The sequence below is a fragment of the Weizmannia sp. FSL W8-1119 genome (assembly GCF_038008605.1).
Lineage (GTDB): Bacteria > Bacillota > Bacilli > Bacillales > Bacillaceae_C > Weizmannia > Weizmannia coagulans.
In genome coordinates this window covers 1,089,616-1,204,958 of the sequence record NZ_JBBOZL010000001.1, presented here as the reverse complement: position 1 = coordinate 1,204,958, position 115,343 = coordinate 1,089,616, and the positions used below count along the sequence as shown (strand labels likewise).

The window sequence follows — 115,343 nt, the reverse complement described above, 5'->3', positions numbered from 1 at the left end:
ATTCCGCAGTTTATAAATGGCCTTCGAATGGATCTGGGAAATGCGGGAAGTGGAAAGCCCCATCACTTCGCCGATTTCTGTCAGCGTGCATTCTTCCTGATAAAAGAGGCCCAGCACAAGCTGCTCTTTTTCCGACAGGGCACGGATGGCCTCTGCCAGTTCCTTTACGGTTTCCTTCTTTTCCAGTTCGGATTCTGGCTGGCCATTATTCCGTTCCCCGGACACGAGCCGGGATGCCGCTTCCGGTTCATCATTGTCGGTGCCCGTTTCTTCTATTGACAGGACATTGGCAAAAAACTGTTCATTCATCGTTGTGCAGACTTCCGTTTCTTCCATGCCAAGCTCCAAAGCGACTTCTTTCGGAGAAACGGCGCGCAAGTATTTCTGCTCCAGCTTTTCAATGGCACTTTCAATTTTTTTCGCTTTTTCTCTCGTGCCCCTTGACAGCCAGTCTTCTTTCCGCAGGCCGTCCAAAATCGCGCCGCGGATCCGAAAAGAAGCATATGTATCAAATCTCAGTTCGCGGGACGGATCAAATTTGTTTAATGAATCCAAAAGCCCGAACATGCCGAGGCTTTTTAAATCCTCTTTCGATACGTTGCGGGGAAGCCCGGCGGCAATTCTTTGGACATGGAAAGAAACAAGCGGCATATATCTTTTCACAAGGGCATTCCCGGCTTCCGGATCACGGGATTTAAGCCACAAATCCCAGTCTTTCTGCTCTTCACCCTGTATTGGCTCCTCCGCCATATCGCATCCCTCCTTGTTGCCATTGCCTTTTCCCGAAAACAAAGGGGCGGCCCCTATTATATTTCGACAGATCCCTGGTTGACCGTTCTCACGGTCAGCACGGCATTTTCCGGGTTAAATTCAATCGTGCGGCCGCTTTTCCCCCCGGTATCTTCGGCCACCAATTGAATGCGGTACTTTTTCAGTTCGTGTTTTACAGCCTCGACATTGCGCGGCCCAATCCGCATTGCTTCATTCATGGAAGAAAAAGAAAACATTTCGGCTCCGCCGGCGATTTTTGCCAACAGCCTGCTCTGGTGGCAGCCTACGCTTTTCAGGATGCCGATCAGCTCAAAAATGGCGGTATCCGCAAATTTTGCTTTATTCATATGCTCCCCGTTCTTCGCAATGAAGGATGAAGGCAGCATCACATGGGCAAGCCCGGCTGTTTTGGCCGGCAAATCGTACAGGACGACGCCAACGCATGATCCAAGCCCGGTGGTCCTGATCAGGCCGGGAGAAGTGACAATCTTCATTTCCGCAATGCCCACTTTGACGATGTTCATTTCGCTATCCATTTAATTCAACCCTTAGCGCACGGAACAGGATTTCATAAGAATCCGGATCCGGAAAGAGGAAAAAATGCCCCTTCATATCGGAATTTTCCGCCTGCTCATCGCTCAGCACCGTATCAATCACGATGGCATAATCGCTGACCTGGGACAGTTCAATCAAACCGTAGCTGATAATGGATCCGAACATATCAATGCTGAGCGCCGGGACGGAAGGCAGCATATCCAGCTTCGTAAAATTGGAAAGCGCCGTTAAATAAGACCCCGACAAAATATTGCCCAGCTCCAGCATCGCCGACAGCCCGAGCTCCGGATAAGGCGGTTTTTCAAAAGAAAACGACGGATCTCCGATCATTTCTTTAATGAATCGTTCGCCCTGGGCAACCGGCACGATGAAAAAAATATTGCCGGGTGCATCGCCTTGAATCCGTAAAAACACGCTCACCACAACGAGCTCAGCACCGCCGATCAGATCCATGATTTCTTCAAAAGAAGCAATATGGACATCCGGAACCGTCATTTTGATTTTTTTATGCAGCAATTTGGAAAGTGCCGTTGCGGCATGCCCCGCTCCGATATTCCCGATTTCTTTTAAGACATCAAGGTGAAGATTTGTGATTTTATTTTTAATATCCATTTAAAATACCCCTATTGTAATGGCGTTAAAGTTTTTTCTAAATCAAGCAGCAGCAAAAGCCTCTGGTTTATATTCGCCACACCGGAAATAAAGTCCTCTTTGCCCGCGTTTACCACTTCCGGCTCGGGTTCCACTTTTTTTTCGTCGATATCCAGGACATCCGTCGCCTCGTCCACAAGCAGGCCCGTTTCAATCTCTCCAAACCGGACGATGATCAGCTTGCGTTCCTCCGTATCAGCGCCCGTGTCATCCTCCATGCCAAACCGTTTTTTCAGATCAATGACCGGGATAATGACACCGCGCAAATTCATCACGCCAAGTATAAAAGGAGCGGTAAGCGGCACTCTTGTAATATGCTGCAGCTTTTCAATGGCCAAAACCTGCGTAACCGGCAGGGCATACTCTTTATCATTTAACTGAAATACGATCACTTTCTCCAACGATCTCAACCTCTTTCCTGGGCAATGAAGTGGGCGGCAAGCACCCTGTTTTCTATTTAATCAGCGCATTGCTGTCGATGATAAGGGCAACCTGGCCGTTTCCAAGAATGGTGGCCCCGGAAATGGCAAATACATTCGTTAAATAATTCCCTAAAGATTTTAATACGATTTCCTGCTGGCCGATAAAGGCGTCCACCACAAACGCAGCCAGTTTTTCCCCTTTCCGCACAATCAGTACGGAGACATATTCATCATTTTGCTTTGCGTCCGGAACTTCAAATATTTCATTTAAAAAGACAAGCGGCACCACTTTGCCCCGGAAATCGATCACTTTTTGGTGATGCGCTTTTAATATTTCGCCCTTCTTAATAATGGCCGTCTCTACAATAGAGGATAACGGGACAGCATATTTTTCCGTCCCGATTTCCACGAGCATGACGGAAATGATCGACAGGGTAAGCGGCAGCTGAATCGTAAAGACGGATCCGCGCCCTTCTGCGGAATGGACAGAAATCGAGCCGCCCAATGATTGAATAGTTGATTTCACCACATCCAGCCCGACACCACGGCCGGAAATATCAGATACATGGTCAGCGGTTGAAAAACCGGATTCAAAAATCAGGTTATAAATCTGGCTGTCTGTTAAACTGCCGGCTTCCTCCTTTTTGACAATGCCTTTTTCAATGGCTTTTTCCAGCACTTTTTCACGGTTAATGCCGGCGCCGTCGTCTTCGATTTCAATAAACACATGGTTGCCGCTGTGGTAAGCTTTTAACGTAATGGTCCCTGTTTCCGGCTTTCCTGCCCGCTTTCTTTCTTCCGGTTGTTCAATGCCGTGGTCGCACGAATTCCGGATCAGATGGACAAGCGGGTCGCCGATTTCATCAATGACGGTGCGGTCCAGTTCTGTTTCGGCACCGATAATGTCGAGATCCATTTTTTTGTGCAATTCTCTTGCCAGCTGGCGGACAAGCCGCGGAAAACGGTTAAACACCGTTTCGACCGGCACCATCCGCATGTTCAAAATGATCGTTTGCAAGTCGCCGGAAATTCTGGACATCCTTTCAACGGTTTCATTGAGCTCCGGATGGTTCACTTCTTTTGCAATTTGTTCGAGGCGCCCGCGGTCAATGACCAGCTCTTCAAATAGATTCAGCAGATTATCCAGCCGCTCGATGTTCACACGGATCGTCTTCGTTGTATGTTTCTGTTTTTGCGGATGCTTTTTCGCCGGTTTTTGCGGCTGCTTTTCCGCTATGTCCGGTGCAGCCTGTTTTTTCTCTTCTGCTGCCGGTTTCTCGGGTTCTGTCGTTTCCAGGTGTTGTCCGCTCTCCGGTTTTGAGAGGGTCACGGTGCTTGCTTTGACATCTTCAATCTCTGATACTTTACAGATTTTTTGGCGGATCTCTTCCCTGTCCTCTTTTGAGATCAGCGTCACCTTAAATTCATTGTCGAACTGCTCTTCTTCCAGCTGGTCGGCCGGCGGATCGGAATGGATAATCTCGCCGCATTTTTCAAGGATATCAAATACCATGAATACCCGCGCCGCTTTTAAAAGGCAATCGCTGCGCAATGTTACCGTGAACTGGTAACAGCTGTACCCTTGTTCTTCTGATTGAACAATCACGGCCTGTTCATACTGGTCAAATTCGTCTTCCTCTGTTTCCGCCTTTTCCGCTGTGGCGGCCGAAGCTTCTTTCTCCGCCTTCTTCTCTCCGGCCGAACCCTGTTCTGCCGCTTCCAGGCGGGCGATTGTCCCGCTCACATCCATTTTGCCGTCCCCGCCGTTTGCAACCGATTCCATCATCGCTTCCAGATGGTCCACCGCAGTAAAAATCACATCGATAATGTCCGGTGTTACAGACAGCTTCCCGTTCCGAATGGCATCAAGCACATTTTCCATCTTATGAGTCAGGTTGGCGAGGTCTTCATACCCCATTGTTGCCGACATCCCTTTCAATGTGTGGGCGGAACGGAAAATTTCATTGACAATTTGCAAGTCATCCGGGCTTTTTTCAAGCAGCAGCACATTTTCGTTTAACGACTGGATATGTTCCCTGCTTTCTTCAATAAACACTTCCAAGTACTGGCTCATTTCCATCTATACCACACCCTAATCACTAATAAATTTCATGATTGCCTCCGCAATTTTTTCCAGCGGCAAAACTTCATCCACCACTTTCGCGGCAATGGCACTTCTCGGCATGCCGTAAACGATGCAGCTTTCTTCCGCTTCGACAATCGCTCTTACATGCCCGCGATTCTTTAACGCGATCAAACCTTTTGTTCCGTCTGAACCCATCCCGGTCATGATGACGGCAAGTGTTTCATAGTTTTTCAGCATGCTCACCGATTCAAATGTTTTATCCACAGCTGGCCTGTGCCCGTTAACCGGCGCGGATTGCTCAAGCCGGATAAAGAGATGTGCGCCGCGCGCCTCCACGCCCATATGGAAGTCCCCGGGCGCCATATAAACCGCCCCCGGCTTGAGCATTTCGCCATCCTCGGCTTCTTTCACCCTGATGTTTGAAATGGCATTCAGCCGGCTGGCAAGCGACTTTGTAAATCCGCTTGGCATATGCTGGACAACCAGAACAGGCGCTTCCAAATTCCCGGGCAGGGAAGAAAGGACGGTTTGCAGGGCGCGCGGTCCTCCGGTCGATGTTCCGATGCAAACCAATTTTTTCCGTGCTATCCGTCCGCTTTGAACAGGATCGGACAAAGGTTGCGTGTTTTTTTCCGGTTCGCTTCCTTTACGTTTTTCCCATTTCACAAATCTGCCCCCTGTTTTTCAAAACTGTCATTCATTGCCCTGTTATTGCCATGCATGTTTAATGTTTCAGCAAAAGCCCCTTCAGTTTCCGCATAAATACCGGGGCGCGCGGGCCGAGCCCGTCCGGATTGCCAGATACATAACGGTTAAGCAATTCATCGATTCTTCTTGCAGCCGCTGAATGCGGAAATGCACTGTAAAACGGCAGCTGCCTTGATACGGCTTTTTTTACATGCGGATCTTCCGGCACAACGCCGAGAATGTTTACTTCTTTTCCTAAAAATTTCCTGACTGTAAATTGAAGCCTGTTTAACGTCAACATCCCGTCTTTTTCTTTTTCCGCCCGGTTGCAAATTAAATATAGGGAGGTGCTGAATTGCTGCATGTAAATATATTTCATCATCGAATAAGCATCGGTAATCGCAGTCGGCTCAGGAGTTGTGACAATAAAAATATCATCAGCCGAAAGCAATACTTTAAGGCTTGAAGGCGCGGCGCCGGCACCCATATCGAAAATGATGTAATCAAAATCATACTGGAGCAGTTCGAGCTCTGTGACAAGCCTGCTTACAGCAGCTTCTTCCATCTCGACAATTTGAGCAAACCCGTTGCCGGCTGAAATATAGGAAATGCCGGCCGGCCCGCCGCATATAATTTGGGCAAGCGGGATATTCCGGTTGATAAAGTCCGAGATCGTATACGACGCATCAAGCCCGAGCAGAACATGGATATTGCCCATGCCGACATCCAGGTCAAATAAAAGGACTTTTTTCCCCTTTCCCGCAAGTGCCATTGCCAAATTAACCGAAATATTGGACTTCCCGACCCCGCCCTTTCCGCTTGCGACGGCGAGCGTTTTTGCCGGGACCCCGTGTTGCATTTTTAACTTTGCGCGCAGCTGTTCTGCCTGGTCTCTCATTTGCCGTTCTCCCCAAATACGTATTCGGCAAAAATACCGGGGGTTGCCTCGAGCATATCATCCGGGACATCCTGGCCGTTTGTCACATACGCACAGCCTTTTCCATACTGCTCCATTAAATTGACCGCAGCGCCGTAAGTGGATGTCTCATCCAGCTTGGTGAAGATAAACCGGTCAATCCTGATGCTTTGAAAACTGTCAACAACTTCTTTCATATCTTTCTCTTTCATCGTTAAAGACAGCGTCAGAAAGGTGTCCATTTCCGCTTGAAAATCGATAAGCCCAGAAAGTTCACGGACATATTGCCGCTCCCTGTAATTCCGGCCGGCGGTATCGATAAAAATGCGGTCAAAATCGGAAAATTTATCGATCGCTTTTTTGAAATCGGACAATTTATAGATTACTTCAAGCGGAACATTCAGCAGGTTTGCATACGTTTTTAATTGTTCAATCGCTGCAATCCGGTACGTATCCGTTGTAATGAAAGCAATTTTTTCTTTTCTTTCGAGCACGGCCCGGGCAGCCATTTTGGCGAGTGTCGTCGTTTTTCCGACACCGGTTGGCCCGATCAGGTTCACGTACTTTCTCCGGCTTCCCCCGTAAGTAAAACGGGACAGCTTTTTTTGAAGCAGTGCCTTCGCTTGTTTTAAAATTTCTTCTTCCGCCAGATTGCCGTTTGCTTTCTCCCATTCTTCATACAGGGCATCCCCGATCTCAAGCAGCAACGATTCATCCAGCCCTTGCTGCGAACCTGAGTTTAATCGTTTTTGAACCGGCAGCGGATACTTTTGGTAAGCGGGATTGGCAAATTTCGACACTTCACGGACCACTTTTTTCAGCTCTGCGATTTCTTTTTGCAGGCTTTCTTTTTCGGAACGGGCGGAAGCATCCGGCGCGCGCGCGGGTTTTTCACCCCGTTCGGTTTTCAGGCTATAGGCGGGGGCCGTTTGTACCGTGCCATTTTTTCCGGCATCCGGATCAACAGCTGCAATCACTTCGATGTTGCGCTTTTTCATAAATCCGAGAAAGCCTTTGCGCTGGACCACTTTTGAATTTAAAATGACGGCCTGGTCCCCGAGCTCAAGGCGGATCTGTTTCATTGCTTCAGACATATTGGGCGCCATAAACTTTTTGATTTTCATTCTATGTTCACCAGCCCTGTGCTTTGTACCTCAACGTTTGCTTCCAGTTCATTATAGGAAAGAACCGGCACCTGGGGAAAGAACCGTTCAATCATTTGCCGCAAATACATGCGGATGGCAGGCGAACAAAGGATGACCGCGGAACTGCCGGTCAGCGATACCCTCTCAACCTGCTGTGAAACGGATTCCACAATTTTTTGCGACACGGACGGATCCAGAGAAAGATAGTTGCCGTGCTCCGTGCGCTGGATGCCGTCCGCAATCAATTTTTCCACTTTTCCCGAAACGGTGATGACTTTTAATTGCCCGTCTTGCGCATATTGCGCTGTAATTTGCCGCGCAAGGCTTTGGCGGGCGTATTCCGTCAGCAAATCAGTATCTGTTGTTAATTTACCATAGTCGGCTAACGTTTCAAAGATAATCGGCAGTTTTCGGATGGAAACATTTTCTTTCAAAAGATTCGCCAGCACTTTCTGGATATCGCCGACGGACAACGGGTTCGGTGTCACCTCTTCCACAAGCACCGGGTACGACTCTTTCAAATGGTCAATCAATGCTTTTGTTTCCTGCCTTCCGAGCAGCATATACGCGTTTTGACGGATCATTTCCGTAATATGGGTCGAGACAACCGTCGGAGGATCCACGACCGTATAGCCCATCATTTCCGCCTGTTCTTTTTGTTCTTCCGTGACCCATTTTGCCGGCATTCCAAAAGCCGGCTCGACCGTCTCAATGCCTTCAACGGAGCCGTCATCTTCGCCGGGTGCCATCGCCAAATAGTGGTCGAGAAGAAGCTCGCCTTTGGCAAGTTCATTCCCGTTTATTTTCAACCGGTACTCATTCGGCTCAAGCTGGATATTATCGCGGATCCGGACAACCGGAATGACAACGCCGAGTTCGATGGCGAGCTGCCTGCGGATCATGACAATCCTGTCAAGCAAATCGCCTCCCTGGTTGGCATCAACAAGCGGGATCAGGCCGTAGCCGAATTCGAATTCGATCGGGTCAATATCGAGCAGGCTCATGACGCTTTCCGGGCTTTTCAATTCTTCAGGCTGGAGTTCTTCCGCTTTCTCCGCGCTTTCCTGTTCCGTTTTTTTCGGGACTTGCTGAAGCCGGAAACCACCGATGAAAAGAGCCGCTGCCACCGTCATAGTTAAAAAATCATTAATCGGCGTAAACAGGCCAAGCAAAAAAATCGTGCCTCCCGCGATATACAGCATTTTTGGATAAGACAACATCTGCGCCATTACGTCCTGGCCAAGATTGCCGTCTGATGCCGCCCTCGTGACCACGATCCCGGTTGCTGTGGAAATGAGCAGCGCCGGCACCTGGCTGACAATGCCGTCCCCGACGGTCATCAGCGAAAACTGGCTCGCGGCATCACTGATGGAGAGGCCGAGCTGGGTCATGCCGATAATGATCCCGAAAATAAGATTAATGAGAACGATAATGATGCTGGCAATCGCATCGCCTTTGACAAATTTGCTGGCACCGTCCATCGCGCCGTAAAAATCCGCTTCCCGGCTGACTTTTTCCCGGCGGGCGCGCGCTTCCTGGTCGGATATCATGCCGGCATTCAAGTCCGCATCAATGCTCATTTGCTTGCCCGGCATCGCATCGAGCGTGAACCGGGCTGCCACTTCAGCCACCCGTTCAGCGCCTTTTGTAATCACAATAAATTGGATAATAATCAAAATCGTAAAGACGACAAGCCCAACGACGATGTTGCCGCCGACAACGAACGATCCGAACGTCTCAATGACCCCGCCGGCATTGCCGGTGGAAAGGATCGAGCGGGTGGTTGAGATATTCAGTCCGAGCCGGAATAAGGTTAAAATGAGCAGCAACGACGGAAAGACGGAAAACTGGAGCGGCTCTTTCATATTCATTGAGATTAAAAGCACCATTAATGCAAGAGAAATATTACATATAATTAAAAAGCTCAATGCCCATGTCGGAAACGGGATAATCAGCATGGTGACGATTAAAATGACACCTGCGATCACGGGAATATCTCTCAAATCTCTTGCACTCATACGGTTTCTCTCCTAACTTGCATGAAAAAGCTTAAATTTTATGCTTGATTTTGTATACGTACGCCAAAATTTCCGCTACTGCTTTGAAAAACTGTTCCGGAATGCGTCCGCCAACTTCCACCTGCTCATAAAGTGCCCTCGCCAGCGGCCGGTTTTCCAGCATCACAATGTCATGCTCTTTTGCGACCGACTTAATTTTTTGAGCAAGGAAATCCGCCCCTTTTGCCACAACAATGGGCGCATCACTCTTTGCTTCATCATACCGGAGGCAGACGGCAAAATGCGTCGGGTTGGTAATGACGACATCGGCATTCGGCACTTCCTGCATCATTCTCTGCATGGCCATTTCCCGTTGTTTTTGCCTGATTTTTGATTTAATCAGCGGGTCGCCCTCCATGTTTTTAAATTCTTCCTTGATTTCCTGTTTGGACATCCGGATATTTTTTTCAAAGTCAAAACGCTGGTACAAATAATCAAGAACGGCGAGCACAAACAGCGCAACGGAGGCGCTGATGCCGGTTATGACAGCGAGATGCCCGACTGCACCCAGCGTATCGCCCGCGCTTTTAAACGGCAGGCCTGAAATATCCTGGATGTTGGTCCAAATAACGTAAAAAGCGACGGCACCGACCACTGCCATTTTTAAAACGGATTTTAACAATTCCACAAGCGCCCGGATCGAAAAAATCCGTTTTAATCCGGCGACGGGATTGATTTTGTTTATATTCGGTTTCAGCCCTTCGCCGGTAAAAAGGAGGCCGGTTTGGGCCACATTGCCGATCACGCCGGCCAAAAGGGCAACGGCCATGACTGGCAAAAGCATCGAAGCCAGCTGTTTCATGACGCCGGTCATCAATTTGCCAACGCTTTGCTCCGTGACATCCTGCAGCATGTATTTTGAAAAGGCCTGGCGGAAGAGCGCCATCATCGGGCTTCCGATCGAGGAGGCCCCGAAATACAAGAACAGAAACACCGCCAGAAGCATGACGGCCGTTACGATATCCTGGCTTTTGGCCGTCTGCCCCTTTTTGCGGGCATCACGCCGTTTTTTCGGCGTTGCCTTTTCTGTTTTCTCCCCTGCGAAAAACTGCAAATCGAGTGAGAGGTGCTTCAAACGGATCCCCCCAACAGTGCCATACAATTCCGCATCGCAACAAACATCCATTCAAACAGATGTTCAACTGCAATATAAAGCGTGCCCATTGCCACCGCCAGCGCGATCAAACTAACGGCAATTTTGACCGGAAAGCCGACTACAAAAATATTAAGCTGTGGCACGGTCCGGGCGATGATGCCGAGCGCAATGTCCGTTAAAAACAGGACGGCGACAACGGGTGCCGACATTTGAAAAGCGACGAGAAACACACGGGCCAAAAGTGTTGCCAAATATTTTGCAAGATTGAAAGACCCGAGATGGATCCACGCCTGATCGAGCGGGATAAACGAATAGCTGTAATAAATCCCGTCCAAAAGCAGGTGGTGCCCGTTCAGGGAAAGCAATAAAAGCAGCGCAAAACTGTACAAATATTCCCCGGTAAGCGGCGTTTGCGCCCCTGATTGCGGATCAATCACATTGGCCATGGAAAACCCTGCCTGAAAGTCGATAAACGTGCCGGCCAATTGCACGGCCGACAAAATGAAATAGGCTGTAAAGCCAAGCAGCAGGCCGACAAGTGCTTCCTTGATCATCAGCAAAAAATAGGCACCGTCCATGGTGAACGGTTTGGCATGGATTGTGTACGTCACAAGGACGGACAAAAAGAAACCAAGGCCGATCCGGAACCGGGCCGGTACGCTCCTGTGGGAAAACAACGGCATCATGATAAAAAAAGTTGTGACCCTGATGAAAACGAGTAAAAATATGCTGAATGACGGAATCAGTTCATCCATGTGTTAACCTATATATTGTGTTAAATTGGATAAAATTTCTTTTGTGTATGTAAGCATGTGGCTCAGCATCCACGGGCCAAGCAGTACGAGGCCGAGCAGCACCGCAACAATTTTCGGGACAAATGCCAGCGTCTGTTCCTGGATTTGCGTTGCAGCCTGGAAGATGCTAACAATCATGCCGACGACAAGCGCAATCAACAAAAGCGGGCCGCAGACCATAAAGGTCACCATGATGCCTTTTTCGGCCAGTGAAATGACCATTTCCTCACTCAATCCATTCACCTTCTTTAAAAACTTTCAAGCAGCGACTTCACAACAAGATACCATCCGTCCACGAGCACAAACAATAAGATTTTAAAAGGCAGCGAGATCATCACAGGCGGCAGCATCATCATCCCCATGGACATCAGGACGCTTGCCACGACCATATCGATGACAAGAAAAGGAATGAAAATCATAAAGCCCATTTGAAAAGCCGTCTTTAATTCGCTGATCGTAAATGCCGGAACAAGCGTTGTCATTGGAATATCCTGCACTGACTTTGGCTGCTTTTTATGGGCATAATCTAAAAACAGCTGCAAGTCTTTCTGCCGGGTCTGTTTCGCCATAAATTCCTTAAACGGCTTCTGGGCTTTGTCATAAGCCTCTTCCAGCGTCACTTTATCATGGAACAACGGCGTGAGCGCCTGTTTGTTTACCTGTTGAAACGTCGGGGCCATGATAAAAAACGTCAGAAACAGCGCAAGCCCTACGATCACCTGATTCGGCGGGGCTGTCTGCGTGCCGAGCGAAGTCCGGACAAAAGACAGGACAATGACAATCCGCGTAAAAGAAGTCAGCAGGATTAAAATACTCGGGGCCAATGAAAGAACGGTCATAAGCAAAAGGATTTTGACCGAAAGGGAAACCGTATCGCCGGATGTGCTGCTTAATGTATTCAACAACTCATTCATCGTTCTGTTTCTCCTTCTCCCTTTGTTCCAGTTCTTTCATCGCCTGCGCCCGCTCCTCCCTGATCGCGCTGATTTGCGATTTCAGCAAATGCCCGAACGGGGTTGCTTCTGTTTTTGCCCCGGTTTCCCTGTTTTTCACAGCTTTTATGAGCCTTGTCGCAATATCGCGCGGTTCCAGTTGCTGCTCGAGCTTTTTATTGTACTGGTCAACGAACTGCCTGACCTCTTCCTCGTCATCAATTTCTTTGACAAGCTGCACATCGTCCCCGACACCTAAAATAAGAATCCTGTCCCCCGCTTTTACAATTTGCAGCGACTTGTTCCCGCCCAAAGGCGTGCCGCCGAAATTCTGTATCATTTTACTGCTTTGATAGGCACGGCTTCTTTTGTTGACAAATTTTAAAACAAAGTATAGTAAACAAATCACGAAAATAAGTGCGAGGATCATCCGCGCAATATCCCCGAAGGTTACCGCCGGATTTGCCGTTTCCGATTGTTTAGCCCCACTTTCGGATTTTCCGTCCGATTGTTTTTGGCACTGTTTCGGATGGTCGATGCATTCTTTCACATTCCCGTTAAAAGAAGCCGCAAGGGCATTGCCGGGTGCCGGAAACCCGTACAACAGGTAAAGCAGAATTCCAAGCAGCACCAGCCCCTTCGTCACTTGGCTTTGCAAATCACTGTCACCTTCCTGGCATCGTCAGCCGAGCGTTTTTTGGATGGCCTCGATCACACGGTCAGCCTGGAACGGTTTGACGATAAAATCTTTTGCGCCGGCCTGGATGGCATCAATAACCATCGCCTGCTGGCCCATTGCCGAGCACATGATGACTTTTGCATCCGGGTCGATTTTTTTAATCTCCTTCAGTGCGCTGATCCCGTCCACTTCCGGCATTGTAATATCCATTGTCACAAGATCCGGCCGGTGTTCCTTATATTTTTCGATTGCTTGTGCGCCGTCTGCCGCTTCAGCGACAACGTCATATCCGTTTTTTGTCAGAATGTCTTTAATCATCATGCGCATAAACGCAGCGTCATCTACAATCAAAATTTTCTTTGCCATTTGGATCTTCCCCCATTATCTCAGTTTTTTCAGCCGGTCTTTCTGGCTCACAATATCTGTCACACGCACACCGAAGTTCTCATCAATCACAACCACTTCCCCGATGGCGATTAACTGATGGTTGATGAGAATATCCACGGGTTCTCCGGCAAGCTTGTCCAGTTCTACAATGGAGCCTGCGCCCATTTCAAGAATTTCCCTTACTGTTTTCGATGTCCTGCCCAATTCAACGGTCACTTCAAGCGGAATGTCAAGGAGCATGTCCAGATTTTTCGTTTCCACGCGCGGCGCTGTTTCTTCAAAACTCGTAAAAACAGCCGGCTGCACATTTTGGTGCGTCTCTTGTTTTGCAGCATTTTGAGCAGGCTCAGCCGGTTTTTCCGCAGCATGGCCTCGTACATTTTGATCCGGCTGCTTTTCCCCCTCTTTTTTCCCGGCTTCCGCGGGTTGTTCCGGATGGATGAGATCACTAACCAGTTTTTTTGCAAACGAAAGCGGCAACAGCTGCATGATCTGCGAATCGATTAATGACCCGATCATAATCCGGAACGAGACTTTTACAAGCAAATCCTGGTCCGGGAGCTTATCCGTGCCTTCTCCTTCCAAAATATTTAAAAGTGAAACGGCCGGCGGAGAAATATCGATTCTTTTATTAAAAATCGTAGACATCGAGGTGGCGGCAGACCCCATCATCTGATTCATCGCTTCCTGTACCGCGCTCAAATGGATCTCATCCAGTTCGCTGCTCGGATTTTCGCCGGTTCCACCCAGCATCAAGTCGGCAATAATGGCGGCATCAGATTGTTTGATGACGAGCACATTCACGCCGGAAAAGCCCTCTGTGTATTTCACCTGAATGGCCACGTAGGGATGTGGAAATTCATCCGCCAGTTTGTCGTGCCGGACAATGCTGACCTCAGGCGTTGTAATTTCAACTTTTTGTGAAAGCAGGGTGGACAATGCCGTCGCAGAGCTCCCGAACGAAATATTTCCAATTTCCCCAAGCGCATCCCTTTCCATGGAATCGAGATAATCTTCCACATGGAGGGCATCTTTGGCGCTTGCGTCTTCCAGATTTGCAGTGCCGTTAAGAAGGGCATCAATTTCTTCTTGCGACAGCATATCATCGCTCATACTTTTCTTCTTCCCCTTCCTCTATGATATCCAGGATTTGGACAGCCATTTTAGTGCCTTGCTTGCCTGGCTGCCCGATGAATTTCGGAATTTTATCCACCTTGACAACCAACGGCTCTTCAATGGTTTGGTTCAGCCGTATACAGTCGCCAATTTCTAAATTCAGAAAGTCTTCAATTTTTATCGTTGCCGTCCCCAGTTCGGCGGTGAGCGGCACTTTTGCCTCCTTGATGCCTTCTTCGAGCAGGCGGATATTGTCCGGATCCGGTTCCTTTCCGGCGTGCTGCATCCAATAATGCCCGGACAATTTCGGCATCATCGGGTCAAGCACCACTTGCGGCAGGCATAAATTGATCATGCCGCTTGTATCGCCGATGGTCGTGTTGAGAGAAATAACGACTACGGTTTCATTCGGAGAAATCATCTGCAGAAACTGCGGATTGACTTCCAGTTCAGTCAGAAAGGGATTGATCTCGATGATCTCACTCCACGCTTCCTTTAACTGGTCGATGGTCTGGTCAAAAATTCTCGTCATGATTTTCTTTTCAATCTCAGTGAGTTTGTCAATTTTATTGATGCTTTCCCCGTACCCTCCCAGCACTCGATCCATCATCGTGTAGGCAATGTTCGGGTTAATTTCCATAATAATATTCCCGTCAAGCGGGGGAACTTCATAAACCGTCAGAAGGGTCATTTTCGGTATCGAACGGATAAATTCCTCATACGGAATCTGGTCAGCCGATGCAACCGAAATCTGCACGTAAGTCCGGAGCTGGGCAGATAAAAAGGTTGTGAGAATCCTTGAGAAGTTTTCATGAATTCTTGTCAGGCTTCTGATCTGGTCTTTTGAAAACCGGAGCGCCCGCTTGAAATCATATACTTTGACTTTCCGGGTTTCCTCTTTTTTTATTTCCTCCGCATTCATTTCCCCCGTTGACAGGGCGGATAGCAGCGCATCAATTTCAGACTGCGATAAAATATCTTCCGGCAACTTTATCCACCCCCTTTGTATACATACAGGCACAGGGGCCGGACTGCCTGCTGCGGCACTGCCTTTTTGCTGCAATCTGCCCTTGATCCGGCAGGCGGCATACTTTTATTGGATAACAAAGGAAGTAATATATACATTTACAACTTCGCCGTCCTGCATCATTTTATTTAATCGGTTTTTTATGTCTGTTTTAAACTTTTGCTTCCCCTGCTCAGATTGCAAATCCCGCATGTTCATATTTGACAGCTCGTCAATCATGATGTCTTTGATTTGGAAATCTCTTTTTGTCAGTTCTTCTTTTGCTTTCTTATCGTTTCCTTCAATTTTGATGGCAATCTGGACAATGTGGTTGTCTTTCAGATTGGTTGTCATCGTGTCAATGTCAACGGAAGAGTCGACAACTTCATCTATATTTGGCCCTGTTGCGTTTGTTGCTTCGTTCGACTTATAAATGACGCCAATGGTGATGATGCCGGCCAGTAAAATGACGGAAATCATCACAAGCATGATCCGCACCATTTTATTCATTCCGGCCCCTCCTCCCCGGCATTTCTTCCAAGCAAAGAAACAGCCCGGAAAAAGGCGGTCACTTTTTGCTCGATTTCTTTGCTCGACTCCCTGACAATATAGGCGTGGCCGTTTGTCAGGATGATTCTTGTATCCGGCATGCTTTCCACCGTTTCAATATGAATGGCGTTAATCCAGAATGCCCTGCCGTTTAATTTTGTCACTTCAATCACATTGTGCGGGCCGGGCGAAAAGCCCTGGCCCCCTTCCCCCTATCGTTTCAGATTGACAAGTTCCTGCAGAATTTCATCGGATGTCGTGATAATTCTTGTATTCGCCTGAAACCCGCGTTCTGCTACGATCATATTCGTCAACTCTTCCGACAGGTCGACATTGGACATTTCAAGATAGCCGGATTTGATTGTGCCATTGCTGCCGGAACCTGGAGTAATATTCGTATTTGGATTACCTGAGTTTATACTTTGCCTAAATAAGTTTCCGCCTACCCTTGTCAAACCGGCCGGGTTCGGAAAAGTTGCAATGCTAATGGTCCCAATTGTAGCACCGTTTTGATCTGTGATTGTTCCGTCAGATGCGATCGAAAAATTTGAAACTGTTGACGAATTGATTTGTATTGGATTCCCATTTGTCCCTAACACGCTGTAACCATCGGAATTAACAATATTACCATTGCTATCCAAATAGAAATTTCCGGCACGTGTGTAATAAATCTGCCCATCGTTGCCTCTGACTCTAAAATACCCGTCCCCGCTGATTGCCAAGTCGAGCGTACGGCCGGTCGATTCAAAGCTTGTTTCCGTATCGATTGTATCTATGGAACCGATTTGGGAACCAAGCCCTACCTGCTGGGCGCTTGTTCGGGCCGTTGCACCTTGCAGCGTCTGGCTGATCGCATCTTTAAACGTGACGCGGCTTTTTTTGTAGCCGTACGTGTTTACATTAGCGATGTTATTGCCGATCGTATCCAATTTCGTTTGGAAATTTTTCATTCCGCTAACGCCTGAGTATAATGAACGTAACATAAGATAACCCCTCTCATTTTTTGATTTAGCTGCTTCCGTCATTCGGCAGCTGCGGCTTCCATTACGGTCCAGCCTATGATTCTAAAATAATCGCCCCGTTAATATTGCTGAATATTTGGGAACCTGCTTCATTTCGGCCCATTGCAGTAATGACGGTCGAATTTTTCGCGCTGACAATCAATGCTGCATCATTTACAAGAACAAGCGTTTCATTCAATCCTTTTTGTTTTGCTTCCGCTACTTTACTGCCGATTTGCTTCCATGTTGAAGCATCCAATTTAATTCCGCGCTCTTGCAGCCTTTCGCTTGCATGTTTACTAATTTTCAAAGAAACAGGATTGGATGGTTCCATCAGCGCCTGCTGCAAATACCCTGAAAAGCCGCTTGCCTGATTCTGATTCTGCGCGGTTCGGCTTGTTCGACTAAAAGAACGAAAAGGCTCGGATTGCTGCAGTGGAATGGATGGATGCCATTTATCCATTCAATCACTTCCTAGTTTGCAATTTTCGTAAGCTGCCCGCTTGCGGCTTTTTTCCCGTTGTCAAGTGTAAAAACCAGGCTGCCGTTTTGGATGGCAACGGTACTGACCGAAGCTGTTTCTTCTTCTCCTGCATCATTTGTATAGGTCACTTTTTTCCCAATTAAATAGCTTGCCTGAATCAGTGCTGCTTCATTTGAAGTGCTGCTGTCTATCCCTGTCATATCGGAAAAACTGATTTTCGTCCCGTCATCCAGGGTGAAGGTGGCCGCATTGTCATCACCGAATGAAATGCCGGTAATCGTCCCGGTTCCCGACTTAACGGATGCCGTCCCGTCATCAGCTGTTTCGGTTTTTTTCCAGGAAACCGTTCTCCCGATATATTGTGTATACGCAATTTGCTGCGATTGCTGCGAAAGTTTGATCAGGTTGTCGATATCGTCTTTCAAATTCGTCATTTGCTCCAATGAGGAGAACTGCGCCATTTGCGATACAAATTGCGTGTCGTCCATCGGGTTGGTCGGGTCCTGGTTTTGAAGCTGGGCAATCAATATTTTCAAAAAAGCATTTTTATCCAGCGTCTTGCTTCCCGTACGCGTGCCGGAAGCTGTATTTTGATTGCTCAACAGCAGGCTCGGGTCAATAGAAGTCATGTCATTCACCTACGCTTCCGCATCAATCATATTGTTTTCCAACATGGCTGAAAAATGTCCCGCTTCCAGGTTTTCCCGCCGCTTTTGCTGCTGTTGCCGTTGTTCGCGGCCCCCGCTGTCCCCGGGCTGGCCGTGGGCTGTTTGCGCCGCTGTATCGCGGTATTCAACATCCATTTTTGTTAATTGGACCTGCTGGCCTGCCAAAGCATGTTTAAGCTGCTGCAGCTGGGAATCAAGCAAATCTTTTGCCGCACCGGTGTCTGTCAGGATTTTTGCTGCCAGTTTTCCATCCTGCTCAAGCAATTCAACGCGCAAAGAACCGAGGTTTTCAGGTTCAAGGCGGATCAACAGCCTGCTTGCGCCTTTATGGCTGGAATAGGCTGCCTTTTGGATGATATTGGCAAATTCCTGGACGAACTGCCGGTACGAAACCGGGTTGTGTTTTTCGCCGGTGTAAAGGACGAACTGTTCCACTTTGCCAGAGAGTGAAAATGCCGGGGCCGTATTGCCGTTCCCGTTTATTTCTTCTGCTGGTTGAAGATGGGTGCTGTTATGCGCAACGGGGCTTCGTTTACCGGTTTCCCATCCGTTTGCCATCCCATCTCCGGTACTATCGTTTCCGGATTGCCCTGTTTGCTGGATTTCCCGGGAAAAATTCGGCACGACATGCCGGCTGCTGTCTCCCGGTTTTCCGTTTTCCTGCTGGAGATCCGTATGCTGGCCCGGCACAGCAGCCTGCACCTCATCAACCGGTGTTTTTAGTAGCGTCTTGGGCCCACTGTCACTGCCAGGCTGCCCGGTATTTGCCTGCAGATGGGCGGCGCTCGTTTGCACAACAGGCCCATTATTTTGTAATGGCCCGCCTGTCCCGTTTTCATTTGGCGTATTGCCCTGGGTAACTGCTTTGCCATTTTGGGCATCCGCTCCTGAAGCACCCGCCTGCACCGGTTTTGCGGCCGGATACCCGGTGTTTTCATTCACGGCCACGGCTTCCTCTGCCATGCTGAACGGCGACCCTTCCTGCCGGCGGGACAAGCGGCCATCCTTTGATAAGGCTTCCGCCAGTCCATTTTTATCCGTTTGCAGCGGCGCTGTTCCGGCGGTGCCCGTACCTGGAGCAGCCGGGTCGCTTTCTTCATTTGCCGGCGATGCCGCTTCCGTCATCTCCGGAACCGCCCTGTTTGCAGAAAACAGCCCGGTTTGAAGCAGCGCCCGGTTGCTTTCCTGCCCATTTTGCGCTGGCTTGGTACTATCCGGTCCGGAAGCCATTTCCTGCGCAGCGGCATTTGGGGATAAAGGAAGAGCAGGCGCCTTTTTTAGCAGGGACGAATCCGCTTTTTCGTCGGTTAAATGCAAATAAGCCGTTTTTAATATTTCTTCTTTTACGGCAACGCCCGGCTGTTGCGGCCCGCTTGAAACCGTCTGCCCCCCGTTTGCATCATCTGCTGAAACCGCCTTTAGAAAGCGGCCGATTTTTTCGGACAACCGGGATAATTGTTCCGTTGTCTGCATCATTTTGATTCCTACCGCTGTATTCCTGGGATACGTTTTTAGAACAGCACCTGCCTGTCCAAGCAATGTTTTCGCATCTTCAAGGCCGAGCTTTATTAAAGACGGGACCGGCAAGGAGGCGAGCATTTGCGCCATATTCATGATAGCCGCCGCGGCATCGCCCGTTTCGATGGCCGTTTTTGTTTCTTGTATCTTTTTTTGCTGTTTTCGTCTTCAGCGCCGGCAAACCGCACAATCCGGTTGAAAAGGGCGGAAACGGCCTGCATATCAGCCCTTTCTTCCTGGCTTCCATCTTCTGCAGCCTGTTCCGTTGCCCCAGCCTTTTCCGTTAAAACCGCGACAATCCTTTGTTGAAGCTTTTGGCAAACATGCACTGCCTCCTCGTTCTCCGGCATCCGGCCGCTGTCCTGGCCGGCAAGGCTCAATTGCTGAAAAAACCCGGATGGCTGCGTCTGCAGTTGCGCGCCAGACGTTTGCGTACCCGGCGGAGAAAATGGTACAGCTGGAAGAGCCGAATTTACATTCATGTTTTCACCTCCTTTCAAGTTTGCCGGACGGCTTATGATCCTGTACGCCCGAGCATTTGGGTGTATTTTGCTGCTTTATCGGCACTCATTTTTTCAAGGACGTTCGCCAGTGTTTCCGAACTGAGCTGGGAAAGGATTCCCGTTGCTTCCTGATCGCTCATTTTTTGAATAATGGCAGCCGCATTTTCCGGATTCATATTTTCATAGGTGCTTGCGATTTCTTTTAATTTTTTCTGATTGGCTGCCTGTTGTTGCTGGGCTTTCTTCAATTGCTGCTTCAGATCAGAGACGGTTTGTTTCATTTTCAAATTGTTCTGTTGGCTTTTGTCCAGTTCGGATTGCAGCTTGCTGATTTCTTTGTCTTTTTCTGACGCCTGTTTTTGTAAAGAACGGATCTGGCTTTTATACTGTGTTTCACTGAACGTGCCGCTTTGCTTCTCCCCTTTTTCGTTCCCGCCTGTGCCAAACATCCCGGTCACCTGATGGGCGAGGCCCGATGCTTTACTGATCACATTGACACCCGAGATAGTAGCGATAATGATCGCCATCGCGGTGGCAAACAGTAGCGGAATCAGGATCACGTAAAAAAACCACTGCAGTTTACCGCCTTTTTTTTCTTCTGCTGCTGTCTCGATTTCTTCCATTTGTTTGCGCATAACATCACCCGGTTTTCAGGCTTTAGTGATAAAAAGTCTGGGTTGAAATTTCATCTGCCTGCTTTTCTTCCTGTATTTTCAGTTTCATCAGAAAACGGCCATAATCTTTGTCTTTCAGTTTTTCGTATTTTTTGACTTCTATATTTTTCTCCTGCAGTTTCTGCTGATGCCAGTTCATCCGGTTTCGTGCATTCATGACGAGGCTCTGATAATAATGGATTGATTTTTCAATATCATCAATAAACCGCCGGTAATGCCGGATTTCCTGGACGGAAAGGCCCGCTTTCATTTTTTCAGCCTGGTGGGCTTCCAGGTCTTCTTTCTTTTTCAAAAGCGCGTACAGCTCCCGGGCCACATTTTCAAATGCCTGTACCGCATTTTTGTATGCACTGAGCGCCTCGTCTTTTTCCTTTTCTCTGACATCAAGGATTTTCTCGAATTTATAATGATAATTCATGCCCACTCACCCGTTTCCGCAAGCCCGATTAAAGCCCTGATGCTGCTTTCCATGCTGCAGGTTTCGTCGGTGCTTTGCTTGATAAAAGAAACAATTTTCGGATAGCGTTCGATCGCTTCATCAATTTCTTTTGATGCACCCGGTTTATAAGCGCCGATATTGATCAGGTCTTCCGAATTCAAATAAGTGCTTAACTGTTCGCGGATCTTTTCCGCGGCTTTTTTGTGCGCGGGGCTTGCAAGCTGGCTCATCAGCCGGCTGACGCTTTTTAAAATATTGATTGCCGGGTACTGCCCTTTATTTGCCAAATCCCTGTCCAGGACAAAATGCCCGTCTAAAATGCCGCGCACTGTATCGGCAATCGGTTCATTCATATCATCCCCGTCGACAAGCACGGTGTAAATGCCGGTAATCGTGCCGGATTCATTTGTACCGGTCCTTTCCAAAAGCTTCGGCAAAATCGCGAAAACGGAAGGGGTATATCCTTTTGTAGCCGGCGGTTCCCCCGTTGCCAGCCCGACTTCTCGCTGGGCCATCGCGACCCGGGTAACCGAGTCCATCATAAACATGACATTAAGGCCCCGGTCTCTGAAATATTCCGCAATCGCTGTTGCCGTATAGGCGCCTTTAATCCGCATCAATGCCGGCTGGTCGCTTGTTGCCACGACAACAATGGACTTTTTTAAACCTTCCGGGCCGAGGTCGTGCTCAATAAATTCCCTTACTTCCCTGCCCCGCTCCCCGATCAGGGCGATCACATTCAGGTCGGCATTTGTGTTGCGTGCAATCATGCCGAGCAGGGTGCTTTTGCCGACGCCGCTTCCGGCAAAAATGCCGATCCGCTGGCCTTTTCCAACCGTCAGCAAACTGTCGATCGCGCGGACGCCGAGCTCAATCGGTTCCCTGATCGGTGGGCGCTTGAGCGGGTTGGGCGGCGTCCGGTCGATCGGAATCGGTTTTAGGCCGGCGGGAAGCGGGGAATGGTCGAGCGGCATGCCCAGAGGGTCAATGACTTTTCCCAACAGCCGCGGGCCTGCTTTTACCTGCATGGGTTTCCCCGTTGCCTCCACAAGGCTGCCGGGAGAGATTTCCTGGATGTTCGTATAAGGCATTAAAATGACATTCCCGTCACGGAATCCGACAACTTCGGCAATGATTTTTTTCGCATTTTTTTTGTTGTCCACATGAATATAACAGATATCGCCGATGGAACTTTCCGGTCCGAGTGATTCGATCATTAACCCGATCACTCTTTTTACTTTTCCGTAATGTTTAAACGTCCCGATTGCGGGTATATAATTTAAGAGACTGGCTGCCTTCATTCCGCATCCTCCCCGATCAGTTCCAAAAGCTTTGCCTTAAGTTCCGACAGCTGGATGTCAATGCTTGCGTCAATCCTACCGCTGCCGCTTTCGATATAGACCTGGTACGGTTTAAGCGAATCATCCGGGTAGACATAGCATTTTGTATCGTTCGGGAAGAGGGCATCAAGTTCTTCCTTGTTATCCATCACAAAGGCGTATTGCCCCGGATGGATATGGAGATCGACTTCTTTATACCCGGCCGCTTCTTTTAACACGTTTTTTACGATGGAAAGCATTTTTTCGGGGGATGTTTCAAGCGTGTCATGCAAAATTTTTCCTGCTGCTTTCATCGCGAGTTCCAAAATATCTTTTTCCGATGCTGCCAAATGTTTTTTAAACGCCTCTTTGGAACGGTTGACGATGTCAATTGACTCGTTTAAATGGTTGCGGATGCTTTCAAACCCTTCCTTGCGGCCATCGGCATAACCGGCTTCAAACCCTTGGCGCTGTGCTTCTTCGGTGAGCTTTGCTTTTTCCTGCTCCCACTGTTTTTTTTCTTCGACAACTTGCCGGCGTACTGCTTCTGCTTCTTTTTGGCTGTCCAAAAGCAGGCGCTCTGCCTCGGTTTGGTATTTTGCGAAAATATCCTCTTTCACAGCGGTTGCATCTCCCGTTTTTTCGGGCAAAGCAGGGAGCCGGCGCACGCTGATCACGCGCATTTTGGAAACAACACCTGCATTGTGCTTTGTTTTAATAATATTAGACAATGATGTCGTCGCCTCCGTTCCTCGCGATGATGATTTCACCGCTGTCTTCCAGCCTGCGGATAATGGACACAATTCTCGACTGGGCTTCTTCGACTTCACGCAGCCGTACCGGGCCCATATACTCCATTTCTTCTTTCATGGAATCGGCCATCCGTTGCGACATATTGCGGAAAATAATTTCTTTCACTTCGTCGCTTGAGACTTTCAGCGCAAGAAGCAGATCTTCATTTTCACATTCGCGGATGACGCGCTGAATGGAACGGTTGTCCAAGGTGACGATATCTTCGAATACAAACATCCGTTTCTTGATCTCTTCGGCAAGTTCGGGATCTTTCTGTTCCAGCGAGTCAAGGATCGTTTTCTCCGTCGTACGGTCGACCCCGTTCAGCACTTCGACAACGGATTCCACCCCGCCTGTCTTCGTATAATCCTGCGTCACCGTCGCGGACAGCTTCCTTTCCAAAATCGCTTCCACTTCGTTGATAATTTCAGGGGATGTGCCTTCCATTAAGGCAATTCTTCTGGCAATGTCCCCCTGCATTTCAGGCGGAAGCTCGGAAAGGATCTGCCCGGCTTTTTCCGGATCCAGGTAGGACAAAATCAAGGCGATCGTCTGCGGGTGTTCATCCTGGATAAAATTCAGAATCTGGGCCGCATCTGCTTTTCTGGCAAAATCAAAAGGGCGCACCTGCAGCGATGAAGTCAGCCGGTTGATGATGGATGTCGCCTGTTCCGGGCCAAGCGCTTTTTCGAGAACCATTTTGGCGTAACCGATCCCGCCCTGGGTAATATAGTCCTGTGCCAAAGCAATATGGTGAAATTCGGTCAGCACTCTTTCCTTCGTTTCATTGTCGACTTTTCTGACGCCTGAGATTTCCAGCGTCAGTTTTTCGATTTCTTCTTCCGTTAAGTGTTTGTAGACGGATGCCGATACGTCCGGGCCGAGAGAAATTAGGAGAACGGCTGCTTTTTCTTTGCCGGATAATGTTTTTTCTTTACTTGCCATCTTGTCTCCCTCCTATTCTTCGGAAAGCCATGACCGCAATAGTTTCGCAAACTCATCCGGTTTTTCCTTTGCCATTTTTTCAAGCTGTTTCCGCCTTGCTGAAGCGTCGGTTTCCTGTTCCTCATTTACGTCCGGAATGCGGGGCGGTGCCGGTTTTTCCGGCGTTTCTTCCGCCATCTCTTCTTCAGCCTCCGAAGCGGCCCGCCGTCTGTTCCGGATCATGAGGAAGATGAGCACGGCAATCACGAGAAGCAAACCTCCGCCAATCGCGTATACCCACCACGGAATCGAAGCTTTTTTCGCCTTCTCCGGCGCATTGGCTGCAAATGGCTGGACGGAAACTGCGATTTTATCGGCAACCGTTTGATTGGTCAGCCTTGTGCCGCTTGACTTGTCAATCGACGTTCTGACAATCGTAGAAAGCATCGATTTAATATCTTTTAACCGGGAAGCGGGCAAGGAAGACCGTTTTGTTCTGACCGGCGGCTCGACCATGACTTCTATGCCGAGATCGCGGATTTTGTACGGGCTCTCTGTAATTTTCCGTTTAATCCGGTTTACTTCGTAGTTGATCGTGTCACTTGTTTTGGAATACGTCCCGTTCCCGTTCGACCCGGATACATACGAAGAGCCGACAGAATCCGTGCTGCCAGATGGCGTTCCGGCTGCTGCGCCTGTACCCTGGTATGTTTCCTGGATTTTTTTGGCGCTGATTTCAATGCCTTTCATATTCGTCTTATCAACCGGTTCAACGAGATCTTCCTCGCGTTTTTCCTGCGTAAAATCGATATCCGCTGTAACGGTGACAACCGCTTTTCCTGCACCCATCAGTGTGGAAAGCATCGTTTGCACCTGCTGCTGGATGTCCCGTTCGATTTGTTTTTTGATCGCCTGCTGCTGTGTATAAGCATTTCCGGAAGAACTTGAAGAATTTATGTCATAGTACTCAAAATTCTGGTTCATAATGACGATATTATCAGTAGGAAGATTCGGAACGCTTTTCGAAACAAGGTTGTAAACGGCTTTTATCTGGTTTTGGTCCAACTCATAACCGGGTTTTAACGTCAGGACAACCGATGCGGAAGCTTTTGCCTGGCTGTCGGCTACGAAGACACTTTGGTTCGGCAGATTGATCATCACCTTTGCTTTTTCGACGCCGTCCATCTGTTCAATCAGATTCTCCAGTTCCGTCTGCATCGCATCGAGCTTTACGACGTTAAATTCATTGTCTGTCATCCCGAATTTTGCATTCTGGCTGAAAAAGGAATAGTCGATGCTGCCGGTCTTTGGCAGCCCTTTTGCAGCCAATGTGACTTTCAAATCGTCCACCCGGTCTTCAGGCACTTCGATCGTTTTGCCGCCGTCCGTGATTTTGGACGGAACGCCTTCCTGGTCTAGTTCATCCTTGATGGATCCTGTTTCGGAGACATCCAGCCCGCTGTAGAGCGGCGCGTATTTTGTTTTCGTCATAAAATAAGTGATTCCGGCAGCAAGTACCAGCATAAGGGCAACGGCGGATATGCCGATTGTTTTCTGCTTCTTGCTCCTGCTTTTCCAAAACCCCTTCAGGTTTTGAAAAGATTGTTTTAACTTTTCATTCATCATTATCCCCCGGGATAAAAAATTCACGGTGTTTCATAAATAGAATAATTGGACAGCAAACAACGAACGTTCCGGCATCCTTTCCGCCTGATGGCAGGTGGAAAGGATGCGGGCGCTATGGCCGGGAAACGGCTTTATATGTACCGGATCAGAACGTTATACTTGCATCTGCATCATTTCTTTATAGCCTTCGACTGCTTTGTTTCTGACTTCCAGTGCCGCCTGCATCGAAAGGTTTGCTTTTTGCACGGCGACCATCACCTGGTACAGGTCCACATTTTCGCCGTTCGATAGTTTTGTGATCATGTTGTCGGAATTGTTCTGCTGTTTGTTCAGTTCATTGACAGACTGCTTCAGCAAGTTCGAAAATGAAACGGAGCCGTTCGCGGACGAAGCGGTGCCCGCCGGTTTTGGCGACAGCCCGCTAAAACTTGCGGACGGCGCCTGGCTGATTTGTTGGATAGCCACATCATTCGCCTCCTTTCACGCGCGGAATTTTCCCTGTTACTGCCCGAGTTCGAGCGTCTTCATCAGCATCGCTTTGGAAGCATTCAACGCTGTGACATTGGCTTCATACGAACGGGTGGCGCTGATCATACCAGTCATTTCCGTTAAGAGATCCACATTTGGTTTTGTCACATATCCGTTCGCATCTGCATCCGGATCATCCGGTTTGTATTCTTTTTTAAAATCGCTGTTATCTTCGACAATGCCGGCCACCTGGACGCCGGAACCGGCACCCTGCATTCCGAGTTTCGAACGAAATATGGAGGCAAAAGAACCGCCTCCTGTAGCAAGCACCACTTCTTTCCGGCGGTATGGCTGCCATTTCCCGTTTACATATGTATCTCTTGTTGTATCAGCGTTCGCAATATTGGAAGAGATGACATCCATCCGTAAACGCTGTGCCGATAAGGCTTCAGAAGAAATGTTCATTCCGGTGAACATGGACATCTTACTGGCCTCCTCTCACGACATTTAATAAGGATGAAAGCTTTCCTTTTTCCAGCTCAATCAGTGCCTCGTAATAAATCTGGTTGCTGGCAAGGTTCGCCATTTCGGTATCGATGTCAACACTGTTGCCGTTGCTGTTGTAAGTGGTGCCGGATTCCGTCACAATTTCCGGGTTTGAATCCTCGGCGGAAAAACGGAAGTGCCGGGGGTCTGTCCGGTTTGCTGATAGGGCATTGACCGAATCCTCCAGCACATTTTTGAAACTGACATCCTGCGCCTTATAATTTGGTGTGTCCGCATTGGCAATATTGTTTGAAATCACTTTCTGCCGGAGCGAAGCATACTGCAATGCATGCTCAAGCGACCGTAACGCAGTGGAAGAGAGACTCATCAATGGACACCTCATTACATAAACTTGACATTTTTTTCTTTTATACGACAAATTGTTTGCTATTTTTTATTTTAATTGTTTCATAACGGGCTGTAAATGAACATATTTTTAAATCACAAAAAATTTTTTGAAAGTGGGACTTTCGGATTAATCCATTCTTCCCGCCTTGTGAAAAAAGCGCAAAAAAATTTTTCAAGTGCCTTGATGCGCCCGGGGTTGCAAAAATTTACAATTACTGGGAAACACTATTGGCAGGCCGGATTTCCTTAAACTTTATAAATATCCAGATATTAGTATTTGTTCGTTTTTCTGGTAAATTAAACAGCAATAAAAAAAGGATACGAATCGTATCCTTTTTTGACGCAAATTCCGGAAAGCTTATCCGTCAGTTAGAACGGACTTTTTCAAGTTCAACGAGGAATTTGTTATTCAATACTTTGATATAGGTCCCTTTCATGCCAAGGGAACGGGATTCAATGACGCCTGCGCTCTCCAGTTTACGTAGCGCGTTCACGATGACAGAGCGGGTAATGCCGACGCGGTCCGCAATTTTGGACGCGACAAGCAGGCCTTCCTTCCCGTTTAATTCTTCAAAGATATGTTCAATGGCTTCCAGCTCGCTGTAGGACAAAGAACTGATGGCCATTTGCACGACTGCTTTGCTGCGTGCTTCTTCTTCAATTTCTTCTGTTTTTTCACGGAGGATTTCCATGCCGACAACCGTCGCGCTGTATTCTGCCAGGACAAGATCTTCTTCGTCGAATTCCCGCTCAAGACGGGCCAGAATTAACGTACCGATTCTTTCCCCGCCGCCGACGATTGGAACAATCGTTGTCAGGCCTTTTTCAAACAGGTCTTTGTTTTCAATCGGAAATGCCGTGTACTCACTTTCAATCGTCAAATTGGATGAGGTTTCCGTAATGTTAAACAGGCTGTTCGTGTATTCTTCCGGAAACTGGCGGTCTTCAAACATTTGTTTCATCCGCTCGTTTTCAATTTTCTGATTGATGGCCAGGCCGAGTAATTTCCCGCGGCGGCTGACGATGTAAATATTGGCTTCAATCACATCGCTCAGCGTTTCCGCCATTTCTTTAAAATTCACCGGACGTCCGGCTGCTTTTTGCAACATCGAATTAATTTTCCTTGTTTTATCTAACAAACTCATTTCCATTCCTCCTAGATTGATTCGGTATTTGAACTGCATTGAATTGCCGGGACCTGCCGCAAAATGAGCAAAAAGCCTTCATCACACGTCTACCCTTATCCGATTTTTCAAAACGGTTATAAAATATACTGGCTTAAATCTTTGTTCTGTGAGATCGCGCCGAGCTTTTCGTCCACATACTGCGGGGTGATGGACACCTTTTCCAAATGGATGTCCGGTGCTTCGAAAGAAAGATCTTCGAGCAGTTTTTCCATGATGGTATGAAGTCTTCTCGCCCCGATATTATCGGTATTTTGGTTCACTTCAAAAGCAATTTCAGCAATTCTGGTAATAGCTTCGTCAGAAAATTCTATTTGTATACCTTCTGTTTCCAATAATGCAATATATTGTTTCACCAGGGCATTATCCGGTTCGACAAGAATTTTGACAAAGTCCTCAACAGTCAGTTTTTCAAGCTCCACTCTGATCGGAAAACGCCCTTGCAGTTCGGGGATCAGATCGGACGGTTTTGCCATATGGAAAGCGCCGGCAGCAATAAACAAAATATAATCCGTTTTAATGGAGCCGTATTTTGTGACAACCGTCGAACCTTCGACAATCGGCAGAATATCCCGCTGGACGCCTTCCCTCGATACGTCCGCCTGGGATCCGCTCCCGTTTTTGGAGGCGATTTTGTCGATTTCATCAATGAAGATAATGCCGGTTTGTTCCGCCCGGAAAATGGCTTCCTGGGTCACTTCGTCCATGTCGATCAGTTTCTGTGCCTCATCCTGCGCAAGCACTTTTCTTGCTTCCCTGACTGGCAATTTCCGCCGTTTCGTTTTTTTCGGCAGCAGATTGCCAAGCGCGTCCTGCACACTCATGCCCATTTGTTCCATACCGGAACCCTGGAACAAATCAAACATGGACGGGGCCTGCTCTTCCACTTCCACGGTAACCGGCTCACCTTCCAGTTCACCGTTTAAGAGTTTTTCCCGTATACGCTGTTTCTGCTCCCTTTTGGAGTACTCCTCCTCCTCTTCATCCGGTGCCGTGTCCTGCTGCCCGCCGCCGCCAAAAATCATTTCAAACGGGTTTTTGAAATTCCCCTGCTTCTTCCGCGACGGGACAAGCAAATCGACGAGGCGCTCATTTGCATTTTTCTCCGCCTGATCGCGCACGCCGTTCATTTTTTCTTCTTTTACAAGCCGGACAGCCGTCTCGACAAGGTCGCGTACCATCGACTCCACATCCCGGCCGACATATCCGACTTCCGTAAACTTCGTGGCTTCCACTTTGACGAACGGGGCACCGACAAGCCGCGCCATTCTTCTTGCGATTTCCGTCTTTCCGACACCGGTCGGCCCGATCATCAAAATGTTTTTAGGAATAATTTCTTCCCGCATTTTTTCAGACAACAGACTTCTTCTGTAACGGTTCCTGAGCGCCACGGCAACTGCCCGCTTCGCTTCTTTCTGGCCGACAATATACTGGTCCAGGCGCTCAACAATCTGCCTTGGTGTCAAACTGTTTGTTTTTCTAAACGTGTTGGCCAATCCGCTCACTCCTTTATGGAAATATACCGGTATCGGCTGCCCATTCCGCTTATAACTCTTCCACGATAATGTTTGAATTTGTAAATACACAAATTTCAGATGCGATTTCAAGGGAAGCCCGCGCAATTTCTTTTGCGGTAAAGTTTTCTGCCGCATGCCGTTTCAGTGCGCGGCCGGCAGCGAGCGCGTAATTGCCGCCCGAGCCGATGGCGAGGATGCCGTCATCCGGTTCAATGACTTCCCCCGTTCCCGAGACAAGCAGTAAATTGTTTTCATCCATGACAATCAGCATCGCTTCGAGCTTTCGGAGCACTTTATCGCTTCTCCACATTTTGGCCAGTTCCACTGCTGCACGCGTCAGGTTGCCATTATATTCCTGCAGTTTTCCTTCAAACATCTCGGAAAGCGTAAAAGCATCCGCAACTGAGCCCGCAAAACCGGCCAGCACTTTTCCGTTAAACAGCCGGCGGACTTTTTTGGCCGTGTTTTTCATCACGACGGCGTTTCCGAGCGTCACCTGCCCGTCCCCTGCCATTGCGCTTTTCCCGTTATGGCGGATGGCAAATATTGTGGTTGCGTGAAAATCACCCATATCAGCACCTCCTATGTAATCAAAGCGAACCGCCTTGCATTGCTATGCTCTCGGGTGGTAAGCCATATAGGTTTTCCGCAAATGCTCCTTGGTTACATGTGTGTAGACTTGCGTGGAAGACAAGCTTTCATGCCCAAGAAGGTCTTGTACTGTGCGCAAATCAGCCCCGTGGTTCAGCAAATGGGTTGCAAATGTGTGCCGCAACATATGGGGATGAATTTTTCCGGTCAGTGCCGCTTTTTTGATCATTTCATTTAAAATATAGCGGACACCTTTATCGGTCAATGCGCCGCCGCGTGCATTTACAAATAAATAGGAATGGTCTTCTTTGCCGCGCATCAACGTTTTCCGTGCATGCGCCATATAATCCGAAACGGCTTCCCCTGCAAAATGGCCGAACAGCACGATCCGTTCTTTTTTTCCTTTCCCTTTTACATGGATCGTCTCGAATTCAAAATCAATATCCTGCAACCGGATATTGACGCACTCGCTCACGCGGATGCCGGTCGCATACAGGATTTCGAGCAAAGCGCGGTTGCGCCGGGACAATGCATCATCCCCTTCACATGCCGCAAATAGTTGCTCCATTTCTTCCTCATAAAAAAATTTGGGCAGACGCTTATGTTGTTTCGGCTGTGATAAAAGTGCGAAGGGATTTTCCTTGACAATCTGCTCCCGCATCAGGAATTTGAAAAAACTGCGAATGCTGGATATTTTCCGTGCTACCGTGGCGCGGCTGTACCCATGTTCATGCAACGTTGTCAAATACAGCCTCCCCGCCGGATACCCCACCTCGTCTAGCGAGGCGATCCCCTGTGCGGTTAAAAACACAAAAAAATCCTCCAGATCCAGACGGTAAAATTTGATTGTATATGCGGAATAGTTTTTTTCCACTTGCATGTATTCCATAAAAGAAAGCAAATAGCCGGACAGTTCGCCGTTCATCTGTTTAACACCTCACATGTGCGGGGAAACGGGCCTGCTTTACTCCACCCTTCACATTGATGGATCACAGGGGCTTTCCGGGTTATTGCCATTTTTTCCGGCCCGGCAAGGCGGCCCGGACAAACCCGCCAGCCGGCATTTTTGCGCCGGGCCGGGTGTCCGTCATCCCCGGCTTGTGCCAACCGAATGCCGTCTCCCGCCGGCTCATATGCTTCGAAGCCAAGAGACGGCATTCGGAAATCCGGTTAAATCATAACACATTTCCGGATCGGATTGCAACGAATGTTACATATTTTTCATAAATTTTTGAATTGTCCTCTTGACTGGCGCTTCCTACCCGTGAAAAGCCGGGAATGCCGTTTACTGAAAAGCTTTTGGACGGTGCCGCCAACGATTCGGGAAATCTGTCGTTTTTTGTCGCAACTGCCCTTTAAGCATTTTACACCAGCTGCTGCAAGAAGTAAAAGAATAAGTTGTATTTTCTCGTAAAAATGTAAATATTCATTTTCATCAGCCCGAACTTTGCCGCCCGCTCCGCGCAAGGCTGTAAAGTTCCGGCATGGCCCAATCATTATTCCACCGACTGCTCTTTATAATCACAATGCACGCACTGGATTTGCGTCCCTTTTTTCAGTTTTTTCTCAACAAGCATGTCGCCGCACTTCGGGCACTTCCTGCCAACCGGCTTATCCCATGAGACAAAATCGCATTCCGGATAACGGTCGCACCCGTAGAAAATGCGGTTTTTCTTTGTTTTCCGCTCAATGATTTCGCCTTTGCCGCATTTCGGGCAAGTGACACCGATTTTTTTAACGATTGGTTTCGTATTGCGGCAGTCAGGAAAATTGCTGCAAGCCATAAACTTGCCGTAACGCCCCATTTTATACACCATCGGGCTTCCGCACAGCTCGCACATTTCCCCCGTTTCTTCATCTTTGATCTCGATTTTCTCCATTTCGTTTTCCGCTTTTTTCAGGCGGGCTTCGAAATTTTGATAAAACGCATCAATGACTTGGACCCATGGCACTTTTCCTTCTTCAATTTCATCCAGGTCTTTTTCCATATCAGCGGTGAATTCGACATCTATGATTTCGGGGAAAAATTCCCGGATCAGTTCGAGCACGATTTCGCCGAGCTCTGTCGGGACAAACCGCTTATTTTCAAGTGCCACATAGCCGCGCTTTTGGATTGTATCCAATGTCGGCGCATAGGTGGACGGCCTCCCGATTCCAAGTTCTTCCAGTGTTTTGACAAGCCGGGCTTCGGTATAGCGTGGCGGCGGCTGGGTGAAATGCTGTTTCGGTTCGATCGACTCGGAGTGGACAACATCCCCTTCTTCGAGATGCGGCAAATAACGTTCGCCTTCTTCCTGCTGGTCGTCGGAACCTTCCACATACACTTTCATAAAGCCCGGAAACTGGATTTTTGAACCGGAAGCCCGGAACAAGACTGTGCCGTTTGCCAGCGTGGCACTCATCGTATCCAGTATCGCAGGGGCCATCTGGCTGGCCATAAAGCGTTCCCAAATCAATTTGTACAGCTTATACTGGTCTCTGCTTAAAAAGGACTTGAGCGAACCCGGGTCCCGGAAAATGCTTGTTGGCCGGATCCCTTCGTGCGCATCCTGGGCATTTGCCTGCTTTTTCTCTTTTCTTTCTTCCTGGCGCAAATAGTTTTCCCCGAATTTTTCCTGAATATATTGATTGGCTTCTGTTTTTGCGACATCCGAAATCCGAGTCGAGTCTGTTCTCATATACGTGATCAGCCCGACAGTGCCTTCTTTTCCAAGGTCGATGCCTTCATACAGCTGCTGGGCCACCATCATTGTTTTTTTCGCCCTGAAGTTCAGTTTCCGGGCGGCTTCCTGTTGCAGGGAAGAAGTCGTAAACGGCGGTGCCGGATTCCGTTTCTTCTCTTTGTGCGTGACGGAAGAAACCTGGAACTTGTCGCTTTTCAGCAGGCCGGTAATTTTTTTCACATCCGCTTCTGACTTCAGCTGCATTTTTTTTCCGTCCACACCGTAAAAAGATGCCTGGAACGTGTCTTTCCCTTTTTTAAAGGATCCGGCAATTGTCCAGTACTCTTCCGGCACAAACGATTTGATTTCATTTTCCCGGTCAATGATGAGGCGGACGGCAACGGACTGTACCCTGCCCGCACTCAAACCTTTTTTCACTTTCTTCCATAAAAGCGGGCTGATGTTATAACCGACGAGGCGGTCCAAAATCCGCCTTGCCTGCTGGGCGTCGACAAGGTCCATATTGATCGGGCGCGGATGTTTAAATGATTCTTTGATCGCGTCCTTTGTAATTTCATTAAATACGACGCGGCAGTCCGAATGCACATCCAGATTCAGACTGTTGGCGAGATGCCAGGCAATCGCTTCCCCTTCGCGGTCAGGGTCGGCGGCAAGATAGACTTTTTTAGCTTTTTTGGCCGCGTTTTTCAAATCTTTTAAGACTGGCCCCTTGCCCCTGATTGTAATGTACTTCGGTGTAAAATGGTCGTCCACATCCACCCCCATTTGGCTTTTCGGCAAGTCGCGCACATGCCCCATGGAAGCTTTCACTCTATATTTTTTTCCCAAATATTTTTCAATCGTTTTCGCTTTTGCAGGTGATTCTACAATCACTAAGTAGTCTGACATTCAAAAATCCTCCCTGGAGAGCTTATACCCTCTCTTTGCAGCAACTTTGCTTTCATTTTTCAAACAAAATCATCTGTAATTATGGGCATGGATACCCGCATTTGTCAATTGTAACAGCACGGATGATGAAAAATCAACATGGCAAACGATTTCATTTTGAAAATTTTATCTATTCTTTCTCTATTTTATATACATTTTATCCAAAAATCATGCGTTTTTTCACAAAATCGGAAAATCGCTCCCCATTTATGAATTTTCCCTGACAATTTTACCTTGCCGAAAGCAGTTCTTCCAAAATGTCCCCGCTGCACGTCACCAGTTTTGCGCCCTGCTGGATGAGATGGTTCGTTCCTTCCGACAGGCTGTCCAGAACGTTTCCCGGCACGCTGAAAACTTCCCGCCCTTCCTGGAGGGCGTAATCTGCCGTGATCAAAGAGCCGCTCCGTTTTTCCGCCTGAAGCACGAGCACACCTTCCGAAATGCCGCTGATGATCCGGTTGCGTTCCGGAAAACGCCATTTTTCAGGGCGCGTAAACGGCGGATATTCCGACAGGAGTAAATGGCCCTGTTTTATTTTCTCCGCCATCCCTGTATTTTCCCGCGGATAAATATGAAAAAATCCGCTTCCGAGCACCGCAATCGTCTTTCCCCCAAATTTCATGGCAGCACGGTGGGCAATCGCATCCGCCCCTCTCGCCAGCCCGCTGACAATGGTAAACTGTTTTTCGATCAGGGGCGGCAGCAAATGATCGGCGGCTTTTTCCGCATAGGAACCGGCCTTTCTTGATCCGACAACGGCCAGCGCACGTTTTTTCAGCAATGATATATTTCCGATTGAATAGAGTATGGCAGGAGGCTGGTACGTTTCTTTCAGAAGCGGCGGATATTCCGGTTCAAAACGGGCTGTCATCCGGATCTGTTTTTCCCGGTAGAGGGTTAAATAGGGGTTGATGTCAAGATGAAGGAGGTCTTCATAAAATCGTTCAAACGTTTCCTTTTGCATCTGAAGCATGGCGCGCAGTGTTTCAGGGGGAATCCGACAGATTTTTTCAAGCAGCGGATCAAATTCGAGGATTTTCATTTTTTGCCCACGGGAAATCCCCCTGCAATGGTCCAAATGAATGTATTTGATTTTTAACGGTTCCATTGTTTTCCTCGCTTTCAGACCGTATTTCATTGAAAAAAACAAAATATTTAGGACCCGGCTGCACGCTTAAAATGGCAGCCGGATCCGGGCAGTTTCACCAAGCTGCCCCGGAAAATGCGGGTTCCGGGACGGCCGGTGCCGCAACTTAAAGGTTTTTACATTTCTCGTAAAGGCCTTTTTCCTTCAGGACACGGATCAGCGTTTCCCCAATGACCGCCGGTGTTTCGGCCACCTGGATGCCGCATTCGTTCATCGTGCGGATTTTTTCGGCTGCAGTTCCTTTGCCGCCTGAAATGATAGCGCCGGCGTGGCCCATCCGTTTTCCAGGAGGCGCTGTGACACCGCCGATAAATCCGACAACCGGTTTCTTCATGTTTGCCTGAACCCATTTGGCAGCTTCTTCTTCCGCCGTCCCGCCGATTTCACCGATCATAATGACCGCTTCTGTTTCCGGATCATTGTTAAATTCTTTTAATACATCAATAAAGTTGGTGCCGTTCACAGGGTCACCGCCAATGCCGATCGCTCCTGTCTGGCCGATGCCGGCGCGCGTCAGCTGATGGACGGCTTCATAAGTCAGCGTGCCGGAACGGGAAACGACCCCGACATGGCCTTTTTTATGGATATAACCCGGCATAATGCCGATTTTGCATTCATCTGGCGTGATGATGCCCGGGCAATTCGGCCCGATCAGGCGCGTTTTTTTCCCTTCCATATAACGTTTCACTTTGACCATATCCAACACCGGGATATGCTCAGTAATGCAGATAACAAGATCGAGTTCTGCATCGACCGCTTCCATAATCGCATCTGCCGCAAACGGAGCTGGCACGAAGATAACCGAAACGGTTGCGCCCGTTGTTTTAACGGCTTCTTCCACCGTATTAAAGACCGGCACGCCTTCTACTTCAGTCCCGCCTTTGCCAGGGCTTGTGCCGCCGACAATTTTCGTTCCGTATTCCAAGCATTGTTTTGTATGGAAAAGCGCCGTTTTCCCGGTAATCCCCTGGACAATGACTTTCGTGTCTTTATTTACATAAATGCTCACTTTTTTCCCCTGCCTTCTTCATTCAAGAATATTTGTTCGCATTTGGCCCGAATGAACAGCTGCTGTTAGCTGACCAGTTCGACAATTTTTTGTGCGCCGTCTGCCATCGATTCAGCTGCCACAATTTTCAACCCGGATTCGTTTAAAATTTTCTTCCCGAGTTCCACATTGGTCCCTTCAAGACGGACAACGAGCGGAATGTCGAGCCCGACCTGTTTTGTGGCTGCAACCACGCCGGAAGCAATGACATCGCATTTCATAATGCCGCCGAAAATGTTGACAAAAATGCCTTTGACTTTTTCGTCCGATAAAATAATTTTAAACGCTTCCGTTACTTTTTCTTCCGTTGCGCCGCCCCCGACATCAAGGAAGTTGGCCGGATCGCCGCCGTAATATTTAATAATGTCCATTGTCGCCATCGCAAGGCCGGCGCCGTTTACCATGCAGCCGATATTGCCGTCAAGGGCGACATAGCTCAAATCGTATTTCGACGCTTCAATTTCTTTCGGGTCTTCTTCTTCGAGATCGCGGTATGCCAGAATATCCTGCTGGCGGAACAAGCCGTTCGAATCAAAATTCAATTTGGCATCGAGCGCCATCACTTTTCCGTCGCCGGTTACAACAAGCGGATTGATTTCCGCGATCGAGCAGTCTTTTTCCACAAATACTTGATAAAGGCCTGTCATAAATTTAACAGCCTGATTTACAAGTTTAGCAGGAATATTGATGTTGAATGCAATGCGGCGCGCCTGGAACGGCAACAGGCCGACTGCCGGGTCAATGCTTTCTTTGAAAATCTTTTCCGGTGTTTTGGCCGCCACTTCTTCAATTTCCGTGCCGCCTTCTTCAGAAGCCATCAGCACAACCCGGCTTGTCGCACGGTCCAAAACAAGGCCGACATAGTATTCTTTTTGAATGTCACACCCTTCTTCAATCAAGAGGCGCTTCACTTCTTTGCCTTCAGGGCCTGTCTGATGCGTCACAAGCGTTTTGCCAAGCAGTTCCTGCGCGTATGTACGAACCTCATCCAAATTTTTTGCCACTTTGACGCCGCCTGCTTTTCCGCGGCCGCCGGCATGAATTTGCGCTTTTACCACACATACATCTGTTCCGAGCGATTTCGCCGCTTCCACCGCTTCATCCACGGTGAAGGCCACTTTCCCGTTCGGCACAGCGACCCCGTATTTTCTCAGGATCTCTTTGCCCTGATACTCGTGAATATTCATGTTCCATCCTCCTATCAAACTGTTCAAAAAATTAACTGCGCTTTCATTTTAATAAACATCGGAAAAGATGTCTACCATAATGAACGAAAATGGCTATTATTATTCAAAAATATTTTTTGCAGTATAAAATGGACGGAATTTCACCGTTCGTTTGCCTGCTGTGAATCGCAATCTTTATTCAAATGGGCGCCTGGGCCTGATGTAAAACTTTCGTTCATTTGATATCCTTGTTTTTTAGCGACTGGTCGAGGCGGTAAATCATGGCAAACACCTCGGCCACAGCCGCATACAGTTCTTCCGGGATCGCTTCGTTGATATCGAGCCGGCCGAGCAGCGCGGCAAGATCCGGGTCCTGCTGGATCGGGACATTCGCTTTTTTTGCCTCTTCGATAATCCGCCTGGCCGTGTCCCCTTTGCCTTTTGCCTTCACGACAGGGGCGGAATGCGCATCCGGGCTGTACTGGAGCGCGACCGCTTCTTTTATGTCTTTTTGTGGATCCTTCATATCCTAAGGTCAACCCCTTTCCCGGAAACGTCCGGCCGGCTGAGCGCGGCACGCACAGCACCCGGCTGGAATTCCCCGAACCGGACATCAGACAATGTGTAACCGGTTTTGGAAAGGCCTTCCTTTAAGGCCGGCAAAAAAGGCTTTACGGCTTCCTGGAGGCCCTTTTTCAAACTGGAAATGCGGATGGAAACGATCCGGTTTTGCACATTCATCTCGACCAATGTTTCTTTCATAAACTGAAGATTTAAGTAAAAAATGATTTTACAATAGTTACTGTCTATTTTTCCGTCTTTTTTCCGCCTGCCTGACCATTGCACAACGGCATTCGTTTGAAAGCGCGCGAAAGAAAGCGGAATTTCCATCCAAATGTGCTGCACCGCCCCGCCGGGAAGCGAAAGCAGTTGCTGGCCGTTCAGTTTCTGCACGATTTCGTCTGCTGCATCCCGGGCTGCTTTTGTTCCCCCGCCTTTTTGCAGCAACTCAACAAGCAACGCTTTTAAAGGCAGCCCGCCCTTGTCCGCGGTTTTATCCCCATGCAAAAGCCCCGCCTCATAAAAAAGCCCCATTTTTTGAATCTTCTCTTTGATTTGCAGGCGCAGCGCCTCTCCTGTCACCTGCCCGTTGCCCGCCCCAAGTTCCCTGATAAGCGCAAGCAATTGCCTGGTTTCCGGCGTCTGTTCCCCCTGCTGAAGCGCCTGCTGCAGCCGGTTTAAAAGCTGATCTACCGGTGTGTTTTGCACGAAGGTACGGAGAGAAGTGAACACGCCCTCCGTCACAGGAAAGCCTTCTTGCATGAGGGCAGCCGTTTCCAGCCCGTTTGCAAGATCCGGCACATGCTTCAGCCATGCGCCGATTGCGGCAATGTCATTTTTTGTAAACGGAATCCCCCGTTCAGCCAAGTACGAGACAAGGGACTGGAACGTTTTCCCCGGCGGCAGCTGCATTTGCGGGAGCAAAGCTTTTCCGGCATTGTCGTTTGCATCGGCTTCCGAGAGCATTTTCAGCCGGACTTCACCATCGACCAAAACCGTTTGAAACCAGTAGTTTTTTCCGGCTTCAAGCGGCACTTCGAGTTTCGCGGCAAACGCACGCCCGCCTGCCCGGATAAGTGCGGTGTCATTTGGAAACAGTTTTTGGATGGCGCCGGAAAAAATCTGCCCCGTTTGAAAAGAAAACGTGCGGATATTTGAGCCGGCTTTAATAAATGGTTGTTTGCCAAAAGAAATTTGCATGCTTACCCCCCGCTCTGTTTCTTCCTTCTTGCTTATTTATCGGCGGATTGCCGGCCTGTCTTTAATCGGCGCAAACGATTTTCTATGGATCGGGCATGGGCCAAGCTTCATGATCGCTTCCAGATGTTTTTTCGTCCCGTAGCCCTTATGTATGGCGAAACCGTACCCGGGATATTTTTCATCCATTTCCCGCATATACCGGTCTCTCGTTACTTTTGCAATCACGGAAGCCGCGGCAATTGAAATACTTTTCGCATCCCCTTTTACAATCGAAGTTTGCGGGTACGGGGCCGGAATTTCCATCGCATCGATCAGCAAATGGTCCGGAGAAGCGGGCAAATGGCCCAAAGCCGCAAGCATCGCCTTTTTGGCCGCCTCGTAAACATTCATCCGGTCAATTTCTTCTGCACTGGCAAAGCCGACGCCGACAAGGGCTTCCTCCTGAATGTGCGCAAAAAAGGCCTCCCGCTGTTTTTCGGAAAGCTGTTTGGAATCGTTCAGTCCGGGCAGGCAAAAATCTTCCGGAAGAATGACGCAAGCGGCTACAACCGGACCGGCAAGCGGCCCCCTGCCTGCCTCGTCAATTCCGGCGATCAGGCGGCAGCCGTGGCGGCGCAGGGCGTCTTCAAACCGGGACATCTCCCGGAATTTTTCAAGCTGTTCACGCTCTTTTTCTAATTTTCTCATCCATTTTTCCAGCGCTTTTTGTGCGCCTTTCCGTTCATCCCGGCGCAACTTCTTGACGAACGGATCGGACGGATTTGTCATTTCTGAAAGCCGCGCTTCAATATCACTGATTTTCAATGTTTCCCCTCCTATGAAAAATAAGCGCCCCTTTTACGGAGGCGCTTATCCCAAATCAAATGTCAGAGGCCCCAGTTTCATGCCGCGGATATCACGGATAATCACCTCAGCCGTTTTGTCGTAATCGATTTCCCCTCCCGCCCGCAAACAGCCACGCAGGCGCCCAATATGGTCAAAAAGGGGTACGATGTCCGGGATATCCCCGAGCTTATACCGGGCTTTTAATGCGTCGGGATAATGTTTTTCAAGAAAACGCAGGCCAAATACGGAAACGTCCTGCAGGTTGAGGATCGTGTCTTTAATTGCGCCGGTTAAGGCGAGCTTATAGCCGGTTTCCTTGTCTTCGAATTTCGGCCAGAGGATTCCGGGCGTATCGAGGAGTTCCATCGTTTTCCCGACTTTTATCCATGCCTGCGCTTTTGTCACGCCCGGCGTATTGCCGGTTTTGGCGATATTTTTCCCGGCAAGCCGGTTAATGAGCGTCGATTTGCCGACGTTCGGTATCCCGACAATCATCGCCCGTATCGCACGCGGACGGATGCCTTTTGCCCGCAGTCTCTCCCATTTTGGCTGCAAAATCTGTTCAGCCAGTTTCACCATTTTGTCGAGCCCTTTTCCGCTTTGCGCGTCAATGGCAAGGACATGCGTATTGCCGCCGGATAATATTTCAAGCCAGCGGGCTGTAGCAGCCGGATCCGCCATATCCGCCTTGTTCAACAATTTGATCCGCGGCTTTTGCTGAATCAGTTCATCCAGCATCGGATTGGCGGAGGAAACCGGGATCCTTGCATCCAGCAGTTCAAAAACGATATCGACCAGTTTTAATTTTTCGGTCACTTCTCTCCTTGCCTTCGCCATATGGCCCGGAAACCATTGTATTGCCATCATGCGTCAACTCCATCACGGTTACTTTTTTCCGTAAAATGTGCAGCTGCCGGGCGCTTATTTATTGATCATATGGGCATCTTTCACCGGCCAGTATACAAAGTTTGTCTCCCCGACCACCTTGCTAAGCGGAATGGTCCCGATCTGGCGGCTGTCTTTGCTGTACCGGCGGTTATCGCCCATCACAAAAATCTGCCCTTTTGGCACCGTGTCGCGCCCGATATAATCTTTTAAGGTAAAATCTTCCGTAAGCGGTCCGTCGGCAACGGCTTTTTTATATTTATCGAGATAAGGCTCTTTATACGCTTTCCCGTTAATATACAGGACGTCATTTTTATACTCGATCCGGTCGCCCGGCAGCCCGATGACCCTTTTGATATAATCTTTGCCTTCCGGGGCGTGGAAAACGACGATGTCGAACCGTTTCGGGGTCCCGATTTTATTTACAATCATCCGGTCGCCGTTTTTCAAAGTCGGCATCATGGAAGAACCGTCGACCACGATCGGGGCGAAGAAAAAATAGCGCAAAATGCCGGCCAGTGCCACAGCGATCAGCAGCGCTTTCACCCATTCGAACAGTTCATTTTTTGGTTTTTTCTGTTTTTCCATTTATTTACACCGCCTCATTCCATGTATCCATTAAGTGTATATTCCCTGATATTTTGCATTATAACAGGATTGGTTGCCGATTGAAAACCTCAGACGGCACCCGGGTTATTTATGTATAAGTATGAAGAAAAGGGGCCATGATAGCCCCTTTTCGAACAGCCGTTGCAGCAAATTAGCGGATTTCTTTAATACGGGCGGCTTTACCGCGCAGATTACGCAGGTAGTAAAGTTTCGCACGGCGAACTTTACCGCGACGCACGACTTCAAGCTTCGCAATTTTCGGTGTATGGAGCGGAAATGTACGCTCAACGCCGACGCCGTAAGAAACTTTCCGGACTGTAAACGTTTCGCTGATCCCGCCGCCGCGGCGTTTAATGACCACACCTTCAAAAACCTGGATACGTTCGCGTGAACCTTCGACAACTTTTACATGGACGCGGACCGTATCCCCCGGGCGGAAAGCAGGCAGATCAGTGCGAAGTTGATCTTTTGTAATTTCGTCAATAATATTGTGCATCGTATTCAACTCCTTCCAACAAATGCTCTTGCAAATCTTCCATCTTATTTGCAGCGGAACATCGTTTTACGGTGGCCTGCCTTGTTTTCAAGCAAACCACAAATGCAATCTTAGCATAAACGCATGCCGATTGCAACAGCTATCCGTGCATTTCTTCCCATTCTTTCAGCCACGCTTTTTGCTTTTCGGAGAGCGTCACGCCGTGCAAAAGGTCCGGCCTCCTCGTATAGGTGCGGTACAGCGACTCTTTTTCGCGCCATTCTTCAATCAGCCGGTGATTTCCGGATAATAACACGTCCGGCACCTTCATCCCGCGGAAATCCGCCGGACGCGTATAATGCGGATGTTCCAGCAGCCCGGTTGAAAAAGAATCGGTAACAGGCGAAGTTTCATTGCCCAAAACACCGGGAAGCAGGCGGACGATGCTGTCGATCATGACCATTGCGCCCAGCTCGCCGCCCGTTAACACATAGTCCCCGATTGAAATTTCATCGCTTACAAGTGTACGGATCCGTTCATCATACCCTTCGTAGTGGCCGCAAATAAAGATCAGATGTTCTTCTTTCGCAAACGCTTCCGCTTTTTGCTGCGTATACGTTTCTCCCTGGGGGCAGAGCAAAATGATGCGCGGCTTTTTTTTGCTCCCCTCAAGCAGGTCTTCTACTGCATCGAACACCGGCTGGGGCTTTAACACCATGCCCGCCCCGCCGCCGTACGGGTAGTCATCGACGGTTTTATGCTTGTTGTCGCTGTATTTGCGGAAATTGACCAGATGGTAATGGACGATCCCTTTTTCTTCTGCTTTTTTTAAAATAGAAGATCCGAGAACGCCTTCAAACATTTCCGGGAACAAAGTCAATATATCCATTTTCATGGCAAAAGCCCTTCCATCGGTTCAATTACAATTCTTTTTTCTTTTTTGTCGACTTTTTTGACGACGTCTTCAATATACGGAATTAGCGCCTCTTTCTGCTGCGCTGTTTTCACCACCCAGACGTCATTTGCCCCGGGCGTTAAAATCTCTTTTACCGTCCCGACTTTCTCGCCTGCGGTTGTCACGACTTCGCAGCCGATGATTTCATGAAAATAAAACTCATTTTCGCCAAGCTCATCCAGCTGTTCTTCGGAAACTTTCAGCATGCCGCCTTTCCATTTCTCGGCTTCCCCAATCGAATCAAAGCCCTCAAACTTCAGCAAATCAAACTGCTTATGCACCCGGTGAGATTCAATCGTAAGCGCAACCGGTTCATTGCAGCCGGGAAGGAACAAGTAGAGCGTATTGCCCGGTTTATACCGTTCCGCTTTGAAATCCGTTTTGGAAATGACCCGCACTTCTCCGCGGATGCCGTGTGTATTGACGATTTTGCCGACATTAAACCATTGTGTCATATTCTCACCTCTCGCGAATTTCATGGATGATGCCGTCTTTTATAATAATCGATTTCTCTTTTGTCACCGCACTCCAGTCGTCGCCTTCCCGGACGTCAACAATGGCGTGCATTTCTTTTTCTTTTAATTCCGTCCCGATCGGAAGCAAAAGCAGTTGTTCAATTTGAAACTCCACCAGTTTGATTTTCTCCTGCCGGCTTTCAATTTCTTTTTCAAAATGCATTTTTAAATTGGTTCCCGAAAACTTTTTTTGTTTTTCCAGTTTTTTCGTTTCAAACCGGAGCTGCTCACATTCTTTTTGAAGTTGTTGTTTCTTTTGCCGGTATGTATCCAAAAGCATCCCTTTGCTCTTTTCGGTCAGGATTTGCTTGACCATCACTTTTTGAAGGATTTTCAAGATGCCCTGCCCTCCTTTTCGCCATTTATTAGCAACCCAAATAAAAGCAGCCGGAAAAAGCGGATGTCGGTTAAGATGAGGGGAAAGCCCGAAAGATGTATGTAAAAAGGGAGGTGTGCGCCTCCCTTTCTCTGGTGTTCTATCCATCGTTGTCCGTTATTCGGCAATTTCAAGACGGATTTTTTTATGCCCGTGCACGCCGGCCGCAGCATAAACGACCGTACGGATGGCCTTTGCGGTACGCCCTTTTTTGCCAATAACCATGCCGGCATCATCCGGATGGACAATCAGGCGGTAGAGCGTTCCGGATTCTTGTTCATCCCGCTCTACTCGCACCTCATCCGGATGGCCGACAATCGGCTTGACGATCGAAAGGATTAAATCATCCATCTGTTGGTCCATGATTATTTGCCGTGTTTTTCGTTATGGTATTTTTCCATAATGCCTTGTTTTGAAAACAAGTTGCGTACCGTGTCAGACGGTTGGGCGCCGTTTTTCAGCCATTGGAGCGCGGCTTCCTCGTTGATTTTGACTTCTGCAGGATCTACAACAGGATTGTAAGTTCCTACTGTTTCAATAAAACGTCCATCACGCGGTGAACGGGAATCTGCCACAACAATGCGGTAAAACGGGGATTTTTTTGTGCCCATGCGTTTCAAGCGGATTTTTACTGCCATTTTAATCATACACCTCCAAAAAAGTTTCTCACAAGACTGTATCATATCAGAAAATCATGATGGTGTAAAGTCTTTTCTCTTAACACCCTTGCTTTTTTACATAAAAGGGAATTTAAAGCCTTTTTTTCGGCCTTTCTGATTCATGCCTTGCAGTTGTTTCATCATTTTCTTCATTTCTTCAAATTGTTTCAAAAGCCGGTTGACTTCCTGCACCGGGCGGCCGGAACCTTTCGCAATCCGTTTTTTCCGGCTTGCATTGATAATGTCCGGGCGGATTTTTTCCTGCTTTGTCATCGACTGGATAATCGCTTCGACATGCGCAATTTGCTTCTCATCAATTTGCAGATTATCCATCCCTTTCATCCGGTTGGCCCCCGGGATCATTTTCAAAATGTCACCGAGCGGCCCCATTTTCCGGACCTGGCCGAGCTGCTCAAGGAAATCTTCAAACGTAAACGACTGATCCCGCATTTTCTTTTCGAGCGCGCGCGCTTTTTCTTCATCAACGGTTTCCTGCGCTTTCTCAATCAGCGACAGGATATCGCCCATGCCGAGAATGCGGGAAGCCATCCTTTCCGGGTGAAACGGTTCGAGTGCATCCATTTTCTCGCCCATCCCGGCAAATTTAATCGGCTTTTCGGTTACGGCCCGGATGGATAAAGCCGCCCCGCCGCGCGTGTCGCCGTCAAGCTTCGTCAGGATGACGCCGGTGATGCCGAGCTGGTCATTAAAACTTTGCGCGACATTTACGGCATCCTGGCCTGTCATCGCATCGACGACAAGAAAAATTTCATCCGGATGCGCAAGTTCCTTGATTTCCTTCAATTCATTCATCAGCTCGCTGTCAATATGGAGGCGGCCGGCCGTATCGATGATGACGGTATCGTGATGTTCTTCTTTTGCTTTTTCAATCGCTTGCCTGGCAATTTCCACCGGGCTGATTTTATCGCCAAGCGAAAATACCGGCATGCCGAGTTGTTTTCCGAGCGTTTCCAGCTGCTTGATTGCAGCGGGGCGGTAAATATCGGCCGCAACGAGCAGCGGGGTCCGGTTGTATTTTTTTCGCAGCAGGTTGGCCAGTTTCCCCGATGTCGTCGTTTTCCCGGCACCCTGCAGGCCGACCATCATGATGACGGTCGGCGGGCGCTTTGCAACGGCAATCTTGCTCTGGGATCCGCCCATAAGATTGGTCAGCTCTTCCTGGACAATTTTAATGACCTGCTGCCCGGGTGTCAGGCTTTTCAGCACCTCCTGGCCGACCGCGCGTTCGCTCACTTTTTTTACAAAATCTTTTACCACTTTGAAGTTGACGTCAGCTTCCAGAAGGGCAAGGCGGACTTCCCGCATCATTTCTTTGACGTCGCTTTCCGTGACCTTGCCTTTTCCGCGGATTTTCTGCATCGTGCCCTGCAGGCGTTCTGCGAGTCCTTCAAATGCCATTTTTCCGCCCCCTATTCCAATTTTTCAAGCGCATCGACAAGCCGCGCCAGTTCCGGATTGGCATTATGCGCCAAAAGATTGCGCATCGACCGGAAGATTCGTGTGCGCGCTTGAAACTTTTCCAATAAACCAAGCTTTTTTTCATAGTCTTCGAGCATTTGTTCGGTTCGTTTGATATTATCGTAAACCGCCTGGCGGCTCACACCATATTGTTCGGCGATTTCACCAAGCGACAAGTCGTCGAGATAATAGAGGGACATATAGCTGCGCTGCTTTGGAGTCAACAACGATTGGTAAAAATCGTACAAATCATTCATTCGCGTTGTTTTCTCCAGCATGGCTTCTTCCCCCTGTTAAGTGAAAATGCTTTACATAAACTCAGAATACAAAGATTCTTGTTTTTTGTCAATGAAAACAAGTCCGTTTACCCGCAATCGCCCCGCGCTTTGAAGGGCTCCCTGCCATACGTAATACCGCGGGCTTGCGCGCTTTATTATGATTCGCAGTGCGGCCCGCACGCAGTCAGGCTTGTTCTTCCGGCACTTCATCGATCAGATCGGAAAACAACCCGTACACGTATTTTTCTGCATCGAACGGCTGGAGGTCATCCATTTTCTCGCCGAGGCCGACGAATTTGACGGGAATATGGAGTTCGTTCCGGATCGCGAGCACAATCCCGCCTTTTGCCGTGCCATCCAATTTTGTCAGCACGATCCCGGTTACGTCCGTAGCTTCTTTAAACGTCTTTGCCTGCACCATCGCATTTTGCCCGGTGGTGGCATCCAGAACGAGCAAGACTTCATGCGGCGCCCCCGGGATTTCCCGTTCGATGACGCGTTTTACTTTTTCCAGTTCCTTCATCAAATTGACTTTGTTTTGCAGGCGGCCCGCCGTATCACAAAGCAGGACATCCGCATTTCTTGCTTTCGCTGCCTGGACGGCGTCAAACATAACAGCGGCCGGATCGGATCCTTCCGAATGTTTGATCACTTCCACGCCGACCCTTTCTCCCCAGACTTCAAGCTGTTCAATGGCACCGGCGCGGAATGTATCGCCGGCTGCCATCATCACTTTTTTTCCCTGCTGTTTCAGCATATGGGCGAGCTTGCCGATCGTTGTCGTTTTACCGACGCCGTTTACGCCGACAAACAAAATAACAGTCAGGGCGCCGTCCTGGATGTTAAGCCGGTTCGGGGCTTCTTCTCCGCCTGAATAAATGTCAACCAGTTTTTCGGAAATCACGGACTGGACTTCAGAAGGGGCTTTGATGTTTTTCCGTTTCACTTCCATTTTTAACTCATCGATCAGTTCCATCACCGTCTGGAAGCCGACATCCGCCTGAATTAAAATTTCTTCCAGTTCTTCGAAAAAGTCTTCGTCGACTTTCCGGTAACGCGCGACAAGATTGTTGACTTTGCTCGAGAAATTATCGCGCGTTTTTGCAAGGCCGGTTTTAAATTTATCGGTTACCGTATCGGCCTGCCGGGTGAATTTGTCTTTTAATGATTTAAAAAAACTCATTTGTCCACTTCCTTTGGCTCTCCTGAATTTGCGTGTCAGTTTGTGCGGGATAAAAGCTGCCCGGGCGGTCCTGGAAATGAACGCCGCCCTGATTTTTATCCCGCCGGCCCGCTCTGGCACGGGCGCTACTTTTTAAACCCGGCGCTGATTCGCCCTGTTTAAGACGTTTGAAAAGCGAGATCGGTTGACTCTTCCAGTTTGACCGACACAAGTTTCGATACGCCGGATTCCTGCATCGTCACCCCGTAAAGGACGTCCGCTTCTTCCATTGTTCCTTTCCGGTGGGTGATGACAATAAACTGGGTTTCCGCACTGAATTGTTTCAAATATTTGCTGAACCGGTATACATTGGCTTCATCCAGCGCGGCTTCCACTTCATCGAGAATGCAAAACGGCACCGGGCGCACACGCAAAATCGCAAACAAAAGCGCGATCGCGGTCAGCGCTCTTTCGCCGCCTGAAAGCAGCCCGAGATTTTGCAGTTTTTTCCCCGGCGGCTGCGCGAAAATTTCCACGCCTGTCGTAAGCAAATCTTTCGGGTCCGTCAGCCTCAAGTCCGCTCTCCCGCCGCCGAAAAGCTCCCGGAAAACCGGTTCGAATTCGTTCCGGATGGCATTAAACGTCTCATCGAAACGGCGGACCATTTCGCCGTCCATTTCCGTAATTACCTGGTCAAGGGTGTCTTTTGCTTCAAGCAGGTCGGTCTCCTGTTCTTTTAAAAACCGGTAGCGTTCCGATACGCGCTCATATTCTTCGATCGCGCCGAGATTGACGGCGCCAAGCTCATCAATCGACAGTTTGATCAGCTTCACTTTTTTGCGCGCTTCCTCCAGGGAAACATTGAGCGGGCGGGCTTCTTTCGCGGCTTCAAAGGTGAGCGTGTATTCTTCGCGGAGCCTTTGAAGCCGGTTCTCAAGTTCCACATCCAGCCGGTTTGCTTTGATTTCTTCATCCTGAATGGCCTGCTGGAGCCCTTTTTGCTGCCGTTTCCATTCTTTCAGGCCGCGTTCCAGGTCTTCCATCTCTGCTGTCAGCCGGGCCCGTTCTTCCCTGCGCACGGCGATAAAGGCGAGCGTATCATTTTTGTCACGCGCTTTTTGTTCAGCCGCTTCCGCCAGTTCGCTTTCCGACATGTGGTGCTTCTCCGATTCGTCCGTAAGAAAGTGGTACTGCTCATCATAACGCGCTTTACGTGCCGCCCACTCCTTGATTTCGCGGTCCAGCCGCGCAAGTTCTTCTCGGTCGCGCGCCGCCTGCTCCATCTTTACGGCAAGCGTTGATTTTAAATCGCTGAGTTCGCCCTGGAGCCGGCTTTTTGCCGTCGAATCATCGTTTTTCTTTACGGTCAGGGCTTCAATTTCCGCTTCCAATTCCTGCGCTTTTTCGCCAGTACGCGCCAGCATGTTTTCCAGTTCGCCGACCCGTTTGCGGGCTTCATCTTGCTGTTTTTCCGCCTCTTGTTTTTCCATATCGTAGACGAGCAGGTGCTCATCCAGATTTTTTTCTTCAACCGCAAGCCGTTCCAGTTCCGCTTTCGCCTGCTGTTCCCCAAGCCTCAGCGCTTCGCCGTTTTTCCTCGCTTCATCCAGCTCCTGTTGCACGCGGGAAACTTCGGCTTTTAATGCTTTGACTTCCGTTTCAAGCGCCATCGTTGTTTTTTCCATCCCGGCAAGCTTTTCTTTTAGTGCTTCCAGTTCGCTTTTTCTCGAAAGGAGCGACACGCTGTTTTGTTTCGAAGCCCCGCCTGTCATCGAGCCGCCCGGATTGACGACATCCCCGTCAAGCGTCACGATGCGGTAGCGGTACCCGAGCATTTTGGCGATTTTGTTTGCACTTTTTAAATCACGGACAACAAGGACATGGCCGAGCAGATTGGACACAATGGATTGGTAGCGGCTTTCAAAGCGGACAAGCTCCGCGCACACGCCGACGTATGCCTCTTCATTGCGGAGCGATTTGAGGCTTGCTTCCGGAATGGCCCGGGGCTTGATAATATCGAGCGGCAAAAAAGTCGCCCGCCCGGCCTTCCGCTCTTTTAAAAATGCAATGGCACAGCGTGCATGCCGTTCCGTTTTTGTCACAATATGCTGCATCGAAGCACCCAGTGCAGTTTCAACCGCTTTTTCGTAAGGCGCGGGCACCCGGACCAGCTCGGCCACAGCGCCTTCAATGCCTTCCAGCTGTTTGCCACGGGCTTTCAAAATTTCGCGCACGCCCTGGTAAAAGCCGGTATAATCCTCTTCCATCTCTTCAAGCGTTTCTTTGCGTGATTTCGCTTTTTGCAAATATTGGTATGCCTGATACAGATTGGACTCCTGTTTTTGATACCGGCTGTTGACGGACTCCAGCTGCCTTTGTTTTTCCATATAGGCACCGGCAGCCGCTTCCAGCTCCTGTTTGATTTCTGCAAGGCGGCCGGCCGCCATTTTTTTCTTTTCCCGCACCTTTTCCCGTTCTTCGACATATTTCCGGTTGTCGGCTTCAAGCCGGCTGAGGCGGTTTAACGACGTTTGCATCTGCTGCACGAGCATGCGCTTTTCATTTTTTCCGCTTGCCTGCTCGTTCAGCAGTTCAATATAGTCGCTTTTTAAAGACTCAATTTTTTCCTCCAGATTCGTGCTGAGGCGGAAAAGGCCCGCTTCCTTCTCTTTCACACTTTCTTTCAGGGCCGATAAGGCTTGTTCATTTTCCGCCGCCGTTTGCAAAATCTTTTCCTTTTGGGCTTCCAGTTCTTTTAAAGTGTTCTCCGCTTCTTTTATATTTTTTTCAAGCTGGGCTTTGTTCTCGCTGGCATTTTTTTTGCGTTCCTTCAGCACTTCTTTTTGCCCTTCAAGTTTTTCCAGCTCTTCTGTCGCTGCAAGCAGCACATTCTGCAAATCTTGAATCGATTCATCGAGCGCATCCAGCTGATTGCGTTTTTCTTCCAGCTGCGCTTCCTGTTTGCGGATTTCGGAAGAGAGCCCCGCTTCTTTGTCCCGGTGCGCTTCAAGCTGCGACTTAAGCGATTCCCACTCGCCATGCAGCGATTCTATCTCATACGCCAAAACGGCAATTTCATAATTTTTCAATGCTTCCTTTTGTTCCAGATAATCTTTTGCGGCCGATGCCTGCATTTTCAGCGGCTCAAGCTGGCTTTCCAGTTCATAGAGAATATCGCTGACACGGTTTAAGTTATCCTGCGTTTCGGCAAGCTTCACTTCCGCCTTTTTCTTGCGCGTCTTATATTTTAAAACGCCGGCTGCCTCTTCAAAAATGCTGCGGCGTTCTTCCGCTTTGCTGTTTAAAATTTCTTCCACTTTCCCCTGGCTGATAATGGAAAAAGCTTCTTTGCCAAGGCCGGAATCCATAAACAATTCCACAATATCCTTCAACCGGCACTGCTGTTTATTGATATAAAACTCGCTTTCCCCTGAACGGTACACCCGCCTTGTCACGCTTACTTCCTGGTAATCGATCGGAAGGGCGCGGCCTTCGTTTTCAAGCGTTAACGTCACTTCTGCAAAATTCAACGGTTTTCTTGTATCGCTGCCGGCAAAAATGACATCTTCCATCTTTCCGCCGCGCAGGCTTTTCGCTGATTGTTCACCGAGCACCCAGCGGACGGCGTCGATCACATTGCTTTTGCCGCTGCCGTTCGGGCCGACAACCGCTGTCACGCCTGGGACAAATTCTATGGAAATCCGGTCCGCAAATGACTTAAATCCGATCACGTCGAGACGTTTCAGAAACAATCCATTCCCCCTCCATTCCTCACGGCTTCTTTTTTTCTTCTTTCTGCAAATTGGATAAAGCCGTTTGCGCAGCCTGCTGTTCCGCTTCTTTTTTGGAGCGGCCTTTTCCTGTCCCGAGCGCCTTGCTGTTCAGCGACACTCTGGAGACGAACTCCTTGTCATGCGCAGGGCCGCGTTCATCGAGAATCGTGTATTCCAACACACCGGATGTTCTTTTTTGGACGTACTCCTGCAACTTGCTTTTATAATCCGCCGTGCTGCTGAAGAGCCCTTCGTCTATTTTCGGGAATACGACTTTTTCAAGGAGGGAAACAACAGCCTTTAACCCCTTGTCCAAATAAAGCGCGCCGATAAACGCTTCAAACACATCGGCTAAAAGGGCCGGGCGCGTTCTGCCGCCGGTCATTTCCTCGCCTTTGCCGAGCAGGATATACTCGCCAAAGTGCAGCTCATTGGCAAAAATGACAAGAGACGGCTCACAGACGACGGACGCCCGCAATTTCGTCATTTCCCCTTCGTTCATCGACGGGAACCGCTTAAATAAATAATGGGAAACGGTCAATTCCAGGACGGCATCGCCTAAAAATTCAAGCCTTTCATTGTCGTGCCTGCGCTTTTCCGGATGCTCGTTCACATAGGAGGAATGCGTAAAGGCCTGTTTCAGCAGGTTTCCGTCTTGAAAATGAATCCCAAGCTGTTCCTGCAGCTTGCCAAATTTGTTTACTATATGCTCTTCATCTGATTTTATTTTTTTTACCATCGTTCATCCACCCGATATCTTGATGTAGTTTCACTTAACTTAAATATATAGAAAAATACTGCTGAACGCAAAGGCATCTTCGGGACCCGGGCGGTCGTAAATAGGCAAAAAGGGGTTGCATTTTTTGCCCATTTACCATCCTCAGGCCGGATTAGAGAAAAATGTCCCGCTTATGGGGCGGGACATTTTACATGAAGACGATTACTGCTGATTTTGTATGTAATTTACAGCGTCACCCACTGTTACAATCTTCTCAGCATCCTCGTCGGAAATTTCCATTCCGAATTCATCTTCCAATTCCATCACCAATTCCACTACATCAAGGGAATCAGCGCCAAGATCTTCTTTGAATTTCGCTTCCAGTGTAACTTTGGATTCTTCGACACCAAGGCGGTCAACGATGATCTTTGTCACACGCTCTAATACGTCTGCCATGCGGTTCACCTCCCCTCAAGGTATTATAGAGGATTTTTTATAATTAATAAAGCGAAAGTTAAAATCAAGCTTGGCTGCAAACGTTACATCACCATTCCGCCGTCAACGTGGATCGTTTGCCCAGTAATGTAGTCGGAACTGCTGCTTGCCAAAAACAGGGCAGTCTTTGCCACATCTTCTGGCTTGCCGAAACGGGAAAGCGGGATTTGGCCCAGCATGCCTTCTTTGATGTCTTCCGGCAGTTTATCCGTCATATCCGTCTCAATCATGCCCGGGGCAATGGCATTTACGGTAATGCCGCGGCTTGCCAGTTCACGCGCCGCCGTTTTCGTTAGCCCGATGGCACCGGCTTTGGCAGCGGTATAATTGGCCTGGCCGGGGTTGCCGCTGATGCCGACAACCGAGGCAATATTAATGATCTTGCCGCTCCGCTGCTTCATCATCGGCCGCGCCGCCGCTTTTGTGCACAGGAAGACCCCTTTCAAATTGGTATCGATGACGGCATCCCATTCTGCTTCTTTCATCCTCATCAAAAGGTTATCCCTGGTGATGCCGGCGTTATTCACCAATATATCAAGTTTGCCGAATTTTTCCAGCACCTGCCTGAACATTTCCTGTACTTCCGTTTCATTCGAAACATCTGCCCGGATGGCAAAAGCTTCCACACCGAAAGAACGGACGGCGTTTGCCACTTCTTCCGCTTTTTCAGCATTTCCTGCATAATTGACCGCAATATGCGCGCCGGAAGCGGCAAACGCAAGCGCGATTTCACGGCCGATGCCACGTGACGCGCCGGTCACAAGCGCAACTTTGTCTTTTAAAAGCATTCGGTCTCCTCCTCCATTATTTTTGCAGCGCGCCAACCGCAGCTTCCAGGGTTTCCATATCCTGGACGGCATATGTTTTTACGCTGCGGTCAATTTTCCGGATTAATCCGGATAGCACTTTGCCCGGCCCGACTTCAATAAAGGTATCAACGCCGAGGCTGATCATTTTTTTAACGGAATCTTCCCATAAAACAGGGGAATAGAGCTGGCGGATTAATTTTGCTTTGATGTCCACAGCGCCCGTTTCCACTTCGGCATCGACATTGGCGATCACAGGAACCGCCGCATCCCGGATTGCAATTCCGTCAAGAACCGCCTTAAACTTTTCCGCTGCCGGCTCCATCAATTTGGAGTGGAATGGCCCGCTTACCTGAAGCGGGAGGACGCGTTTCGCCCCTCTTTCCTTTGCAAGTGCGCCCGCTTTTTCAATTCCGGCCGCTGTCCCGGAAATAACAATCTGTCCGGGACAGTTCAAATTCGCGAGCTGGACCGTTTCCCCTTCACTGCTCACTTCTTCTGCGACTTCCTGCAGCACGCCGCGGCCGAGCCCGAGCACGGCGGACATTGCCCCGGCACCGTTCGGGAATGCTTCATCCATGTATTCCCCGCGTTTGCGCACCGCATATACGGCATCTTCGAAGGACAAAGCGCCGGCTGCCACAAGCGCCGAATACTCGCCAAGGCTGTGCCCGGCTGTGAAATCTGCATGGATGCCCGCTTCCTGAAGCGCCTGTAAAATGGCAGTGCTTACCGATAAAAGCGCCGGCTGGGCATTTTCGGTACGGGTCAGTTTGTCCAGCGGGCCGTTTTGAATGAGCCCGGATAAGTCCATCCCGAGCTTTTCGTCTGCTTTTTGAAAAACAGCCGCCGCTTTTTCATTTGCACCGGCGACCGACTGCCCCATGCCAACCGTCTGGGATCCCTGCCCCGGGAAGACAAACGCTATTTTCCCCATCTTTTTTCCTCCATCCTTACTTTTGTTCAAGTTGTTGAATTGCGTGTTTGATTTTGCCGGTGACGTCAGACTGCACCATTTCACGCGCCTGCCGCACTGCATTGTAAATTGCATTGGCGTTTGAGGAACCGTGCGCTTTGATGACCGGCGCATTCAGCCCCATTAAGCCCGATCCCCCGTATTCCGAGTAATCCATGATATTTTTCAGGCCCGACAGTTCTGATTTGATCATTGCAGCGGCCAATTTTGTCTTCAAATTGTGCATGAACACTTTTTTGATCATGGAAAACAAGGATCCGGCCGTGCCTTCAATCGTTTTTAACACCATATTGCCGGTAAACCCGTCTGTGACGACGACATCCGCCACCCCCTCGAGTAGATCGCGGGCTTCGACATTGCCGGTAAAATTCAAATCGGTTTCTTTTAAAAGTTGAAATGCTTTTTTTGTTAATTCATTGCCTTTCTTTTCTTCCGTCCCGATATTTAAGAGGCCGACGCGCGGATTTTTTAAGCCTCTTACCTTTTCGGCATACAGCGAGCCCATGATGGCAAACTGCAGCAAATGTTCCGGCTTGGCTTCCGCGTTTGCACCAAGATCGAGCATGATAAAACCGCGCCCGTCCGTTGTCGGGAGCACCGGGGCAAGGGCCGGCCTTTCAATCCCTTCAATCCTGCCGACCACAAAGAGGCCGGATGCCATTAAAGCGCCCGTATTTCCGGCCGAGATGCACGCATCCGCTTCCCCGTCTTTCACGGCCTGGGCCATGCGCACCATGGAAGAATTTTTTTTGCGGCGGACGGCCCGCACCGGCTCGTCTGTCCCGGATATTACCTCATCGGTATGGACAACGACAACGCGGCTGGACGTTTCCAGTTCCTTCCTGACTTGCGTTTCATCCCCGAACAGGATAAACTCTGTGTCCGGAAATGCGTTTACAGCCTTGTTAATGCCCAGTACAATTTCTTTTGGGGCATAATCCCCGCCCATTGCGTCAATTGCTAATTTCATTCTATTCAGCCCCGTTTCTAAATCAAGCTTTTCCCGTGTGAAAGTTTTCCCGGCCGTGCGGCAACCGGGGTTGCCGGTCCCTGGGAAAATGGTTCACCTGTCCGCGTGAAGCGGCATTAAGCATTCTCTTCTTTTCCGGCATGATCCCGGTACATTTCAAATTCGCCTTTAAAGACGAGGTCACGGCCGACATAACTTTCAACAAACACCGTCGTTCTGCCGTTTTCCTGATTGACGTTCGCCACTTTTGCCTTGGCAATGACGCGGTCGCCGATTTTCACGGACCGCAAAAACCGGATGGTGGCTTTCGCCGTGAGGGCAAGTTCATCATCAATGACGGCAACGGCAAGCGAGTTGGCCTGTGCAAACAGATGATGCCCGCGGGCGATGGCGTTTCGCTTAAAAACGTGTTCTTTTTTGACATCAAAAATAGAGATGGCGCTGTGATCCAGTTCGATATCGATCACTTCCCCGATGACTTCTTCAATCGGCAGCGCTCTTACTTCATTTGCGAACCGCTTTTCAGCAACGTTTTTGATCCTTTCCCGCAGTTCCGGAATGGAAAGTTCCAGCCGGTCAAGGCGGATCGTCTGCACGCTGACATGATATTTATCCGCCAGTTCTTCATCTGTAATAAAAGGATTCCGCCTAATGGTTTCCTGCAAACTTTGCTGCCGGTCCTTTTTTTTCATTTTCATGGGTGACACCATCCGAAATTTTAGGACTTGGTACTAATCGTAGTATATAGAAAGAATAGGAAGTTTGCAAGAATTGCCAATAGCTGCCCTGGCAAAACGCAAACTTCCTTTAGTCCAGTTTTTCCCCTTCCAGCACACCTGATGCTTCAAGCTGATTCCGCAAATGCGAAAAAGCCGGGCCATGCCAGAATGCATCGGAACTGATCAATTGCTGTGCATCCTGCCTGGCTGTTTCAAGCGCCCGGAAATCATGGACCATATCGGCCACTTTAAACTCCGGCAGCCCGCTTTGTTTTTTTCCGAAAAAATCGCCGGGCCCGCGAAGCTCGAGGTCTTTTTCGCTCAAAACAAAGCCGTTGTCCGTTTCCGTCATAATTTTCATCCGCTCTTTGCCGATTTCCGTTTTTGGATCAGCGAGCAAAATACAATACGATTGCGCATCGCCCCTGCCGACGCGGCCGCGCAACTGGTGAAGCTGGGCAAGGCCGAACCGTTCGGCATCATAAATGACCATAATGGTCGCATTCGGCACATTGACGCCGACTTCGACAACCGTTGTTGACACAAGCACCTGGATTTCGTTGCGGCTGAACGCTTTCATGACCGCTTCCTTTTCATCGCCCGGCAGCCTGCCATGCATCAGCCCGGCTATATACCGGCCATTAAAATATTGGTTTAAAATGGCATACACATCAATCGCGTTCTGGACGTCAAGCTTATCGGATTCCTCGATGAGCGGACAGATGACATACGCCTGTCTGCCTTTTTTGAGCTCTTTTTCGATAAAGCTGAGCACCCTTTCGAACTGATTGTTCTTCACCCAGTACGTTTCAATCTTTTTGCGGCCGGCCGGCATCTGGTCAATAACAGAAACATCCATTTCGCCAAACACGGTGATGGCAAGCGTCCGCGGAATGGGCGTTGCCGTCATAAAAAGCACATCCGGATTCATCCCTTTTTCGCGGAGGATCCGTCTTTGCTCAACCCCGAACCGGTGCTGTTCATCCGTGATCACAAGGCCGAGCCGGGAAAATGCCACATCTTCCTGGATTAAAGCATGCGTGCCGATTAAAATATCGACGCCGCCTGTACCGAGCTGTTCCAAAAGCGCTTTTCTCCGTTTCCCTTTTACAGTGCTCGTCAGTAAAGCGACCCGGACGCCGTGCGGTTCGAGCAGCTGGCAAAGCGATTCGGCATGCTGCTCGGCAAGAATTTCCGTCGGTACCATCAACGCCCCCTGAAATCCCGCCGTCACCGCAGCGTATAGTGCTATCGCAGCGACGACCGTTTTCCCGGAGCCGACATCCCCCTGGAGCAGACGGTTCATACGGAACGGCGACTTCATGTCCGCGCAAATTTCGTTTACCACTCTTTTCTGGGCGTCCGTCAATGGAAACGGCAAGGAGCCGATAAAATTTCTTAATTTCCGCACATCATAGCGGATGGCCCGGCCGTTTGAATGTTCGCGCTCGAATTTCCTTAACGCCTGCATCTTCAGCTGAAAAGCCAAAAACTCTTCGTATACAATGGTCCTTCTTGCCATTTTCACTTCCTGTTCCGATTTTGGGAAGTGCATCGCATACATGGCCTGCTTTTTCGGCATTAATTTATATTTTGCAAGCATTTCTGCCGGCAGAACTTCTTCGATTTCGCCGCCAAACGCGCGAAAAGCAGACTCGATGTATTTTCGTAACGTTTTTACCGTCATTTTTCCTTTCACAGCATAGATCGGCCCGAATCCGGACGTTTGATCGGCCGTGCCTGTTTTTAAGGATTGGGCCGTAATCGTCTGCCGGTGCATGTCCCATTTTCCGGTAACCGTAATTTCATCATGAATATGGATTTTCTTTTTCAGATACGGCCGGTTAAAACAGACAACCGTAATGAGAAAATCGCCTGCGAACACTTTCATCGACAGGCGTGACCGTTTTTTTGAATAATAGATGAGGGAGGGTTCGCTATGCACCCTCCCCGTCACCGTCACCCGTTCATCATGCCGGACTTCACGCAAATCTTTGAGCCGGTCATCTTCATACCGGAAAGGGAAATAAGTAAGCAGGTCATAAATGGTGAAAATCCCCATCTGCCCGAGACTTGCTTCCGTTTCTTCGCCGATCCCTTTTAAGACGGTTACCGACTGATCAAGCGGGCTATTCATGCAGATCAAGCGGCATACCGAAAATTTTTGCTTCCAGTTTCCGGGCGGTCGGCGTATCCGCCAGGCCTCCACGCGCCGTTTCTTTGAGCGCAGTCGGCATCTGCTGCCCGACGCGGTACATCGCATCAATCACTTCATCGCAAGGGATCCGGCTTTTAATGCCGGCAAGCGCCATATCTGCCGCAACCATCGCATTGGCTGCTCCCATTGCATTCCGTTTCACGCATGGCACTTCCACAAGGCCGGCCACAGGATCGCACACCAGGCCGATCATATTTTTCAAAGTAATGGCCATTGCATGGGCGCATTGTTCCGGTGTGCCGCCCGCCATCTCGACAATGGCCGCGGCAGCCATCCCGGCAGCTGATCCGACTTCTGCCTGGCAGCCGCCTGCTGCGCCGGAAATAAACGCATTATTGGCCACCACAAATCCGAATGCGCCGGATGTAAATAAGAAACGGACCATTTCTTCACGCGTCGGGTGCAACTTGTTTTTGACCGCAAAGAGCGTTCCCGGCACAACGCCGGCAGAACCGGCCGTCGGCGTTGCGCAAATCGTTCCCATTGCCGCGTTCACTTCATTTGTCGCAACGGCTTTGCTGACGGCATCCAAAATGGTTGCGCCAGATAAGAAATTGCCTTTTTCAATATATTTTTGCAGCAGCACGGCATCGCCGCCCGTAAGCCCCGAGTGGGAGCGGACACCGGCAATTCCTTTTTCAACTGCTTTTTCCATAACAGCCAGATTTTCATCCATCTTTTTTATGATGGCTTCCCTGGATTTTCCGGTTACTTCCATTTCCTGCTCTATCATAATTTCCGAAATTTTTTTATTTTTCTGTTCGGCCAGTTCTACAAGCTCAGCAACATTCCGAAACATCATTACCCTCCTTCAATATCCATGCTGCTTCTCCTGGCACAGGCAAGGATGCACGCACATTTCAAAAGACAGCCAAAAGAAAGCGCCGCCTGCTTAGCAGCTGCGCCTTTTTCTCACATCTAATCTACAACTCTTGCAACCTGGGTAATGTTCGGGAGCCGCTTGATTTCTTCAATGACGGCATCATCGAGATTCTGGTCCACTTCGATGGCCATCAATGCCATCTTTCCGGCTTCTTTGCGCGACACTTCCATATGGCCGATATTGATTTCATGTGCCGATAAAATATTGGATACGGCCGCAATCGCCCCGTAGCGATCCTGGTGGACGACGAGCACGGCCGGATGGTGGCCGGATAAGTGTAGCTCAAAGCCGTTCAGTTCTGTTACTTCAATTTTTCCGCCGCCGATTGAGATACCGGTCAGTTCCATATCTCCCGATGCGTCGCCCATCCGGATCTTTACCGTGTTCGGGTGGTCCGGGACGGCACTTTCCACGAGAAACTTCACCGTAAGCCCGAACTGTTCCGCAATCTGAAGAGAAGATTTGATCCGTTCATCATCCGTGTCAAAATCGAGCAGGCCGCCGACAATGGCAACGTCTGTACCGTGCCCTTTATAGGTGGTCGCGAACGATCCGTAAAAATGGATGTCTGCCCATTTTGGCTGCCTGCCGAATAAGCTTCTCGCCACCCGGCCGATGCGCGCGGCACCTGCCGTATGGGAGCTTGAGGGCCCGATCATAACCGGGCCGATAATATCAAAAACACTTTTATATTTCATTGCGCATCACACCCACATTATTGTGCTTTTTCCGTAATTTCAATTGCCGGCGGGCGCGCGCCGTTTTTCAGGCCGCACCCGCCGTTGTGCTGATTTTAAAGCTTGCCGGGCAAAACCGGATGTTGGTTTGGCCGGTTCGCCAGGCATCCTAAGCCTTTTTACAACAATGGAGCAAAAGATGGGTGAAAGCTTTGCACTTTTAAAAGCGCTGCAACAGATGAAAACAAACGGCAGCAAATGGTGCACTTTTTCGTATTCAGCAAGCTCTCTTTATAGTATGCAGGCAAGCACCCCTATTCCACTGCAAAAATAAAGGAATATAACGGCTGCCTGCCTTCATGGACTTCAATTTCCATCTCCGGCCAGTTGGTTTCGATATAGGAAACGAGTTCGCCAACCTGCTCCTTGCTGACATCTTTTCCGTATATGACGGTGGCAATTTCATCTTCTGCGCCGATCATGTGCGAAAGCAGCTGCCCGGATGCTTCCAACAGGGCAGGGCTCGTTTTGACGATTTTCCCTTCATAAATGCCCATATAATCCCCTTTTTTGATGGAGATGCCGTCAATATTCGTATCCCTGACCGCATTGGTGACCTGGCCGGATTTCACGCGGCCGAGCGCTTCTTCCATTGCTTGGACGTTTTTGTCAAGCGGCTGCCCGGGGTTAAATGCGAGCAGCGCCGCCATTCCCTGCGGCACGGTTTTAGACGGGACAATGGCTACTTTTTCTTCCGCCAGTTCAGCTGCCTGCTCGCTTGCCATGATGATATTTTTATTGTTCGGCAAAATGATGATTTGTTTTGCGTTCGCCTCTTCAATGGCTTTCAATATGTCCTCGGTGCTCGGGTTCATCGTCTGGCCGCCTTCAATGACAACATCGGCGCCGATGCTTTTAAACAGCGCAGCGATTCCGTCCCCCATGGCAACCGTAATCACACCGTAGTCTTTCTTTTCTTTTTTCTCCCGTTCCGCTCCGTTTTCGCCAACAAGCGCATGATGCGTTTCGCCGACGATCGCGCTGTGCTGCTCACGCATATTGTCCACTTTTAATTTAATGAGGCTGCCGTATTGCTGTCCATAGTTCAAAACATCCCCCGGGCGCTCAGTGTGGACATGGACTTTAACGATATCATCATCCGAAATGACAAGGAGGGAATCCCCGAAGCGGCTCATATCACTGCGGAACCGCTCCTCTGAGAATGCCTTGGCGGACGGTTTCGAGCGGTCGAGCCTGACCATGATTTCCGTGCAGTACCCATATTTGATATCCTCCGTACGCATAAAGTCCTGCACATGCTTATGGTGTTCGGCGTTTACGAGCTCGTCCATTGACGGGATGACGGACGGTGTATCCGGCAGCTCTTCCCCTTTTAACTCGGCAAGAAAACCTTCATAAATAAAAACAAGCCCCTGGCCGCCGCTGTCGACCACGCCGACTTCTTTTAACACCGGCAACATGTCCGGCGTCCGGCTCAGCGTCGTTTTCGCTTCCCCGAGGATCGCTTCCATGACTGCCGTCAGATCTTTTTCGGTTTTCGCCGTTTGCACACCTTTTTTGGCCGCTTCCCTTGCAACCGTGAGAATCGTTCCTTCAACCGGCTTCATGATTGCCTTAAAAGCGCTCTCGACCCCGGCCTGAAAAGCCGCTGCAAACTCTTTTGCGGAGATATGCGCTTTTGTTTCAATCGATTTGGAGAAGCCGCGGAACAGCTGGGACAGAATCACGCCCGAATTTCCCCGCGCGCCCATCAGCAGCCCTTTTGCAAAGCTTGCGGCAACCGCACCGATATGCGCCTGGACATTTTTTTGCACTTCCTTTGCACCGGAAGTCATCGTTAAATTCATATTTGTTCCCGTATCGCCATCAGGGACAGGGAATACATTCAGGGCGTCAACCGTCTTGGCGTTTGCCGCAAGATGGTTCGCCCCTTGTATGACCATTTCTGCAAAACGCTTTCCATCCAGTGATGTAACCACAAAATTTCCTCCTCGTTACGGGTTCGCGACACGCACGCCCTGAACGTAAATATTAATGGCGTCAACTGATAAGCCGACTGTTTGATTCAGCGTATATTTTACTTTTTGCTGGACGTTGCGGGCAATTTCGGAAATTTTTGTCCCGTAGCCCACAATAATATACATGTCAATTTCCACTCTTTCATCCTGTTGACGCACAATGACGCCCCTCGAGAAGTTTTCTTTGCGCAGGATTTCTGTAATGCCGTCTTTAATTTGATTTTTCGAGGCCATTCCGACAATGCCGAAGCAGTCAATGGCGGCACCTCCCGCAATTGTGGCGACGACTTCATTCGATATATCAATTTTTCCGTAATGCGTATTTATTTCAATCGGCATAAATCGCTCCCCCTTATCTTCACTGTTTCCAAACCGGATTTGACCTGCTACCGCCATTGTACTATAAGACAGGGTACATGGAAAGCAGAGCAGGCCTGCATTGTTATAGTTTACCACAAAACAGGGTGCCCTGCATGTATGCACTCTGGCAGGACTTGCATTGTGCCTTCCAATATGATAAATTATTATAGTGAATTTTTAACGAAAAATGAAGAGATGAAAGCATAAATATGTTCTATTTCTGCTTCGCAACAGGAGGAGGGAATACAATGCCGAAAAAATGTGCAATTACAGGACGTAAAACGGTATCCGGCAATAAACGTTCTCACGCCATGAACGCAAACAAACGCACCTGGAAAGCGAACTTGCAAAAAGTGCGCATTCTGGTGGACGGCAAACCGCAACGCGTCTGGGTTTCCGCCCGCGCTTTGAAATCCGGAAAAGTCGAACGTGTATAATGCAAAAACAGGAAACCGGGTATCCGGTTTCCTGTTTTTTTGTAATTTGCGGCAAAAAAACCGGCGCGCCGCCGATTTTCCCGCTGTATAAAATGAACTGCCCCTTCTAACCGCCATGCGTCGATTTTATCTCTTACCCTTTTTTAAAAGTCCCCAGCATGGCCCTTACAATACCGCCCAAAAATTTAGGCAGTTTAATCGTATAAAATTTCATGTATGTCCCTCCCCATTCAAATACAATCCGGGTCTCCCGCACATTATATTCATGCGTAAGCGAAAAGGATACAGCCTGCTTGTTCATGAAATATCATTAATCATGGCTTCTTACCATCATTAATATGCCGCTTGAAAAAGAAAAAGTACCAAAATCCCGGATTAGTTCATTGCTGACACAAAGGGTGGTGCCCCTTACAATATGCCGATTTTCAAGCGGATACTTAAATCCGGTTAATGAGATCCCTTCTACTTCTTCTGTCAACGGGAGAAAGGAAACATACGGATACGCATCGATTTTTTCAATCGTATAAGTTCCGGGCAAAAACATTTCCACGCGGTTCTGCCTGTCGATCATCTCTATTTTCCCTTTAAATTGCAAAACTTTTTCATGCACAAGTAAAAGGACATTGGTAAAAGCATGGTCGAGCCGCCCGCCGGTAGCGCCGAAAATGCGGATCACTTCCGGGTTCCGGCTGATGGCCCACATCAAGGCCAGCTCCATATCGGTCTCATCTTTTTCGGGCTGGAATTTCCGGATATGCTGAAGTTTCCGGTTGATCCAGCCCCATTCTTCCTGATTGACGGAATCAAAGTCGCCAAAGGCCATTTCCGGGATGATCCCTTGTTTAAGCAAATGCAGCACGCCCCTGTCCACACCTGCCCATGCCGCCCGTTTGTCCTCCGCATATGGCGCAAGATCCGGCACATTTTCGGGCGGGCCGCCTGCTAAAATATAGATTTTCTTTTCCATGCCTCATTCCCCTTTTATACGATGGATTTAAGACAATCTTTGTCCGCTCCCCGCAGGCTTTTCATGCGGAAAAAGCCGGATGAACCCCGGCTGTTGTTTTACTGCCCGTATTTTAATACCCGGATCGCTTGTTTCCGGTTCTTGCTTTTAAAAATATTGGAGCCCGCAACCAGCACCGTTGCACCGGCCTGTTTGCATTTTTGCGCTGTTTCCGGATCGATGCCGCCGTCAACTTCAATGTCAAATGCAAGCCCCTGTTCTTCTTTTAAACGGTACAGTTTCTCAATTTTCGGGACAACGGATTCAATAAAAGCCTGTCCGCCAAACCCGGGATTGACCGTCATCAGCAATACAAGGCCGACATCCCCCAGGATCGGCGCAATCCATTCGATGGGTGTTGCGGGATTTAAGACAACGCCCGGATTTACCCCAAGAGACCGGATTTCCTGGATCGTCCGGTGGAGATGCCTGCACGCTTCCACATGGACAGAAATCGTGTCTGCCCCTGCTTTCGCAAAAGCTACCAAATACTGGTCCGGATTTTCAATCATCAAATGGACGTCGAGCGGAAGCTTTGTGACCGGCCGCACCGCCCCGACAACAAGCGGCCCCATCGTAATGTTCGGCACAAAATGGCCGTCCATCACATCAATATGGATCCAGTCCGCTCCGCCTTCCTCCACATCTTTAATTTCCTCTCCCAATTTCGCAAAATTTGCAGACAAAATAGAGGGTGCGATTTTTACCATCGTCAATACCTCGGCTTTCTGTTTTTAATTTCCTGAAGAAACTTGATGTAATGGCTGTACCGGAATGAAGCGATCTCCCCTTCGGCCAAAGCAGCTTTTACCGCACAATGCGGCTCGTTTTCATGCAGGCAGCCGCGGAACTTGCAGCCGGCCGATTTTTCACTGATTTCAGGAAAATAGTCCCCGAGCTCGGACAATTCCACACCAGTGAAGTCCAGTGAGCTGAAACCCGGCGTATCCGCCACGAGCCCGCCTCCGACCGGCAGCAGTTCAACATGGCGGGTGGTGTGCTTCCCCCTGCCCAGATGCGTGGAGATTTCATTTGTTTTTAAATCCAAAGCAGGGTCCAGACGGTTGAGAATGGACGTTTTCCCCACTCCAGACTGACCGCAAAAGACGGTGATGTTTCCTTTCAATGCCGAAAGCAAAGCATCTATCCCTTCGCCTGTTTTCGCCGATGAGAAAATAACCGGGTAACCGATTTGCCGGTATACTTCAAGCGTACCGTGCAGCCTTTCTCTTTCCTCCGCGCCCAGGAGATCGCATTTTGTGATCAGAATAAGCGGGCGGATCAGGTTCTTTTCAATTGGGACTAAAAAACGGTCCAAAAGCAGCGTATGAAAGTCCGGTTCTTTTGCGGAAAAAACCAAAACAGCCTGATCCACATTGGCAATCGGCGGGCGCACGAGTTCATTCTTTCTTTCGCCGATGTCCAAAATATAACCTTCCCGGCCGTTTTCTTTTTGGAATTCGACATGGTCCCCGACGAGCGGGGTGATTTTCTTTTTCCGGAAGACGCCTCTGCCCCTGCATTGGTAAATTTCGCCGTCTTCACGATTTTTCACATAGTAAAATCCGCTTAAAGCCTTGATGATTTTTCCTTCTGCCATACATCCACCTCCATCTCTCCGGCACTTTCAAATCGGGGAGGCGCCGGGGTACGGCCCGGCGCTTTCTCAGTTTGGATACGGAACGGTCTCTTCGGCGATGACTTTGCCGTCCCTCATGATTTTATATGTTGCCTCTTTCCCGTACTCAATGGTAAACTCCAGCTGCTTTTTCACCGTTTTCGTAATCTCAAACGTTTGAACAGGTGCGGACATCGAATGGTTCATGTCTTCAATATAAATTTGCACTTCCTGTTTCGGGTCTTCTTGTGCAGTTGCATCTGTTTTGCTGCCGGCATCATTTCCGCTTGATTGCCCGTTGCTGTCACCGGGCTGGCTGTTTCCGTCCGAACCGGAACTTTCGCTGTGGTTTTCATTTGTGCTCCCGGCGGAATCCGTATCCGGCTCATACGGGATCGTTACTTCTTTTGTAACCGTCTTTGGCGGCATTTCTTTCTGCCCTTTGCTGATGGTCACTTTTACTACCGAGCCCTTCTTCAGCTCGGTTCCCGGCTGCGGGGATTGCGAAATGACATGGTCCTTTTTCACGGTATCCGAATAATCTTTTCCGGCATATTCAATGGAAAAACCGGATGTTTTTTCATATGCGTCCAACTGTTTTTTTGAAAACCCGGTTAAATCCCCAATTGCATAAGTTTCCGGGCCTTTGCTCACAGTAAAGGTAAGCACCGTGCTTTCCGGCACCACTTTTTTATTGGGCGCGGGATCCTGCGACAAAATGGTCCCTTGTGCACTGTCATCGTACACTTCTTCTTTATCGATGTCTTTAAAATGTTCCCCGCTCAATAAATTCACGACGTCGTCAAACTGCCTGCCGGTATAATCGGACAGGGCAAATGTTTCTTTTCCCGTGCTAATGTAAAGGGAAACTTTTGTCCCCTCTTTGATTTTTTCCCCGGCTTCGGGATCCGTTTTGATGACCTGCCCCTTTGGTACCGTTTCGCTTGTTGTTTTAATCTTCTCCCCGGTTTTCAGGCCGTGCGCCGTAAGCACGGCGGCGGCAGCATCAGCCGTTTTGCCTGATACTGCCGGGACGCTGACGGTTTTCGGGCCGAGCAGGGACGGCAGCAGCAAGGCGGCAAGACCGGCAAGCACGAGCAGAAAGGCGAGAGCGCCGGCAACGAACGGCCATTTTTTTCGCCGTTTTTTCTCTTTTTTGTCCCGCTTTGTGTCCGGTTTCTTTTCTTTTTCATTTTCTCCGGCCGGATTTGCGATAATGGTTTCTTCATTCCGGTCGGGGCCGGCAGCCACTTCGGAAATCACCGGCATAATTTTCGTCTGACCTTCGTCTTCTGAAATCACAAATTTCGGTTCATTGAGCCTTTCCGGCAGGAGTGCGGTCCGGATATCCTCCCCCATTTCTTCGGTGCTGTTATAACGGTAAAACGGATCTTTCGCCGTTGCTTTTAAAACAATATTTTCAACACTTTGGGGAATATCGGGATTCCACCTTTTCAGCGACGGCGTCTCGCTTTGCAAATGTTTTAAAGCAATGGAAACGGCAGATTCCCCCGAAAAAGGAATCCTTCCCGTTAAAAGCTCGAACATCACGATGCCGAGTGCGTATATATCCGATTTATATGTGGCAACACCGCCCCTTGCCTGCTCGGGGGAAAGATAATGGACCGAACCGAGCACGGCATTTGTCCGGGTGATCGAAGTAGCGGATAGAGCGATGGCAATCCCGAAGTCCGTAATTTTCACAACACCGTCATGGCTGATTAAAATATTTTGCGGCTTAATGTCACGGTGGATAATATGGTTGTCATGGGCATGTGCGATCGCCGCCGCAAGCTGCCCCATAATGTCCAGCGTTTTCTCAACGGAAACCGGGCCGTTTTGCTGTATGTATTGTTTTAGCGTCATGCCCTCAACATTTTCCATGACGATATAATTTAAATCATCCTCTTCGCCGATATCATAAATACTGACAATATTCGGATGGACCAGGCTCGTTGCCGATTGGGCCTCCCTGTGAAAACGCTGGATAAACTCCGGCTCATCTGCAAAATCCGGGCGCAACACCTTGACGGCCACATCACGGTCCAAAATCATATCGCGGGCCAGATAGACGTTTGCCGTGCCGCCGCCGCCGATCAGGCTTTTGACTTTGTAGCGGCCGCTGATCCGTCTTCCGATTAGCATGAATGGCACCCGCCTTTATTGCGGCCGGACGCCAGAAGCACAATCGTAATATTGTCTTCCCCGCCGTTTTCATTGGCATAATCCACAAGCATTTCCGCTTTCTTCCCGAGCGGCAGATCTTTTTCAAGCACTTCTTTCATCACTTCCGTCGGCACTTTATTCGACAGGCCGTCTGAACAAAGCAGCAAAGTATCATTTTCTTCAAATACAATCGTTTTTAAGTCGGGCGAGATCGAATCTTCCGTCCCAAGCGCCTTCAGAATCACATTTTTATGCGGGTGATTTTCGGCATCTTCTTTTGAAATCTGGCCGGTTTTGACGAGTTCATTGACCAGCGAATGATCTTCCGTCAGCTGTTGGAAGCCGTTTTCATTAAAAATATAGCCGCGGCTGTCTCCGATATTGGCGATGGAAATAAAGCGCTCGGTGCAGACCGCTGCAACCAGTGTGGTGCCCATTCCTTCGCATTCAGGGTGATGGGCGGCATGATCAAATAAACGGGCATTCACCTCGCGGATCGTCTCAGAAAGCCACGCCTCTGCGGATTCCGCATCGGCAACCGGGCCGAATTTTTCAAACGCTTCTTTAAAACATTGCACCGTCATGCCGCTCGCAATGTCACCCGCACGATGGCCGCCCATGCCATCTGCAACAATCGCAAGGAGATCGCCGCCGGCATTTTCAAAGACTCCCCCATTGTCTTCGTTATGCTGCCTTACTCTGCCCTTATCCGTTTTATAGACAGATTCCATTATACCCCCACCTTCATACTCTTTGACGTGTTTATCATCGGGCAAGCCTATGCTTTACCGGCCTTTTTGCGGATACTAGCGATGAAAAAACCGTCCCCGCCGAAGTCCTGCGGAAAAATCTGCATCCGGTATCCGTCAACTAAAGATTCCATTGCTTCAGGGACGTGCAGCGGATACGGTTCAAATTCCGGATGTTCCTGCAAAAATGTTTCAATCGTCCCTTCATTTTCTTCCCGGTCGACGGTGCAGGTGCTGAAAACTAAGATGCCGTCCGGTTTTAACAGTCCCGACACGCCCGATAAAATTGAAAGCTGGACCTGCTTTAGCGCATGGATATCGTCAACGGTTTTCGCATATTTGATATCCGGTTTCCGCCGCAGAACCCCAAAACCTGTGCACGGCGCATCGACAAGAATGCGGTCAAAAGTGTTTTTTTCAAAATGGGCGCCTGCATCCCGACTGTCCATCGCAACCGCTTCGACCTGTCCGGTACCGAGCCTCTCTGCGTTTTCCCGGACCAGTTTGGCCTTATGGGGATGGAGATCGAGCGCGATTACTTCCCCCGTTCCTTCCAACTTTTCCGCAATATGGGTGGTTTTGCCGCCCGGTGCCGCACAAGCGTCCAAAATCCGCTGGCCTTCCTGGATGCAAAGCGCATAGGCAACCGCCATCGAACTTTCATCCTGGATGGTGAAGAGCCCTTCTTTAAAGCATGCCGAACGGGCAAGATTACCTTTTCGCGACCGGACAGCTTCCGGAATAACCGGGCTCCGCTCAACGGTAAACCCTTCCCGTACCAGTTTTTCGATGACTTCTTCCACGGATGCCCGGTTCAGGTTCACCCTTGCTGTCTGTAACGGCGGAATCAGGTTTGCTTCACACATTTCTTTCGTTGTTTTATAGCCGTAAGCTTCCGCCCATCTTGCCACAAGCCAGTGCGGATGGCTCGTTGCCACCGATAATCTTTCAAGCGGGTCTTCTATTTCCTCTAAACTTCTGAGCCCCCCGCGCTGGATGGCGCGCAAAACGCCGTTGACCATTCCGGAAATCCCGCGGTGGCCGCGTTTTTTGGCGATTTCCACCGCTTCAAAAATAATCGCGCGGTCAGGGATTTTATCTAAGTATACCATTTGATATATAGACAAGCGCAACAAAATCCGCACCCAATTTTCAATTTTTTTGCGCAAAAACGGGGCGAGAAAATAGTCCAGTGTCTGCTTTCTCTGCAACGTGCCATAAGTGATTTCCGTAAGCAACGCCCGGTCAGGGCCGTGGAACCGGTATTTTTCAATATAGCGGTCAAGCAGCAAATTGCTGTACGACTCGTTTTTCTCCACTGCCTCCAAAAGTTCAAGCGCTGCTTCGCGAACATTTTTCCGGTCTTTACTCATCTTCATCTCCAAATTTCATCCCGGGTGCAAGGCCGCCCGCTGAACCGTTTAAAAATTCCGCAACCGCCATCCGTTTCTTCCCGGCAGGCTGCAGTTCCGTAATTTTAATGCCAGTTGTGCTGCCCGTTGCGACCACGATCCCGTCTTTTTTTATCGTGACGATGGTGCCCGGTTCCGCATGAACGGAAAGCGGCACTTTTTCGCTCTTCCATATTTTAAACGTTTTTCCGCCATGTACGGTATAGGCACCCGGCCACGGGCACAGGCCCCTGATTTGGTTGTAAATGGATTCCCCCGGTTTTTTCCAATCGATTTTTTCCTGGCTGCGCGTAATATTATGGGCAAACGTCGCCTTCTGTTCATCCTGCGGCACCGGCACAATTTCTTTTGCCAGGATTTTCGGAAGCGTTTCGGATAAAAGCATAGCACCCGCTTTGCTCAGCTTGTCATGGAGGGTGCCGGCATCATCGGTTTCTTCAATTTCGACTTCCCGCTGGCTGAAGATGTCGCCGGCATCGAGTTTTTCCGCCATATACATAATGGTTACGCCGGTCTTTTTCTTCCCTTGTAAAATGGCTGTATGGATCGGCGCCCCGCCGCGCAGTTCCGGAAGCAGTGACGCATGGACATTAATGCAGCCGAACGGGGGCGCATCAAGCAATGCTTTCGGCAAAATCTGCCCGTACGCGCATGTAACCACAACATCCGGCTTGAGTGCCAAAATGCGGGCGAGGCTTTCCGGCTGGCGCAATTTTTCCGGCTGAAAAACCGGAATGCCGTGCTTTTCCGCCTCCCGTTTTACAGGCGGGGGCGTTAAGATCTGTTTTCTGCCAACCGGCCTGTCCGGCTGTGTCACAACCCCAATGACCTCGTACCCGTCGCGGATCAGCGTCTGTAAAACCGGCACGGCAAATTCCGGCGTCCCTATAAACACCACTTTCGTCATTCGGTATCATCCTCCTCAAAAACCAAGTCTTCCTCATCCACATAATCGATGATTTTGGACGTAAACAAAACGCCGTGCAGATGGTCGATTTCATGCTGCAAAGCGCGGGCAAGGAAATCTTCCGCTTCAATCGTGAACGCCTTTCCGTTTGCGTCCTGTGCTTTTACTTTCACATAACGGGCGCGTTGAACCGTGCCGTAAACGCCGGGAAAGCTCAGGCAGCCTTCGACATCGGTCTGTTCCCCGCGCCTTGTTACGATTTTTGGATTGATGAGGTCAATCCGGCCTGTCCCATCGCCGGTATCGACAACGGCGATTTGCTGGCTGATGCCGACTTGCGGAGCGGCAAGGCCGACCCCGTCCGCTTCAAGCATCGTTTCATGCATTTCATCCAGTACCGCTTTTAAAGACGGGCCGAATGCCGTGACCCGTTTGCATTTTTCCTCCAAAACAGCGGCAGGATATTTTACAATCTCCATCATTTCGAATCACTCGTTCCTGTTACATCATCATATTAGGATTGACATCGACCGCGATGCTTAATCCTTCCGAGGCAATCTGGTGCTGGAAATGTTCCAGCAAAACAGATAATGTTTCATTGAGCCGCGGTTCCCGTTTGTATTTTATCAGACATTGGTAACGATATCTATTTTTCACACGGGGGACCGGGCATGCCGAAGGGCCTAAAATCACACTTCCGCCCGACACCCGATTCCGCATAAAGCCTGCGATTTTTTCGGATGCGGACATGGCTTCCATCACATTTTCATGGCTGACCGTAATCAGGGTGAGATAGTAAAAAGGAGGGTAGGCGCCCACTTTCCGCATTCTCATTTCCTGGCGGTAAAAGCGTTCATAGTCCTGCTCCCCTGCAAATTGGATGCTGTAATGTTCGGGGGTATATGTCTGGACAACAACCTCGCCTTCCAGCTGGTGCCGCCCCGCGCGCCCGCTTACTTGTGTTAAAAGCTGAAACGTTTTTTCGGACGCCCTGAAATCGGGCAAATGGAGCATCGTGTCCGCATTCAGCACGCCGACAAGCGTAATATTCGGAAAATCGAGCCCTTTTGCAATCATCTGCGTGCCGAGCAAAATATCGGCTTCCCCGTTTGCAAAGCTTTGAAGCATCCGTTCATGCGCCCCTTTCCGGCCGGTTGTATCGACATCCATCCGGATCACGCGCGCTTCAGGCAGCAGCCGCCCGAGCTCCTCTTCCACTTTCTGCGTCCCTGTCCCGAAATAGCGGATATGGGAACTCCCGCATTCCGGGCATGTTGCGGGCACAAACGTCTCGTAACCGCAGTAATGGCATTTCATTTCGTTTGTGGAGCGGTGATAGGTAAGCGAAATATCGCAGTTCGGGCATTGCTGCACATACCCGCAGTCCCGGCACATGACAAAGGAGGAATATCCCCTTTTATTTAGCAGCAGCACGGTTTGCTGTTTTTTCTCCAGGCGGTCTTTCAGTTTTTCAAAAAGCTCTCTTGAGAACATGGAACGGTTGCCTGCGCGCAATTCTTCGCGCATGTCGACAATCGAAACTTCGGGAAGCGGGTGGTTGTTCATCCGTTTTTCCATTTTCAGCAACGTATAGACCCCTTTTTGCGCGCGGGCAAATGATTCAAGCGACGGGGTGGCGCTGCCGAGGATAACCGGGCAATGGTGGTTTTTGCTCCGGAAAAGGGCGACGTCCCTCGCGTGGTAGCGCGGGTTGTCTTCCTGCTTGTAGCTATTTTCATGCTCTTCATCAATAATAATGATGCCAAGATTTTCAAACGGGGCAAAAATCGCCGACCGCGCCCCGACCACCACTTTCGCTTCTTTGCGGGTAATTTTCCGCCATTCATCGTATTTTTCACCGACCGATAAGCCACTGTGCAAAACCGCCACATCTTTGCCGAAACGGCTTTTAAAACGGTTCACCATTTGCGGCGTTAGAGAAATTTCCGGGACAAGGACAATCGCCTCTTTCCCCTGGTTCAGCACTTCCTGTATCGACTGGAGATAAATTTCCGTTTTTCCGCTGCCGGTTACGCCAAAAAGCAAAAACGTTTCGTTTCTGTTTTCGCGGACCGCGGAAAGGACCGGGCCGATTGCCTGTTTCTGTTCCGCAGTCAAAGCATGCGGCACGCTCTTTTGAAATTGGCGGCCGGCATACGGGTCGCGGTACGATTCTTCCTGTGTTTCTGCCAGCCATCCTTTTTCAAGCAATGTTTTGATAACCGCCCGCGATACGCCGGCTGTTTCCGCCAGTTCGGGAGAAGGCATCTTTGCATCCGGATTTTCCAGGAAAAATTGCAGCACCTGCTTTTGTTTCGGGGCATTTTTCGGCACTTTTTCCATCCGTTTTTCGAGCTCGCCTTTGGAACTCGGGCAGAAAATGAGCCGGACCGTTTTCTTGTTGGCTTTGCTTTTGACTTCATATACGACTTCCACCGATCCGTTTTTCGCTTCTTTTTGCAGAAACGGCAGAAAGCCCTTTTGCTGCGCTTCTTTCCAGCCGATTTCGCCGCTATCCCCGAACACTTCGTCAAGAAAAGGGTTGGCGCCCCCGTCCTGCCTTTTGATGCGTTTTTCGTATTTTGCCTTCATCGCGGCCGGCAGCATCGCCTGGTAAGCAGAGATTTTCAGGCAAAGCGTTTCCTTCGCAAGCCAGTCCCCGAGCGCAAGCAGCTCCGCATTCAAAACCGGGGCCAAATCCTGCGGCGCAATGATTTCACGCAAGTTCTTCACTTCCGAACGGTCTTTTATGCCCGCAACAAATCCCTGGATCGTGCGCGGGCCGAACGGGACAATGACGCGCATTCCCGGTTGGATGGCCGTTCCCCATTTTTCTGGGATCCGGTAATCAAAATATTTATCCGTCTGCATTGCCGGTATATCGACAATCACACTTGCAATCTTCATTTCTTTTCGTCCTTTTCGATCTCGCGGCAGATTTCGCGCAAAATTTCCCTTGCCGCCTCATGCTTGGAAAGCAGCGGGAGTTCCCGTTTCGAGCCGTCGCGTTTAAAAATGGTCACGATATTCGTATCGCCGGCAAATCCGGCGCCTTCCCGGCTCACATCATTGGCGACAATCATATCCGCACGCTTCCGTTCCATTTTGCCGCGCGCATAGTTTTCGAGATGATCAGTTTCCGCGGCAAAGCCGACGAGAAAAGGCTTGTCCAGCCTTTCGCCAAGTTCTTTTAAAATATCTTTTGTCCGTTTCAGTTCTAGCGTCAGGTTGCCCGGCTGCTTTTTCATTTTTTTATCGAAGACACGGACCGGCGTGTAGTCTGCCACGGCCGCGCTTTTAATGATGATATCCGCTTCCTTGTAGCGGCCCATGACCGCATGATACATCTCCTCTGCGCTCTCCACTTTGATGATTTCCGTTCCGGCGGGCGGTGCCAGCGTGTCCACGCTTGTGACAAGCAAAACGTTTGCCCCCATATTGGCCGCTTCTTCGGCAAGCGCAAATCCCATTTTTCCGGACGAACGGTTTGAAAGAAAGCGGACGGGATCAATTTTTTCAATCGTCGGGCCGGCTGTCACTAAAACCGTTTTCCCGGACAGCGGTTTCGGCCCGCCGCTGAAAAAATCTTTCAAAAGCGCCACGATGTTCTCCGGTTCTTCCAATCTTCCTTTTCCGGTATAGCCGCATGCGAGATGCCCGTCCGCAGGCTCGATCAGCCGGTAGCCGAAGCCTTTGAGCGTTTCCAGGTTCCGCCGGACAGCCGGGTGGCCGTACATATGGACATTCATTGCCGGCGCCACCCATACCGGCGCAGTCGTGGCGAGGATCGTAGTCGAGACCATATCATCCGCTATTCCGTTCGCCAATTTTCCAATCATATTCGCGGTGGCCGGCGCAATGAGGACAAGATCCGCCCAGTCTGCAAGATCAATATGGGCGATTTTCTCCGGGTGTTTCTCATCAAATGTATCGGTGTACACTTCATTCCGGGAAAGCGCCTGAAACGTTAACGGCGCCACAAACTTGCAGGCGGATTCCGTCATGATGACTTTCACATGTGCGCCGGACTGCGCCAGCTTGCTTGTGAGCGCAGCCGCTTTAAAAACGGCAATCCCTCCGGTTACGCACAATAATATATTTTTCCCAAGCATCCGTATGCCCCCTGTAAAGTCTCAGTCAATATCCTTACGACCATTCTAACAAAAAAGCAAATATAAGAAAAAGGGCTGACGCCATATCCGCCAGTCCCTGCTCTGTGATTTTCCGTATAACCGTACCAAGATAACTTAAGAAGCCGTTCCATCGTGTTTGATCCGGAGGACGCCGGCATAAATTTCTTCAAGCGCCTTGCCGACATTTTTATCGGAAACATATTTTTCAAGCACTTCGTTATGCTGGTCCTGCAGCTGGCGGGCACGTTTTGCCGCGATCGTGACAAGGGAATATTTCGAATCGATAATTTTCAACAGTTCATCAATGGAAGGATAAAGCATCTTATTCAACCTCCAGAATTTTTTTATACAGCTTCGCAACGCGTGCCGTCCGGCAATGTTCCGCGACGACAATGGCTTTGATTTTTTCGCAGGCGTTTTCTATTGTATCATTTTCCACAACGTAATCATATAAATTCATCATTTCAATTTCTTTGCGGGCTTTTTCCATCCGGTCGCGGATCCTTTCGGCAGATTCCGTCCCGCGCTGCGTGATCCTCGATTCCAGTTCGGACAAACTCGGCGGCGCAAGAAAAATAAATAAGCCGTCCGGAAATTTTTCGCGGACCTGCCGCGCGCCCTGCACTTCTATTTCGAGAAAAACATCTTTTCCCGCTTCCAATGTTTCCTTCACATAATCGACCGGCGTCCCGTAATAATTGCCGACATATTCCGCGTACTCCAGCAGTTTTCCCTGCCTGATCAGTTCTTCAAATTCTTCGCGTTCTTTGAAAAAATAATCCACCCCGTCGATTTCGCCTTCCCGCGGTTTTCTCGTCGTCATCGAGATGGAATATTCAAATTTCGTATCCGGCTGCGAAAAAATGGCTTTCCGTACGGTCCCTTTCCCGACACCGGACGGACCGGATAACACAATGAGTAATCCTTTTTTCTTCAACGCTATACCTCCTCGCCATCTGTTTCCCCGTCCGTGACACGGTGCGCCACTGTTTCCGGCTGAACTGCGGAGAGAATCACATGGCCGCTGTCCATCATTATCACTGCCCGGGTTTTTCTGCCGTAAGTCGCATCAATTAAAGTGCCGCGCTCGCGTGCATCCTGGATGAGCCGCTTAATCGGCGCTGATTCCGGGCTTACAATGGAAATGATGCGGTTTGCCGAAATGATATTTCCAAAGCCGATATTAATGAGTTTCACCACCTGCATCCTCTCCCGCTCGCATACAATTGACTTTGCGCGAATCATTCTATATTCTGCACTTGCTCGCGCATCTTCTCAAGGACCGTTTTGAGCTCAACAACGGCTGTTGAAATACCGGAAGCATTTGCTTTCGATCCAATCGTGTTCACTTCCCTGTTCATCTCCTGGATCATGAAATCCAGTTTTCTGCCGATTGGCTCATCAAGCGCCAACGTTTCGCCAAATTGAATCAAGTGGCTTTCAAGCCTTGTCACTTCTTCATGAATATCGGATTTGTCGGCAAACAGCGCCGCTTCCTGGACGAGCCTCGCTTCATCCAGCCGGCCGCCTGATAGCTCCTGCATCCGCTTTTCAAGTTTGAATCGGTATGTAGAAACGAGCGACTGCGCTTCTGTTTTGATATGATCCACCTGCTTTGAAATCGTTTGGAGGTGTTTTTCCAAATCAGTTTTGAGCAGGGAACCTTCTTTTTCGCGCATAAGCCGCAACTGCCCGGCCGCCTCTTTGCAGGCTTCCAGGACAAGGGTGAGGATTTCTTCATTATCTTCCTCTATTTCTTCTATTGTAACTAAATCTTCGCGGTTTAATAACTCGCGAATGCCAAAACCTGATTCAATTCCGTATTGCTCACGGATCCGGCTTAAAAACCGGTGGTATTCGTCCAGCAAATCCCAGTCGACCCGCAGCCTGCGTTTGACAAGCCCTTCACCGGCAATGGTGACAAACACGTCAATACGGCCGCGCTGCACATAGTTCCCGATGATTTTTTTCAACTCTTCTTCCACTTTGACAAGCTGCTTCGGCATCCTGATCTGATATTCGCAAAAGCGATGGTTGACAGACTTGATCTCCACCGTCACACTGAACTGCCGCGTCTCCCGGCGGCCTCTGCCATAGCCCGTCATGCTTAAGACCATCTTCTCACGCCCAATCTCTTCTTACATCTACCATCACGCCGGTTTTAACCTTCACGACTTTCATCGCGCCTGTCCCCGGCCCGGTGATAATAGCTTTTACGGAGATTATACCGCGCCCCGCCCATTTAGGAAAGGAAATCTTAACCGGAGCGCCTGGGGAAATTTCGCCAAAAGAAAAAGTAATAGAGGATCCCCTATTACTTTTAAGATTATAGCATAATTCAAGGTTTTTTTCTTAAATAATATGTCCCCGCAAGCAAAAATGTCGGAATTGCACTCATGCAGAGGACGAGCAGCCAGTCTTTCGGCAATATCGGTAGCGTATGGAAAACCGGCTGGAGGGCCGGAACATAAATCACGGCAAGCATAAGCAAAACCGATGACAAAACAGCAAGCACAAGATAGACATTTCCAAACGGGTTGCGCGCGAGCACCGAGCGTTCGCTGCGGCAGTCAAACACATGGATCAGCTGGGCAAGGACAAGTGTTGCAAATGCAATCGTTTGTGCATAAGCAAGCCGGTCGGGGTGCTGGTAATATACGGTTACAAAAGCGGCAAGTGTCGCGGACCCGATCAGAAAACCGCGCGAAATCACTTTCCAGCCGAGCCCGCGCGCAAACACCCCTTCACGCGGATGGCGCGGATTCCGCTTCATCACATCTTCTTCCGGCTGGTCGAGGCCGAGCGCCATCGCCGGCAGCCCATCCGTCACGAGATTGACCCAAAGAATTTGGATGGGAACGACCGGAAGCGGCAGGGACAAAAGCATTGCAAACAGCATCACAAGGATTTCACCGACATTGGAGGCGAGCAGATAACGGATAAATTTCCGGATATTTTCATAAATATTGCGGCCTTCCTGGATCGCCGCTTTAATCGTCGCGAAATTATCATCGAGCAAAATGAGCGAGGAGGCTTCTTTTGCGACATCGGTTCCGGTAATGCCCATCGAGATGCCGATATCGGCTGTTTTAATGGCCGGTGCGTCATTGATGCCGTCCCCTGTCATGGCAACGACTGCCCCGCGGTTTTGGAAAGCTTTAACGATTTTCAGTTTATGGTCCGGCGATACGCGCGCAAACACGGAAACTTCGTCAATCACGTCTTCCAGCTCATCCACCGTCAGTTCGTTCAGCATCGTGCCGTCCACCACTTTTTCACGGCTTGTGCGCAAAATCCCGAGCTGCCTCGCAATTGCTTTTGCGGTCACAGCATGGTCGCCTGTAATCATCACCGTCCGGATGCCCGCTTCCTTACATTCTTTAATGGCCTGTCTGACTTCTGGCCGCGGCGGATCGATCATCCCCTGGACGCCGATAAATATCAAATTTGTCTCCGCCTCTTGTTCACTTTTTGCCGTTTCTCCTGCTGCAAGCGGCTTGAACGCGATGGCGATCGTCCGGAGTGCCTGGGCAGCCAAAGATTCGACCGCTTTCTCTACTTTCCTTCGTGTTTCCAGATCAAACGATTGTTCCCTTCCGTTCCAGAGCACCGACCGGCTTACCCCGAGCAGCACATCCGGCGCGCCTTTTGTGATCACAAACCGTTTGCCGTGTTTGTCACGGATTACCATGCTCATCATTTTCCGCGTTGAATCAAACGGAAATTCCTGTTCAATTGTAAAATCTTTCAGCAGTAATTCCCTCGTTAAACCGGCCTTCAGGGCGGAAACGAGGAGCGCGCCTTCCGTCGGGTCACCGTCTATCACATATTCTTTGTTTTTCACTTTCAATTCGGCATGGTTGCATAATAGCCCGAACGTCAAAAGCTGGTAGACGCTTTTTTCCTTTAAAGGGTGGATTTCCGTTCCATTGTCCGTAAAAATCCCTTTCGGCTCATAGCCCGTCCCGGACACTTTCCACGTCTTTCCGCCGCTCCATAAATGGGTGACTGTCATTTTGTTTTGCGTCATGGTGCCGGTTTTATCCGAGCAGATGACTGACGCACAGCCGAGCGTTTCCACCGCCGGCAGTTTCCGGACGATCGCGTTTTTCCGGATCATGCGCTGGACGCCGAGCGATAACGCAATTGTCACAATCGCCGGCAGGCCTTCCGGAATCGCCGCAACCGCGAGCGAAACTCCCGCCAGAAACATGGAATACAAGTCATGCCCGTGCCAGACGCCGACAAGGACGACAAGGAGGGTTAAAAGCAGCGCCACCACGATTAAAATTTTTCCCAGCTGCTCGAGCCTTCTTTGCAAAGGGGTCGCCATCGATTCGGCGTTTTGAATCATATCGGCAATTTCCCCCATTGCCGTCTGCATCCCGATCGCGGTGACGATGCCGATGCCGTTGCCGCGCGTTACCATCGTCCCCATAAACGCCATATTATGCAAATCGCCGAGGCCCGCATTTTCCACAGGAATCGGTTCCGTTGATTTCGGGGAAGGGATGGATTCTCCCGTCAGCGCCGACTCTTCAATTTCAAGATTATTAGCCTTTACAATCCGGACATCGGCGCCAACCCGGTCCCCGCTTTCAAATTTTAAAATATCGCCAAGCGCCACTTCTTTCGAAGGGATTTTTACCCATCGCCCGTTTCTTTGCACATTGACTTGCGGTGCGGAAAGTTCTTTTAATGCTTCAAGCGATTTCTCGGCCCGCCGCTCCTGAAAAAAGCCGAGAAACCCGTTAATCAATACAATGGCGATGATCGCGACCGCGTCGACATATTCGCCTAAAAATCCGGAAATCACGGTTGCGGCAAGCAGGACGAGCGTCATAAAATCTTTAAACTGGCTGAGAAAGAGCATAAGGGCAGATTCTTTTTCCGCCTCTTCCAGTTCATTAAAGCCGTACTGCCTGACTCTTTTTTCCGCTTCTTTTTCGGTGAGCCCTTTTTCCAGATCAGTTCCGAATTCCTGTTCTACTTCTTTTTCACTCATTTCGTGAAACATCATGAAAATACACTCTCCCCTGCTTCTGCCCATTATTGTCTTAATAGCAACATATTCAGCCCTGTCCAAAAAAATGATATAATTTAACATGCCAACGACCGGCGCAATGCTTAAAACATTGCGCGAAAGAATTGAGGAATGCGATATGTCATTTGACGGATTATTTACAAGAGCGATGGTAAAAGAACTTGTTGATACGATAAAAGGTGGGCGGATGAACAGAATCCACCAGCCGTACCAGAATGAACTGGTCCTTGTGGTGCGTGCAAACGGAAAAAACAGGCGGCTGCTTTTGTCAGCACACCCGGCCTATGCGCGCATTCAGCTGACGGATGAACCGTTTGACAACCCGCAGGACCCGCCGATGTTTTGCATGCTTTTAAGAAAACATCTGGAAGGTGCCGTGATCGAGGATATTCACCAGGCCGGCCTTGACCGTGTTGTTGTCTTTGACATCAAAAGCCGGAACGAAATCGGGGATATTTCCTTTAAACAGCTGTACGTGGAAATCATGGGCCGCCACAGCAATATCATCTTGGTCGACAAAGAGCGGAACCTGATCATGGACAGCATCAAACATGTCCCGCCGGCTGTTAATACGTACCGGACGATTCTCCCCGGGCATGAATATGTTATGCCCCCTGAGCAGCACAAACGGAATCCGCTTGAAGCAACAAAAGAGGATGTCATCGCAGCGCTCGACTGGAACAGCGGGAAAATGGACAAGCAGATTGTCGCGCAATTCGCCGGGGTCTCCCCTCTTTTGGCAAAAGAGATCATGCACCGGGCGAAATTTTCGAATCCGGAAACGGTGACGGACGCGTTCTTGTCCGTTATGGAGCCGATTAAAAAGTTTGACCTCCAGCCGGTGATGATCATGGGCGCACAAAAAGAATCATTTTACATGATCCCGCTTGCGTCCCTTGAGGGCGAAACCAAAACTTTCCCGACTTTAAGCGCGCTGCTTGACCGTTTTTATGCCGGGAAAGCCGAACGTGACCGCGTCAAGCAAAAAGGCCATGATCTTGAGCGGTTTGTGAAAAATGAACTGGAGAAAAACGAAAGCAAAATCAAAAAGCTGGAAGCCACGCTTGAGGAGGCGCAAAATGCCGAACAGTTCCAGCTGTACGGCGAACTTTTGACAGCAAATTTGTATGCCGTGAAAAAAGGAATGGACAAAGTGAAAGTGCAAAACTATTACGATGAGAACGGGGCAATGGTTGAGATTCCGCTTGATCCACTGAAAACCCCTGCGGAAAATGCGCAAAGCTATTTTTCCCGCTACCAGAAAGCGAAGCATGCGCAAGTCGCAGTGCGTGAACAGATCAAAAAAGCCCGGGATGAAGTGCTGTATTTTGAAAACCTCCTCCAGCAGCTTGAAACAGCCTCACCGAAAGATATCGGGGAAATCCGCGAAGAGCTGGAAGAAGAAGGCTATTTGAAAAAACGGCACAGCCGCGCCCGGCGGAAAAATGCAAACAAAATCGCTCTCGAAAAATACGAGGCTTCGGACGGCACGGAAATTCTTGTCGGAAAGAACAACAAGCAAAACGATTATTTGACAAACCGGGTAGCCGCCCGCGATGAAATCTGGCTGCACACAAAAGACATTCCCGGGTCGCATGTTGTCATCCGCAGCAAAAACCCGGCGCCGGAAACGATTTTGGAAGCCGCATCACTCGCCGCCTATTTTAGCAAAGCGCGCCAGTCCGCTTCCGTCCCGGTCGATTATACGAAAGTGCGCTACGTGAAAAAACCGAACGGCGCAAAACCCGGATTTGTCATTTACGAGAACCAGCAAACCGTTTATGTCACACCGGATACCGACAAAGTGCTGGCCATGAAAAAAACGAAGGATGCATGAAAAACACGGAATATGTTGTAAACAGCGCAGGCCCAGGCATTGCGCTGTTTTTTTTGGTAAAAAAATGTTTTCGGAAACGAATGATCTAAATAAATCCCAAAATATTGAAATGGCTGCCTTGATTTATTTTGTCAGATATTCTATCATTTTAGAAAACAATTTATATTTGGAGGTCTTCACATGGCAACTTTAGAAAAAATCAGCGCGTTTGCAGGGAAAACGTTCACCGTATGGGTGCTGATTTTTGCAGTCATCGCTTATTTTTTGCCCCAGCATTTTGCGTGGATCGGGAATTATATCGTACCGTTATTGGGCATTGTCATGTTTGGGATGGGGCTGACGCTTGAATTATCAGATTTCAAAGAAGTTTTCAAAAAGCCGCTTGAGGTGGCGCTCGGCGTCATCGGCCATTTTGTCATCATGCCGCTTATTGCTTTTCTGCTTGCAGTCGGGCTCAACTTGCCGAAAGATATTGCTATCGGCGTCATTCTTGTCGGCTGCTGCCCGAGCGGAACGGCTTCGAACGTGATGGTGTTTCTCGCGCGCGGAAATGTGGCGCTTGCTGTTGCGATCGCCTCCGTGTCCACGATTCTTGCGCCGATTGTCACACCGCTGTTAATCCTGCTGTTTGCCAGCAAATGGGTGCATGTCAGTGTATGGTCTTTATTCCTTTCGGTTGTGCAAGTGATCATTGTGCCGCTTTTGCTCGGATTTATCGCGAAAAGGTTTTTCGGCAAACAGGCGCGCGCCGGCGCAAAAGCGATGCCGCTTGTCTCGGTTGTGGCAATTGTGCTGATTGTAGCGGGAGTGGTCGCCGGAAGCGCCGAAAAAATTGCACAAACGGCTTTACTCGTTTTTGCCGTCGTCATTTTGCATAACTTGCTCGGGTTTATCATCGGCTTTTTCTTCGCCCGTTTGTGCGGGATGGACCTTGCCAAGCAAAAAGCGGTTTCGATGGAAGTCGGTATGCAGAATTCCGGGCTCGGCGTTGCTCTGGCCACCGCGCATTTTTCCCCGCTTGCCGCCGTCCCGAGCGCCATTTTCAGCGTCTGGCACAATTTATCCGGTTCGTTGCTCGCAAACATCTACAGCCGAATGAAAGATAAAAAGGCAGTCAATCCCGACACAAAACCGGCCGCAAGCCAGCATGTGTGAGAAAAAGAGGGGCTGCCCTGCGTGCGCAGGCCGGCCCTTTTCTCTTATACGCCCCGTTTGTTCCCCCACACCAATGCATGCAATTGGGGAAGGACATAAGCATCATTCATTTCTTCTGCCTGCAAGGCCAGATTGATCAGCCATTCATATCTTCCGGTCAGCATTTTCGCTAATGCATCCCGGTCAGGCAAAGTAACATCCGGATTGCCGACTTGTAAATAGAAGGGAACAGGCGGATAGCGTTTATGGATCTTTTTGGCGTAATCAAAATCCTCCTCGTCGAAAACGACAATTTTTAAGCAACAATGGCTCCCCGCCATTGTTAACTGGCCAATCATCCAATCCAAAGCCTCAAAATCTGTGTCCATGCCGGAACTCGGCGGTTTTGGCGAAATGGTCACATCATCAACGTCCGGAAGCCAATTTTGCCAGCGTGATCCCTGTGTCTCAACTGCTGTGCGGATATGATGCGTTTTCAGCAAATCAACCAGTTCGCCAAGGCCTTTCAACAAAAGTGGATTGCCTCCCGAAATCGTGACATGGCTAAAGTTTTCTCCTCCTGTTTCTTTCAGCTTCTGGAAGATCTCCTCCGCCGTCATCAGCGCAATCCGGCCTTTTTCCTCCCCGTTCCAGGTAAAAGCAGAATCGCACCAGCTACAGGCATAGTCACACCCGGCCGTGCGGACAAACATGGTTTTCTTTCCGATGACCATTCCTTCCCCTTGTATCGTTGGACCAAATATTTCGATCACCGGAATTTTACTTACCATCTGTTTCTTCCTCCATCCATTCCCGTTTCATCGTTGCATAACTTTTTGGTGTTTCATAGAGTACCAGTTCTTCCAATCTCGCTCCCCGGTCTTTGTAATCTTTTTGCCGGTTAAGCCGGTTTTCAATCTCTTCCCACATCCAGACTACCATATTTTCCGCAGTGGTGTTCATGGGCGGAAGGACGTTGTTCAAATATTGGTGATCCAGTTTATCCTCAACCGCTTCCTGAAATATCTTTTTCAGATCGCCAAAGTCTATGCTGATACCAATTTCATTTAAGTACGCACTGCATGTTATTTTTACTTTGTATGTATGGCCGTGCAGGCTTTTGCATTTTCCTTCATACAAATGTAAATGATGGGCAGCATCGAAAGTAAATTCCTTTGTTACAGCTGTTCTCTTATGATGATACTTCAATTGCTCTTTCCGAATATCTTTTCCAAATATCTGGACCTTCTCCGGAATGTGATATTCACTCAACGTTAACATCCTCTCCTGATCATTGCTTATTTCTCTATTATAATGGTATTCTGGAAAACCAGAAAGATTTTGGAATTCACCTTTGTCTTTTTCTAAGCTCGGAAACCATAGACTAGTCTGCGCATTTTTTTGCCGGGTGTACTTCAGTGTTTCATACTTGGCGTCGTAGTGTCATAACGATAAGAATATTTTTATCAAAGCCCTCTGATTCCGGCTTTGTACGCAATTACGAATTGGTTCCCATACAAGTAAACCTTTATATGGTCTGATAGAAGAAAGCCACAGTTTAGTTTAAAAGCAATATCTTCATTAGCTGTTTCACAAGGTCTTTGATCGTTGGGATTCGTTCAACACTCCGAATAAAAACAGAGATCACCACGGCTGCATAGTTTAATTCTTCAGGGGCGCCAAGATTGGATTTCTTAGAGATGGCATGGCAGATTTTATCCAAATTTATATCTGAAAAAATGGCATCGTAACGATGGGTAGGCTCCATTTCATATACAGCTCTGAGGAGTAAAAATTTTTCGTGATAATTTAAATATACCTCCCAAAAATGCGGCTAAATATGTAATAATTTAAATAATTAGAGCTTACTGGACGAATATTTTGGCATTGCTTACTGACAAATCGGATACAAGCTAATATTCGATTCGTTCAGCAAGCCCTAATTAAACTTCGCTGTTTTGAGGGGGTTTTTATTTTGGTTACTAGAAAAGAAAAAAGAAATCGTGAAAAAGAAGCAAATTATTTTTTCGAGTTCCTTAAAATTCAGAAGCATTTTTTCAAAGACCTGATGAATAACCTAAAAAAGGTAGCAGACCACCGACATCAAAGCTATATCACTTATGGTCCAGAGGTCCTTTTATTTACGATGATGTTGAAAAATATGACCGGCCTAAAATCCATGAGAAACATGAGTGAGAGTTTTAATAAAGAAGAATGTATTAAAAATGTAGGGAAGGTGTTAGGCTTAGATTCTCTTGAAGAACTTCCACATTATGATACAATTAACGACTTTTTATCTGGCTTAGATGTAAATGAATTAGAAAAAATTAGAACGTATATGATTAAAGAATTATTGAAAAAAAGGTCTCTCGAGTCTTATCGAATTGAAGGAAAGTACTGGGGTGTCATCATTGATGGAACTGGATTACACACCTTTCATGAGAAACATTGTAAACACTGCCTGAGACGGGCATATACAAATAAAGAAACAGGAGAAACGAACGTACTTTATATGCACCATGTACTTGAAGCCAAGCTTGTCGTGGGGGATATGGTCTTCAGTATTGCCTCCGAATTTATCGAAAATGAATCAGAAAATGTTTCTAAGCAAGATTGTGAATTAAAAGCCTTCGACAGGCTGGCAAAGAAAATAAAAAAAATATTTAAAAGACTACCGATTTGTATCTTGGGAGATAGTCTCTATGCATGTGAAACGGTATTTAATCTGTGCAGGGCGCACAAATGGAAATATATATGCAGATTTAAGGAAGGGAGAATTAAAAGTATCTCGACGGAGTTTAAGGCAATAAAAGAGCTGGAACAAAGTAAGGATCAGAATTCATTAGTTTGGGTGAATGATATTGCCTACAAAGACAGAACGGTCAATCTGATGGAGGCCACAATGAAAACAGAGGATGGGAAATCGAAAGAGTATGTATTTATAACGGATATTAAAATCACGAAAAAGAACGTGGAACGACTCATCGCTGCAGGAAGAAGCCGCTGGAAGATTGAAAATCAAGGATTTAACGAACAAAAAAATAATCGTTACAATATAGAACATGCCAATAGCCAAAACTACACAGCCATGAAAAATCATTATTTATTAGTTCAAATAACAGATATTATTAGACAGCTGTTTGAAAAAGGTTCGTCAATCTTAAAAGCACTCAAAAAAACGGCAAAAGAAAAATCCTCAAATCTGTTGGAATCGTTTCGGACACGCATTTTAACAGACGAGGATTTCACCCATTTAAGTAAGCCAATACAAGTAAGGTTTACTTAATGGTTATATTATAGCAAAGGATGTGATGTAAAAAAAGGTTTTTTTGAAGTTATCCACAATTTTAAAAAAGAAATTTGCAAATTCGGCTCTTTTTGACTTTGAAAGCAGAAAAAATAGATGGAAAAATTTTCTAAATGTGGATAAGTCATTTTATCATAAAACATCTAAAAATTGATGAATTTACTCTTCAGAACTGGTTTCATATAATTCCTGGATGCCAAAAAAACTTATTTGTCGTATAATGGTCAAAGGGAAGTCCCTCCTGTCTTTTTGGTTTTCTCGACAATTACCATTAAACAAGACTTGGGGAGGTACTTCCTTTTTTGTGTTCTGAAACCCTTGGAGCGCAGGGACTTTAAACTATAAAATTCATTCAATTTCGTATAGTATTAATGCACAGTAAAACCATTTATATCGAAGAAGGAGGATTTACAATTAAAGCATTTTTGATATTTTTAACCTCTATATCATTAATAATGCTAATGACAAATGGATGTACTACCTCTAAACTAAAGACGGGTAGTATTGGCAGTGGTCAATCAAAAACTGAAGGTTCTTTTCCTGAATTCACTTTAAAAGTAAAAATCATTAATCATGCAACAGATCAAAATAGGTTTTTGTTAGGTATAGATAGATATGGATTTGAAAACTCTAAAATCGCTGTCTTTCCATCAGCATCCACCCAAATTGTAGACGATAAGTTTAATATCCGGGTCAAAGATGGTATCAAATATACATTAAGCGTTTGGCCTACAAATATGACTCGTAAGGATTATAGAAAGAATTTGCAGAATAAAGATAAGCTGGCTGGAAAATCAAGTAACAATGCTCAAATAGAAAAAAGCATTACATTCGTTGCTTCAAAGAAAAAGCCCACTTTAACCATCATAATAAATAAGAGGGATCTAAATGAAGACAATCAAAAATAGGAATTTTATTAGATGCCATACAACGAGAAATCCTTTTAAGCACGAACAAAGACTGGCTGCGGAGAAAGTTAATAGTTAATATATGCAGGCAAACAACCATCCAATGGTGTAGCTGTTATGGCGGTAGGAACCTGGGTTGCGGTAAAGCGGAAAGCGAAAAAAATCTTTCTTAAAAAAACAATGCACAAGAAGCTTTTGCAACCTCTTGAGCATTGTTTTAGTCCTCTGTGCAACTGTTCAGTTTACTTGTCCGTCTTTACAAGATGTATGACGTCATCTGCGAGTTCACCGTCTTCATCTACATAGGATAGCGACATATGCGAACTGTCTTCCAGTTTCATTACAACGGTATATTCTTCATCTTGTTGGTCTTTTATTGGGGCACGCAAGTAGACAAGTTTTGTCCGAGTTGCGGTAAACCGGTGGAGCCCGGGCAAACACAGCCATCGCAGCACGCAACTGCATCGGTTACCAAACTTTTGCAGAAATTAAATAAAAAGGTTGCCTTAATTGTAGCAGCAACTGTGGTCTTGATGCATGGATCACAGTTGTATCAAGAAACGTAATCTCTGCGTCCTCTTGTTTGACTAATAGCCCAATTTCCGTACAGCCCAAAATAATGCATTCCACCCCTAATTTTGCGGGCTTTAAATCACTTTTTTCGTCTTCTGCAATTCACCAACACAGAGCGCTTCATAAATGATTCGGTTGACTTCCGCACGGTCCAGTTTATCCGGCAACAAGATTTGAATGTCATTCGCTTCTATTCTCGATGTGTAAAAAATTTCGTCCATGGGATACTTTGTGCCAAGCAGACCCACCTTGCTCATTTTGGACTGTTTGTTTCCTTCGCAGTTTCTTTAGCGTAAGCCTTAAACCGTCGTTTTTAAAGACTCTATATCTAATTTTACTTTTTCCACATTTTTACTTTCAAAATAGTATACAACTGTTAAAAGTAGGACAACGCTTATTCCCATAATCCCAAACAAAGCGCCGGAATGATTATTTCCTATCCATTCAAGGGGAATAGCAAGAATTAAAGGAGTGGCCGCTTTAGTAATTTGTAATACAAGAGTTGACCGACCAGTCCAAACGACGGTTTCTTCTTTTATAAAAATGTGATCAAACATAATTTGTCTTTGAAATATTCGAGAACGATTAAATACAAACCCAAGACATAATGCACACAGGATAGATATAAACCATGAGTTAACAAAACCAAGAGACAAGTCAATAAGAGCAAGTAATAAGAATATATAAGTAGGAATATACTTTTCGTATTTTCCAATTAAAGTGGCAAGCAACGCTCCTACCCCCGCTGCCGAACTTACCATACCATATTCCGAGGGATCCCACTTATGAACATCGTGATAAATAATTGGAATAAGAAAGTTAAATGAGGCTAACTGGACAGTGAGTATCCCTATCGCAACGATCGTCAATGTTAATACTAGAGTATTACTTTTTAAATTAGTTATTGGCGTTCTCTCAATATGTAATTGTTGTTTTTCACCATTGTCATTCTGATTGTTCTCTAATCTCTTTGTAAAGAAAGAAACAAATATACCGATGCCAAGAGAAAAAATTAATGCACAAAGAATATAAGTAAATCCACCCATATTTAGCAAAAACCCTGCAATAGCGTTCCCTCCAAAAGCACCAAATTGGATTGAAGTTTGAAGTAAATTGGATGCTTTTTTAGATGTTATTTTTCCTTTTAAAACTAATTGAGACATGAATGTTTCTAGGCTCTGAGTAGATAAAAATAGTATGACGGAAAAAATGCCAGCAAATATATATAGACTGTTAACGCCAATATGTTTAGCGTTAAACAGACTATACAAAGCTACAATAATACCGATCCCCCTACATATGCTAAAAATTAGAAGTGGAGAGTTCTCTATTAACTTTCTCAATTTCGAGAAATATTTTTGTAGAATAAACGGTAATATACTCATTAGAGCTAAAATAATACCAAGTTGGGTTACAGATCCTCCTCTGTCTAATATTGTCCAAGTAAGAGTAACGGTCAGCATTCCTTCTCCACTTAAAGTAAGGGCTAAAACAATGATAAACGGAATATTTTTAATATACAAATGTCTCACCTTCCTCCTTTTCAGCTACCACCTCTAAATCAAGTTCTTTTTCCATATTTTTGGCTATTTCAATCACTTTCAATCTATCCTCTGGAGAGCTGTACTTATATCTCACTGAGAGTAAACCTGTAATATCAAATCCATTCGGAGCACAAGAAATGGTTTGACCGACTGAGGCTGTTGGATAATAAGCCCGAAAATAGGGAGAGTCTCCAGCTTTCCCAACATTGTTCTTTTTAACAAGCCCATTTTTATAAATAAATTTAATACAGGTACTAGCTTTCGGAGAGTTTAAGCGTCTACTGAATAGATGAATACCTTGATTATCATCGAATATACTTGAAATATGTGATCCAACTAAATCAATGTTGTATACATCTCTGATATTCCGATATACATGGCCCCCACTAATTCTTACGCTAAATTCTACTATTTTAAAACGACCCTCATTGTCTTTTCTCAATTCTACATTTAATAAAGTTTCCCTTAGGTTCAGAAATTTTGTTATCCTTTTTAGAATAGTAACAATTTCCTTTTCGCTTTCAGCGGTCCCCGCAAAAGGAAGTGTATATTCGTCTTCTTCGAAATATGGACCTTCCATTCTCTTTTTATTGTGTATACCTCCCAAATGGAATTCTCCATTTATCACGACTCCGTCAACTGTGACTTCATCTCCCGATAAAAATTCCTCAATTAAAGCGAGTGACTCTGAATTTTTGTTATAATAAAAGCCTCTTTTAGTTTGCCTAAGATTTTCTAGATCTTTAAAAGCCTCTTTTAATTGTTGTTCACTTTTTATTAAAGAAACGTTTGAACTAGATGCTGCCAAAGTAGGCTTTAATATAAATGGAAATTTAATTTTTTTTGATACTAATATAGCATCCTCTAAGGTATCCACTTTATAATAATACGGTGTGGGTAGATTGTACTTTGACATGAATGCCCTTTGCTTTGATTTGTCTCTGCAGATTTTAGCGGCATCAGCAGGGATAAATTGATTTCCAAAACGTTCATTGAGTTGTGCAGTAAGAACAATATCCGTTTCTTGAAATGTGACAAATTTGCTTACACCATATTGTTTTGCAACTTTATATATTTCTTCTAATAAAACTTCTTGATCCTCTTCTTCGATGAGATGCACATATTGAAATCTGGGGTCATCTAAAGCATTGTGAATAGAAGTCCATATGTGAATTTCTTCTACCAAACGTCCTAATGTTTCAATGTGATCTTCTTGGATCTTATATCCCTTACGCATAATCAAACCTATTTTTCGTCCGTTCATGCTTCAATTCCTACTTTCTCATTGTTTGGAGTAACGTACTCTAATGCAATAATATATAAGCAACCATTTGAACCTGCAATTGAGGAATGTTTCGTATTAGCAGGTAAGAGTATTCTGTCTCCTGGCTCACAATGTAGCTCTTTTTCACCTACACGGAAGATTATATCTCCCTTTATGATTAATAAAGTTTCATTTGTTGGATGAGTATGTGTCTTGTGCTCTCTATAAGGAGTGTCTCTTTGTACCTCTACTGAGCCAGTTTCAGGTAGGAGTTCGAATACAGCAGCTTCTAAATCAACTTTATTTCCTTTTAAATATTTTACTTGTTCCAATGTTACTCTCTCCTCTTTTTGTAAATGATGGAATGGGCATTTATCAATATTTTGAACATCATTGCTTTCCGGAATAAAATATTGCAACCATTCTTTGTTGTTTTTATTTCCATATGTTCCTAAGTATGGATATTCAGGTATGCTATCATACTTACTTATAAGTTCTCTTACAATTTTCTTATACTTCTCTCCTTTTGGAGTTAATAAACCCATCTTGTCAAAAACCCATCTTGGTTGAAAAGTAATCATAAAAGTACCAGCATGGCGGCTTTTTCTTAATGAGTGTGCCGGAGTATTGCATACAACAAAAATTGGTTCCCCACCAAATGAAAATTCCCAATGTGCATCATTTGTATTTTGGGGAATATTATCTGGCCAAGGTTGTGGATCAATTTTATGTAGAGTATTTAGTATATTCCAAAATATCGCTTCGTATTCTTCAATACTTTTATCCGTATCAATGTTAAAGAACGATACGAATGACGTATAATTTCCTAATTTCTTTGCTATTCTTAGATAATTTAATAAAGAACCACCTAAAAGTTTGATTGATTCAGTATCAACATCCGGAAAGAAATCAAACTTTAATTCGTTTCTTTGAAATCCACTCGCTCCAAATACACACGGGAACTTAGGATCCTTACTTGTCAGGTCCCTGGAAAAATCATAAAAGACCTTTCTCCTCCAATCTTTTTCGCTTAATTCCATAATTTCGCTTTTTTCAAACATATCTACCCCTCCAGTTAAAGTTTTTTATGCTAATAACGTTATTAGACTTTGAAGAAACATCTTTAGAATCCTAAAAAATACTATGTTAGGGCTTGCTGAACGAATCAAATTTGGTCAGATACAAGCCAAATTCCGATTATCAAAATATAAAATAGTGTTGTGTAAAAATTTCAAAAAAAGAGCCCTGAGCTTGCGCTCCAGATTCAGTATGAGGAATTGAAGGGCTACTACTGTTTCGCTGGTCTCCTGAAGGCGTGCTCGAATAAGGCCCAGCCCATACTTGCGCTTGCCTTCGCCAAATTTGCCTTCAACGGCATTACGTTCAGAGGCATCCTGCCTTGCGACGCGTTCCAAGGTTTTGTCTTCCGTTCTGGATGGGCGTCCTAACCTTGGCCCACTCAGACGAATGCCAAGAGATTTGCAGTATGCCAGATTATTACGGTTTCGGTAAATTTTATCTGCCAAGATCGCTTCCGGATAAAATCCGAACCGGTTGTAGTAGTTTTCAACAGATTCCTTGAGAGTGGTCCCTTCATTGTAATTTTCCCAGTCGAGGTGCTCAATCAAGGCATAACCATCTACGACACTGATGGCGACTTTTGAACCGAACTCCACGTTCGCTTTTGCCTTGCCGCGCACAATTGGACGGACATGTGGCTGGGAAATGCTTACAATCCGGTGGTCAACCCGGTGTGTTTTCTTTTTGTACATTTCTGCCTGTTGGCGGTAAAGTTCATGAATCACGAGAAGTTGCCTGTATTCATCTTTGCTTAAAAGAGACAGAGAGCTTTGGGAAACAAGATTTTTAATGATCTCCAGATCTCGTTTCACATATCCGAGCTGTTTGCCTACAGCTTTCCGGATTTTCCGGGCGCCAGCTTTACGTTGCTTAGCGACAGAAAGATAGTCCTTGCGGGCTCTTTTTCTGTAGGTCCGTGGCTTACGTAATTTCCCTTTGTGTGGTTCATGCAGGACATCAATGATATGTTCCAATTTCTCACGGGCTTCGTTCAACAACCCGAGGTCTGTAGGGTAAGCAATATCAGCCGGTGCACAGGTTGCGTCCAAAATGAGCTTTCCTCTGTTCTTCGTTTTGGGAGAAGCCGATTCAGTTGAATGCTTTTCTGAATCGGAACCGGAAGGCTGAAGATCGCCACGATCATGATCATGATCATTACGATCTTCATCATCATGATCGTCATCGTCGTGATCCTGATCATCATTGTTGTCGTTTTCCTTAGATGCTTCTTCCAATTGGCGTTTTTGTTCTTCCAGAACGATCCATTCATTCAGTTCGTTGATGATATTTGCGCCCAAACGTTTTCTAAAACGAGTCATCAGAGAATGGTCGAATGGGGCTTTTTCCTGGAATTCAGGCAAGCCGATAAAATACTGAAGATACGGGTTTTCTGTGATCTGTTCGACTGTTTCCCGGTCAGACAGCCCAAGCCGTTCTTTGATATAAAGAGCCCCAAGAGCGATTCTGACAGAATAAGCCTTTTCGCCTTTGAATTTCTTCTTGAAGGACTTGGCATACTTTTCTTCGGCCATCCACCAAGGAATCATTTCAGCAAGACGGACCCAGCGATTTTCTTTATTTAATTTCCCACCGAATGGTAGAAAAAAATCATCTACAAAAGTTAATTGATGTTCGGTCTTTTTGTACATCGTAACAGCCTCCAAGTGCAAGGTTTTTTACGTGTTTCCTTTGAAATCCTTACACTTTATATTCGACAAAAGTAGCCAAAATCCTTGTCAAATCTGGAATTTTTGCTTATTCAGCAAGCCCTATGTTAATATATCATATTAAATTAATTAACATATCGTGTTTTTCTATATATAATTATAAATAAAACATCTAAACTTTGGTATTTCATCTGTAACCTCTTTACAAATGATAGTTAGCATTTAGCATAAAGTTAATAGGGGATTCTTTTCATTTGAAAATTGATGGAATTGACAAAGAAATATTAAATGTACTAAGCTATTTACATAGGATAGTTAACATTTAGCACAAAACGGATAGGAGGTTCTTTCCATTTGAAAATTGATGATACTGATAGAGAAATATTAAATATACTAAAGAACGATTCTAGACTGTCTATGCGAGAAATCTCAAAACGTATTCACCTTTCTGCACCGTCTGTAGCTGAGCGAGTAAAGAAATTAGAATCTTTCGGTATTATTAAAAATTATACTATTGAATTAGATTATAAGAAATTAGGATATGAAATTGAATGTTTTGTAGAAGTAACTTTAAGGTATGGGGATTACAAAAAATTTAAAGAGTTCATCTCTGATTATCCTACGGCAGAATTCTGCTATCGAATTGCAGGAAGTGCTTGTTACATAGTAAAACTGCGATTAAAACATTTGTCTGATGCAGAGGAGTTTATTAATGCAGTAACAACTTATGCTGGAACAGTTACGCATATTGTGCTATCCGAACTTGAAACTAACGGAGATTTTTTAAGTGCTGGCAATAAAGGCTGAAGGGAAAAATCTCACGTCAATGCAGGAGACGGCCCAATATTGCTGTCGTGAGTGCGATCGCCGAGCATCTTTCCCCATTCTCCTGGGCCTTTGGCTGTAAACCGGAATCATTTACTGTTCAATCACAGGGTTTGGGGAAACGGGTCCGTACAAAGATTTGCCTGGCTATGACTTTATCATCCAAGCGATGTACGGGCTGATGATCATCACTGGGGATAGATTAGCTGATTCGAGTGATCATAAAACTAATGATTTAGGAGGCTGAGCCCATGAATTTTGACCTGACAGAAAAACAAGAATTATTGAAAAATGCCTTACATCGGTGAGTGGGACAAAAATTATTGAATCATTCGCGCTGTAGGCTTTCATGCATACCCCCTCTCAAAACCCCACTATCCGCTCTTATGTGTTTAAACTCATTTTCTTCCTGTTGAAACTATAAAAAAGAAACCTGTCAGACATAGATTCTGCTGTAACAGGTTTCTTTTTTACATTGGACACATTTACTGCATTAATATGATACAGATAATGCACCCATTGAGGTCGGGAACCAACTTATTTTAAGTTTCCCGGTATGGATTTCATAATTCTGCCGGATGCAGCATTTTCAACAGGAGATTTTGCAGGACGAATCACTTTCATTCTTTCTCACCACCTTTCACCGCTTCATTCAGATGAGACGGAACTTCGGAACACTGTATGATGTTTCTTGTAAACTATCCTTCCAAATCAGAGATAATACTTTTCTCATATTTTTCTTTTCGTATGGACAAGGTTTTTCTCCGGTTAACATCCGGTAGTACGGGCAGTGGTTTCCCTGGCATGCCGGCCGGAAAAAGCATGACTGACAGCCGGAGTCGGTTTCTTCTCCTGATGTTACCCACGTGGCAAGTTTGTCAAAATCAATTGCTAAGCTGCCATCTTCATGGAGTTTGCCCACTTTATTGATCTCCTCATCAAGGCAGGTCGTACATTTATATAATTGTCCGTCAGCACCGATCACAAATGAATTTGGTTTGGCTGCATAGCAGACGGAAGCAGTTGGCATCATGGATCCTGATATGAGGGAACTCATGCCAAGCCCTCCATCGACAGCTTCTTCGGTAAATTCCCAAATCTTTTGATTGGAAATAATGTGGTTGCAAATCGGAAGTTCATCATCATGCTCCCCTCCCCATCTGCCCACCGGATGGAAAAAGAGGCCAAAGCGCTTATCATGTGCAAAGTAGGCTTTTAAGCAGGCAATCAGATTGCTGACTTCCTTTATATTTTCCTGGTCGAAATTCACGCGGATCGTGAAATCAAAATCCGCACTACATTCTTTTACCGCCCTCAGGTTTTCGATAATTTGATCAAAAGTACCGCCGCCGCCAGCCAGATGCCGGGTCCGGTCATGCATTTCACCAACACCGTCAATGGTCACCATGAACTGCCGGACATTCCAGGAAAGCAATTTTTCAAATGCTTCTTTTGTTAAAAAATAGCCATTCGTGACAACATCGGCAGAATACTGAATCTGGTTTTCCTGCGCAATGGATAAAAACGTATGGGACAAGTCCTCAATTAAAGGCATTTGCAACAGCGGTTCACCGCCGAACCAGCTGATATGCAAGTTTGACAATGTGCCGGCTCTGTCTTTTACGAGTGCTTTTACACCATTAACAATCCCGGGTTTCATTTTCCCGCGCTCAAATTTTTCATAACAGTATGTACAACGGAAATTGCAGGCTTCCGTTACCAACAGAATCAGGTGCATCATATCTGTTCGGTGCATGGATTCATGCAGGAACAATGCCCTCCGTTTTTGATCCACATGGCCGGGAACGATAAAACCATGATCATATAAAGACTTTTTAACATCCGAATCCAATTCCGTAATCCCGGCCCTTTTCAGACAAGCCATGACTTCGGGCTTTTCGTCTTCTGAAAAACTGACAATAGCTCCTGTATAACTATTGTATAAAATCATACCATGATCATCCGTACGGGATAATACGTTAAATCTTGATGGAACATAATGTGTGTCCAAAATGTGATGAACCTTCTTTCTATATGAATACTCCCCGCTTACCAACATATACCAAGGCTAATGGTATTTCTTTTTTAAAAAAATAGCAATATCCTTTCTGCTCTCCTTTTCTACAATTTAATGAAAAAACAATCTCCATTTATCAAAACGATCTCGATATGAAAATGTCAAGCGGTTCCGCCTTGCGCAATCAGAAGCCTGTTCTTACAGATTGAATGTTTGAAAGGCATTCAACCTTTCCGTTATCCGGCATATATTATGAACGACTAATAATGGGGAGGGCCTTCATTGTCAGAATATCGAGCGTCATTAAAACAGTGGAGTGAAGAGATCGAAAAGACTTTTCATAAATCCGAAGATGTATTGCGGGAAAACATCCAGAAAGAAAGGTTGGATGAATGGCAGGAAAATCTCCGTGAATTCCAAAAACTTCTTTCAACCAAAGAACCTTTGCAGTATGCAGATATTTACAACCGGGCGAACAAATTGTATACGCAATTCAATTCTTTTTTGGGAAAAAGCAGTGCTGCTAAGTCGGATGGAAATGGCGGTGCAGCGGCCCTGCAGGATGTGGTACCAATTGGCGGGCATACCCTTCCGCCGCTTCCGTACGCTTATGATGCATTGGAACCCTATATCGCGCGTGAAATAATGAGGCTGCATCATGATAAACATCATCAAAGCTATGTGGATGGTTTAAACAGAGCAGAAAAAGAAATGCAAAAAGCCCGGGCAACCAATCACTACGGGCTCCTTAAGCATGGGAAAGAGAAGCTGCTTTTCACGGTGCCGGCCATTATTTGCACACCCTTTTTTGGAATATAATGAGCCCCAATGGCGGAGGGGAGCCGAAGGGAGATTTAGAGAGAAAAATTCAACAAACGTTTGGTGGCTTTGTTCCATTTAAAAAACATTTTTCAGAGGCAGCAAATCAGGTGGAAGGTGTCGGATGGGCCATATTGGTCTGGTCCCCACGTGCAAGGCGGCTTGAAATTCTGCAGGCTGAAAAACATCAAAATCTCAGCCAATGGGATGTCATACCGCTACTTGTTCTGGATGTGTGGGAACACGCCTACTACCTCCAATACAAAAACGAAAGAAAGAAATACATTGAAAACTGGTGGCATGTTGTCAATTGGCAAGAGGTGGAGAATCGTTTCAAAGAAGCAGTGAAATTAAAGTGGCAGCCTTTTTAAATTAAATGGATGGCGTTTCGGTCTTTTTTTACGGAGATTCAACATTTAATTACCCATTATCTTCGAAAAAATGATTTCCTGCTTATGTTTAGCAGCGCTTTGATTCCATAAGGGTGGGGAATTTTTATGGTAAATGTAGACAAACGCTCTATAGTATTGGAACTTCAGTTAGAGAACAAAAAAATGGTAAGACATGACCACAATTCACGTCTTACCGCGATTTTTTTGCAATCAAAAAAGGAGATATCCCCGAATTTCTTTCACGATCAAAATCATATTTTAGTAAGCTGCTTTAAAGATATCAATTATATCTTGCGCGTTTCCTTGAATGGGGTTACTAAGTGCATTCCCATCTTCAAGGGATAATTTTGCCATTAATTTGAAGTCTTTCTCCTTTACTCCTAATTCCCGCAGATTAGAAGGAATATGAATGTCTTCAGATAATTTTCTAATTGCATCAATGGCTTTATCTGCGGCGTCACGAATGGAAATCCCTTCTATATTTTCACCCATAAATTTAGCGATATCAGCAAATTTGCGGGGATTAGAGATAATATTAAACTTTTCAACATGCGGTAACAATACTGCATTTGCAACGCCATGCGGAATATCATATAAACCGCCTAATTGATGGGCCATCGCGTGTATGTAACCTAAACCTGCGTTATTAAATGCCATTCCAGCCAACAGAGAAGCACTTGCCATATTCTCACGTGCTTCAATATTTTTACCGTAAGCGACTGCTTGGCGCAAATTTTCCGATATCAATTGAATCGCTTGAATGGCTTGAGCATCTGTTACTGGATTTGCACCAAGTGATACATAGGCTTCAACCGCATGAGTTAGGGCATCCATTCCTGTTGCTGCAGTTAAGGCTGCTGGTTTTCCTACCATTAATTCCGGATCATTAATAGATACTAACGGCGTGTTCCTCCAGCTAACAATAACAAATTTAATCTTTTTCTCCGTATTCGTCAGCACACAGTGGCGTGTTACTTCACTTGCTGTTCCTGCGGTTGTGTTTACAGCAATAATAGGAGGCAGAGGATGTGTTAATTTTTCAATTCCGGCATAGTTCTCATATAAATCTCCTTCGTGAGTGGCAGCAATACCAATTCCCTTCCCGCAGTCATGTGCACTGCCGCCCCCAACGGTTAAAATGAGGTTGCAATGATTTTCCTGATATACCTTTAGTCCATCTGCTACATTCGTATCTTTTGGATTGGGTTCAACTCCATCATAAATCACATAATCAATCATCGCTTCCTTTAATGTTGCGATGACTTTTTCTACCGGCCCGCCATCTAATTTGTTCAAAAATCGATCCGTTACAATGAAAGCTTTTTTGGCTCCAAGAATTTTACAACGTTCCCCGGTTACTTTTACGGCACCGCGACCAAAATAGTTAACATTCGGCATAAAAAAATCGTACATGTCATAACCTCCAGTTTGGTTTATCCCACCTCTTATCGGACAATAAGGCTTCCACCTAAAGATTAAAGGTATGAAAAAATAGGTGGGAGATCAACTGCCTGTAAAGTCCGATTGGTTCAACTAACGATCAGTGGGGGAAGTTTCACTTTATTCATGTCTCCCAAGGAAAGGGTGTTCAAAATGGCTGTCCTGTCCCTTCGCTATTTCACTTTTAGCGGATCCAGCTGTGCAAGAACAGCCTCCACATCCGCATCAGCTTGGATCAGCGCGGCGGCAGTATAAGCACTTTCTACGAAGGCGGTATCCATGAGCCGGATATTTTTGTCCGACGTTTCTATAGCCATTTCCAAGTTCATTTTCGCGCTGCCGAGGTCGTAAAACCCGAATAGATCATCGGCTTCGTTTTCCGCAATCGCTGCCGAGATTTTTTCAAAGCTGGTGCCCACTTTACCCTCATCTGTACCGCCCGCATACGTAATCGAAACATCCTTGGCTGCTTCGCCCAGTAAACGGGCAACCCCTGCTGCCAATTCCGGAATATGGGAAACGACAACAATGCCACAAGCTTTTTTACGCATGAAGTACCCCGCCTTTCAGGAGTGCTTCAAATAAATAACCGCTCGATACAGCGCCCGGATCCAGGTGTCCGACAGACCGTTCGCCAAGATAAGAAGCCCGGCCCTTTGTCGCTTTCATGTCTTTGGTGCGGGCGACGGCGCTTTGGATTACTTCTTTTGACAAGTTCCCTGAGTCGAGTGCTTCACAGACCGGGATCCAGACATCAACCATTGTCTTTTCGCCCTGCTCTGCCTTCCCGCGTTTTTGGATGCCGGCAAGGCCTGCTTTTACGATACCCGCTACATCTGTTTCCGTTTCACCGGCTTGTTTGGCCATCGCGATCAACGCCGATCCGTAAAGTGGTCCGGATGCGCCGCCAATTTTGCTCAACAGCGCCATCGCAGCTGTTTTGAATACATCCTGGACGGTTTTAAAACCGCCCTCCTCCAGTTTTTCCGCCATCGCTTTCGTGCCGCGTGCCATATTACTCCCATGGTCACCGTCCCCGATTGCGGAATCCAAATCGCTCAAATATGCTTTTTGTTCTTCCACTTGGGCCGCAAAGGTTTTCAGCCAATCAACGGCAGTATCTACTGTTAACATCCCGGTAACTCCTCCTTTTTACACCCATGCCGGCGTTTCTACAGGCTGTTTTAAATCGTCCGCCCAAGACGCGTCTTCCAATCTTAAAAGGGTCAGCGAGAGGCCTGCCATATCAATGGACGTCATCAAATTCCCGGCTTTTTTAAAATCGACAACCAGCCCCTCTTTTTCCAGTATGGCCTGCACATCATGGATAAAAATATATTGTTCCATCAGCGGCGTTGCACCCAGCCCGTTGACAAGGCAAGCGAAATGGTCGCCTTTTTGCCAATCAAATGCTTTTTTCAGCTGGGTAACCAGTTCATGTGCAATTTCTTTTGACGGCTTGATTTTTTCGCGCCGGTAACCCGGTTCGCCGTGGATCCCGACACCGTACTCCATTTCATCTGCCCCCAATTCAAAACCCGGTTTGCCGACTTCCGGGACAGTTGCCGGAGAAATCGCGACACCGATCGTTTTAATAGCTGGCACTAAGCGGTCTGCCAATGTTTTGATATTTTCCAGAGAATAGCCGGATGCAGCCGCGGCCCCGAGAATTTTATGGACTAGCACAGTTCCTGCAACTCCGCGTTTTCCTGCTGTATAGGTGCTGTCTTCCACGGCAATATCATCATCAACAATCACTTTTTTGACTTTGATGTCCTCCATTTCAGCCAGTTCCTCGGCCATCTCAAAATTCATCACATCACCCGTATAATTCTTTACAATTAAAAATACGCCGGCACCCTGGTCCGCTTTTTTTATCGCTTCAAAAATCTGATCCGGCGTTGGCGAAGTAAACACTTCCCCGCAGACAGCCGCACTCAGCATGCCTTTTCCTACAAAACCGGCATGGCTCGGTTCATGGCCGCTGCCTCCGCCACTCACCAGCCCGACCTTACCTTCATCTTTATACTTGCGGTAGATGACGCCGGTTCCTTCTATTCGTCCGACCTTGTCTTCATTTGCATACACAAAGCCTTGCAGCATTTCATCAAGCACATTTTTCGGGTCATTCAAAATTTTTTTCATGGCTGCTCCCCCGTCTCTTTATATGTAAAATGGAACATTTTAAGCACAGGCGGGCATGCATGCTTCAGGCATGCATGCTTATATTGCCTGGCTGATATTTTTAAAGTTTTTCCTTATTGATCACGCTTTCTGCAATTTTTCAGCTTTATAATCGCTTCCGATTTTGTCAGCCGCAATGATTGCTGCTGCTACTGACTCTGGTGTAACAGGAAATGGCATAGAATAGATGGATTCTTCCGGGATACAAGTTTTATTGGCAACCTCCATTAACTCTTCTTGCGTAATATGGTCTACTCCAATATCAGCAAGACAAACCGGCAACCCTACTGCCAAACAGAAATTTAATACTTCTTCAATTTCCTGTTTTGGTGCGTCCTCCAGTACTAACTGTGCCAATGTACCGAAAGCTACTTTTTCACCATGATAATACGCATGCGCTCCTTCTAAAATTGTTAGACCATCATGAATCGCATGTGCGCCTGCCAATCCGCCACTTTCAAAACCTAATCCTGATAATAAAATATTGGTTTCAATTATATTTTCCAAGGCTGGCGTTACGGTATTACAATCGCTCGCAGCTTTCGCTTTCAGCCCATCTTCTAACAATGTCTGATAACAATGTGTGGCTAACGCCAATGCTGCATTTGTTCCTTTTGCTGGCGGACATAAGCCTTCCCTGACGCCACAAGGTAAACCTGCATTCACATTAGAAAAAGAGCGTGCTGTTGCTCTTGCTTCAAAATAAGTGGACAACGCATCCCCCATTCCGGAAACCAGGAATCTGGTTGGCGCATGGGCAATTACCGTCGTATCAATTAAGATGACACTCGGGCTTTGTTTAAAATATGCGTAATCATCAAAAGCCCCCTCCGGTGTATACATAACTGCAGAATGGCTGGTTGGCGCATCTGTAGCTGCAATCGTCGGCACAATGATTAATGCATCTCCCTCTGCCACACATTTTGATGTGTCAAGCGCCTTCCCGCCGCCTAAACCGATTGTACAGTCACATTTGTTTTCTTTCGCCACTTCTTTTAATCTGGCAATTTCTTGTCGCGAACATTCGCCATTGAATCCGCTTTCTATAAATGTAATGCCAAATTTTTCTGCCGTTGCATCCAATTTTTCCCTTACCCGTTTTGCATCATCTGGATGTGCGATTAATAATGCTGAGGTACCGTATGTTTTCACAAAATAACCTAAGTTTAAAATTTCATCTTCGCCTTGGACATATTTGGTAGGACTAATAAATGCTTTTCTCATGGATATTCCCTCCAAATCAAATTTTGTAATCCCTTACACAAATTAAGCTTACCATCCTTCCCCCGGGAAAACATTGGACTTAAATAACGACTTTTTACAATTATTCATAGTATTATTTTGCTTTTCCTATTAAAGTGGTATTATTTTGATATAGAGACTGGTTATATATCATTTCAATCTTATGATGTACGTTCTGATATTCGGGCAATTTTGTAATATTTAACTTCATGTTCAGCGGATGATCTCTGTCTTCGAACACAAACCTGTTTTTCCATTAAAAATAAGAGAGGGAGAAACACGATGAATACGAGTTACATGAATTTGGATAAAATACTGGATTTAAAAAAGTGGAAAAAACTTCAAGATTCTCTTTCCATTGTTACAAAACTGGCGATCATCACCGTTGACTATAAAGGAACACCCATTACGCATCATAGTGATGTTCGCCCTTTCTGTAAAATGATGCGTGACAATCCAAATACAGCAAAGCTTTGTGAAAAATGTGATGCCAGAGGAGGCCTGGAAGCTGTCAGAACAAATGCTCCTTATATCTATTTATGTCATTGGAATATTATCGACATGGCCATCCCGATTATTGTTGATGATCAATATGTAGGCGCTATCATGGCGGGAGAAGTGAGGCTCGCTGACAGCGGAGAACAGCAAACGCTTGAACAAATGCTAACCGTTCCGGCAAAAAGACTTGCACAAGTTGATCAGAAAGAAGAGATAAATCGATTATACGATTCAATCCCGATTCTCTCTTATTCCGAAATTAAAGAAGCTGCTCAAATGCTCTATCGCCTGTCCAACTATATCGTCGAGGAGGCGATGAATAAAAATTTAATTTTAGAAGCGTATAAGAAAATAGCTCCGCTTAAAGAAAAAGCTGCAATGGATGACGTTGCAACCGGATATTCTTTAGATAATATTCAACATATAAAAAAAGAATTGGCAAATACGGTTACGAGCGCTTATGTAAAAACAGCGCTCAATGATCACCTTGTTTGTAAAAACAAAACATTACAACCTGCCTTTGACTATATCTTCAAAAATAAAGGCGAAAAATTTTCGCAACAAATGTTAGCCGGTTTATGCCACATCAGCACCGGTTATTTCAGCCGGTTATTTGTGAAAGAAACGGGAATTAATTTTTCTACTTTTATATCCCTTCAAAAAATAGAATGGTCTAAACCATTGTTAGAGAAAACAGACCTATCTATTGCACAAATTAGTGATGAATTGGGATTCAACGAACCAGGATACTACATTAAGACATTTAAAAAATATGAAAATATTACCCCTAACGTATACAGGAAATACTATCAAGAAAAGTAAACAGGGCTTGCTGAATAAGCAAAAACTTCAAGTTTGACAAGGATTTCTGCTACTTTTGATTCTTTGATGACTCGATTTAGAAAGCGTTTGAATGCAAAAATCATCAACGAACTGAATGAGTGGATCGTTCCAGAAGAACAAAAACGCCAATTGGAAGAAGCATCTAAGGGAAAGGGCAACGATGATGATCATTATGATGTTTAAAAACGCATCCCTTGGCATTTAAAATGGACAAGGGATGCCCAAGCCGTTAGAGAAAAGGCAGAAAATACAGACATGAATCTGGCCGCAAGCCGGCATGTGTAGGAAAACAAAGAGCCAGCTTTTGTTGAAAATACTCCCCAAATTGACCTTCAACCTGCATTACCTGCTATTCATCTCCGCCACGATTTCTTTATATTTCTTTTCCGTCAAGCGGTAGAAAAAGCCGAAGACAACAATCGTTAAAATGGACAGTGCTGCCGGATAGATAAACATAAGCGCTTTGATACCAAAAATGGCGCTTGCGGACTGGACGGCATTCGGCACATATCCGGAAATGCTCAGCACAAACCCGGGAATAAACCCGGCGACAGCCTGTGACAATTTGCGAAAGAATGTAAAAAAGGAGTAGACAATACCTTCCGTCCGCTTTCCGGTTTTCCATTCTCCGTATTCCACGCAGTCGGAAATCAATGCCCAGTTCAGGCTGTTGACAAAAGCGTTTCCGAAAAAGGCGAGGCAGGCAAATACAATAAACAGAACGGCATTATGGGCAAAAAACAAAGCAAGCAGATCGGCAACTGCCCAAATGGCGCAACCGAACATATACGTGTACTTCTTCCCTATTTTTCGTTGAACAAAAGGAGCGAGGGCAATCCCGAAAAATGCGCAGCCCATACTGAAAAATCCCATATAGGAAACGATCGTGACATTATGCAAGACATACTGGCAGTAATACACCTGGACAGCCAGTTTCACATTATAAGCTGAAATGGTAAATAAATTGACCAGACTGACAATGAAAAGGGGCCCGTTTTTAACAAGCGCCTTGTAGCTGTCTTTTATCGTATGGCTTGTTTTTTTCGGTTCCAGTTCGACATGGCGCTCTTTTATATGCTTATAAGAATAGATTTGCAGCAATATGCCGGCCGTTGCAAAAATCGCAGCCGCTGCCGGATATCCGATTTTCGGATTATCAAACAGGAGGACGACCGGCATAAAACCGACTGTCGTAATGAGCAATCCAAGATTAGCGCCGGCCTGCCTAAAGGCGGACAATTCAGCCCGTTCGTTAGGATTTTTCGTCATTGCCGGAGCCATTGAACCGTATGGTATGCTGGAAATGCTGTAGATGGTGCCGAAAGCCATGTATGTAGCAAAGGCCCAAATCACTTTTCCATTTAATGAAAAATCCGGTGAAAGAAAATTCGTAATCGTCATCAGCGCCAGCGGAACTGCAGTATATAGAATGAAAGGGCGGAATTTCCCTTTTGGCCCGATTTTTTTCCGGTGGTCCACAATCGTGCCAATGGTAAAATCCGAAAAAGCATCCCAAATTTTTGTCACTAAAAATACCATTCCTGCAATGGAAGCCGGAAGCCCGAGCGTATCCGTGTAAAACTTGAGCAAATAGATTTGCCCGAGGTCAAACAGAAAATTATACCCGATGTCCCCTGCACCGTATGCGATTTTTTCCTTTCGGTGCAATTCTCCCGTTTGCGTGACCGGGTTTTGAATACCGGCGTGATCCTCCTCCAACCGGCTGGCATAATGGTCCATGCAAAAACCTCCTCGTATAATAAGTTTAAATCCAAAGTGGATGTCAATTTCCAGTTCATTCTGCTGCTCATTGACAAGTGAATATAAGATTTTGTATTCCGGGCTCGCCCGGAATACAAGTTCGGACTTGGACGCTTCGCGATGTTCCCGGATAATGGTCTTAGGATCGTTTGGGTCAATGCTTCCCCTCCTTGTAGCCTGACTACTCGAAAAGTCTGCATCCCCAGGTTCTTGCTTGAACGTCTAACCCGTAGGCCGTTCCTCCGGATCTCCGTGCTGGAAATGAGCAGTTCCAGGCAGCCCACGGCCCGGATGAGTTCTCATACGCGAGGCTGACAGATCGGCAAGCCATCTGGGGATATCCCGAAGCGTCCGATTCCATCGATCCCAATACAGAGAGGAGGAAATCATATGCCCTTATTTGTCGGTATTGACGTGAGCTCCAAAAACCTCGATGCCTGCCTGATGGATGGAATGGGGGAAACGTTGGCCACCCAAACGGTGACAAACAATCTTCCCGGTGCCTCTGAGTTAAGAGACGCCATCCTCCAACATGCGGAGGCGGATGACACCATCCAGATCGCCATGGAGGCCACATCTGTGTATAGTTGGCACCCGGCAATGTTTTTCCATGAAGATCCCGAGCTGAAACAGCGTCGTACAAAGGTGTTTACCCTGAATCCGAAGCTGGTGAGAAATTTCAAAAAGGCTTATGCCGAGATGGACAAGACCGATCCCAAAGATGCCTGGGTAATTGCGGACCGCTTGCGTTTCGGGAGATTGCCGAAATCCGTGATTCAGTCAGAACAATACCTTGCCCTTCAACGGTTAACACGGATGCGCTATCACCTGATTCAAAGTTTAACCCGGGAACAACAGGTATTTTTGAATCATCTGTTTTTCAAATTCAGTGCCTTTAACCTTGAAGTGGATACATCGGTCTTCGGCCATGCCATAACGGAATTTTTGCTTGAGGCCTATAGCCTCGATGAAATTGCCCAAATGCCTCTGGAGGACTTAGCGATGTATCTCCAGACCAAAGGCCATGGCCGCTTTAGCGATCCCGAGGATTTGGCCGCATCCATCCAAAAAGCTGCCCGGTCCTCTTACCGGCTTTCTAAATGTGTGGAGGATTCGATTGACTTGGTCCTGGGCAGTTCTATTGAGATCATCCGGCATCTTAAACGCCAAATCAAGGATTTGGATAAGGCGATTGCCCGCGTTCTTGATGGAATCCCGAATACCCTCCAGACCATTCCGGGAATAGGCCCGGTGAGCTGTGCTGGGATTCTCGCTGAAATCGGCGACATTGAGCGCTTTGACGACCAAGCCGCGATCGCAAAATTTGCTGGATTGTTCTGGCCCCGCCACCAATCGGGTGATTTTGAGGCTGATGACAAAATGCTTGCGCGTACAGGCAATCGTTATCTCCGGTATTACCTGGTTGAGGCTGCCAATCTGGTCCGGCGACACGAACCTGAGTACCGCGCCTTTTACCAAAAGAAATATCGTGAGGTGCATAAGCACTCACACAAACGCGCCCTCGTCTTAACGGCAAGAAAACTGGTGCGCCTGATCGATGCGCTGCTCCGCAACGATCAAATTTATGCGCCGAAAAAGAAGGTGACGCGATGAGGTAACCAGGTAACCATCATCGATAGCCTGAACTTAAAACTTCCAGATTATTCCAATTATCTGGAGGCTTAGTTCAGTATTGCCATTTTTACGACATAGAGCCAACAAAATTTCCAATTCACTTGTTTTTAACCCTTGACATCACACCGTAGGACTTTTCATGATCTTCCAAGTAGAAACATATATACCCTGTTTCCGGCTTTTTATCTCCATTTTTTCTTATCAAAATGATTTTTTTTAGAAGAGATGATGAAAGTCGATGCCCCATTTTTTCGAAAAGTGAACATTTTCGTCCAAAACCGCTCGTTTTTAAAGAAAACGCAAACAATCCAAATAAGCGCATATCAAATGCGCTTATTTGGATTGACTTTGGTAGAAACTTATTTTAACCATGCAGGCGTTGGGTTAGTATGCGTCAAAAAACCGTAAAATCAGGGTTTTACGGTTTTTTGACATGGGTATCCCATTTAGAACCGCAAATCTAATTCACTCTTTCCAGTTGATAGTTATGAATTTTATAAACTTCATCACATATCAATTCGATGTCTTCGCGATTATGGCTTGTAAGTAAAATTGTTCTTCCTTCTTCTTTGAATCTTAAGAGGAGTTGTCTAATATTTCTTACGCTGTCTTCGTCAAGGGCATTAAAGGGTTCATCTAAAATCAGGGTTTGTTGGTCTTCCATGATCGCTTGGGCAATGGCTAGTTTTTGCTTCATACCTAAAGAATACTCTTTCAATTTTTGTTTTGCCTCAGGTTGTAATCCCACCAGTTGCATTGTCTGTTTAATTTTTTCGTCACTAATTTTGTTTTGGATCATCGCCAGTACTTTCAAATTTTCAAAACCCGTCTTTCCTGGAATATAACCCGGTCTATCAATTATAATTCCAAAATCACTGGGAAAGCGCTTATTCTTACCCAACTCCTCGCCGTTCACCATCACTTTTCCAGAATCAGGAAACATAAAACCACATATTAGCTTAAAAAGAACAGATTTACCTGAACCATTGGGACCCACAAATCCATAAGTCTTTCCTTTTTCAATCTTCAAATTTAAATTACTGAAGATTGGCAGTCCTTTCAGTGACTTATTTACCTGATGTATCTCAATGAGTGACATCTTTTCCACTTCCTTTTTATAAATCTATGTCTCTTCTTTTTAGGGAAAATAATATAACCACTATCCCCAAAAGGATCCAAATGGATAATACAAGACTGATCTTGTAAACTGAATGATTGTCTAGTATGTAGCCCATACTGTTTAATCCAGCTGGTATCATTAACCAATTATTTAAACCCGGAAACATGAAGACTGAGAATATACTTGTCGCGATAAAACTATATATCGTTTCTTTACTTAACCATGCTATAATAAATGTGAATAAAGCATAAAAAAGAAGTTGAAGAAAACCATTAATAAAAAAGTGATAAAACAATTCATAAATTGAAATGGTCTTGTTAAGCGTAATCTGATAACTTAAGGAAAAGCCCGAAACGATCGAAATAGTTAAAGACAATATTGCAAGTAATAATAAATAGAGAAAGCAGCTAATGGGAATTTTCTTAAACCAGTTCCAAAACCATTTATTCACTGATTGAAAACGTAATAGTTTATAATATCCGGTGTTACTTAATTCCTTTTGCAAAGACAACTGAATGAAAAAAACAAACCCAAAGTAAATAATAAAATAGGACAAGAACGCTTTTAGATTAAACCTTTCTAGCGATCCTCCCAAAAAATGAATAAAAAATTGATCCCAAATCGTGACAGCTATTTTTGTCCTCGTCCCAGACCATAGGATAAATAAAATGAGGATGGTAAATAGAGCATACACCAAGTTAGGGAAAAATTTCTTCGGATTTTGCTTGTCCAAATCGATTTTGCTTAAAATGAAAATAAGCAGAGAAACCGTTCCAAATCCAACAACAAAAGGTCCCCATATATTCCTGAAACTTACCACGCCCCAATGCAAGACTAAGTAATTTGCTATATCGAATAAATAAGCACGATCCGGCAGAAGTCTAAACGATGCCGCACTATATAGCCATATTACAATAGCAATAAATACTGCAATATATTTCTTTTTAGTCAGCACATACAGAATGGCCAAGAAAAGATGGATGGCTATTATACTTTGTAATAGTAAAAGGAAGTGCAATAGTACTGCTAAAACAGGAAAACCAATATACTTCTCCAATATTTGCGACTCGCTAAATGATTGATTTAATTCACTAAATGCGCTCCATCCAACTGAAAAAGGAACATGAATGAGCATCATGAGAATAACCAAAACCCAAATTATCGCAATTACAGTGAAGGTTTGAAGCAATTGCCCTAATGTTCGATAAATCCAATGTCGATAAGAGCCCACTCTGATTAGAACCGTGTATTCAAAATCCTTTAGTACAATAGAGAGTGAGCGAAATAATAATAGCGGAAGAATTACATAAATAATGAGGTAAATATTACCTACCATACTATTGATTATATCCCATTGATTCATTAAATGCTTCGTTTGGCTTGAAAAATAATAAAGTTGCGCTTTACTTCTTGAACCGAACAAATATAAAATCACACCAAATATAATCCATCTGAATTTAAACGTTTCATCCAATAAATTCGTGATTTTACCTTTAACCATACTATACATAACGCTTATACATCGTCTCCTTTAAATAAAAACCCAAAATGACAAGAATAAGGAATAATATTGAAAACGGAACAAAAACTGTCCATAGCGGTTGTTGATCCATACTAAAAGGAAAAATTGTAGAAGCTGGTGAAAACCTGTCAAGTCCTAGAACCTGTATAATGTAATTTGTCATTAAATAATATATAAATGGAATGGACATTGCAATAAATGGTTTCTCTAAAATCATGAGAAACAATAAAGCCATCGTTGCGTACATTGACCCATTTAGCCCCACCCATAGCGAATAAATAATGCCGTATGGGAAAGTTCCAAGGGAAAGGAATTGCTCAAACGTTGTATATGGAATCGGGTTCCCTTCTGTTGGAGATAACTTAACGATTCCTAAAACAGGTTCAACGTACATTGCAAATACAAATGGGATAAATACAATAAAAAATGCGATTATAAATGATAAAATAGCATTTGTTATTAATTTGCTTAACAAATAGGTAGATAGAGGGATGCGAAGCCTGGTATATTGGATAAAATTATTTTTTTGTTCCCCAACATATTCCGTTGTATATACGAGCGTCATCAGTATGGGGAAAAGTAAAGGAACAAAATTAGAGTTCAATCGGAGAAAAAAATCCAAATGCCTATAATAGACATAGTTATCTTTAATTAAAAGAAATTGAATGGTTGGAAATACGAATATTAAAAGCAACCATTTCACAATCTGCTTTCCATTTAAAATTCTATTAAATTCTACTTTTATTTGGTGTCCCAACATCGCAATTTCTCCTATCTATTTACTTACATATTTCATCATAAAGATATCAGACGAGAATCGGTAAAATAACCGACTCTCGTTTTGAAATTTATTAATTACTTCTCCATTGACCTTTTACTTTTGCGTCTACTAATTGAGTTAAATCCGAACTAAATTCAACTCTCGTAGACTTACCTGACTTAATCTTATTTGGTAATTTGAAAGGGCCTCCAACTGTTGAAATACGAACCCAAGCTCCGGTTCCTCCACTATAAGATTGGGCTCTAGCATCCATTGCTTTACCAAGAGTGCTTACTTTCAAATCTGCAGAAGCATTACTTGTTTTTTTTGTTTGATTATCAGTAAATGCACTACTATTGTGGCCAGGAACAATAACATCATATCCTGAATAAGATGTCCCCGCTTGTACAAATCCCCCACCTGCAAGAAGTCCTGTTGCTAACGCCATGACCGCAAGTTTCTTTTTCACTTTTGATCATCCCCTTTTTGATTTTATTCGGATTATTGTGTTCAGCTGAACCAATTTAATCCTTACACCTGAAATATTCATAGCTACAAATCCCATTTGATAAATTTTGTTAAATTAGTTGAAAATAACGGTATTTAATTAAGAACCGTAGCCAATTCATAAAATAACTGAATTTTCAATAGAACAACTCTGGTATTTTGGGCATACTTGCCCCTCGACTGAAAAATTTATTTTTTCAGTTATGAGAAGTATTCTATTGGTCATTCCAATTGTAGCTTTTGAATTCGATTCAGTACATCCCAAAAGAAATTTTGATACACAAAACTCGATGATAGTTTGAAGTAAAGGGATCTGCCTGATTTCACGACTTTACTTGCCGCTTTAATTAACCGAGTACGTATCGTATCAATTTGCATAGTTTTTTGACCTTCCGGAAAACAAAGAGTTCGTAACCAATTGGTCAAATTATATGCAAGAAGTGTTAACATCATTTTTACTTCGTTCACTAGAAAAGCGTGGCTATTCATATGATCAAAGTAAAAGCCATTTTTTGCTTCTTTGATATAGTTTTCCATCGTCCCTCTTTTTTGATAAGCTCGGACGATATCTTGAGGAAAAGCTAATTCAAAGTTAGTAACAAAAAAGGAATGGGTAAAGAACAGCTCACCTGCAGGACGTACCGATTGAATAATCACCCTTCTTGGTTTTGACCATGATTTTGCTTGGTAAATCGTTTCTTCATAATAGGTTTCCGTCTTGGAAACATCTAAAGGTGCGGAAGAAGGATGGTATTCCTTCGCTAAACTTTGTAGTTGTGAATTCGATTTCAACCGAATAATATACAAAACAGATTCTTCTTCACACAGATCGTATAATCCCGGAACAGCAAACCCGCTATCTCCACGAAGAAACAGGGTAGTTTCCGGAAACATTTCGTTATAATGTTTAATGAGAGGCCGAATAAATTCCACCACACCATTTGATGTATAAACATTTCCGGGACGGAGTTGTGCTTTCAAAAAGTCACCAGTCGCACCATCAAAGGCGACTAATGGATGAAAACCCATCGTGCCATAATGAGTATTATATGACGAAGATTCTTGGTCCCCATATGTATCCGAATGAGTCGAATCCAAGTCGATAAATAGGGCTTGCTGAACGAATCAAATTTGGTCAGATACAAGCCAAATTCCGATTATCAAAATATAAAATAGTGTTGTGCAAAAATTTCAAAAAAAGAACCCTGAGCTTGCGCTCCAGATTCAGTATGAGGAATTGAAGGGCTACTACTGTTTCGCTGGTCTCTTGGAGGCGTGCTCGAATAAGGCCCAGCCCATACTTGCGCTTGCCTTCGCCAAATTTGCCTTCAACGGCATTACGTTCAGAGGCATCCTGCCTTGCGACGCGTTCCAAGGTTTTGTCTTCCGTTCTGGATGGGCGTCCTAACCTTGGCCCACTCAGACGAATGCCAAGAGATTTGCAGTATGCCAGATTATTACGGTTTCGGTAAATTTTATCTGCCAAGATCGCTTCCGGATAAAATCCGAACCGGTTGTAGTAGTTTTCAACAGATTCCTTGAGAGTGGTCCCTTCATTGTAATTTTCCCAGTCGAGGTGCTCAATCAAGGCATAACCATCTACGACACTGATGGCGACTTTTGAACCGAACTCCACGTTCGCTTTTGCCTTGCCGCGCACAATTGGACGGACATGTGGCTGGGAAATGCTTACAATCCGGTGGTCAACCCGGTGTGTTTTCTTTTTGTACATTTCTGCCTGTTGGCGGTAAAGTTCATGAATCACGAGAAGTTGCCTGTATTCATCTTTGCTTAAAAGAGACAGAGAGCTTTGGGAAACAAGATTTTTAATGATCTCCAGATCTCGTTTCACATATCCGAGCTGTTTGCCTACAGCTTTCCGGATTTTCCGGGCGCCAGCTTTACGTTGCTTAGCGACAGAAAGATAGTCCTTGCGGGCTCTTTTTCTGTAGGTCCGTGGCTTACGTAATTTCCCTTTGTGTGGTTCATGCAGGACATCAATGATATGTTCCAATTTCTCACGGGCTTCGTTCAACAACCCGAGGTCTGTAGGGTAAGCAATATCAGCCGGTGCACAGGTTGCGTCCAAAATGAGCTTTCCTCTGTTCTTCGTTTTGGGAGAAGCCGATTCAGTTGAATGCTTTTCTGAATCGGAACCGGAAGGCTGAAGATCGCCACGATCATGATCATGATCATTACGATCTTCATCATCATGATCGTCATCGTCGTGATCCTGATCATCATTGTTGTCGTTTTCCTTAGATGCTTCTTCCAATTGGCGTTTTTGTTCTTCCAGAACGATCCATTCATTCAGTTCGTTGATGATATTTGCGCCCAAACGTTTTCTAAAACGAGTCATCAGAGAATGGTCGAATGGGGCTTTTTCCTGGAATTCAGGCAAGCCGATAAAATACTGAAGATACGGGTTTTCTGTGATCTGTTCGACTGTTTCCCGGTCAGACAGCCCAAGCCGTTCTTTGATATAAAGAGCCCCAAGAGCGATTCTGACAGAATAAGCCTTTTCGCCTTTGAATTTCTTCTTGAAGGACTTGGCATACTTTTCTTCGGCCATCCACCAAGGAATCATTTCAGCAAGACGGACCCAGCGATTTTCTTTATTTAATTTCCCACCGAATGGTAGAAAAAAATCATCTACAAAAGTTAATTGATGTTCGGTCTTTTTGTACATCGTAACAGCCTCCAAGTGCAAGGTTTTTTACGTGTTTCCTTTGAAATCCTTACACTTTATATTCGACAAAAGTAGCCAAAATCCTTGTCAAATCTGGAATTTTTGCTTATTCAGCAAGCCCTAAATAACTCTTTCGATTGTCGAAAACAATGAATCTTATCAAGCATTTCTTGGTTAGCCAGATTTAATTGTTCAATTGAATCTTTATCAAATCGTGTATAAAAGCGAGACAAACTGGGCTGGGAAGCAAGTGTTGGAGTTTCAATGATTTCCTTAAACACAGGATCATGAGTCAACTGATCAGCCGCATCATCTTCCGCATACCCGGCAATGAGTTGATAGACTTTTTGACGTAACAAGTTTTCATTTGAATGAAGATAATATTTCCTTGAATCGTTAAGTCTCAAGTACTTAACTAAAGTCTTTGAAAAACCAATTTTTTCATCGAATTCTCTAAAAAGAAACTCACCTGTATCGGAGGAAAGAGAACCTCCATCATTTGACAATTTAATTTTATGATTGAAATCAAGTGTTTTTTGCGTTAAAGTAACCATATAAAGAGTCCTTTCTGTTTGGTTTTTGTTTTGGTTACTTTAACTTTAACAGAAATGGATTCTTTTTTCATTTTTTTAATGAATTACAATAAAGCCGAAAAGGCTTGGTAATCCATAAGTTATAATAAGTTTCTGAATTTCTGTGAATAATTCAGGTTACACTATATTTTTATCATAATTTTTCATAGATTTCAACACAAATTCATTTGCAATTTTCTATAAATCTATGAATCATGGTAAAAGCTCAATCATGACACTGCTTAATCCAATTCACTGTGCATATCTTTAAACATATTCCGGGGATCTCATGAGAAAATTTATGATAGAACTCCGAAAGAACAGATGATTGTCCAAGACGGTCTAGCCACTAATCAAATTGAGTCTGTATAAAATGAACAAAATATTGCCGCTCTGTTGCCTACCTGCCACAAAAAATAGTCCTCATGCAAAACGGATGTTCAGTCTAGATATAAAAACGAAAATTCATTTTAAAGGTTAAATGCCTATAAACGCCCGGAATCCTGCTCGACCCGCCATCTTCACATGAGAACCCGGTGAAAAAAATCACTGGGTCCGTTATGCAATTAACTTAGTTCAGCCGCAATCGCCCGGCCGGCTGTTCTTCCTGTAAAAAGGCAGCCGCCCAGAAAGGTTCCTTCAAGAGCCCTGTAGCCATGGACGCCTCCACCGCCAAACCCGGAAACCTCCCCCGCTGCATATAAACCGGGTATGGCATCGCCTGCGGAATCTAAAACGTTTCCAGATAAATCGGTTTGCAGGCCGCCTAATGTTTTTCTGCTTAGAAGATGAAGGCGCACGGCAATGAGCGGACCATTTTTAGGGTCGAGTATTTTATGCGGCGGGGCAACGCGAATCCATTTATCCCCCAAATAATTTCGATGGCCCCGGATTGCCGTCACCTGCAGATCTTTTGTAAATTTATGATCCAGTTCCCGATCCCGCGCCTTTATTTGGTCTTCAATTTCTTTAAAGTTTAATCGATTTTCACCAGTCAATCGGTTCATTCTGTCTACCAGGTCTTCCAGATTATGGGCAATGATAAAATCTTCTCCTTTATCCATGAAGGCCTGGACGGGTTCAGGCGCGCCAGGCAAAGCTCTGCCCAGCACTTTCCGGATACTTTTGCCGGTAAGATCCGGATTTTGCTCCGATCCTGACAGGGCAAACTCTTTTTCTATGATTTTTTGCGTTAAAATAAACCACGAATAGTCATAACCGGTTTTTTGAATGGCTTCCAGTGTGCTGAGCGTATCAAATCCCGGCAAATTAGGGACAGGAAAGCGTTTACCTTCCGCATCAAGCCAAATGGAGGATGGCCCGGGTAAAATACGGATGCCATGGTTGGACCAAATCGGGTTCCAATTTTTTATGCCTTCCGTATAGTGCCACATCCGATCCCGATTCACAATCCGCCCGCCCGCTTCTTCCGTAATACCAAGCATTCTGCCGTCCACATGCGCAGGAACGCCCGATAACATATGAGCAGGCGGCGTTCCGAGCCGCTTCGGCCAATTTTTGCGAACGAAATCAAGGTTCCCGCCAATGCCACCGCTCGCCACTAATACAGCTTCGGCCTGGTATTCGAAATCGCCAATAACCTCTCTTTCCGTATCCTCTCCCCGCTCCTTTGTGCTGGGAATCAAAACAGAACCGGCTACCCCTCTAACAGTGCCATTTTCTTTTAAAAGGTGA

General features: G+C 46.7%; 113 protein-coding genes and 5 pseudogenes (2 of these 118 only partly in view). 11 read left to right on the top strand and 107 right to left on the bottom strand.

Going from position 1 to position 115,343, the window contains the following annotated elements:
- From NSQ19_RS05760 to NSQ19_RS05430, 67 genes are all read right to left on the bottom strand, one after another.
- Positions 1–750 carry the 5' portion of a FliA/WhiG family RNA polymerase sigma factor gene (locus NSQ19_RS05760; RefSeq protein ID WP_013859116.1) on the bottom strand. The gene continues 24 nt to the left of window position 1, outside the view, so 750 of the gene's 774 nt are visible here — the first part of the coding sequence; it begins with the start codon at positions 748–750; the stop codon falls past the left edge of the window.
- A 56-nt stretch (positions 751–806) separates the two neighbouring features.
- Positions 807–1,307: a chemotaxis protein CheD gene (locus NSQ19_RS05755; RefSeq protein ID WP_029141565.1), complete on the bottom strand. Its 501-nt coding sequence runs from the start codon at positions 1,305–1,307 to the stop codon at positions 807–809.
- Positions 1,300–1,938, bottom strand: coding sequence for a chemotaxis protein CheC (locus tag NSQ19_RS05750; protein ID WP_029141566.1), 639 nt, complete (start codon positions 1,936–1,938; stop codon positions 1,300–1,302). The genes NSQ19_RS05755 and NSQ19_RS05750 overlap by 8 nt, the downstream gene beginning before the upstream one ends.
- Before the next feature lie 11 nt (positions 1,939–1,949).
- Positions 1,950–2,378, bottom strand: coding sequence for a chemotaxis protein CheW (locus tag NSQ19_RS05745; RefSeq protein WP_019721099.1), 429 nt, complete (start codon positions 2,376–2,378; stop codon positions 1,950–1,952).
- A gap of 52 nt (positions 2,379–2,430) precedes the next feature.
- Complete coding sequence (locus NSQ19_RS05740; protein WP_340702546.1) at positions 2,431–4,479, bottom strand: chemotaxis protein CheA; 2,049 nt, start codon at positions 4,477–4,479, stop codon at positions 2,431–2,433.
- 12 nt (positions 4,480–4,491) lie between these two features.
- Positions 4,492–5,151, bottom strand: coding sequence for a CheB methylesterase domain-containing protein (locus NSQ19_RS05735; protein WP_340702545.1), 660 nt, complete (start codon positions 5,149–5,151; stop codon positions 4,492–4,494).
- A gap of 58 nt (positions 5,152–5,209) precedes the next feature.
- Complete coding sequence (locus NSQ19_RS05730; RefSeq protein ID WP_013859110.1) at positions 5,210–6,070, bottom strand: MinD/ParA family protein; 861 nt, start codon at positions 6,068–6,070, stop codon at positions 5,210–5,212.
- On the bottom strand, positions 6,067–7,212 hold the full coding sequence (gene flhF / locus NSQ19_RS05725) for a flagellar biosynthesis protein FlhF (protein ID WP_017554483.1): 1,146 nt from the start codon (positions 7,210–7,212) through the stop codon (positions 6,067–6,069). Before flhF ends, NSQ19_RS05730 begins: the two co-directional genes overlap by 4 nt.
- Positions 7,209–9,251 carry a flagellar biosynthesis protein FlhA gene (flhA, locus tag NSQ19_RS05720; RefSeq protein WP_017554482.1) on the bottom strand — a complete coding sequence of 681 codons (2,043 nt, stop codon included), beginning with the start codon at positions 9,249–9,251 and terminating at the stop codon, positions 7,209–7,211. Before flhA ends, flhF begins: the two co-directional genes overlap by 4 nt.
- 31 nt (positions 9,252–9,282) lie before the next feature.
- Complete coding sequence (gene flhB / locus NSQ19_RS05715) at positions 9,283–10,365, bottom strand: flagellar biosynthesis protein FlhB (protein WP_081110525.1); 1,083 nt, start codon at positions 10,363–10,365, stop codon at positions 9,283–9,285.
- Positions 10,362–11,141, bottom strand: a complete 780-nt coding sequence (fliR, locus tag NSQ19_RS05710) for a flagellar biosynthetic protein FliR (RefSeq protein ID WP_340702544.1) — start codon at positions 11,139–11,141, stop codon at positions 10,362–10,364. The genes flhB and fliR overlap by 4 nt, the downstream gene beginning before the upstream one ends.
- A 3-nt stretch (positions 11,142–11,144) precedes the next feature.
- Positions 11,145–11,414 (bottom strand): flagellar biosynthesis protein FliQ, encoded by a 270-nt coding sequence (gene fliQ / locus NSQ19_RS05705; RefSeq protein ID WP_014095440.1) that lies wholly within the window; start codon positions 11,412–11,414, stop codon positions 11,145–11,147.
- Between the two features lie 14 nt (positions 11,415–11,428).
- Positions 11,429–12,094, bottom strand: coding sequence for a flagellar type III secretion system pore protein FliP (gene fliP, locus NSQ19_RS05700; protein ID WP_013859103.1), 666 nt, complete (start codon positions 12,092–12,094; stop codon positions 11,429–11,431).
- Positions 12,087–12,770 (bottom strand): flagellar biosynthetic protein FliO, encoded by a 684-nt coding sequence (locus tag NSQ19_RS05695; protein ID WP_013859102.1) that lies wholly within the window; start codon positions 12,768–12,770, stop codon positions 12,087–12,089. The genes fliP and NSQ19_RS05695 overlap by 8 nt, the downstream gene beginning before the upstream one ends.
- 24 nt (positions 12,771–12,794) lie before the next feature.
- On the bottom strand, positions 12,795–13,157 hold the full coding sequence (locus NSQ19_RS05690) for a response regulator (protein ID WP_013859101.1): 363 nt from the start codon (positions 13,155–13,157) through the stop codon (positions 12,795–12,797).
- A 15-nt stretch (positions 13,158–13,172) separates the two neighbouring features.
- Positions 13,173–14,291 carry a flagellar motor switch phosphatase FliY gene (gene fliY / locus NSQ19_RS05685; RefSeq protein ID WP_061575341.1) on the bottom strand — a complete coding sequence of 373 codons (1,119 nt, stop codon included), beginning with the start codon at positions 14,289–14,291 and terminating at the stop codon, positions 13,173–13,175.
- Positions 14,281–15,282, bottom strand: a complete 1,002-nt coding sequence (fliM, locus tag NSQ19_RS05680; RefSeq protein WP_017554478.1) for a flagellar motor switch protein FliM — start codon at positions 15,280–15,282, stop codon at positions 14,281–14,283. The genes fliY and fliM overlap by 11 nt, the downstream gene beginning before the upstream one ends.
- Positions 15,283–15,387: 105 nt before the next feature.
- Positions 15,388–15,810, bottom strand: a complete 423-nt coding sequence (gene fliL, locus NSQ19_RS05675; protein ID WP_017554477.1) for a flagellar basal body-associated protein FliL — start codon at positions 15,808–15,810, stop codon at positions 15,388–15,390.
- Complete coding sequence (locus NSQ19_RS05670) at positions 15,807–16,022, bottom strand: flagellar FlbD family protein (RefSeq protein ID WP_017554476.1); 216 nt, start codon at positions 16,020–16,022, stop codon at positions 15,807–15,809. Before NSQ19_RS05670 ends, fliL begins: the two co-directional genes overlap by 4 nt.
- A 39-nt stretch (positions 16,023–16,061) precedes the next feature.
- Positions 16,062–16,832: a flagellar basal body rod protein FlgG gene (flgG, locus tag NSQ19_RS05665; protein ID WP_013859096.1), complete on the bottom strand. Its 771-nt coding sequence runs from the start codon at positions 16,830–16,832 to the stop codon at positions 16,062–16,064.
- Between the two features lie 73 nt (positions 16,833–16,905).
- Positions 16,906–17,313 (bottom strand): TIGR02530 family flagellar biosynthesis protein, encoded by a 408-nt coding sequence (locus NSQ19_RS05660; RefSeq protein WP_041818962.1) that lies wholly within the window; start codon positions 17,311–17,313, stop codon positions 16,906–16,908.
- An 11-nt stretch (positions 17,314–17,324) separates the two neighbouring features.
- Positions 17,325–17,963: a flagellar hook assembly protein FlgD gene (gene flgD, locus NSQ19_RS05655; protein WP_013859094.1), complete on the bottom strand. Its 639-nt coding sequence runs from the start codon at positions 17,961–17,963 to the stop codon at positions 17,325–17,327.
- 9 nt (positions 17,964–17,972) lie between these two features.
- A complete protein-coding gene (locus tag NSQ19_RS05650; RefSeq protein WP_340702543.1) occupies positions 17,973–19,616 on the bottom strand; it encodes a flagellar hook-length control protein FliK in 1,644 nt (547 codons plus the stop codon).
- Positions 19,613–20,002 (bottom strand): hypothetical protein, encoded by a 390-nt coding sequence (locus NSQ19_RS05645; protein ID WP_340702542.1) that lies wholly within the window; start codon positions 20,000–20,002, stop codon positions 19,613–19,615. The genes NSQ19_RS05650 and NSQ19_RS05645 overlap by 4 nt, the downstream gene beginning before the upstream one ends.
- 32 nt (positions 20,003–20,034) lie before the next feature.
- Complete coding sequence (locus NSQ19_RS05640) at positions 20,035–20,658, bottom strand: MotE family protein (protein ID WP_017551518.1); 624 nt, start codon at positions 20,656–20,658, stop codon at positions 20,035–20,037.
- 22 nt (positions 20,659–20,680) lie between these two features.
- On the bottom strand, positions 20,681–21,115 hold the full coding sequence (gene fliJ / locus NSQ19_RS05635; RefSeq protein ID WP_340702541.1) for a flagellar export protein FliJ: 435 nt from the start codon (positions 21,113–21,115) through the stop codon (positions 20,681–20,683).
- Positions 21,112–22,437, bottom strand: coding sequence for a flagellar protein export ATPase FliI (gene fliI, locus NSQ19_RS05630; RefSeq protein ID WP_340702540.1), 1,326 nt, complete (start codon positions 22,435–22,437; stop codon positions 21,112–21,114). Before fliI ends, fliJ begins: the two co-directional genes overlap by 4 nt.
- Positions 22,434–23,186 (bottom strand): flagellar assembly protein FliH, encoded by a 753-nt coding sequence (gene fliH / locus NSQ19_RS05625; RefSeq protein ID WP_315958274.1) that lies wholly within the window; start codon positions 23,184–23,186, stop codon positions 22,434–22,436. Before fliH ends, fliI begins: the two co-directional genes overlap by 4 nt.
- Positions 23,179–24,192: a flagellar motor switch protein FliG gene (gene fliG, locus NSQ19_RS05620; RefSeq protein ID WP_340702539.1), complete on the bottom strand. Its 1,014-nt coding sequence runs from the start codon at positions 24,190–24,192 to the stop codon at positions 23,179–23,181. Before fliG ends, fliH begins: the two co-directional genes overlap by 8 nt.
- A gap of 12 nt (positions 24,193–24,204) precedes the next feature.
- Positions 24,205–25,794: a flagellar basal-body MS-ring/collar protein FliF gene (fliF, locus tag NSQ19_RS05615; protein WP_340702538.1), complete on the bottom strand. Its 1,590-nt coding sequence runs from the start codon at positions 25,792–25,794 to the stop codon at positions 24,205–24,207.
- Positions 25,795–25,950: 156 nt separating this feature from the next.
- Entirely contained in the window at positions 25,951–26,262 is a 312-nt protein-coding gene (gene fliE, locus NSQ19_RS05610; RefSeq protein ID WP_340702537.1) for a flagellar hook-basal body complex protein FliE, read from the bottom strand.
- Positions 26,263–26,298: 36 nt separating this feature from the next.
- On the bottom strand, positions 26,299–26,748 hold the full coding sequence (gene flgC / locus NSQ19_RS05605; protein WP_328192216.1) for a flagellar basal body rod protein FlgC: 450 nt from the start codon (positions 26,746–26,748) through the stop codon (positions 26,299–26,301).
- A gap of 1 nt (position 26,749) precedes the next feature.
- The gene (gene flgB, locus NSQ19_RS05600; protein ID WP_327076318.1) at positions 26,750–27,139 is read right to left on the bottom strand and encodes a flagellar basal body rod protein FlgB; all 390 of its coding nucleotides are present in this window, start codon (positions 27,137–27,139) and stop codon (positions 26,750–26,752) included.
- A gap of 385 nt (positions 27,140–27,524) precedes the next feature.
- Positions 27,525–28,304, bottom strand: coding sequence for a GTP-sensing pleiotropic transcriptional regulator CodY (gene codY / locus NSQ19_RS05595; protein WP_029141584.1), 780 nt, complete (start codon positions 28,302–28,304; stop codon positions 27,525–27,527).
- A 116-nt stretch (positions 28,305–28,420) separates the two neighbouring features.
- The gene (hslU, locus tag NSQ19_RS05590; protein WP_013859081.1) at positions 28,421–29,839 is read right to left on the bottom strand and encodes an HslU--HslV peptidase ATPase subunit; all 1,419 of its coding nucleotides are present in this window, start codon (positions 29,837–29,839) and stop codon (positions 28,421–28,423) included.
- Positions 29,840–29,888: 49 nt separating this feature from the next.
- The gene (hslV, locus tag NSQ19_RS05585; protein ID WP_019722029.1) at positions 29,889–30,431 is read right to left on the bottom strand and encodes an ATP-dependent protease subunit HslV; all 543 of its coding nucleotides are present in this window, start codon (positions 30,429–30,431) and stop codon (positions 29,889–29,891) included.
- Between the two features lie 42 nt (positions 30,432–30,473).
- Positions 30,474–31,376, bottom strand: a complete 903-nt coding sequence (xerC, locus tag NSQ19_RS05580; RefSeq protein ID WP_017554460.1) for a tyrosine recombinase XerC — start codon at positions 31,374–31,376, stop codon at positions 30,474–30,476.
- Between the two features lie 571 nt (positions 31,377–31,947).
- Positions 31,948–34,023, bottom strand: coding sequence for a type I DNA topoisomerase (gene topA / locus NSQ19_RS05575; protein ID WP_029141585.1), 2,076 nt, complete (start codon positions 34,021–34,023; stop codon positions 31,948–31,950).
- A 268-nt stretch (positions 34,024–34,291) separates the two neighbouring features.
- The gene (gene dprA, locus NSQ19_RS05570) at positions 34,292–35,170 is read right to left on the bottom strand and encodes a DNA-processing protein DprA (protein ID WP_029142355.1); all 879 of its coding nucleotides are present in this window, start codon (positions 35,168–35,170) and stop codon (positions 34,292–34,294) included.
- Positions 35,171–35,315: 145 nt separating this feature from the next.
- Positions 35,316–36,218 carry a succinate--CoA ligase subunit alpha gene (gene sucD / locus NSQ19_RS05565; protein WP_019722024.1) on the bottom strand — a complete coding sequence of 301 codons (903 nt, stop codon included), beginning with the start codon at positions 36,216–36,218 and terminating at the stop codon, positions 35,316–35,318.
- Between the two features lie 65 nt (positions 36,219–36,283).
- The gene (gene sucC, locus NSQ19_RS05560; protein WP_061566966.1) at positions 36,284–37,444 is read right to left on the bottom strand and encodes an ADP-forming succinate--CoA ligase subunit beta; all 1,161 of its coding nucleotides are present in this window, start codon (positions 37,442–37,444) and stop codon (positions 36,284–36,286) included.
- A gap of 214 nt (positions 37,445–37,658) precedes the next feature.
- Positions 37,659–37,949, bottom strand: a complete 291-nt coding sequence (locus NSQ19_RS05555) for an EscU/YscU/HrcU family type III secretion system export apparatus switch protein (RefSeq protein WP_013859072.1) — start codon at positions 37,947–37,949, stop codon at positions 37,659–37,661.
- Positions 37,946–39,184, bottom strand: a complete 1,239-nt coding sequence (locus NSQ19_RS05550) for a hypothetical protein (protein ID WP_340702536.1) — start codon at positions 39,182–39,184, stop codon at positions 37,946–37,948. The genes NSQ19_RS05555 and NSQ19_RS05550 overlap by 4 nt, the downstream gene beginning before the upstream one ends.
- Positions 39,185–39,220: 36 nt before the next feature.
- Positions 39,221–39,988: a ribonuclease HII gene (locus NSQ19_RS05545; protein ID WP_017554451.1), complete on the bottom strand. Its 768-nt coding sequence runs from the start codon at positions 39,986–39,988 to the stop codon at positions 39,221–39,223.
- A 45-nt stretch (positions 39,989–40,033) separates the two neighbouring features.
- A complete protein-coding gene (gene ylqF / locus NSQ19_RS05540; protein WP_019722018.1) occupies positions 40,034–40,876 on the bottom strand; it encodes a ribosome biogenesis GTPase YlqF in 843 nt (280 codons plus the stop codon).
- A 54-nt stretch (positions 40,877–40,930) separates the two neighbouring features.
- A complete protein-coding gene (gene lepB / locus NSQ19_RS05535; protein ID WP_013859068.1) occupies positions 40,931–41,482 on the bottom strand; it encodes a signal peptidase I in 552 nt (183 codons plus the stop codon).
- A 172-nt stretch (positions 41,483–41,654) separates the two neighbouring features.
- Positions 41,655–41,999, bottom strand: coding sequence for a 50S ribosomal protein L19 (gene rplS, locus NSQ19_RS05530; protein WP_013859067.1), 345 nt, complete (start codon positions 41,997–41,999; stop codon positions 41,655–41,657).
- Positions 42,000–42,138: 139 nt separating this feature from the next.
- Complete coding sequence (gene trmD / locus NSQ19_RS05525) at positions 42,139–42,873, bottom strand: tRNA (guanosine(37)-N1)-methyltransferase TrmD (protein ID WP_029142351.1); 735 nt, start codon at positions 42,871–42,873, stop codon at positions 42,139–42,141.
- The gene (rimM, locus tag NSQ19_RS05520) at positions 42,870–43,388 is read right to left on the bottom strand and encodes a ribosome maturation factor RimM (protein ID WP_019722017.1); all 519 of its coding nucleotides are present in this window, start codon (positions 43,386–43,388) and stop codon (positions 42,870–42,872) included. The genes trmD and rimM overlap by 4 nt, the downstream gene beginning before the upstream one ends.
- A gap of 4 nt (positions 43,389–43,392) precedes the next feature.
- Entirely contained in the window at positions 43,393–43,785 is a 393-nt protein-coding gene (locus NSQ19_RS05515; protein ID WP_029142350.1) for a YlqD family protein, read from the bottom strand.
- 156 nt (positions 43,786–43,941) lie between these two features.
- Positions 43,942–44,190 carry a KH domain-containing protein gene (locus NSQ19_RS05510; protein WP_280136683.1) on the bottom strand — a complete coding sequence of 83 codons (249 nt, stop codon included), beginning with the start codon at positions 44,188–44,190 and terminating at the stop codon, positions 43,942–43,944.
- Positions 44,190–44,462 carry a 30S ribosomal protein S16 gene (rpsP, locus tag NSQ19_RS05505; protein WP_026104868.1) on the bottom strand — a complete coding sequence of 91 codons (273 nt, stop codon included), beginning with the start codon at positions 44,460–44,462 and terminating at the stop codon, positions 44,190–44,192. The genes NSQ19_RS05510 and rpsP overlap by 1 nt, the downstream gene beginning before the upstream one ends.
- A gap of 96 nt (positions 44,463–44,558) precedes the next feature.
- Entirely contained in the window at positions 44,559–45,902 is a 1,344-nt protein-coding gene (gene ffh / locus NSQ19_RS05500; RefSeq protein ID WP_013859061.1) for a signal recognition particle protein, read from the bottom strand.
- A gap of 11 nt (positions 45,903–45,913) precedes the next feature.
- Positions 45,914–46,240: a putative DNA-binding protein gene (locus NSQ19_RS05495; protein ID WP_017553259.1), complete on the bottom strand. Its 327-nt coding sequence runs from the start codon at positions 46,238–46,240 to the stop codon at positions 45,914–45,916.
- A 184-nt stretch (positions 46,241–46,424) separates the two neighbouring features.
- A complete protein-coding gene (ftsY, locus tag NSQ19_RS05490; protein ID WP_237349184.1) occupies positions 46,425–47,423 on the bottom strand; it encodes a signal recognition particle-docking protein FtsY in 999 nt (332 codons plus the stop codon).
- A gap of 158 nt (positions 47,424–47,581) precedes the next feature.
- Complete coding sequence (gene smc, locus NSQ19_RS05485) at positions 47,582–51,154, bottom strand: chromosome segregation protein SMC (protein ID WP_340702535.1); 3,573 nt, start codon at positions 51,152–51,154, stop codon at positions 47,582–47,584.
- Between the two features lie 19 nt (positions 51,155–51,173).
- Positions 51,174–51,914, bottom strand: a complete 741-nt coding sequence (rnc, locus tag NSQ19_RS05480) for a ribonuclease III (RefSeq protein ID WP_013859056.1) — start codon at positions 51,912–51,914, stop codon at positions 51,174–51,176.
- 201 nt (positions 51,915–52,115) lie between these two features.
- Positions 52,116–52,349 (bottom strand): acyl carrier protein, encoded by a 234-nt coding sequence (gene acpP, locus NSQ19_RS05475; RefSeq protein WP_014095485.1) that lies wholly within the window; start codon positions 52,347–52,349, stop codon positions 52,116–52,118.
- Positions 52,350–52,432: 83 nt separating this feature from the next.
- The gene (gene fabG, locus NSQ19_RS05470; protein ID WP_013859054.1) at positions 52,433–53,176 is read right to left on the bottom strand and encodes a 3-oxoacyl-[acyl-carrier-protein] reductase; all 744 of its coding nucleotides are present in this window, start codon (positions 53,174–53,176) and stop codon (positions 52,433–52,435) included.
- A gap of 16 nt (positions 53,177–53,192) precedes the next feature.
- Entirely contained in the window at positions 53,193–54,131 is a 939-nt protein-coding gene (gene fabD / locus NSQ19_RS05465; RefSeq protein WP_017553264.1) for an ACP S-malonyltransferase, read from the bottom strand.
- Positions 54,132–54,147: 16 nt separating this feature from the next.
- Complete coding sequence (gene plsX, locus NSQ19_RS05460) at positions 54,148–55,140, bottom strand: phosphate acyltransferase PlsX (RefSeq protein WP_195850435.1); 993 nt, start codon at positions 55,138–55,140, stop codon at positions 54,148–54,150.
- A 116-nt stretch (positions 55,141–55,256) separates the two neighbouring features.
- Positions 55,257–55,838: a transcription factor FapR gene (gene fapR / locus NSQ19_RS05455; RefSeq protein ID WP_013859051.1), complete on the bottom strand. Its 582-nt coding sequence runs from the start codon at positions 55,836–55,838 to the stop codon at positions 55,257–55,259.
- 109 nt (positions 55,839–55,947) lie between these two features.
- The gene (recG, locus tag NSQ19_RS05450) at positions 55,948–57,996 is read right to left on the bottom strand and encodes an ATP-dependent DNA helicase RecG (protein ID WP_161655066.1); all 2,049 of its coding nucleotides are present in this window, start codon (positions 57,994–57,996) and stop codon (positions 55,948–55,950) included.
- Entirely contained in the window at positions 57,989–58,876 is an 888-nt protein-coding gene (gene sdaAA / locus NSQ19_RS05445) for an L-serine ammonia-lyase, iron-sulfur-dependent, subunit alpha (RefSeq protein ID WP_133535935.1), read from the bottom strand. The genes recG and sdaAA overlap by 8 nt, the downstream gene beginning before the upstream one ends.
- A 119-nt stretch (positions 58,877–58,995) precedes the next feature.
- On the bottom strand, positions 58,996–59,658 hold the full coding sequence (sdaAB, locus tag NSQ19_RS05440) for an L-serine ammonia-lyase, iron-sulfur-dependent subunit beta (protein WP_340702534.1): 663 nt from the start codon (positions 59,656–59,658) through the stop codon (positions 58,996–58,998).
- 293 nt (positions 59,659–59,951) lie between these two features.
- Positions 59,952–61,637, bottom strand: a complete 1,686-nt coding sequence (locus NSQ19_RS05435) for a DAK2 domain-containing protein (protein WP_017552955.1) — start codon at positions 61,635–61,637, stop codon at positions 59,952–59,954.
- Positions 61,638–61,652: 15 nt separating this feature from the next.
- Positions 61,653–62,015, bottom strand: coding sequence for an Asp23/Gls24 family envelope stress response protein (locus NSQ19_RS05430; protein WP_019722007.1), 363 nt, complete (start codon positions 62,013–62,015; stop codon positions 61,653–61,655).
- A gap of 269 nt (positions 62,016–62,284) precedes the next feature.
- Here NSQ19_RS05430 and rpmB point away from each other — a divergent pair, with 269 nt between their 5' ends.
- Positions 62,285–62,473: a 50S ribosomal protein L28 gene (gene rpmB / locus NSQ19_RS05425; protein ID WP_013859045.1), complete on the top strand. Its 189-nt coding sequence runs from the start codon at positions 62,285–62,287 to the stop codon at positions 62,471–62,473.
- 133 nt (positions 62,474–62,606) lie between these two features.
- On the opposite strand, the gene spoVM is transcribed toward rpmB, so the two are convergent.
- The 16 genes from spoVM to NSQ19_RS05345 all read right to left on the bottom strand — a co-directional run bounded on the left by spoVM (position 62,607) and on the right by NSQ19_RS05345 (position 79,484).
- Positions 62,607–62,687 carry a stage V sporulation protein SpoVM gene (gene spoVM / locus NSQ19_RS05420; RefSeq protein ID WP_017551496.1) on the bottom strand — a complete coding sequence of 27 codons (81 nt, stop codon included), beginning with the start codon at positions 62,685–62,687 and terminating at the stop codon, positions 62,607–62,609.
- A 96-nt stretch (positions 62,688–62,783) separates the two neighbouring features.
- On the bottom strand, positions 62,784–63,440 hold the full coding sequence (locus NSQ19_RS05415) for a thiamine diphosphokinase (RefSeq protein WP_013859044.1): 657 nt from the start codon (positions 63,438–63,440) through the stop codon (positions 62,784–62,786).
- A 98-nt stretch (positions 63,441–63,538) separates the two neighbouring features.
- Positions 63,539–64,189 (bottom strand): ribulose-phosphate 3-epimerase, encoded by a 651-nt coding sequence (gene rpe, locus NSQ19_RS05410; RefSeq protein ID WP_340702533.1) that lies wholly within the window; start codon positions 64,187–64,189, stop codon positions 63,539–63,541.
- Positions 64,190–64,191: 2 nt separating this feature from the next.
- Positions 64,192–65,079 carry a ribosome small subunit-dependent GTPase A gene (gene rsgA / locus NSQ19_RS05405; protein WP_133535928.1) on the bottom strand — a complete coding sequence of 296 codons (888 nt, stop codon included), beginning with the start codon at positions 65,077–65,079 and terminating at the stop codon, positions 64,192–64,194.
- Positions 65,080–65,145: 66 nt separating this feature from the next.
- A complete protein-coding gene (gene pknB / locus NSQ19_RS05400) occupies positions 65,146–67,242 on the bottom strand; it encodes a Stk1 family PASTA domain-containing Ser/Thr kinase (RefSeq protein WP_340702532.1) in 2,097 nt (698 codons plus the stop codon).
- A complete protein-coding gene (locus tag NSQ19_RS05395) occupies positions 67,236–67,994 on the bottom strand; it encodes a Stp1/IreP family PP2C-type Ser/Thr phosphatase (protein WP_041818939.1) in 759 nt (252 codons plus the stop codon). The genes pknB and NSQ19_RS05395 overlap by 7 nt, the downstream gene beginning before the upstream one ends.
- A 47-nt stretch (positions 67,995–68,041) precedes the next feature.
- On the bottom strand, positions 68,042–69,385 hold the full coding sequence (gene rsmB, locus NSQ19_RS05390) for a 16S rRNA (cytosine(967)-C(5))-methyltransferase RsmB (RefSeq protein ID WP_118499383.1): 1,344 nt from the start codon (positions 69,383–69,385) through the stop codon (positions 68,042–68,044).
- Positions 69,378–70,331: a methionyl-tRNA formyltransferase gene (gene fmt, locus NSQ19_RS05385; RefSeq protein ID WP_237349175.1), complete on the bottom strand. Its 954-nt coding sequence runs from the start codon at positions 70,329–70,331 to the stop codon at positions 69,378–69,380. Before fmt ends, rsmB begins: the two co-directional genes overlap by 8 nt.
- Complete coding sequence (gene def / locus NSQ19_RS05380; RefSeq protein WP_340702531.1) at positions 70,328–70,813, bottom strand: peptide deformylase; 486 nt, start codon at positions 70,811–70,813, stop codon at positions 70,328–70,330. Before def ends, fmt begins: the two co-directional genes overlap by 4 nt.
- Positions 70,814–70,832: 19 nt before the next feature.
- Positions 70,833–73,238, bottom strand: coding sequence for a primosomal protein N' (gene priA, locus NSQ19_RS05375; RefSeq protein ID WP_061566976.1), 2,406 nt, complete (start codon positions 73,236–73,238; stop codon positions 70,833–70,835).
- Positions 73,235–74,443, bottom strand: coding sequence for a bifunctional phosphopantothenoylcysteine decarboxylase/phosphopantothenate--cysteine ligase CoaBC (gene coaBC / locus NSQ19_RS05370; protein ID WP_340702530.1), 1,209 nt, complete (start codon positions 74,441–74,443; stop codon positions 73,235–73,237). Before coaBC ends, priA begins: the two co-directional genes overlap by 4 nt.
- A 135-nt stretch (positions 74,444–74,578) precedes the next feature.
- Positions 74,579–74,785, bottom strand: a complete 207-nt coding sequence (gene rpoZ, locus NSQ19_RS05365; protein WP_013859033.1) for a DNA-directed RNA polymerase subunit omega — start codon at positions 74,783–74,785, stop codon at positions 74,579–74,581.
- 1 nt (position 74,786) lies between these two features.
- A complete protein-coding gene (gene gmk / locus NSQ19_RS05360; RefSeq protein WP_013859032.1) occupies positions 74,787–75,401 on the bottom strand; it encodes a guanylate kinase in 615 nt (204 codons plus the stop codon).
- Between the two features lie 2 nt (positions 75,402–75,403).
- Complete coding sequence (gene remA / locus NSQ19_RS05355; protein WP_041818937.1) at positions 75,404–75,709, bottom strand: extracellular matrix/biofilm regulator RemA; 306 nt, start codon at positions 75,707–75,709, stop codon at positions 75,404–75,406.
- Positions 75,706–76,581: a YicC/YloC family endoribonuclease gene (locus NSQ19_RS05350; protein WP_061566977.1), complete on the bottom strand. Its 876-nt coding sequence runs from the start codon at positions 76,579–76,581 to the stop codon at positions 75,706–75,708. The genes remA and NSQ19_RS05350 overlap by 4 nt, the downstream gene beginning before the upstream one ends.
- 221 nt (positions 76,582–76,802) lie before the next feature.
- Positions 76,803–79,484, bottom strand: a complete 2,682-nt coding sequence (locus NSQ19_RS05345) for a cation-translocating P-type ATPase (RefSeq protein ID WP_340702529.1) — start codon at positions 79,482–79,484, stop codon at positions 76,803–76,805.
- 142 nt (positions 79,485–79,626) lie between these two features.
- Between NSQ19_RS05345 and NSQ19_RS05340 the strand changes: the two genes are divergently transcribed.
- Positions 79,627–81,345 (top strand): Rqc2 family fibronectin-binding protein, encoded by a 1,719-nt coding sequence (locus NSQ19_RS05340; protein WP_340703171.1) that lies wholly within the window; start codon positions 79,627–79,629, stop codon positions 81,343–81,345.
- Between the two features lie 180 nt (positions 81,346–81,525).
- Positions 81,526–82,500: a bile acid:sodium symporter family protein gene (locus NSQ19_RS05335; protein WP_340702528.1), complete on the top strand. Its 975-nt coding sequence runs from the start codon at positions 81,526–81,528 to the stop codon at positions 82,498–82,500.
- A 44-nt stretch (positions 82,501–82,544) separates the two neighbouring features.
- Here NSQ19_RS05335 and queE read toward each other — a convergent pair whose 3' ends face one another.
- The 3 genes and pseudogenes from queE to NSQ19_RS05320 form a co-directional block, all read right to left on the bottom strand.
- A complete protein-coding gene (gene queE, locus NSQ19_RS05330; RefSeq protein ID WP_340702527.1) occupies positions 82,545–83,270 on the bottom strand; it encodes a 7-carboxy-7-deazaguanine synthase QueE in 726 nt (241 codons plus the stop codon).
- Positions 83,260–83,751: a 6-carboxytetrahydropterin synthase QueD gene (gene queD / locus NSQ19_RS05325; protein WP_340702526.1), complete on the bottom strand. Its 492-nt coding sequence runs from the start codon at positions 83,749–83,751 to the stop codon at positions 83,260–83,262. Before queD ends, queE begins: the two co-directional genes overlap by 11 nt.
- Positions 83,752–84,008: 257 nt before the next feature.
- Positions 84,009–84,247: pseudogene (locus tag NSQ19_RS05320) on the bottom strand (IS5/IS1182 family transposase); the annotation flags it as partial.
- A gap of 207 nt (positions 84,248–84,454) precedes the next feature.
- Between NSQ19_RS05320 and NSQ19_RS05315 the strand changes: the two are divergent.
- Positions 84,455–85,765, top strand: a complete 1,311-nt coding sequence (locus NSQ19_RS05315) for a transposase family protein (RefSeq protein ID WP_013858128.1) — start codon at positions 84,455–84,457, stop codon at positions 85,763–85,765.
- A gap of 392 nt (positions 85,766–86,157) precedes the next feature.
- Positions 86,158–86,694: a hypothetical protein gene (locus tag NSQ19_RS05310; RefSeq protein WP_340702525.1), complete on the top strand. Its 537-nt coding sequence runs from the start codon at positions 86,158–86,160 to the stop codon at positions 86,692–86,694.
- Positions 86,695–86,936: 242 nt separating this feature from the next.
- On the opposite strand, the gene NSQ19_RS05305 is transcribed toward NSQ19_RS05310, so the two are convergent.
- The 6 genes from NSQ19_RS05305 to NSQ19_RS05280 form a co-directional block, all read right to left on the bottom strand.
- Positions 86,937–87,149 (bottom strand): hypothetical protein, encoded by a 213-nt coding sequence (locus NSQ19_RS05305; RefSeq protein WP_340702524.1) that lies wholly within the window; start codon positions 87,147–87,149, stop codon positions 86,937–86,939.
- A gap of 192 nt (positions 87,150–87,341) precedes the next feature.
- On the bottom strand, positions 87,342–87,524 hold the full coding sequence (locus NSQ19_RS05300; protein ID WP_207368482.1) for an aspartate/glutamate racemase family protein: 183 nt from the start codon (positions 87,522–87,524) through the stop codon (positions 87,342–87,344).
- Positions 87,525–87,566: 42 nt separating this feature from the next.
- A complete protein-coding gene (locus tag NSQ19_RS05295) occupies positions 87,567–88,790 on the bottom strand; it encodes an MFS transporter (RefSeq protein ID WP_237342293.1) in 1,224 nt (407 codons plus the stop codon).
- Entirely contained in the window at positions 88,780–90,075 is a 1,296-nt protein-coding gene (locus NSQ19_RS05290) for an ATP-grasp domain-containing protein (protein WP_340702523.1), read from the bottom strand. The genes NSQ19_RS05295 and NSQ19_RS05290 overlap by 11 nt, the downstream gene beginning before the upstream one ends.
- A complete protein-coding gene (locus NSQ19_RS05285) occupies positions 90,072–91,136 on the bottom strand; it encodes a YqcI/YcgG family protein (RefSeq protein ID WP_340702522.1) in 1,065 nt (354 codons plus the stop codon). The genes NSQ19_RS05290 and NSQ19_RS05285 overlap by 4 nt, the downstream gene beginning before the upstream one ends.
- A 114-nt stretch (positions 91,137–91,250) precedes the next feature.
- On the bottom strand, positions 91,251–92,804 hold the full coding sequence (locus NSQ19_RS05280; protein WP_340702521.1) for an IS5 family transposase: 1,554 nt from the start codon (positions 92,802–92,804) through the stop codon (positions 91,251–91,253).
- Between the two features lie 372 nt (positions 92,805–93,176).
- Here NSQ19_RS05280 and NSQ19_RS05275 point away from each other — a divergent pair, with 372 nt between their 5' ends.
- Both NSQ19_RS05275 and NSQ19_RS05270 read left to right on the top strand, forming a co-directional pair.
- Positions 93,177–93,629, top strand: coding sequence for an Lrp/AsnC family transcriptional regulator (locus NSQ19_RS05275; protein WP_340702520.1), 453 nt, complete (start codon positions 93,177–93,179; stop codon positions 93,627–93,629).
- A 106-nt stretch (positions 93,630–93,735) separates the two neighbouring features.
- Positions 93,736–93,846, top strand: a pseudogene (locus NSQ19_RS05270) (CoA transferase); the annotation flags it as partial.
- Between the two features lie 453 nt (positions 93,847–94,299).
- Here the strand turns inward: NSQ19_RS05270 and NSQ19_RS05265 are convergent.
- Positions 94,300–95,598 carry a radical SAM/SPASM domain-containing protein gene (locus NSQ19_RS05265; RefSeq protein ID WP_340702519.1) on the bottom strand — a complete coding sequence of 433 codons (1,299 nt, stop codon included), beginning with the start codon at positions 95,596–95,598 and terminating at the stop codon, positions 94,300–94,302.
- Between the two features lie 348 nt (positions 95,599–95,946).
- On the opposite strand from NSQ19_RS05265, the pseudogene NSQ19_RS05260 reads away from it, so the two are divergent.
- Positions 95,947–96,854, top strand: a pseudogene (locus NSQ19_RS05260) (superoxide dismutase).
- A gap of 279 nt (positions 96,855–97,133) precedes the next feature.
- Here the strand turns inward: NSQ19_RS05260 and NSQ19_RS05255 are convergent.
- The 5 genes from NSQ19_RS05255 to NSQ19_RS05235 form a co-directional block, all read right to left on the bottom strand.
- Complete coding sequence (locus NSQ19_RS05255; protein WP_026684553.1) at positions 97,134–98,288, bottom strand: iron-containing alcohol dehydrogenase; 1,155 nt, start codon at positions 98,286–98,288, stop codon at positions 97,134–97,136.
- Between the two features lie 200 nt (positions 98,289–98,488).
- Positions 98,489–98,866 carry a dihydroxyacetone kinase phosphoryl donor subunit DhaM gene (gene dhaM, locus NSQ19_RS05250; protein ID WP_110133937.1) on the bottom strand — a complete coding sequence of 126 codons (378 nt, stop codon included), beginning with the start codon at positions 98,864–98,866 and terminating at the stop codon, positions 98,489–98,491.
- Positions 98,859–99,449, bottom strand: a complete 591-nt coding sequence (gene dhaL, locus NSQ19_RS05245; RefSeq protein WP_110133936.1) for a dihydroxyacetone kinase subunit DhaL — start codon at positions 99,447–99,449, stop codon at positions 98,859–98,861. Before dhaL ends, dhaM begins: the two co-directional genes overlap by 8 nt.
- An 18-nt stretch (positions 99,450–99,467) precedes the next feature.
- On the bottom strand, positions 99,468–100,460 hold the full coding sequence (gene dhaK / locus NSQ19_RS05240) for a dihydroxyacetone kinase subunit DhaK (RefSeq protein ID WP_026684550.1): 993 nt from the start codon (positions 100,458–100,460) through the stop codon (positions 99,468–99,470).
- A gap of 120 nt (positions 100,461–100,580) precedes the next feature.
- On the bottom strand, positions 100,581–101,723 hold the full coding sequence (locus tag NSQ19_RS05235) for a glycerol dehydrogenase (protein ID WP_026684549.1): 1,143 nt from the start codon (positions 101,721–101,723) through the stop codon (positions 100,581–100,583).
- Between the two features lie 300 nt (positions 101,724–102,023).
- On the opposite strand from NSQ19_RS05235, the gene NSQ19_RS05230 reads away from it, so the two are divergent.
- Both NSQ19_RS05230 and NSQ19_RS05225 read left to right on the top strand, forming a co-directional pair.
- A complete protein-coding gene (locus NSQ19_RS05230; protein ID WP_340702518.1) occupies positions 102,024–103,061 on the top strand; it encodes a PocR ligand-binding domain-containing protein in 1,038 nt (345 codons plus the stop codon).
- Positions 103,062–103,127: 66 nt separating this feature from the next.
- Positions 103,128–103,265, top strand: a complete 138-nt coding sequence (locus NSQ19_RS05225) for a hypothetical protein (RefSeq protein WP_218832535.1) — start codon at positions 103,128–103,130, stop codon at positions 103,263–103,265.
- A gap of 159 nt (positions 103,266–103,424) precedes the next feature.
- Here NSQ19_RS05225 and NSQ19_RS05220 read toward each other — a convergent pair whose 3' ends face one another.
- Complete coding sequence (locus tag NSQ19_RS05220; RefSeq protein WP_340702517.1) at positions 103,425–104,822, bottom strand: MFS transporter; 1,398 nt, start codon at positions 104,820–104,822, stop codon at positions 103,425–103,427.
- Between the two features lie 411 nt (positions 104,823–105,233).
- Between NSQ19_RS05220 and NSQ19_RS05215 the strand changes: the two genes are divergently transcribed.
- Positions 105,234–106,457, top strand: coding sequence for an IS110 family transposase (locus NSQ19_RS05215; protein ID WP_340702498.1), 1,224 nt, complete (start codon positions 105,234–105,236; stop codon positions 106,455–106,457).
- 481 nt (positions 106,458–106,938) lie between these two features.
- Here NSQ19_RS05215 and NSQ19_RS05210 read toward each other — a convergent pair whose 3' ends face one another.
- The 8 genes and pseudogenes from NSQ19_RS05210 to NSQ19_RS05175 all read right to left on the bottom strand — a co-directional run.
- Entirely contained in the window at positions 106,939–107,577 is a 639-nt protein-coding gene (locus tag NSQ19_RS05210; protein WP_133537679.1) for an ABC transporter ATP-binding protein, read from the bottom strand.
- Between the two features lie 16 nt (positions 107,578–107,593).
- Entirely contained in the window at positions 107,594–109,099 is a 1,506-nt protein-coding gene (locus NSQ19_RS05205) for a permease (RefSeq protein ID WP_340702516.1), read from the bottom strand.
- A 1-nt stretch (position 109,100) separates the two neighbouring features.
- Positions 109,101–109,880, bottom strand: coding sequence for an ABC transporter permease (locus tag NSQ19_RS05200; protein WP_340702515.1), 780 nt, complete (start codon positions 109,878–109,880; stop codon positions 109,101–109,103).
- Between the two features lie 91 nt (positions 109,881–109,971).
- Positions 109,972–110,349 carry a hypothetical protein gene (locus NSQ19_RS05195; protein WP_133536744.1) on the bottom strand — a complete coding sequence of 126 codons (378 nt, stop codon included), beginning with the start codon at positions 110,347–110,349 and terminating at the stop codon, positions 109,972–109,974.
- A gap of 260 nt (positions 110,350–110,609) precedes the next feature.
- Positions 110,610–111,497, bottom strand: a pseudogene (locus NSQ19_RS05190) (IS1380-like element ISBco1 family transposase); the annotation flags it as partial.
- Between the two features lie 25 nt (positions 111,498–111,522).
- On the bottom strand, positions 111,523–113,076 hold the full coding sequence (locus NSQ19_RS05185; RefSeq protein ID WP_265114716.1) for an IS5 family transposase: 1,554 nt from the start codon (positions 113,074–113,076) through the stop codon (positions 111,523–111,525).
- A gap of 122 nt (positions 113,077–113,198) precedes the next feature.
- Positions 113,199–113,630: pseudogene (locus NSQ19_RS05180) on the bottom strand (transposase); the annotation flags it as partial.
- Between the two features lie 584 nt (positions 113,631–114,214).
- A protein-coding gene (locus NSQ19_RS05175) for an FAD-binding dehydrogenase (protein ID WP_340702514.1) crosses the window boundary here: on the bottom strand, positions 114,215–115,343 show its 3' portion. It continues 527 nt past the right edge of the window; only the last 1,129 of its 1,656 coding nucleotides appear in the window; its start codon lies off the right edge, out of view; the stop codon is at positions 114,215–114,217.

Excerpts from the sequence above, each read along its gene's own strand:
- NSQ19_RS05755 (WP_029141565.1), bottom strand. The coding sequence starts at position 1,307 with ATGGATAGCGAAATGAACATCGTCAAAGTGGGCATTGCGGAAATGAAG.
- NSQ19_RS05750 (WP_029141566.1), bottom strand. The coding sequence starts at position 1,938 with ATGGATATTAAAAATAAAATCACAAATCTTCACCTTGATGTCTTAAAA.
- NSQ19_RS05740 (WP_340702546.1), bottom strand. The coding sequence starts at position 4,479 with ATGGAAATGAGCCAGTACTTGGAAGTGTTTATTGAAGAAAGCAGGGAA.
- NSQ19_RS05730 (WP_013859110.1), bottom strand. The coding sequence starts at position 6,070 with ATGAGAGACCAGGCAGAACAGCTGCGCGCAAAGTTAAAAATGCAACAC.
- flhF (WP_017554483.1), bottom strand. The coding sequence starts at position 7,212 with ATGAAAATCAAAAAGTTTATGGCGCCCAATATGTCTGAAGCAATGAAA.
- flhA (WP_017554482.1), bottom strand. The coding sequence starts at position 9,251 with ATGAGTGCAAGAGATTTGAGAGATATTCCCGTGATCGCAGGTGTCATT.
- fliR (WP_340702544.1), bottom strand. The coding sequence starts at position 11,141 with ATGGATGAACTGATTCCGTCATTCAGCATATTTTTACTCGTTTTCATC.
- fliP (WP_013859103.1), bottom strand. The coding sequence starts at position 12,094 with ATGAATGAGTTGTTGAATACATTAAGCAGCACATCCGGCGATACGGTT.
- NSQ19_RS05690 (WP_013859101.1), bottom strand. The coding sequence starts at position 13,157 with ATGGCAAAGAAAATTTTGATTGTAGATGACGCTGCGTTTATGCGCATG.
- fliY (WP_061575341.1), bottom strand. The coding sequence starts at position 14,291 with ATGAGCGATGATATGCTGTCGCAAGAAGAAATTGATGCCCTTCTTAAC.
- fliL (WP_017554477.1), bottom strand. The coding sequence starts at position 15,810 with ATGAATAAAATGGTGCGGATCATGCTTGTGATGATTTCCGTCATTTTA.
- flgG (WP_013859096.1), bottom strand. The coding sequence starts at position 16,832 with ATGTTACGTTCATTATACTCAGGCGTTAGCGGAATGAAAAATTTCCAA.
- NSQ19_RS05660 (WP_041818962.1), bottom strand. The coding sequence starts at position 17,313 with ATGGATAAATGGCATCCATCCATTCCACTGCAGCAATCCGAGCCTTTT.
- flgD (WP_013859094.1), bottom strand. The coding sequence starts at position 17,963 with ATGACTTCTATTGACCCGAGCCTGCTGTTGAGCAATCAAAATACAGCT.
- NSQ19_RS05650 (WP_340702543.1), bottom strand. The coding sequence starts at position 19,616 with ATGAATATGGCGCAAATGCTCGCCTCCTTGCCGGTCCCGTCTTTAATA.
- NSQ19_RS05645 (WP_340702542.1), bottom strand. The coding sequence starts at position 20,002 with ATGAATGTAAATTCGGCTCTTCCAGCTGTACCATTTTCTCCGCCGGGT.
- NSQ19_RS05640 (WP_017551518.1), bottom strand. The coding sequence starts at position 20,658 with ATGCGCAAACAAATGGAAGAAATCGAGACAGCAGCAGAAGAAAAAAAA.
- fliJ (WP_340702541.1), bottom strand. The coding sequence starts at position 21,115 with ATGAATTATCATTATAAATTCGAGAAAATCCTTGATGTCAGAGAAAAG.
- fliI (WP_340702540.1), bottom strand. The coding sequence starts at position 22,437 with ATGAAGGCAGCCAGTCTCTTAAATTATATACCCGCAATCGGGACGTTT.
- fliG (WP_340702539.1), bottom strand. The coding sequence starts at position 24,192 with ATGGCAAGTAAAGAAAAAACATTATCCGGCAAAGAAAAAGCAGCCGTT.
- fliF (WP_340702538.1), bottom strand. The coding sequence starts at position 25,794 with ATGAATGAAAAGTTAAAACAATCTTTTCAAAACCTGAAGGGGTTTTGG.
- flgC (WP_328192216.1), bottom strand. The coding sequence starts at position 26,748 with ATGTCCATGTTCACCGGAATGAACATTTCTTCTGAAGCCTTATCGGCA.
- flgB (WP_327076318.1), bottom strand. The coding sequence starts at position 27,139 with ATGAGTCTCTCTTCCACTGCGTTACGGTCGCTTGAGCATGCATTGCAG.
- codY (WP_029141584.1), bottom strand. The coding sequence starts at position 28,304 with ATGAGTTTGTTAGATAAAACAAGGAAAATTAATTCGATGTTGCAAAAA.
- hslV (WP_019722029.1), bottom strand. The coding sequence starts at position 30,431 with ATGGGTGATTTTCACGCAACCACAATATTTGCCATCCGCCATAACGGG.
- xerC (WP_017554460.1), bottom strand. The coding sequence starts at position 31,376 with ATGAACGGCGAACTGTCCGGCTATTTGCTTTCTTTTATGGAATACATG.
- topA (WP_029141585.1), bottom strand. The coding sequence starts at position 34,023 with ATGTCAGACTACTTAGTGATTGTAGAATCACCTGCAAAAGCGAAAACG.
- dprA (WP_029142355.1), bottom strand. The coding sequence starts at position 35,170 with ATGGAACCGTTAAAAATCAAATACATTCATTTGGACCATTGCAGGGGG.
- sucC (WP_061566966.1), bottom strand. The coding sequence starts at position 37,444 with ATGAATATTCACGAGTATCAGGGCAAAGAGATCCTGAGAAAATACGGG.
- NSQ19_RS05555 (WP_013859072.1), bottom strand. The coding sequence starts at position 37,949 with ATGAAGGATCCACAAAAAGACATAAAAGAAGCGGTCGCGCTCCAGTAC.
- NSQ19_RS05550 (WP_340702536.1), bottom strand. The coding sequence starts at position 39,184 with ATGCAAATTTCTTTTGGCAAACAACCATTTATTAAAGCCGGCTCAAAT.
- ylqF (WP_019722018.1), bottom strand. The coding sequence starts at position 40,876 with ATGATGGCAATACAATGGTTTCCGGGCCATATGGCGAAGGCAAGGAGA.
- lepB (WP_013859068.1), bottom strand. The coding sequence starts at position 41,482 with ATGGAAAAACAGAAAAAACCAAAAAATGAACTGTTCGAATGGGTGAAA.
- rplS (WP_013859067.1), bottom strand. The coding sequence starts at position 41,999 with ATGCACAATATTATTGACGAAATTACAAAAGATCAACTTCGCACTGAT.
- trmD (WP_029142351.1), bottom strand. The coding sequence starts at position 42,873 with ATGAAAATGGATATATTGACTTTGTTCCCGGAAATGTTTGAAGGCGTT.
- rimM (WP_019722017.1), bottom strand. The coding sequence starts at position 43,388 with ATGACACAATGGTTTAATGTCGGCAAAATCGTCAATACACACGGCATC.
- rpsP (WP_026104868.1), bottom strand. The coding sequence starts at position 44,462 with ATGGCAGTAAAAATCCGCTTGAAACGCATGGGCACAAAAAAATCCCCG.
- ffh (WP_013859061.1), bottom strand. The coding sequence starts at position 45,902 with ATGGCATTTGAAGGACTCGCAGAACGCCTGCAGGGCACGATGCAGAAA.
- NSQ19_RS05495 (WP_017553259.1), bottom strand. The coding sequence starts at position 46,240 with ATGCTGGAGAAAACAACGCGAATGAATGATTTGTACGATTTTTACCAA.
- ftsY (WP_237349184.1), bottom strand. The coding sequence starts at position 47,423 with ATGAGTTTTTTTAAATCATTAAAAGACAAATTCACCCGGCAGGCCGAT.
- rnc (WP_013859056.1), bottom strand. The coding sequence starts at position 51,914 with ATGGTAAAAAAAATAAAATCAGATGAAGAGCATATAGTAAACAAATTT.
- acpP (WP_014095485.1), bottom strand. The coding sequence starts at position 52,349 with ATGGCAGACGTATTAGAGCGTGTGACAAAGATCATCGTTGACCGCCTT.
- fabG (WP_013859054.1), bottom strand. The coding sequence starts at position 53,176 with ATGCTTTTAAAAGACAAAGTTGCGCTTGTGACCGGCGCGTCACGTGGC.
- fabD (WP_017553264.1), bottom strand. The coding sequence starts at position 54,131 with ATGGGGAAAATAGCGTTTGTCTTCCCGGGGCAGGGATCCCAGACGGTT.
- plsX (WP_195850435.1), bottom strand. The coding sequence starts at position 55,140 with ATGAAATTAGCAATTGACGCAATGGGCGGGGATTATGCCCCAAAAGAA.
- fapR (WP_013859051.1), bottom strand. The coding sequence starts at position 55,838 with ATGAAAATGAAAAAAAAGGACCGGCAGCAAAGTTTGCAGGAAACCATT.
- recG (WP_161655066.1), bottom strand. The coding sequence starts at position 57,996 with ATGAATAGCCCGCTTGATCAGTCGGTAACCGTCTTAAAAGGGATCGGC.
- sdaAA (WP_133535935.1), bottom strand. The coding sequence starts at position 58,876 with ATGTTTCGGAATGTTGCTGAGCTTGTAGAACTGGCCGAACAGAAAAAT.
- sdaAB (WP_340702534.1), bottom strand. The coding sequence starts at position 59,658 with ATGAAATATAAAAGTGTTTTTGATATTATCGGCCCGGTTATGATCGGG.
- NSQ19_RS05430 (WP_019722007.1), bottom strand. The coding sequence starts at position 62,015 with ATGCCGATTGAAATAAATACGCATTACGGAAAAATTGATATATCGAAT.
- rpmB (WP_013859045.1), top strand. The coding sequence starts at position 62,285 with ATGCCGAAAAAATGTGCAATTACAGGACGTAAAACGGTATCCGGCAAT.
- spoVM (WP_017551496.1), bottom strand. The coding sequence starts at position 62,687 with ATGAAATTTTATACGATTAAACTGCCTAAATTTTTGGGCGGTATTGTA.
- NSQ19_RS05415 (WP_013859044.1), bottom strand. The coding sequence starts at position 63,440 with ATGGAAAAGAAAATCTATATTTTAGCAGGCGGCCCGCCCGAAAATGTG.
- rpe (WP_340702533.1), bottom strand. The coding sequence starts at position 64,189 with ATGGTAAAAATCGCACCCTCTATTTTGTCTGCAAATTTTGCGAAATTG.
- rsgA (WP_133535928.1), bottom strand. The coding sequence starts at position 65,079 with ATGGCAGAAGGAAAAATCATCAAGGCTTTAAGCGGATTTTACTATGTG.
- pknB (WP_340702532.1), bottom strand. The coding sequence starts at position 67,242 with ATGCTAATCGGAAGACGGATCAGCGGCCGCTACAAAGTCAAAAGCCTG.
- NSQ19_RS05395 (WP_041818939.1), bottom strand. The coding sequence starts at position 67,994 with ATGGAATCTGTCTATAAAACGGATAAGGGCAGAGTAAGGCAGCATAAC.
- rsmB (WP_118499383.1), bottom strand. The coding sequence starts at position 69,385 with ATGAGTAAAGACCGGAAAAATGTTCGCGAAGCAGCGCTTGAACTTTTG.
- fmt (WP_237349175.1), bottom strand. The coding sequence starts at position 70,331 with ATGACGAAAGTGGTGTTTATAGGGACGCCGGAATTTGCCGTGCCGGTT.
- def (WP_340702531.1), bottom strand. The coding sequence starts at position 70,813 with ATGATGGAGATTGTAAAATATCCTGCCGCTGTTTTGGAGGAAAAATGC.
- priA (WP_061566976.1), bottom strand. The coding sequence starts at position 73,238 with ATGAAGATTGCAAGTGTGATTGTCGATATACCGGCAATGCAGACGGAT.
- coaBC (WP_340702530.1), bottom strand. The coding sequence starts at position 74,443 with ATGCTTGGGAAAAATATATTATTGTGCGTAACCGGAGGGATTGCCGTT.
- rpoZ (WP_013859033.1), bottom strand. The coding sequence starts at position 74,785 with ATGCTTTATCCTTCCATTGATGAACTGTTGAAAATTATCGATTCGAAA.
- remA (WP_041818937.1), bottom strand. The coding sequence starts at position 75,709 with ATGATTCGCGCAAAGTCAATTGTATGCGAGCGGGAGAGGATGCAGGTG.
- NSQ19_RS05350 (WP_061566977.1), bottom strand. The coding sequence starts at position 76,581 with ATGGTCTTAAGCATGACGGGCTATGGCAGAGGCCGCCGGGAGACGCGG.
- NSQ19_RS05345 (WP_340702529.1), bottom strand. The coding sequence starts at position 79,484 with ATGATGTTTCACGAAATGAGTGAAAAAGAAGTAGAACAGGAATTCGGA.
- NSQ19_RS05340 (WP_340703171.1), top strand. The coding sequence starts at position 79,627 with ATGTCATTTGACGGATTATTTACAAGAGCGATGGTAAAAGAACTTGTT.
- NSQ19_RS05335 (WP_340702528.1), top strand. The coding sequence starts at position 81,526 with ATGGCAACTTTAGAAAAAATCAGCGCGTTTGCAGGGAAAACGTTCACC.
- queE (WP_340702527.1), bottom strand. The coding sequence starts at position 83,270 with ATGGTAAGTAAAATTCCGGTGATCGAAATATTTGGTCCAACGATACAA.
- NSQ19_RS05310 (WP_340702525.1), top strand. The coding sequence starts at position 86,158 with ATGCACAGTAAAACCATTTATATCGAAGAAGGAGGATTTACAATTAAA.
- NSQ19_RS05300 (WP_207368482.1), bottom strand. The coding sequence starts at position 87,524 with ATGAGCAAGGTGGGTCTGCTTGGCACAAAGTATCCCATGGACGAAATT.
- NSQ19_RS05290 (WP_340702523.1), bottom strand. The coding sequence starts at position 90,075 with ATGAACGGACGAAAAATAGGTTTGATTATGCGTAAGGGATATAAGATC.
- NSQ19_RS05285 (WP_340702522.1), bottom strand. The coding sequence starts at position 91,136 with ATGTTTGAAAAAAGCGAAATTATGGAATTAAGCGAAAAAGATTGGAGG.
- NSQ19_RS05280 (WP_340702521.1), bottom strand. The coding sequence starts at position 92,804 with ATGTACAAAAAGACCGAACATCAATTAACTTTTGTAGATGATTTTTTT.
- NSQ19_RS05265 (WP_340702519.1), bottom strand. The coding sequence starts at position 95,598 with ATGATTTTATACAATAGTTATACAGGAGCTATTGTCAGTTTTTCAGAA.
- NSQ19_RS05255 (WP_026684553.1), bottom strand. The coding sequence starts at position 98,288 with ATGTACGATTTTTTTATGCCGAATGTTAACTATTTTGGTCGCGGTGCC.
- dhaM (WP_110133937.1), bottom strand. The coding sequence starts at position 98,866 with ATGCGTAAAAAAGCTTGTGGCATTGTTGTCGTTTCCCATATTCCGGAA.
- dhaL (WP_110133936.1), bottom strand. The coding sequence starts at position 99,449 with ATGTTAACAGTAGATACTGCCGTTGATTGGCTGAAAACCTTTGCGGCC.
- dhaK (WP_026684550.1), bottom strand. The coding sequence starts at position 100,460 with ATGAAAAAAATTTTGAATGACCCGAAAAATGTGCTTGATGAAATGCTG.
- NSQ19_RS05235 (WP_026684549.1), bottom strand. The coding sequence starts at position 101,723 with ATGAGAAAAGCATTTATTAGTCCTACCAAATATGTCCAAGGCGAAGAT.
- NSQ19_RS05230 (WP_340702518.1), top strand. The coding sequence starts at position 102,024 with ATGAATACGAGTTACATGAATTTGGATAAAATACTGGATTTAAAAAAG.
- NSQ19_RS05225 (WP_218832535.1), top strand. The coding sequence starts at position 103,128 with ATGACTCGATTTAGAAAGCGTTTGAATGCAAAAATCATCAACGAACTG.
- NSQ19_RS05220 (WP_340702517.1), bottom strand. The coding sequence starts at position 104,822 with ATGGACCATTATGCCAGCCGGTTGGAGGAGGATCACGCCGGTATTCAA.
- NSQ19_RS05215 (WP_340702498.1), top strand. The coding sequence starts at position 105,234 with ATGCCCTTATTTGTCGGTATTGACGTGAGCTCCAAAAACCTCGATGCC.
- NSQ19_RS05210 (WP_133537679.1), bottom strand. The coding sequence starts at position 107,577 with ATGTCACTCATTGAGATACATCAGGTAAATAAGTCACTGAAAGGACTG.
- NSQ19_RS05205 (WP_340702516.1), bottom strand. The coding sequence starts at position 109,099 with ATGGTTAAAGGTAAAATCACGAATTTATTGGATGAAACGTTTAAATTC.
- NSQ19_RS05200 (WP_340702515.1), bottom strand. The coding sequence starts at position 109,880 with ATGTTGGGACACCAAATAAAAGTAGAATTTAATAGAATTTTAAATGGA.
- NSQ19_RS05185 (WP_265114716.1), bottom strand. The coding sequence starts at position 113,076 with ATGTACAAAAAGACCGAACATCAATTAACTTTTGTAGATGATTTTTTT.